A 111997-nucleotide genomic window follows, 5' to 3' on the forward strand; every position below is an offset into this window, starting at 1 on the left:
AGAGGTTATGCTCCCGCGGTGCCACTCTTGTTGTTTTTGCTATCCTGTCAGAGGCCAGCAAAAACCGCTTGATCTGCGATAACGGGCAGTACCGGCATGTCCCTACGCGATCTGCGTAAGGAACGCAGATTTTCAGGCAGCATCTCCAAGGGGCGTTTCCTCACATGGTCCGCATCGGGCTTGCACCTTCCCCGACTCGCTTCAGCTTCACACATGGAGTACTTTCCTTATCAACGATTCATCCTTATCTATGCATTATAGCCAAAAAAGACGAGCATGTGCAACTTACTCTTCTGGCTTTTTAAGGATTTGATCCAATTTTTGAAAATACTCGCGCGTCAGCTTTTCTTTTTCTTCAGCGCTCAGGTTTTCCGTGTTCATCCATTGATTCTTGAACGTTTCCAGCTGCTCCAGCATCGCAAGCTCAGCCCTGGCCTCTTCCTCCAGATCGTAATTCTCGGAGGGATCGAAGGGAATCAAGCGGTTGTCATTACCACTGCGCAAATAAGGTTTGCGCCAGTTGTCGGGAAAATGATAAGATTGCTCACCGAATAACAGTCCGAGAACGTCGTCGGATTCGACAGGCAGGAAGTGGTCGTGCTCGTTGCGTCGACCTCCCTCAACCAGGTTGATATGGACAAGGAAGTAGCGCAAATAATGCTGCTGGGTCTCACGATGCTTCACAATGCTATAAGTCTCGAATTCACTTTGTTCGAGTACTTTAATATTTTCCAATGCAGAGATAAATGCATCCTTTTCTTGGGGAAGTAGTGTATCCACTTAGGGTTCGCTCCTTTGTTGTCCTTCGTTCCCCATCATAGCAAATCACGATAACACTGACAATCAAGCGGGTGCTTGACGTTACATGTGAAAAAAGAGCCTGAAGAAGTCTTCAGGCTCTTTTAGCTATTCTGTCTGATGGCCTAGCAGTCGTCAGAGCACCCAACGATGACCAGCAGGATAAACAGAACGAGCACGATTGCGAAGGCTTCACCAAAAAAGCCGCTGCTGTAAGAAGTACTCATGTTTGTTTTCCCTCCTTTCCGTTATGCTCTAGTCTATACACGAACGCGGAGGTTGGCGTGGGCGAATGACCAGTTGCCGGAAATTTGGGCGCGATCTTGAAGCGTCAATGAAAATAGACAAATTGTTGATTGACGCCATGCAAGGGGGGTGATAAGATACTTTCAAACGTCATACAAAATTCCAAATAATTGAATAGCATGTACAACTCTTATCCAGAGAGGCAGAGGGACTGGCCTGATGAAGCCTCGGCAACCGGTAAAACCGGTGCCAATTCCAGCAAAGCTTTTTGCTTTGAAAGATAAGAGGATGGTTCAAGCGCATAAGCTATCTCGCGGACAAATCCTCTCCTTTCACAAGAAGAGGATTTTTTTATTTGCATGTAAAATCGTTCGTCAAAAAGAACTACCGATACAGGGGAGAAGGAGCAAGCCAAATGAAACCTACTTTTCGCGAACAGCTTTCCCAGAAAATTTTGATACTGGACGGTGCTATGGGCACGATGCTGCAGCAGGCCAATCTGTCTGCAGAAGATTTTGGCGGGGATGAGTACGAGGGCTGTAATGAATTGCTGAATTTGACCAGACCGGATGTGATTCGATCCATCCACGAAACGTATCTGGAGGCAGGAGCAGATATCGTCGAGACAAATACCTTTGGTGCTACTTCGGTGGTGCTCGCTGAATATGACGTAGCGGATAAAGATCTGGAGATCAACATCGAGGCTGCCAGACTGGCAAAAGAAGCGGTCGATCGCTATTCCACTCCTGAGTGGCCCCGTTATGTGGCAGGGTCCATGGGGCCAACGACGAAGACGCTCTCGCTGACCGGAGGGGTAACCTTCGATGATTTGGTCGAATCGTATTATCGCCAGGCAAAAGGATTGCTGCTGGGTGGAGTCGACGTGCTTTTGCTTGAGACCTCGCAGGATACTCTCAACGTCAAAGCGGGCGGTATCGGGATTCGTCAGGCCTTTGCGGAGCTGGGTCAAGAAGTGCCGGTGATGCTGTCCGGGACGATCGAGCCGATGGGTACTACCTTGGCTGGACAAAACATCGAAGCCTTTTACTTCTCTCTGGAGCATCTGAAGCCAGTCTCCGTAGGTCTTAATTGTGCGACTGGTCCTGAATTCATGCGCGATCATTTGCGTACACTCTCTGGCTTGGCTCAATGCGGCGTGAGCTGTTATCCCAATGCCGGGCTGCCAGATGAAAACGGACATTACCACGAGACACCACAAGGACTCGCTGCCAAAATGCGGGCTTTTGCCGAGCAGGGCTGGCTCAACATCGCAGGTGGCTGCTGCGGAACGACCCCCGATCACATCCGGGCCATGGCAGACGCGCTGAAGGACTGCAAGCCTCGTACGCAAGTAAGCGAACCTGTCAGTGCTGTATCCGGTATTGACGTCGTTTACGTAGAAGACGATAACCGTCCGTTGCTCGTCGGAGAACGTACCAACGTGATTGGTTCCAAGAAATTCCGCGATCTGATCGCGGCAGGGCAGTATGAAGAAGCATCTGATATTGCCCGAGCCCAGGTGAAGCGTGGAGCTCACGTAATCGATATTTGTCTCGCAGATCCGGACCGGGATGAATACGCCGATATGGAAAAATTCCTCCAATATATTATGAAAAAAGTGAAAGCGCCATTGATGATCGACTCCACAGATGCCAAGGTCATGGAGCTGGGATTGCGTTATTCGCAAGGAAAGGCCATTCTCAACTCCATCAATCTGGAGGATGGACTGGAGAGATTTGAAGAGGTTGCTCCCCTGATTCATAAATACGGTGCAGCCGTTGTCGTTGGGACCATCGAGGAAGCTGGAATGGCTGTTACACGCGAAAAAAAGCTGGAGGTAGCCAAGCGCTCGTACGACCTGCTGGTAAATCAATATGGGGTCAACCCTCAAGATATCATATTTGATCCGCTTGTCTTTCCGGTAGGTACCGGAGATGAGCAGTACATCGGTTCAGCGAAAGAGACCGTGGAAGGCATCCGTCTCATCAAGGAAGCGATGCCTCATTGCAAAACCATTCTGGGTGTGAGCAACGTGTCTTTTGGATTGCCTGCGGCGGGAAGGGAAGTACTCAACGCGGTATTCCTCTATCATACGACGCTCGCCGGTCTCGATTACGCGATCGTGAATACCGAGAAGCTGGAGCGTTACGCTTCGATTCCGGAAAATGAAAGGAAGCTGGCAGAAGCGCTTTTGTTCGAAACCAATGACGAAACGCTGGCCGCATTCACAGAGTTTTATCGCCAAAAGAAAAAAGAAGATAAGATTGAGGTCTCCTCGTTGACGCTGGAGGAAAGACTTGCACGCTATGTTGTAGAGGGTTCCAAGGATGGCTTGACTGAAGACCTGAAGCTGGCTTTGGAAAAGTACCAGCCGTTGGATATAATCAACGGGCCATTGATGCGCGGGATGGAAGAGGTTGGCCGCCTGTTTAACGGAAACCAGCTGATTGTGGCAGAGGTTTTGCAAAGTGCTGAGGTCATGAAGGCATCGGTCTCGTTCCTCGAGCCTTTCATGGAAAAATCGGATGCAGCTGCAAAAGGGAAGATTCTATTGGCTACGGTCAAAGGGGACGTGCATGACATCGGAAAGAATCTGGTGGAAATCATTCTTTCCAACAACGGCTATGAGGTCGTCAATCTGGGAATCAAAGTACCACCTGAACAGCTGATTGCCGCATGCCGCGAAGAAAAGCCGGATGCGATTGGACTTTCAGGCCTGCTGGTTAAATCGGCTCAGCAAATGGTGATTACAGCGCAGGATTTGCGGGCTGCCGGTATCGATGTACCGATGATGGTCGGAGGTGCGGCGCTGACTCGTAAATTCACCTCCAATCGCATTGCCCCTGAGTATCGGGGAATCGTGCTTTACGCCAAGGATGCGATGGACGGACTGGATCTGGTAAATCGTCTGCAAAATCCCCAGGAACGGGAGCGGCTGGTAGTCGAGCAACAACAAATGCAAGAAGCTGCGTCGGCAGTCGAAACGGTCGTTGTGGAAAAGAAACCTGCACTGCCTGCACGTTCTGCCATCAGCCGTACCGCTCCGATTCAGTTACCGCCAGATTGTCAGCCTCATGTCCTGCGTCAGTACCCGATCAGCCACCTGCAGCCCTATCTGAACTTGCGAATGCTGCTAGGCAAACATTTGGGCGTACGCGGCAACGTGGAGAAGCTGATCGAAGCGGGAGACGAGAAAGTGCTACAGCTGTACGGGCTCGTTGAAGAGCTCCTGACAGAAGCGAAGCAGAAGGGGACGATCACCGCTCATGGGGTGTATCAATTTTTCCCTGCCCAAGCAGATGGCAACGATATCGTCGTCTACGACCCGCAGGATCACAGCAAAGTACTGGAACGCTTCAGCTTTCCGCGTCAGCCGGAAGAACCGTACCTGTGCCTCTCTGACTTCCTGCGTCCGATTGAGAGCAAGGAAATGGATTACGTAGGCTTCCTGACCGTAACCGCAGGTGGAGGAATTCGGGAATTGTCTACTGAGCTGAAGGATCGGGGCGATTACTTGCGTTCCCACGTCTTGCAAGCCTTGGCACTGGAACTCGCTGAGGCGTTTGCAGAGCGTGTTCACCACATGATGCGCGACAGCTGGGGAATTCCTGACCCTGCAGAGATGACGATGCTGGAGCGTTTCGGTGCTCGTTATCAGGGAATCCGCGTATCGTTCGGATATCCGGCGTGTCCGAATCTGGAGGATCAGCAGCAGTTGTTTAGGCTGATTAAACCTGAAAATATCGGCGTTCACTTGACCGAAGGCTGCATGATGGAACCGGAAGCATCCGTCTCCGCGATGGTATTTGCCCATCCGGAAGCGCGTTATTTCAATGCGGGACCATCCGTGTTCGAAGTTTAGAAGATAGAGATGATTGAACGGAGAGAAGGGATCAGGTTGACGACGAGCAAGCAAGATTTAAGAGAATACTTGCAAGATCATTTGCTGGTTGGAGACGGAGCGATGGCGACCCAGTTGCATAGACTGGGCGTCCCCGTGGGTGTCAGCTTTGAGGAACTGTGTTTGTCCAATCCCAGATTGGTGCATGAAGTACACGACTCATACTATCAGGCTGGAGCGCGCCTTCTGGAAACCAACACGTATTCTGCAAATCGAGATTCATTGTCACGCTATGGAATGGAGCATAAAGTGACGCGTATTAACCGTCAAGCCGTTTCACTTGCACGTGAAGCGGCGCAGGGAGATGCTTATGTAGCCGGAAGCATTGGTTCGATCTTGGCTGGTCGGGTGCGCAAAAAAGTGCTGGACGAATATCGGGATCAGTATGAAGAGCAGGCGATTGCTTTACTGCATGCAGGGGTAGATGGATTGATTCTGGAAACCTTTCTGGATCTGGAGGAGCTGCTGCTTGCCATTGAAGTGATTCGACCTTTGACCCCACTCCCGCTGATCACCCAGCTCGCTACGCTGGAAGTGGGAAGAACGCGTGATGGCTACTCGCTGACAGAAGCATTTGCCCAACTGAAAACAGCGGGAGCAGATATTATCGGACTCAACTGTCGTCTCGGCCCAGCGGAGATTCTTCGTTCCTTTGAAACCGTACAGGCACCCCAGGATGCACTCCTGTCTGCCTTTCCAAACGCAGGTCGTCTGGGCATGACAGACGGGGAGTACGCGTACAAATCGACGGCGGAGTATTTTGGCCAAAGTGCGTTGCGCTTAAGAGAGCAAGGAATCCGACTGATTGGGGGTTGTTGCGGGACGACTCCTGAGCATGTCAAAGCGATGGCAGATGCGTTGGAATCCCTTGAGCCGCAAGCACGTACCAATCCAGACGTAGTTCCGGGTGAAAGACCATTGATTTCTGTGACCAGTGTACGCGATCAGGATCGGCCGAGTATCGTAGACAAGGTAAAGTCCGGTACGACGATTATCGTTGAGTTCGACCCGCCTCGTGATCTGGATGCGGATTCGTTTCTCGAAGGATGCTGTGAGCTGCACAAGGCTGGTGCAGACGCTATTACTCTCGCCGACAATTCCCTGGCGACGGTAAGGATGAGCAATATGGCCTTGGGAGCGATGATGAAGAGCAGGTACGGAATCGACCCGTTGTTGCATCTGGCTTGCCGCGACCGCAATCTGATCGGACAGCAATCCCACCTGATGGGTCTGCACGCATTAGGCATCGACCAGATTCTGGTCATCACCGGAGATCCTTCTCGTTTTGGCGACCTGCCAGGGGCGAGCTCCGTATTTGATGTGACGTCCTTTGATCTGATTCGCATGGTGAAGCAGTTGAATGAAGGAATCTCCTTCTCCGGAAGACCTTTGAAGCAGAAGGCGCAGTTCATTGTGGGTGCGGCTTTTAATCCAAACGTCAGGCAAATCGATGCGGCAATCGCACGTTTGGAGAAAAAGGTAGAGGCAGGAGCGGATTACATCATGACACAGCCTGTCTACGATGCTGAGTCGATCAAGGTCGTCTATGAAGCGACGAAGCATATCGGAATTCCTGTATTTATCGGCATCATGCCATTGACCAGCTCCCGAAATGCGGAATTCCTGCACAACGAAGTGCCGGGTATCAAGCTTTCTCCTGAAGCCTTGGAACGAATGAAGCGGGTACAGGGGGAGGATGCGAGACGGGAAGGAATTCAGATCGCCAAAGAATTGCTGGATACGGCTGTCCGCTACTTCCAGGGAATCTATCTGATTACGCCGTTTAACTACTATTCGATGGCAACAGAGCTGATCCAATATGTTCGTCAGCAAAGTGCGCAGTTGAAGGTGCCTGTGCAAGGGTAATCGAAAAAGATAGTAACAAGAGGTCCGGCACTCATTCAGACGCTGGACCTCTTTTAATTCGTCTGTGCATGTAGGGGATGCCAGCCCTGTTCTCGTAGGAAGAGACTGAGCTGTCCAAACATCGCCAGTCGCTCCTCACGGGTAAAAGAGGCATTGGCTCCACTGGTTGATGGAATGACAAAAACATAACTGCCAGCCCAGTCCTGCGTTGAAAAATAACGTTGGGGCTGTATACCTAGAATAACGTCGCCCTTCTTTTGACCACTTGCATGGCGGAAGGCAGTAATGCCGTTGAAGCAGATGACACGAGGACGGTAGGTTTGGACCATCTGAACGAATTGCTCGGCACCAAGGGAATAATCTTCCTCACACAAGTCAACGGATGAGCGGGTAGGGCGTGAAACCAGATCGGTAATGCCGTAATGGTAGTCCAGCAGAAAAGCCGTTTCCTCGGGCAAAAGCTTGCGAGGAGTCAGGCCACCCTCATATAAACCGCGCCAAAAAGGTTGGCTGGATTGGCATAATGAAAGCCAGCCGTAGCTGACACACGTCCAGGGTTGATTCCGCAAAACAAGACGGCAAGATCGCGGCGAATGTAGGTAGGCAACCATTTATCTGTGAAATCGACCAAGTGAACACCTCCTGTTCTGACATTGTAGCACATCCGATAACGTCTGCTGGAAGCAGCAAAAAAAGCTGCCGTATCGGGCAGCTTTTTCATATGATCATTTCGAATTTTTGGCTCGCTTACTAGCTCTCTTACAGCTGAGGGTAAGGAAGCATTTGCTCGGGTTCATGCAGATGGAATTGCTCCATTTCATTTCGGACGTATTTTTTCGATTCAAAAGGAACGACTTCCTGTTCTTCTTTGCCCCATAGCCAGCGTGACAACGATTGGATCATAAGGATTCCCCTCACTTGGTGGAAATGTTTTACATACTCATCATACTCCTAAATGGAATGTATTTGGTTAGGGAGGTGTGAATAAGGCGTGAAGAAATGGTGGAGAGAACGTGAACAAAAAGGAAGCGATTTCAGGCGAAAGAAAAATGGATAGAGGCTCAGGTATTCTCCGAGATCTCTATCCATTCTACATTTAAGGCTGTGCACGGTGTTCGCTGAATTACAGTTTGTAGATGTCGCTGTATTTTTTGACGAGGTAATCCACGAGGTAGGTTGCATTTGTACCTTCACCCGTGATGGCTTCCACCAGTTCGCGAGGGCTCTTCATCTTGCCGTGCTGATGGATTTTTTCTTTGAGCCATTCACGGATTGGCGCAAAATCCCCGCTCTCGATCAATTCTTCGTAGTCCTTGATTTCCTGCTGCATCACATGGGCAAACTGAGCAGCATAGACGTTGCCGAGTGAATACGTTGGGAAGTAGCCGAAGCTGCCGCCAGCCCAGTGGACATCCTGCAAAACGCCCAAGGTATCCGTAGGAGGGACGACGCCCAGATATTCCTCCATTTTTTCGTTCCAGATGGTCGGCAGGTCAGCGACCTTCAAAGTACCATTGATCAGACCTTTTTCAATTTCATAGCGAATCATCACATGCAGATTATAGGTGACTTCGTCGGATTCGGTGCGGATGAAGGATGGAGTGACCTCGTTGATCGCCCGATAAAAGCTGTCTAAGCTGACTCCCTCAAATTGGGCAGGGAATGCGCTGAGAAGCTCACTGTACATGCCTTTCCAGAAAGGAAGACTACGTCCGACCATGTTCTCCCAATAACGAGACTGCGACTCATGGATGCCCATCGAGGTACCATCACATAGCGGTGTGAACAGAAGTTCTGGATCGATGTTCTGCTCGTACATGGCGTGACCCGCTTCATGAATACAGCTGAACAAGGCGTTGTTGAAATCATTTTCGTCAAAACGGGTGGTAATCCGTACGTCTCCAGGGTTAAACGAAGTGCAGAAAGGATGTACGCTGCGATCCATCCGACCTGCCTGGAAGTCGTAACCGATTTTCTTTAGCACAAAACGGCTAAAAGCATCCTGCTCGGCGATCGGGAAGTGCTTGGTTAAAGCAGAAGTATCCGGTTTGTTCGGCGACTGTGCGATTGCCGCTACCAGATCAACAGTTTTTTCCCGCAGGGTAGCAAAAATGGCATCCAGCTGTTCGACTGTCATCCCTGGTTCATACAGATCCAGCAGTGTATTGTATTTGTTCTTCCCGTCATTGCCCCAGAACTCAATGAACTTGAGCTGGAAATCCACGATTTTCTCCAGATAAGGCTGGAACATGCTGAAATCGTTTTTTTCACGTGCTTCTTCCCAGATGGTTTCTGCCTGGGAGGTGAGGACGACGAATTGCTGATACGTTTCAGCCGGTATCAGCTTGTTGCGATCAAATTCCTTTTTGCATTCAAGGACGGTATGGCGAGTGACCGGATCTAGGGAAGCAAGCGTATCACTTGCACCGAGTTCATCCAGAAAGGCTTCCATTTCTTTCGAGGTAGCCAATTTGAACTGTTCAGCGGAAAGTGTACCAATCACTTCGGAACGAGCTTCCATACCTTTGCGTGGAGCCTGTGTCCGCATATCCCAATGAAGGACAGCAAGAGCCTGGTTGTAGCTCGATATTTTTTTGACGAAATCGCGAAAAGCCGAAACACGGTTTTCCAAACTTGTAGTCATGAGTTCCCTCCTTGTTAAAATGGATGCGTATGTAGTCTTAGCTGCGTTCAAAAAATTTTTACTACTATCATTATAACGGTTTGCTAAAAAATTACTAGGTAGATGCATGGAGCATTTGTCGGTATAATCGGTAAGGGAATAAAATGAGGCTGCGAATACGAATGACGATGACAGGAGAATGAAGATGAGTCAAACCAATCCACTATGGGGAAATGAGATTGCAAAGCGGCGTACCTTCGCCATTATTTCCCACCCGGACGCGGGTAAAACGACCATGACAGAAAAACTGCTCTACTACGGTGGAGCCATCCGTGAAGCGGGTGTGGTGAAAGGACGTAAAAACTCCAAGCATGCCACCTCTGACTGGATGGATATCGAGAAAAAACGTGGAATCTCCGTCACCTCCAGTGCGATGGATTTTGAATACAAGGGTCACCATATCAATATATTGGATACACCTGGTCACCAGGACTTTAGTGAGGATACGTATCGGACTTTGACTGCTGCTGATGCGGCGGTAATGATCATCGACGTAGCCAAAGGGGTGGAGGCCCAGACGATCAAGCTGTTCAAGGTTTGTCGGATGCGTGGTATCCCGATCTTTACCTTTGTCAACAAATTGGATCGTCACGGGAAGGATCCGTTTGAGCTCTTGGAGGAGCTGGAAAACGTCTTGGGCATTCGTTCATACCCGATGAATTGGCCGATTGGCATGGGGAACTACTTCAGTGGCGTATACGATCGCCACAAATCTCGCGTGGAGCTGTACCAAAACAACTCCGAGCATGACGAGATTTCCTTCTTTCCAGTAGAAGGAGCAGAAGACCCGCTTATTGGCGAGCGTGTCGGGGCAGACCTCTGGCAGCAGCTTCAGGATGAGATTTCTTTGCTCGATGTGGCTGGAGACGAGTTCAACATGGAGCTGATCAACAAAGGAGAGCTGACCCCTGTATTCTTCGGCAGTGCGATCAACAACTTTGGTGTACAGACCTTTCTGGACAACTTTTTGCAAATGGCGCCGCCGCCATCACCGAAGAAGAGCACGGCCGGCTTGATTGATCCAGAGTCTAATTTCTTTTCCGGCTTTATTTTTAAAATCCAGGCGAACATGAATCCTGCTCACCGTGACCGTATCGCGTTCCTGCGGATTTGTTCCGGCAAATTTGAGCGGGGGATGTCGGTGAAGCACGTACGGCTCGGCAAGGATATCAAGCTGGCTCAGCCTGTGCAGTTTATGGCACAAGACCGGGAGATTGTCGATGAATCCTACGCTGGCGACGTGATCGGCTTGTTTGACCCGGGCATTTTCCAGATCGGAGACACCTTGTGTGTGGGGCAAACCTTTGAATACGAAGAAATGCCCCACTTCTCTCCGGAGTTTTTCTCCAAGGTCATGGTGAAGGATGCCATGAAGCACAAGCAGTTCCAAAAAGGAATCATGCAGCTGACAGAAGAAGGGACGGTACAGCTGTTCCGTACCTATCCGATGGAAGAACTGATTTTGGGCGTAGTCGGGGTCTTGCAGTTCGAGGTTCTTGAATACCGGCTGAAGGCAGAGTACGGTGTAGATATCATGCTGACCCGGATGCCATTCCAGATCGCTCGTTGGCTGGAAGGGGAAAAATCGGCTCTGGACGCCCTCAAAAACAAGATCGTGTCCGACCGATATGGCCGTCCGGTCATGCTGTTTGAAAGTGAATATCAGCTGCGCGTGGCGGTGGATAAATATCCAAACGTCAAGTTCCACGAAAGCTCACTTGGTTTGAAACCCAATATGTCCTAAAGTGGACTTACCATGCTATGAAAAGAGGGTCTCGCACTTGTCTGCGAGGCTCTTTTTGTTTTTTTGACGTGTAGGAATCTATAAGCACTAAGCTTGTGAAAGGTTTTTTATCCTACTTGGACGACTCTCTTCATATACTGGGACAAAGATCGGTCGATCATGGAGAGGAGGGGGATACCATGAGGGTTCTCCTGTTTGTCGTGCTGTTCGTCGTAGCCTTTGACATGCATGCCCAGACGCCGTTGCTGGCGCCGTATTTGAATATTCTCGGGGTATCTGCCGCCGTGATCGGCTTTGTCCTGGGCGCATATGCCATAAGCAACCTGACAGGCAACCTGTTGGCCGGGCCGTTTCTGGACCGTTTTCCGAAAAAGTGGTTCATCGGTGGCGGTTTGATACTGGCTGGATTTATGCTGATCGGCCAAGGGGTCGTCAAAAGCACGGAAGGTTTTTTTGCTTTTCGCCTGATGCTCGGCTTCTTGATGGCTTTTGTATCACCTGCCTGTTCAGCGATGCTGGGAGAGACAGGCAGGACTGAGCTGGAGCAGGGAAAATTGATGGGGCAAAAAGGATTGGTGCTGACTTCAGCCGGAATCATTTCTCCAGCGGTCGGAAGCTTTTTGGCCGTACAGTTTGGCTATGGACAGTCCTTCGTCATCCTTGGCTATCTGATGATTGCTGTCGGCGTATTCGCATGGCTGGTGTTGCCCAAGCGAGTGGAGGGCGGGATGGCGTATCAGCCAAAAGCGCAAATGACCGGAAACAAGGGTCTGGTTGCCGTGTTTGAGAACAGAATGCTGTATCCCGCATTTTTAGGCGGCTTCGCCGTTCTGTATGCGCAAGGGACGATTATTTACGAGGTTCCGTTGTTGATCCAGCGGCAAGGACTCTCTCCAGCAGTTACAGGAATTTTGTTCAGTCTGAAGGGTCTGGGTACGTTGGCCATTCTGAGCCAGTTCTGGCTGTACCGAGTATCGGTCGAGAATCGAATTTTTGCTTCTTTCGGGGTTCTTAGCCTCTTGCTGTATGTATTAGCCATTGGCCTGCCAGTGCCGATCCAGGTGATGATGTTTTTCATGGGGGGATGCTTCGGTATCTTGTTTCCAGCCCTTGCCACAATCTTGACGGTCCACTCGCCCAGAGAATTGTACGGGAGTGTCTTCAGCGTCTATTCAGCCGTCCTTTCCTTGGGAGCTGTTATTAGCCCGATTATTGCAGGATTGCTTGGCAACTGGCATCACTCCTACTTCATCGCATTTTTTGTGACAGCTGGGGCGTGCCTGATTGGAGGTATTCATCGCTGGCTTGTTAGCAGCGTGCCGAGGTAGTAGCAGGGTGAAGCTCACTTCCTTCCTATTGTTTCAACGCCTTATCGACTTTATAATGGCGATATGAAGACGGGAAAAACGACCAATGCATGGAAACGAATGAGGCGAATAACGGCTTGTCTGATCCTGCTCATCCTCTGTCTCAATTTTCCGACCTGGACACCTGCTTTGACGGATGAGAATGGAGGGGCGCTGCCTGAGTATTCCTGGGCAGATGGAATCAGGCTTGCCTTGGGGGATGCATTTTCAAGAAATGCCATTCTTCCTCAGACAAAAGGTGTCAAGCTGGCAGATACCGTTCCGAAGCTGGACGTCCCAGCTTACTTTTGTATGGGAAGACATGATTACATGACACCGTCAGAGGTGGCCTACAGCTAATCAAATCGGATTCAGGGATGCGTCGTGCTGTATTGCAGCTGGGGAAACCATAACACGCGAAGCGATGCTCCAGATCAAGAGCAGGATGGATTCCATGGAATGGGCTGTGAAAAATTAAAATGTACGGAGGAAACCCGATGATAAAAGAAAGAATCCCCTGGTAATCTCGTGCTCCACCTCCTCTCGTTTCAGAAAACAAAAGGATTATTCTATGAAAACGAGAGGATGTTCGACATGTGGCCAAAATCGATCGATTGGAAAAAGATAAGGTTTGGGGTGGAAATGGAGTTTGTGGGTGGTGACCCCGAAAGTCTGGAGTTGTTGCCTGGTTGGGTGGTCTCGTTGGATGAACGGCAGATCGACGAAACAGGAGAAGAATCTGGCAGTGAGTTAAAGCCGCCACCGCTATTGTGGGAGGAACGTGACCAAATTCGAGTCATGCTTGACCGGCTTCATGCTCAAGGGGCATGGGTGAATTGGAGCTGCGGGCTTCATGTCCACATTGATTTGGAAGCATGGGGACAAGAAATGATTCTCCCCTTACTAGAAGCAGCGCTCTTGTACCAAGAAACCATGCAGTCGTTGTTGCAAACCAGCCCGCATCGAACGATCTATTGCCCGCCGGTAACAGAGGACATACGAAAGCGCTATGTCGACAAACCATCTGAAAGAGCGGTTCTTCGTCCAGGACGTCCTCAATCCCACAGGTGCGGAATCAACACAGCTGCCTGGTTTGACATTGGGACAGTAGAGATTCGTTATGCAAATGGATCGCTGATCGAAGCAGAAATCATGAATACCATTGAGTTTTGCCTTCGCTTTGTTGCCGCAATCGGCGAGGGGCGCAAGCTTTCCTGCGACCCGCGAAAAATGGCGATCGAACTAGGGGCTCCGGTTGGAGGATATCCAGCTCCCATCCCCATACCACGCTGGTATCAGGAAAGGCTTTGGTTGGAAGATGGCCTGATTCCGGCTGTCAAACAATTGGCGGGTGAGCTTGTAAAGGATGGGGAAATCCTTCAAATTTTACCGGTGCCAGATGGTATCTTGATCGCGATTGAGGATCAGGAGGGGAAGCCCTTCAAATATGTGGTTCAACCACCTTCTGAAGGATGGAAAATGGTTCGGCAGGTTAAGGAGTAGAGGTATTAAGGTATAGCTACAAGCCTTTCGTCTAAAGGGACGGAAGGCTTTTATTATACTATCGGAAAGTTTAAGTGCGCTAAAGCGCTAAAAAGATTAGCGGAAGATAGTATAAGTGCAACTAAGGCTCCGCCAAAAGCTTGGCCGTAGCCAAGTTTTCTAATAAAATTGGCACATGGTTAACACAAATCGTTAAGATTCCCGAGTTCCTGTAGCTTTTTTCTCCGGCTTCAGGTTTGCAAGCTATGGAAGGGAAAGCTCAAAAAGGACTGCAACAGCCTGCCAGCCGGCAACCTGTCGTAGCCCTCTGATCCATGTCTGACGAAATTTCTCGGCTCTTACTCTTCCCCCGTTGCTACCGGATTGTCCGCATACGATACCCAGTCACTCCAGCTTCCTGCGTACAGCTTGGCATCCGTTCTCCCAGCCGAGTGCAGCGCGAGCAGGTTGGAGCATGCGGTCACGCCAGAGCCGCAGTAGACGATGATTTCCTTGTCGGCAAAAGGCGCGATCCGATCTTGAAGCTTGTCCACCGCTTGCATGGTTTGCTCAGGAGTGAGGTTGTCCTTGTAAAAGAAGTTGAGCGCTCCTGGAATGTGGCCGGCTTTGGGATCGAGCGGTTCCTGTTCGCCGCGATAGCGTTCACCAGCACGAGAATCGAGCAGAATCGTCTGTTCACCGCGTTCTTTTACCCCTTGGACGCCGACAAGCATTTCTGTTTGTACATCTGCAACAAAGGCAGAAGCGGTCGCTGTAGGAAGTTCTGCAGTGACTTCATAGCCAGCCTTTTTCCAAGCGGCATAGCCACCGTCGAGGACAGCCGTGTTGTCGTGTCCGAGATAGCGCAAGAGCCACCATAGACGACCTGCCATTGCCATTTCCTGATCGTCGTACGCGATGACCGTTTTGGTCTTGTCGATCCCTACGCTTGAAAACAGGGAGACCAGGTCATCGATATCCGGCAAAGGATGACGTCCCCCGTGTTCCTGTTTCTTGCCAGACAGATCGCGGTTCAAATGAAAATAGAAAGCTCCCGGAATGTGATTTTCTCTGTATGCTTTTTCTCCCGCATCCCCATCCGCATCAGCCAGAACAAAGCGGCAATCTACAATAATCAGTTGCTCGTCCTGCAGATGCGCGCGCAGCCACTCAGGGCTAACCATAGCTTGCATAAATCTCCCACCTTTCGTTTTTCTTCATCATAGCAGATGCGTATTCAATCAGGTACAATAATTGAAGCAGCTATAGAAAAAGGAGAGAGACAAATGAAGCGCGCCATCCGATATTTTTTAGAAGGATTGCTCTATGTCATCCCGCTTGCGGTTACGGTCTTCATCCTTTACAAAATTTTTGTTACCGTAGACAGCTGGCTGAACCTGCCGATTCCCGGAGTAGGTTTTCTTTTGACGATTGTCGGAATTTTTGTGATCGGCTTCCTGGCGTCCAATGTGCTCACACAAGGCTTGATGTCGCTGATTTCGCAACTGTTTGAAAAGGTTCCTTTTATCAAGCTGATTTACACTTCCATCAAGGACTTGATCGGCGCTTTTGTAGGGGAGAAAAAGAGCTTTGATAAACCAGTTCTCGTGACTTTGTCCCAGGAAGGGTTTCCCAAGGCCATCGGATTCATTACGAAAGAAGACTTGGAAGCCTTTGGGCTTACCGATCACGTGGCGGTATATCTGCCACAATCGTATAATTTTGCAGGCAATCTGCTGATCTTTCCCGTGGAACAGGTTCAAATCCTGGACGTAGACAGCTCCGAGGTCATGGCGTTTCTCGTATCCGGAGGGGTATCTGGAAAATAAAAGAAAGAGGGTTGGGAGATGTTTCCCAGCCCTCTTATGATTCTGTCGAGCTTTTTTTATGTTTCGCGTTTGTGAACCAACGACGCACATCACCATTGAGAATCAGGTTGGTGACAACACCTGCGACCAAGCCCCAGAACGCTGCTCCAATACCTGCGATGGACATGCCAGAAATCGTGACGAGAAAGGTAATCAGCGCACTTTCACGATGAGAAGGCTCGCTCATGGCTGAAGTCAGACTGGAGATCAGGGATGCAAATAGCGCGAGTCCGGCGATAACCGCTGTCAGCTCTTTCGGAAATGCAGAAAAGACCGAAGCAATCGTCGCTCCAAACATCCCGAATACGAGATAGAACAAGCCAGAGGATATGCCGGCAATATATCGCTTATCCGGATCGGGATGTGCTTCTTTACCTGTACAGATGGCAGCTGTTATGGCTGCCAGGTTGATCCCGTGCGAGCCGAAGGGAGCCATCAGAAAGGAAGCGAGTCCGGTCGTCGCAATGAGAGGACTGGCGGGTGTATCGTAGCCATCTGCTTTAAGCACGCTCATGCCAGGGGCATTTTGCGAAGCCATCGTGACGATAAACAAGGGGATGCCCAGTCCGATGATCGCATCCAGTGAAAAGGTGGGCATGGTAAAGATCGGCTCTGCCAGTTTTACCTGGATGTGATCCAGATGCATACGTCCAAAGCCAAACGCAATCGCTACACCGACGAGCAAGGAAAAAACGACAGCATAGCGAGGCGTCCAACGCTTGGCGAGCAGATAGGTGAGAAGCATCGCGATGGCGAGTGCAGGGAAATCTTGCATGGAGACGAATACCTGGACTCCAAAAGAGAGCAGGATCCCCGCCAGCATCGCTGTGGTAATAGACTGGGGTACATGCTTCATGATTTTAGTAAAGAGACCGGATATGCCGAGCAGGGTAATGGCGAGTCCTGCGAACAAAAACGCCCCGATTGCGTCGGAAAAGGAATAGGCGGACCAGCTCGCCACAAGAAGCACAACCCCTGGAGTAGACCAAGCTGTAATGATTGGAGCCTTGAACCAGATGCTCAGCACGATGGCAGTAAGGCCCGTCCCAAAGGAGATGGCCCATATCCAGGAGGAAAGATGCGCTTCGCTGAGTCCAGCTACTTTGGCAGCCTGAAAGACGATCAGTAACGGGCCTGCATAGGAGACCATGGTCGCGATGAGCCCGACAATAAAGGCGGATAGTGAAAAATCATTATGAAGTTGGCGCAGGCGTGAAGACAAGAGAGGTTCCCCTTTCGCAAATTTGATCGACAATTCTGGATGATTGCCTTTCATTATACCTGCATGTTGATGGGTTTGCTTGAAGAATTCTAGGCTTTTTCGTTCAATATATAACGGATCGTGCGCTTGGTGATATTCAGCTTCTTGCTCAGCAGCTGTCTGTCGCCTTTCGTCTCCGCCAGTCCTTTTTCGATGATGGTCCTTCCTACTTCTGTCTCCAGCTGTTTAATCCGTTTGATCAGGTAATCAAAATCGATTTCCTCAATAGATTTCACATGTCGGGTAATCGACTCGACAAATCGTGTACACTCCAGATCGATATGCTGGATGGTCTCAGACAACTGTGATGCAGCCTGGCTCTGACCAATAGCCTGCTCACGTATGCTGGCCGGCAGATGCTCTAATCGCAGTACCTGACATTCGTGCAAGGCCATCGTCTGATTCAATACATTGATGAGCTGCCTGACGTTGCCGGGCCAAGCGTATTGCTGCAAAAGCTCCATGGCCTCCGAATCAATCTCACAATCCTCGCGGCTTCGCTTCTCCAAAAAAGCATGAGCGATTGCCGGGATATCCTGGACTCGTTCACGCAGGGGAGGAATCGTCAGCTTGATGCCTTCCAGACGGTAGAGCAGATCTCGGCGAAAGCGGTTCATGTCTACTTCGTGCTCCAGATTGCGGTTTGTCGCAGAAATAAAACGGATGTTGCTTTGCGCGACCTGCTCGCCGCCCACTCGCATGTATTCTCCTGTTTCCAGCGTACGTAAGAGCTTGACCTGAATCGAGGTCGGGGCTTCCCCGATCTCATCCAAAAAGAGTGTCCCATTGTGTGCCAGCTCAAAAAAGCCCTTTCGCGACTTCAAAGCACCGGTAAACGCACCTTTTTCATAGCCGAACAGTTCACTTTCCAACAGGGATTCAGGTACCGCCCCACAGTTGAATGCAACGAAAGGCTGCTGTGATCGCGAACTGGCTCCGTGGAGAAAGCGGGCCATGAGTTCCTTGCCTGTTCCGGTTTCTCCTTCGATCAAGACATGGATGGCTTTTGGCGCCAATTTTTTTGCAATCGCAGCGACCTTGGCCATCGGACTGCTTGGAGCGTATACAATGCCAAATGAAGCGGCTTCGCGGACAAGCTCATTCTCCTGATGGACCGATGCTTCCAGCAGCGAGTCGATGATCCGCTCCAGACTATCGAGGTCATCAAACGGCTTTTCCAGGTAGTCCTTGGCTCCCCACTGAATCGCCGTTACGGCTGTTTTGATGGTGCTGTAGCCCGTCATGATCAGGATTTCGCAGGATGGGTATACGGCTTTGATCCGCCTCAATAAATCTAAACCCGTGGCATCGGGCAGCTTCAGGTCGAGCAGGGCAGCGTGGAATCCGGTGGACGGTTCATGCAGCAGCCGATCCACCTCCTTGCCCGTATGAGCGACGGTCACCTCGCAGTTTTTCTGCCGGAGAAAATAGGTGAAAAAGGACGTAACCTCGTGTTCGTCATCGACGATCAGGATTCGTTTCTTCGTCATCATGTACCTCCTCATCCGATAACTGTGGCAACAACAACGTGAACCTGCTGTAGTGGCTGCTTTCGCTCTCAGCCGTGAGTTTTCCTCCGTGGGCAAGCGCAATGCCCAGACTGACGGACAGGCCCAGACCGGTTCCTTTTGAGCGCTCCTTGGTAGAAAAGAAAGGCTGAAAGATTTGCGGAAGATGATCAGGCGAGATGCCGCTGCCATTATCGTGAACGAAAAGGCCGACGTACGAACGATCATCTTCCTGGTGATGAAAGGAGCGAATCGTGATTTGCGGGTCTTCCTTGCCAGCGAGCGCATCTCTTGCATTTAGCAGCAGATTGATGATAATTTGCTCGATCTGATGGCGGCTGCCGTAGAAAGAAAGAGGAGATGGGGATGCCTCGAAGTGTACGGCTAATCCCGAGACGGTAAGCTGGTAGCCAATCAGCCCCAGCGCATCTTCCACCACATCATCAATCGAGACGATTTCAAACTGATATTCTTCCTGACGCGAAAAGGTCAGGAGGTTCTGAATGATTTTTTTGCACCGAACGCCGCAGCGGTAGATGTCATTCATCAGGGGAGTGGCAGAGCTAGTCCCCATTTCCCGCAACAGAAGCTGAGAATTGCCGAGAATGGCCGTCAAGGGACTGTTCAATTCATGAGCAATGCCTGCTGCGATTTCACCGATGGCAGCCATCTTAGCGGATTGAACCAGCTGGGCCTCGATTTTGACTTTCTCATGGACATCCTGAAAGAGCAGGATATTTTCCACGCAAACGCTGATGTGGCTTGCTGTCAGGAGAAACAATTCGTATTCTTCTCCGGACAACTGCTCCTCCTTCTGATGGAGAATCGTCAGAAAGCCGAAATTTTGCTGGCGTGGGCTGTGCAAGGGAACAGAAGTAGCGGCGTGATCGATGAGAACCTCCTGCAGCGATGCATGCAGCCTAGTCTGGTTCAGCGACATATCCGCAGATGCGGCTTCGATCAAGGTTTGGCACTGCCATTCGGTTCCATTCCAGCGGGAAAGATAGGTAGAACGCGTGCCTCCTTTCACCAGGGAAAGGGCAAAATGCTTAAAGGGAAGAATCTGCTTCAGCTGGGAAGCGATGTAGATGCTTGTCTCAGGCCAGGAAGCATTGATCTGGATTTGCGTCAACTGGTTGATCACAGCGAGCTGGCTATTCTTCTTTTTCATTTCTTCAACCAGATAGTTCAGCTCTGTGTAGTAGCTTTTGCGAGAGGATTGGATGCCGGTCAGCTTCTCTAGCATTTCTTGTTTGTCAAACATGAATGGCCTCCTAGAGTGCTTGTTGAAAGAGAGCGGCAACATCATTCGCACTCATGTCGCGGGGATTGGTCGTCATGCATACGTCGAGAATGGCGTGTTCACTCAAAAGCGGAATCTGCTCAGGCTGCAGGCCAATGGCAGAGAGGGACTCCGGGATATCCAGATCACGCGCCAAGTCCTTTACAGCTTTTAAGGTAAGGCGAGAAGCGTCATGGGAACTGAGGCCAGCCGTGCTTTCGCCCAGACACTCGGCGATTTGCCGGTACTTTTCAGGGGCAGCGATATAGTTGTACTCCAGCACGTACGGCAAAAGAATCGCATTCACTTCCCCGTGAGGCGCGTCGAGAAACCCGCCAAGCTGATGAGACATCGCATGGACGGCTCCGAGGATGGCGTTGGAAAAGGCAATCCCTGCTTGCAAGCTGGCCATGGCCATTGCTTGCTTGGCTTCTGCGTTGTAGCAGCTCGCCACAGATGGTCGCAAATGATTGGCGATCAAACGCATGGCCTGCAGCGAATGAACCTCGGTGAGAGGCGTGGCTGCGAGTGAAATGTAGGATTCGATTGCGTGGGTGAGGACGTCCATGCCTGTGTTCGCCGTCAATTGCTTGTCCTTGGTCATCAAAGTCTGCGGATCAATAATCGCGATATCGGGAATAAGCGACTTGGAGATGATCGCCATTTTTACTTTTCGTTCACTATCTACGATGATCGAAAATTGCGACACCTCTGAGCCGGAACCGGCTGTGGTAGGTACCATCACCATAGGCGGCAAAGGATGCTCAATTTTATCGACGCCCTCATATTGGACGATACTTCCATCATTGGTACCCAGCAAGGCAATCGCTTTTGCTGCGTCTACGGCACTGCCTCCTCCAACACCCAGGATCGCATTGCATTCACGGGCACGATATTCGGCTACTCCTGCGTGAACCTCGTGGTCTTTGGGATTGGCAGTGATCTGGGTCCACAGGCAATAGTCCAGGTTTTGCTGGCCGAGATAGTGGATAATACGCTCGATCCAGCCTGCGTTCTCTACCCCTGGATCGCTGACAATGAACACACGCGTCGCACCCAGCCTGCGCAAACTTTCCCCCACCTGGCGAAGAGATTGATTTCCAAAGATGATTTCAGGTGTCATAAATTTAGAAATCTGCATACATTGCTCCTCCTTCCTCCATTTCATAGTAATACCGCACGATAGCGTCGATTTCCTTTATCAGCCAAAAGGTCGGCAGTCGGGCCGTTTTTTTGGCCATTCAGCCAAAAAATTGGCTGGAAAGAGCGATGAAATGCACACTAAATTCGAAATATAAAGCGTTTTCATTTTGGCACGCTGTTTGCAAAAGCATAGGAGTGTCGGATATTCCAAAAAGAAAAGAGGAGGAAGCAGCGATGAAAGCAGCGGTTGTCAACGGTTTCAATCAGAAGCTCGAGGTAAAGGAAGTAGAAGTGCCAGAGGTAGGGTATGGTCAGGTATTGGTTCGCATCAAAACCTGCGGAGTCTGCCATACAGATCTGCATGCAGCCCAGGGTGATTGGCCTGTCAAACCAAAACTGCCTTTGATTCCAGGACATGAAGGTGTCGGTGTGGTAGAAAAGCTCGGCGATGGGGTGACCTCACTGAAAATCGGAGATCGTGTAGGGATTCCCTGGCTGTTCTCTGCTTGCGGAGAATGTGACTATTGCCTCACTGGCTGGGAAACTTTGTGTCAGCAGCAGCTAAACGGCGGCTACTCGGCAGACGGCGCCTATGCGCAGTATTGTGTGGCACCTGCTGCGTACGTAGCACGGATTCCGGATGAACTGAACGACGTCGATGCTGCCCCTATTCTGTGCGCGGGTGTCACGACTTACAAAGCGTTGAAGGTGGCAAACATCAAGCCAGGTGAGTGGGTGGCCATCTACGGAATCGGCGGGCTGGGACACGTTGCCCTGCAATATGCCAAAGCGATGGGCTACAATGTGGTAGCGGTCGACATCCATCAGGAAAAACTGGAGCTGGCGAAAGAACTGGGAGCAGACGTAACGGTGAACGGCAGTGAAACAGACCCGATTCAAGCCATTCAGGAGCAAGTCGGTGGCGTTCATGCTGCGATCAGTGTCGCTGTCACGAAAAAGGCTTTTGAGCAGGCGTACAAGTCGGTGAGACGCGGAGGTTCGTTGGTCGTCGTGGGCTTGCCGAATGCTGACCTGCCAATCCCGATCTTTGATACCGTTCTTAACGGAGTAACGGTAAAAGGCTCCATCGTGGGCACTAGAAAAGACATGCAGGAGGCGTTGGATTTTGCAGCGCGTGGAAAAGTGAGAGCAATCATCGAGACTCAGCCATTGGAGAAGATCAACGAAATCTTTGAGCGTATGGAAAAAGGGCAAATCAACGGTCGCGTCGTTCTGACTCTGGATTAAAGAGATTATAAAAAAGCTGCCATCTTGCTGGTCTGTTACAGAACCAGGATGGCAGCTTTTTCGTCAGGTTTTCTAAGATTCAGCATTCAAATACTTCTCATAAGGCGTGTAATCGATTTGCTTGGATTCCAGATGGGCAATGAGCCATTTATGATCTCTTTTCGGTGTAGCGACGATGTACCCTTTGACAATCAAATCGGTTGTAATGGTGTGTGCTTTCTCTTCCAGAGCAAGCTGTCCGATCTTGGCCGCGATAGAGCGCCGCGCAACGTCACGAAAAAGCTGTGGCACGGGGGAGACCAGTTCGTTCAACAGCTCAAGCCCTTCCTCCGTCCAAAGCGAGCGCGTCTTATCAATATAATGATCCTGCCAATCGAGATCAGACTTGCCATCCTGTTTGGGCATCGATTTCAAAAATTTGCGGAACATGAAGTATCCGCCAATAAACATCAGACTGACCAGAACAATCGTCCAACCCACGATAAAGAAGGAGAACCCTGCGGTCATTTGCATGCTCGTACACCTCGTTTACCAGACACTTTATATAAAAAAATGCATGTACATCAAAGTGTAACGCATTTTGCTTCACACAACAAACTTTTTGTGTGCAAGCCCTTCCCGAGGGTTTTCTCTTCCCAAGCGCACATATAATTTAGTATGATAAGAATTAATCTTATTTAGGAGTTGACGCTCATGTTCAAGCTTGGACAACGTGTCGTCATCGTGGCCGACTCCTTTGAGCAAGGTTTGCCAATTAGCGAATACGGTTACCTGATCGCTCGTGACCGTAATCCCGACAGTGCATTTGCGTGGATAGTGCGAATCCCTAAAATAGATAAGCAATTCCCCGTTATTGAAGAGGATATCGCTCTGGAAGAGCAGCTTCTGGAAGAGGAGGCTGAGAGAGTATCCCGCGAGGCTTTGCTCGATTACGCGCTGGCAAAACGCAACGAAGCATTATTTCGTCAACTGCTGGGCATGCAGGAGGCGGAAACGGCTAATGACGAACCCGTCAAGGAATCAATGGAAGAATTTATCCGCAAAGTAAACATGAAAGCCTGGATTTGAGACGGGAGACGCGGATCTGAACGGTTTTCCTCATGGGAAAATCGTTCTTCTTTGCTGGATTCGTCCATTCTCTTGATACAATTTGTGTAGGAAATGAAAGCGAGGCTGTTTCATGTCTGATTTTGTGACGTTTACCAATGAGTTGGGCCAATCCGTACAGATGTCGCGTGAAGATTATCAAAAAAAAGTGATTCCCGGCAACCTGGATAAATACTGGGACAACAAGGAGAAGCTGCGAGAGTACGCCATGGAGCTGGCGAAGGATCAGTTCAACGAACAGGCTGCGATCGCTGCGGACAGGCTTTTGGAGCTGTACGGGCCCATCGAGTCAGCACTGATTTTTCGCGCTGTCGTCCACATGCAAGCCAGAGAATTTGAACGAGCCAAAACGATTTTGATCAATTGTCTGGATCGTTTTCCGGCTTCAGGAGCCGCATGTACCAACCTGGCCAAAATCTATGGAGCTGAGGGTGACGAAGCTAAAGCCTTTGAAATGCTGGAAACAGCTTTGTTCAAAGATCCGAACCAGGAAAATGCTTTGAATTTATACGCGCAAGCTTTCATTGCTGGCGGAAAAAAGGATGAGCTCAGACGCAGATTGGAAACGCTTGCTGCCAAAGAAGGGGCGTGGCGTCCAAAGCTGCACTTGGCGCGAGTCGCACTGAGTGAGGAAAACCTCCTGAAAGCGATGCACTGGTACAAGCAAGCCATTGAAGGGTCTTCAGATCGCTTCGAGGTAGTCATGACTGTAACAGGGGAGTTAGGACAAGCCGGATACGTCTACCAGCTGATTCAGATTTGTGAAGAGTATTGGCAGCCCGATTTCCCGTTTCCATATGCAGGATTTAATTACGCCAACGCGTTGCTCGCTACCGATCAAAAGGAAAAGGCGATTGCGATATTGCGTCATATGCAAGATCACTTGGCTGATAACTTTAAACCGATGGTCGATCAATTTCTCGCCCGTATCCCAGGCGCGGCAGAGGTAGAAGCAGCAGCGGAACAAAAAGTGGCTCAAGAACAGGCTGGCGATTCCGCACAGAAAAAGAGCTGGTGGAAGTTCTGGAAATAAAGCTATACCGGTATGAAATATGAAAAGAAGCTATCCCTTGTCACGAGACGATGGGATAGCTTCTTTCTTCGTATGTGGCTATTGGTAATGAAAATCACTTGTATGATCCATAAAACGTTCATTGGATTAAATCGTAAAGATGGAGTATGATTAAATTAATTATTAGATAATAGTTATTATTTTTAAATGAGAGGAAGCATTCCTATGAAGAATATTGATTATCATCACCTAAACCATGTGAAAGAGCAGCATAGATCAAAGAAAACACTTTGGATTACTTTGATGCTGACGCTATTTTTTACGATTGTGGAGGTTGTTGGAGGGCTGCTTTCCAATTCACTCGCCCTCTTATCGGATTCGGCGCACATGATCTCCGACGTCATCGCATTGGGGTTGAGCATGACTGCCATTTACTTGGCAACGCGCAAGCCTAATAAGAAGTACACCTTTGGCTTCTTGCGCTTCGAGATTATCGCTTCGTTTTTGAATGGATTAGCTCTGTCGATTATTGCAATCGGAATCTTTGTCGAAGGTATTAAACGAATGATCCATCCACAGGATGTAGATCTGCAGCTGATGCTGATCATTGCTTCCATCGGCTTGATTGTAAACATCGTCCTGACCATCGTCTTAAGCCGCAGTATAAAAGATGAAGAAAACCTCAACGTGAAAAGCGCGCTCTGGCACTTTATCGGAGATTTGCTCAGCTCGATCGGAGTCATTGCTTCCGCTGTATTGATTTACTTTACGGGTATTTACATCTTTGACCCGTTGATCAGTATGGTGATTGGAGGAATTATCTTCATCGGAGGGGCGAAGATCATTCGCGAGTCGTTCGCTGTATTGATGGAATCTGTACCTGAGAAATTCGACCTGGATAAAATCCGCGAAGATATCAGTATGGTCGAAGGGGTAGAGGACGTCCATGAGCTTCATTTGTGGGCAGTGACTACGGATCATTACTCGTTGACCGCTCACGTCTTTGTGAGAGAAAATATTCAACCATATTGCGTGATTATGGCCATCAACCATCTGCTCAAGACCAAGTACGGTATCAAGCATTCTACAATTCAAATCGAAGATCCGGCCATTCTGGACCACGGGGAATATGGTAAAAAGTTTTTACTTCAGCAAGCTTAATCTGAATCGTATCGGGTGAAAGGGAACGGTGCTGTCCGTATGTGAGTACGAGACAGCACCGTTTTTGTGAATCAATCTATTTAAACTGGCTGGTGAGCCGCCGTTCTAAATACGCTACGCCTTGGTACATCAAGGTTGCGACGACAGCGATGATGGCGAGGCTCATCATGACCAGGGTAAAATTGAAAACCTGGAAGCCATAAATAATCAGGTAGCCCAATCCAATTTGCGATACAAGGAATTCTCCGACGATCACACCTACCCAGGAAAGACCGACATTTACCTTCAAGGTCGCCAAAATGGTAGGAATCGTAGCAGGCAGGATCACGGACGTGAAGATTTGCCGTTTGTTGCCGCCTAGCGTTTGGACGACCTTTACGAAGTTCGGGTTGACCTCCCGAAAGCTGGTGTAGATATTGATGGTTGTAATAATCACGGAGATGGCTAACCCCATCGCGATGACCGAGACCAGGCCAGGGCCGAACAGGACGATAAAGACGGGGCCAAGGGCAACCTTTGGCATACTGTTGGCGATGACCAGATAGGGCTCTAGTACGCGAGACAAGAAGGGGGACCACCAGATCACGGTTGCGATCACGGTACCAATCAAAGTGCCGAGTACAAAGCCTACGACCGTTTCCCACACCGTCATGCCGACATGAGGGAGCAGACTGCCCTCTGCCAGCTGCGTCCATAGGAGAGCGATGATTTTGGACGGATAGCTAAAGATTAGGGAGTTGATTATATTTGTTCGCGACAGCACTTCCCAAAGCCCTATGAATACCAGAAAGAGAAGGATTTGCGTAATGAAAACCCAGGAGCGTGTTCTCCCTTCTTTTTTCAGGTAGCGTTGATGGACGGCTTCAATCTCCTTTGACTGCATCGGACAACACCTCCATCTCTTTCCACACGTATTGGAACAGATCTGAAAAGCCCTCTTGGTTTCGTGCTTCAAAAGGCAGTGCATGGCGAATCGGAGCTGGAATCGTGAGTTCCGTTCGCACTTGACCGGGATTTTTGGAAAAAATCAGCACCCGATCACCAAGCGCAATCGATTCAGACAGATCATGTGTTACCAAAATCGCGGTTTTTTTATGCCGCCGCAGTGTGGTAAACACCAGGTCTTCCAGCTTTAATTTGGTGTGGTAGTCGAGAGCGGAGAATGGCTCGTCGAGTAGCAGAATTTGCGGCTGACAGGCGAGGGTGCGAACGAGAGCGACGCGCTGTCTCATTCCTCCTGACAACTGCGTCGGAGATGACTTGCGGACATCAATCAATTCCATTTCATCGAGCAAGTGCAAGGCGTACTCCTCGGTTTCTTTGTTCCGTATTCCCTTGATCTCCAGGCCGAGGAATACGTTATCCTCGATACTGCGCCAGTTGAATAAGTAATCCTGCTGAAGCATATAGCCTACTTGTGAGGATGTCCCGGTGACCCTGTTGCCATCAATGAGAATCTTGCCGGATGTAGGCTGCTCCAATCCGGCAATCAAGGAGAGCAGCGTGGTTTTACCACAACCACTGGGACCGACCAGACAAATGAACTCGCCTTCCTCCACGCGTAGGTTAATGTCCTTGACCGCCATGAATGCCCTGTTCGAGGATAGATAGAGATGGGTCACGTGGCCGAGTTCAATTTTGGCCGGCGTAGAAGGAGTCTTGTTCATCATGGTCTACTTCCCTTCTATAGCAGCTTTGGCAAAGGTCGTATTCACCAGTTTGGCGTAATCGGCGGGGCCTTTCAGCTCTCCTGCGGAATCCATGATGTCCTGGAGCTGCTTCCATTCTGCTTCATCCAAAATCGGATCTGTGGCATAGGAGCCTTGCTCCAGATAGCGTTTAACGGCACTTTCCATGATTTCCGGTTTGATCTGCTCGAAGTACTTGGCGATGGTATCCGCGGTTTCCTTGGGTGAATGGCTGGCAACCCATTGTTGCCCTTTGTAAACGGCATTGGTAAACTTTTGGATAGCAGTCGGGTTTTTGTCGATTGTGCTTTGCTTGGTCATAAACACGGTATACGGCACTGTGCCGCTTTCCTTGCCAAACGAAGCGACGACATGACCGATGCCTTCCTGCTCAAAACGAGAGGCTTCCGGTTCGAACAACTGTACGTACTTTCCGGTACCAGATGCAAAGGAAGCGGCAATGTTTTTAAATTCGATGTTCTGGATCAGCTCCAGATCGCTTTGCGGGTTGATTTGGTGCTTTTTCAGCACGTATTCGCCAACCATCTGAGGCATGCCGCCTTTGCGCTGGCCGAGGAAGACCGTGCCTTTCAGTTGATCAAACGAAAAGGAATCGGTTTTTTCACGTGCGACGAGGAACGTGCCGTCTGTCTGTGTCAATTGCGCGAAGTTGATGACTGGATCAGCCGCTCCTTGCTGTGCGACGTATATACTCGTTTCGGAACCAACGAGCGCCACATCGATGCCATCCGAGAGTAAGGCGGACATGACTTTGTCTCCGCCAGGAATGGTGGACAGCTCTACATCCAATCCCTCTTCTTGAAAGAAGCCCTTTTCCAAGGCTACATACAAGGGCGCGTAGAACAGGGAGCGAGTCACTTCACCGATACGAATTTTTTCTGGGGCACTTGAGCAACCACTCAAGATGGCCATTCCCACAAGGCCGATAGCCATACCCAGAGAGAGAAGACGTTTCATCATCCAAAGTCCCTCCTTGCTAGGTTTGTTGTCTGTGGTAAGGTATGCGATGATGGAAAAAAGGGTGAATGCCCAGATGAAGGGACAGGCGCCTGAACAAACGACAGTGTGGACGCATTGAAGCAAAAGGAGACAAGAAGTCGTGATACTTACTTTTTTGGGAACAGGTTCCGGAGCACCCACAACCAAGCGGAATGTGAGCGCGATTGGACTTCGCTTTATGCAAGCAGGAAAATGGTGGCTTTTTGACTGCGGAGAAGGGACCCAGCATCAATTGCTTCGGGCGCCGATGAAAATCAGTCAGTTGGAAAAAATCTTCATTACGCATCTGCACGGTGACCATCTGTATGGCCTGATTGGATTGTTGGCCAGCCGATCGCTGCGCAACGGGGAAGCATCGCAGCTCGATCTGTACGGACCCCCAGGCTTGGATCGTTATTATCGCACGATCATGGAGGTCAGTCCTGTCCATCTGCACTATCCTTTGCAGATCCATATCGTGAGCGAGGGTGTTGTCTATGAGGATGACGAGGTTATCGTGACCTGCAGTCCGGCCAAGCATCGGGTGCAGTCCTTTGCTTATGCCGTGCAAGAAAAAGAGAAGCCGGGCGCATTCCAGGTTGAGCTTGCCAAACAGATGGGGGTGCCTTCTGGGCCTCTTTATGGTGCATTGAAACGAGGAGAGCAGGTCGTGCTGCCCGATGGTCGGATGCTTGACGGGAAGGATTTTGTAGGGGAAGCACAGCCAGGACGAAAAATCGTGATTAGCGGGGATACCGAGCCTTGTCAATCCGTTCTTGAACTTGCTCAGGATGCTGATTTGCTGGTTCATGAGGCGACGTATGCGCAGCGGGATAAGGATTTGGCTGTTCGCAGCGGTCATTCGACAGCCCAGGAAGCCGCCAAGCTGGCGAGCAAAGCAGGCGTGAAAATGCTCTGCTTGACCCACTTTAGTCCGCGTTATGAGGATGAAGAAGGGGACTTTACGATGGAAGATCTGTTGGCTGAGGCGAGAGAGCGTTTTCCTGCTACGACCCTGGCAGCGGATTTCTATAGTCTGCCAGTCAAGAGAGTGCGAAAAACGATGGGAGAAAGGAACGATCCCTGTTATAATGAATGATCATTAACAGGACGTAAGAAAGGAAAGAGGGGTATGAAACGGATTACCTTCACAACACCGGAAGAGCTGGTGGCACACTGCCTGCAAGAAGAAGTGAATCTGGTTATTGAATACAGGGACGCTGCCAATAAGCAGCGCCAAGTGATTTTGTCGGGTGATCGCCTCCAGGAGGCAGCGACCTACCTGGATTACGACAAGCCTGAGGCGTATTACCGCAAGGATGGAATTTTCTTTGAGGTCATCGCAGGCTGGAAGAGCATTTAGTAGAGATAGAGGGGTTTAAGAGGAGAGGAAAGGTGAAAGGCAGTGTCCGGTATACGGATCAGCAGGTCCATTGTGATACGCTATGGCATGTTTATGCTGGGGCTCTTTATCGGAGCCTTCGGGTGCGTTCTGACCATTCAGGCAAACATGGGAGTAGCGCCTTGGGATACTTTTCATATTGGTCTGCAGAAAACGTTTGGTCTAACGATTGGAATATGGTCGCAAATTGTTGGGGTTGTCGTTATCTTGTCCTCTTATTTGCTCGCCAAGATAAAGCCTACATTTGGCATGTTTCTGAATATGGTCTGTTTCGGCAGTTTTCTGGATTTGATTTTGTGGTGGGATATCGTGCCGCAAATCGAGGGTTTGTTCGAACGCACCGTGATGTTTTTAATGGGGATGATGATCATGGGCGTAGGCATCGGCATGTATCTCTCTCCACGTCTTGGAGCTGGCCCCCGAGACAGCTTCATGCTGGCGATGAATGAGCGCCTGGGATGGAGCATCCAAAAAGTAAGATTGATCATCGAGGTTACTGTTCTAATCGCGGGAGCCGCATTAGGTGGACCTGTTTCTGTCGGTACGGTCTTGATCGCGTTGTTGACTGGACCGATGATTCAAAGAACCATTCCGTTTTGGCAAATGGTGATGAAAAAACAATACGCGCTGCCAGAGCGGGTAGAGCGTCGAGCCAGCTAATTCCATGACTTTCTTTGGTCGATAGGAATTTAAATTTTTGCCTATCGACATAAGTGCAACTAAGGCCCCGCCAAAAGCTTGGCGGGGCCAAGTTTTCTAATCGGCACTGAGGGTATGCGTCCAAAAACGGGCACGCATGTAGGCGGGAGTCCAATCAGGATTGACGATCCGCACATACAGTATGACTAGTTGCCGATAAAGGAGGGAAAGCGAATGAGTAGTGTATTTAACGGATTTGGATTCGACGATTTTGCTTTGGTGTTGGTGTTGTTCGTATTGCTCGTGATCGTTGCATGTGCGTGTGATTAAGACATACCAGCGATCTGGTTGACAATACTGCAAAAATGGAGAGCTGAGAGGCTCTCCATTTTTGTATGTATCGCGCGAAAAGGGGATGCAACACAGTGTGGTTGCATCCCCATGATAAACAATCTTATCCGAGTCGATCTTGCACTTGTTTTTTAACGGAAGACATTTGTTTGTCACTCAATTTTACACCTACAGCTTTGCTTACCTTTTTGATCAGTTCATCCAACTTCTTACCGTTCTTGAGGTCTTTTTTGGTATATCCCTTGCCAAGTGCCTTGATATCGTCCATTTTCCATTTTTTCTTGCTCTTTTTGTTGATTTTCTTCAATATGTCATTGGCTTTTTCTTTTCCCATGCTCATTCGCTCCTCTCATGCTGGTGGCTGGTCTCCATGCAGTTATATGGAAGAAGCTGCTGTCTTGTCTGGACACATGCACCGGTTTTCTCGCCTATTTTGGCAGGCATGTGTAAATGCCCAACCCTCCAAGGTCAAAAGCACATAGGATGAGGCAGAAAGAAGCATGACAGGAGGCTAATGAGTTGAAGATTATCAGCTTTCATCAGGAAACGCCATTTGGCGAGATATTACGTGACTTGCAGGGAAAAATCAGGTCCCAAAAGGAAAAAAAGCCGTGGCGCAGCTTCGATGACATGTCCTGTATGTGCGTGAATCAACAGGTGTATCGGTTGATTCAAAAGCACTGTGAACGCTACAAGGCGACTGTGGAAGAAAATTTGACAATAAAGCTGCATGCGGAAGAAGAGATCCCATGGGGTGTGAAGTATGTTGGTGCACAACGGCGCTGGAAAAAGGGAAAGGGTGCGGGAGTCAAGATCGGTGTCATCGATACAGGGATCTCACGCGATCATTTTGAATTAAAGAACCGAGTCAAAGGTGGTGTCGACTTTGTTCGCGGCAGGCAAAATGGTCACGGCACACACGTGGCTGGAATTATCGTAGCCGAGATGAATCAAAGAGGAATCGTTGGCGTTTCTCCAGAGTCCCATATCTATGACATACGTGCCTTCGACGAGGAAGGAAAGTCATCCCTCGCTACGATTCTGCGGGCCATCAACTGGTCGATCGAGAATGGAATGGACATCGTCAACATGAGCTTTGGAATGCCGCAGTACAGTGAGGCACTCGCACGCGTCATTAAAAAGGCAAATGACCGTGGCGTTGTGATGGTGGCTTCAGCGGGGAACAATGGCGGAGAAGTCGAATATCCCGCCAGATACGATGGGGTAGTGGGAGTTAGTGCGATCGATCAGAACGGCAATCTGGCATCGTTCAGCTCAAGGGGCAAGGGAGCCGATCGAAGGGCCCCTGGGGTAGACATATTATCTACGTGGCCTGGTAATCAATTCCGAAAGCTGAATGGGACGTCAATGGCAGCCCCACACGTCACTGGCCTGATGGCACTGCAAATGGCTCGACGGATAAAAGTGAAGGCGACAACTGTATAAAATCGTGTGACGTGGTCGAGGGACCAAAGCGAAAAAGACATTCAAACGTTGTTTGAATGTCTTTTTCAATTCGCCAACTGCTGGTTCATAGGAAGATCATTGGTGCACTTTGGTGTCGTGATCTTGCTGTACTCGGAACCATATATTAAGATCATTTATGAGACTGGCCAATTCATGGATTTCGCTGTTTAATTCGCAAGAGCGTAGGAAATTTTCCTCTTCTGACATTTGCTTGGTTTTTTCAATGATGATCACTTCCAATTGGAGGATGCGATCTGGAATGGTTGCTCGAATTTCCTCCCACTCCAAGAGTATGTCAGCTCGCTCTTCGCTCGAATAGTCGTCCCAGTCCAAATGGAGCATGGGCAGCGAAATGCCAAGTCGTTCATCTTGTATAAATTGGTAACGCAATGGTTCGTTCACTCCTCTCCATTCCCATCATATCAAAAATGGAGACGGATTGGGGAGAGAAAAGCGCAGGAAAGGGTGGATGCCCATGAAAGAACGTCGCATCTTGATCGATGCAGATGCTTGCCCTCGCCAGGCACTGGCGATCGCACAAGCACTGAGTGCGGAATTGAACTGGAGATGTTTGACATACGCGAGCTTCAATCATCAATTGCATGGGGAAAACCATACGGTAGTAGACGCTGGTCCGCAGGCGGTCGACATGAAGGTAGCGAACGAGACCAGAGTAGGGGATATCGTCGTCACGCAGGATATCGGTCTTGCTGCACTCATTTTGGGTAAAAAGGCGTTTTCTCTGACACCGCACGGCATGATTTTTGATCCAGACCGAATCGAGTTCCATCTGGAGGAGCGCAATGAAAAAGCCCGATATCGCAGAGGGGGAGGAAGAACACGTGGGCCTGCTGCCCGTACGCGTGAGGATGATCAGCGTTTTGCAGCATCCCTGCGTTCATTGATGGAGAAAGAGGTTTGTTTATGAGCGAAACTAAAAATTTTGTGCAGCCGTTACAGCTCGGTATCTTTGCTGTTTTATCTATTTTGATGCTTGGTTTACATATCAGCAGTGCACTAACCGCAGCAGACCGCCTCGCATTTGAATGGATGGAAGTCATACGTGCGGATTGGATCACGACTTTTCTGAGTGCACTCACCTTTTTGGGAGGTGCGAGTGCACTGGCTCCTCTGGGAATCATCGTGGTGATCGTTTGCTTTCTCAAGGGGTATCGGTCAGAAGCGCTTACGATCTTTCTCACTCTGCTGGTACAAGGAAAAAAGCTGGTCGTCGCTCATTCAGCCTGTTGCGTTCGCGCTGGTCTTCTTATTGGCTGCGAGCCGTGTGTATCTGGGGGTTCATTACCTGAGTGATATACTGACTGGCTTTTGTCTTTCCATGGTTCTCTATTTTGGAGCTAGTATCACTTACCAGCGATGGGAAAAGAGACGACCAGCGATCGTCTCTCCACTAGAAACAACTCGGTAGATCATGGCTATGTGTGATAGCCGAATTCTTTCATCAAGCCCAGCCATTTTTCTACGCTGGGCTTGTTCTTTTTATCGCGAGGCAATACGATGTAGGCAGAACGTTTTGGCGGTTTGTTGCCCGTGATGATCAGTTCCTTGAGTGTCCCGGCGGCAAGATCAGCCTTGACGGTAGAACGAGTCAAGAGGCTCACACCCAACCCTTCCTTGACCAGATCGATCGCCAGCTCCGCTTTGTCTACATTGAGGCGTGGGACGTAATTGCGCGGCAGGGTTTGTCGGATCCATTCATTAAATGGAGGCCCCCAGCTCATGTACAGGATGGGCAGGTGGCGAAGCTCGCTCGCGTCGACGGTATTGGTCTCGGCAAAAGTACTCTTCGGGTCGCACACCAGGACCACTTCGTCTTCCCACGTGGGAATAACGTCGAAGTTCGGCAAGGACGGCGGGACATAGACGATGCCGATCTGGATGACATTATCGAGCAGGTATTGAATCACATCGGAAGATCGGCCCGTTTTTGTGCTGAGAGCGATCGACGGATAGCGGAAGTGATATTCCTTTAAAATCGGTTCGAGAATGGAGGTCCAGATTGAATTCAGGCTGCCTACGGACAAGTAGTCTTCATAAGGATGCAAGGATGCGACCTCATTTAAGGCTTCATGCGATAATTGCAGGATGCGTTCGGCATACGGCAATAGTGTTAAGCCCGCTTGTGTGATTTCGACACTTCGTTTATCACGAACAAAGAGGGGTTTTCCCACTTTTTCCTCTAATTGTTTGATACGCATCGTGACCGTTGATTGTACGAGATGCAGGATTTCTGCTGCTTTCGTGAAGTTTTTGGTTTGAGCCAATGTATAAAAAGCGCGTAGTTGTTCGAAGTCCATACTGGAAAATCCCTCTTATCTAAATATTTGATAACCATAACCAATTTTGTTCGTTTCTCAAAGTATACCTTGTTCTTTAAGCTGGGAGTATCCCTAAATCAATCGGGAGATATGAGAGAGAGGCGTACAGGACATGAAGCGCGAAACATGGAGGGAGACACCGCTAGCTGTAAAGCTGCTGTTATCCACCTCCTTCATGATGAATCTAGGCTTTTATGCGTTAATCCCGTATCTCACATTACATTTGACCGGGAGCATCGGTTGGACCTTGGCAATGGCTGCCTTGGTATTAAGTGTCAGGCAATTTTCACAGCAAGGATTCGCCTTTTTGGGCGGAGCGATGGCAGATTTATTTGGCTACAAGGGCACGATGGTCATCGGCATGCTTGTACGTGCCGCTGGTTTTGCCATGTTTGCGTATTGCACCGAGACGTGGCATTTCTTTGTCGCTGCTATTTTATCAGGTCTTGGGGGTTCTCTCTTTGACCCGGCAGTATCGGCCGCATTTGCTGTGCATACACCTGATTCCGTGCGCAAGGAAGTATTCGCTTTCCGCAATGTATTGGGTAATATCGGTGTCGTCGGCTCCCAACTGGTGGGTACTGCGCTGGCAGCGGTCGACTTTACGTACCTTTCTTTGTTTGCAGGGGGTATTTTCGCCCTTTGCGGACTCGTGTTGTTCTTTCTACTGCCACCGATTGCAGCGAAGAACACCCGATACAGCGTTTGGGAGAGCATGTCGCATGTCATCAAAGACAAACGCTTTGTACGCTTTACGATTATTTTGATGGGCTACTATTATCTGAACATGCAGATCTTCCTGACGATCCCTCGATTTGTCGAGGATGTGATGCATGATAAATTTTACGTAGGTGTCGTCCTGTCGACGGTTTCCATTTCCGTCATCGTGCTGCAAATGCAGGTCACGCGGTGGCTGGACGGCTATCAGCAAAGACTTACCTTGATTGGGATCGGTACACTGGTCATGGGTATCGGACTGTTCATGCTTACTTTTACCCAATCACTATGGCTCATGCTCATCAATGTGTTCCTTTACGCATTAGGCACGATGATTTCTGTTCCCAACCTGGTGGAGATGGTACCGAGATTTGCCCCAAAAGAGCTGGTAGGTGCCTACTATGGCTTTAATGGTTACTCGGTTGCCATTGGAGGTTCCGTCGGACAGATTGTCGGCGGCTGGGTATACGACCTGGGCAGAGAGATGGCCATGCCGTGGATGCCATGGAGCATTTGTCTCTTGGTCGGTCTGATTGTTGCCTGGAAGCTGTATCAGATGGAGCAGGATACCAATCAGATGGAAAAGGATTGTACAAAGATGGCAAATTTATGAAAACTTGAGCGATCTGAAACATTTTTCTGTAGTCAAACGTATATAACGGTATAGACGCTTGGCGCAGGAAAGAGAGGAACCATTTCATGGAAGATATGAAAAAACTGAAGCTCATGCTGCTAGTTACGAGTTCCCTGGGATTTGCCGTATTTGCGATGGTTGTAGTCACAGAAATTGTAAGTATCTCCATATAGGACTCAACATGATGAAAAGAAAGAAAAGCTTGTGCGCTCCTCGAAGGGCGTCACAAGCTTTTCTATTTTACCTTTACACTAATCGTTGGGATTGCGGATTCCCAATTTTTTCAATCGGTACTGCAAGCTTTGTCTGCTGATTTGCAGCTCCTTTGCCGCTCTGGAGATATTGCCATTGTGCTTGGCAACAGTCTGTTGGATGTAGGAGGATTCAAAATCCTCCATGACCTCCTTGAGTGGCTGTCCGGAAGGCGGAGTTGAAATAGATGGGGTGTGACTGACAGTGTTGTTCACGTTTACGGCTGGTGATCGACCCAAAAAGTGCAAGGGTAAATGCTCGAGCGTAATCAGCGTCTCCTCACCCATCAAATTCATCGCACCCTCGATCAAGTGCTGCAGCTCACGGATGTTGCCCGGCCAGTCGTGCTGCATGAAAAAGGCCATCGCATCTTCACTGACACCCGTGACTTCCATTTGAAACAACGGATTGTACTTTTGAATAAAATGCTCCACAAGAACCGGAACATCCTCCAACCGTTCGCGAAGCGGTGGGATGAACAAGGTGACCACGCCCAGGCGGTAGTAAAGATCTTTGCGCAAATGCTGATTGGCGATGGCCTCGATCGGATCTTCGTTCAATGCTGCTATGATCCGGACATCGATCGCGCGGTCTTTGGTATCGCCGATGCGTCGAATGGTCTTCTCCTGCAAAGCACGTAACAATTTGGCCTGGAGAGGCATACTAAGCGCGTTGATCTCATCCAAGAAAAGTGTGCCACCTTCTGCCTGTTCAAAAAGACCGGGACGCTCTATAGCTCCTGTAAACGCACCACGTGCAGTCCCGAATAGCAGTCCCTCGATCAGGGTGTCCGGCAGGGCAGCACAGTTTTGCGAGATAAAAGGTCGGGAAGAACGGTGGCTGGCATTATGGATGCTTTGCACAAACAATTCCTTGCCCGCTCCTGTCTCGCCGACCACCAGAACAGAGGATGAGGTACGGGCTGCACGGCTGGCATTTGCCACTACTTCTCGCAGTGACAAACTGTCGCCAACGATATCAGCAAATGTATAGCGTGCGCCGTTTTTTTCTTGGAGATTTTCACGAATCAACCGTTCCATTTTCGTGATGTCGTTGGCGATTTCGACAGCTCCGATCACCTGCCCATTCTCGACGATGGGGAGGGTATGGTTGATTGTCGTGATTTCTTTGCGCTTTCCATTGAAGTACGTTTGTTTGGTATTGCGGATACTCTTGCCCGTTTGCAAGCAAGTGAGCAATGTACTCGCTTGACCCTCAGGAAAGACGAATACCTCTGACAAGGGTTTATTCAACACATCCTGAGCCGTCATCGCTTCCAGCTCCATCATTTTGCGGTTGTAAAGGATCGTTGTGCCGTTACGATCGATAATATGGACACCCTCGTTGATTTCATTCAGGATATGCTCGTACATCCGAAGCAACGTATCCGGTCCGTGGTGTTGCAGGGGAGATGACATGGGAATCACCAGCTTTCTACCTCAAAAGTTACGGGGGAGTGGCCTGACGAAGGCCTCGATAGATAGAGGTTTTCTTATTGCTTAATCATAGCATAGTTACGAAATGTGCCAAGGATTTTTGCAGCAAAAAATGGCAGCATGGATAGAAGCAAAAAAATTTTGCGTTTTTGTAGGGGATTCCTATTGCAGCACTGGTTGTCGTGTTGGCATCATTCTTGCTCTACTCAGTAAGGAAAGTGTCCATTTTGAAGGAGGTCGTCAATATGACACATACAAAAGCAGTGATTGAGCAAACGGAAAAATTCGGAGCGCATAACTATCATCCACTCCCGATCGTGATTAATCGTGCCGAGGGAGTATGGGTATACGATCCGGAAGGCAACAAATATCTGGACATGCTAAGCGCATACTCTGCACTGAACCAGGGACATCGTCACCCGCGCATCATCGCTGCACTGAAGGATCAAGCGGACAAGGTGACACTCACTTCGCGTGCCTTCTACAACGATCAGCTGGGTATCTTTTACGAAAAACTGTCAGCCTTAACCGGCAAAGACATGATTTTGCCGATGAACACAGGGGCTGAAGCGGTAGAGACCGCGATAAAAGCAGTGCGGCGATGGGCCTATGACGTGAAGAAGGTAGAGGCGGATAAAGCTGAAATCATTGTCTGCGAAGGTAACTTTCACGGTCGTACGGTCACGGTCACTTCCTTCTCTTCAGCGGAAGAATATCGCCGCGGCTTTGGTCCCTTTACTCCAGGATTCAAGATCATTCCATACGGAGACATTGATGCACTGAAACAAGCCATTACTCCAAATACCGCTGCCTTTATGCTTGAACCCATCCAAGGAGAAGCAGGGATCATCATGCCTCCTGAGGGCTTCCTGAAAGCAGCGTATGATGTATGTAAAGAAAACAATGTCCTTCTGGTAAGCGACGAGATCCAAACCGGATTTGGACGAACAGGAAAGCTGTTTGCCAGCGACTGGGAAGGTGTCAAGCCTGATATGTACATCATGGGCAAGGCCCTGGGTGGCGGCGTGCTCCCGATTTCTGCTGTTGCGGCTGACAAGGAAGTTCTCAATGTTTTCGAACCAGGCTCGCACGGTTCCACATTTGGCGGTAATCCGTTGGCATGTGCGGTTGCTGTGGCGGCGATGGACGTATTGGAAGACGAGGGCTTGGTACAACGATCTCTGGAGCTTGGGGCTTATTTCAAGGAGAAATTGGAGGAAATTCAAAATCCACTGATTCAGGATATTCGTGGTCGGGGATTATTCATTGGCCTGGAATTGTCGACAGCTGCGCGACCATACTGCGAAAAGCTGAAAGAGCTGGGTCTGCTCTGCAAGGAAACCCATGAAACGACCATTCGTTTTGCTCCACCACTTGTCATCAGCAAAGAAGAGCTGGACTGGGCAATCGAGCGGATCAAACAAATTTTGCATGTTACCGAGATTGCACAACCGTAAATAGGAGTGAGAAATGAAAAAAGGCCTTCTTTTGGGAAGGCCTTTTTTCATTTTTGTACGAAAAACCGTAGTGAGGAATATTTTTCTTTCGACAAAAATCGAGTAATTGTGGATATCTTCGATTTGGATATTCACATAGAGGCAAATGGGTTTTCGGAACTTGCGCACAGTTTGCCCACAAGATACCCACACGATGTCCACAAGGCTTGTGGATAGAGGAACGATTGTTCGATGTACAAGCTTTTGATAAAATGGGTTCATCAGAAAGCTGGAGGTGAGCAAGGGTGAAATACATGAGCGATCAAATGTTGATAGAGGTATATCATCGTGCTATCGACCTTCAACTAGATGCTGCTTTTATTGAACTACTGAGCCAGGAATTGAAACAACGTAACATACGAATTTCCAAAGCGAGTGCTTGATTGTTCATAGAAAGCGGAAAATGAGACGTAAAAAAGCCATCCGATTGAATCAAAAGGATGGCTTTTTTCCATACTGTATTGGCAATTAGCTCTCAGGATTTTGGACGAACTCGATGATCGTGATCCCTTCGATTGGAGCTTCCTTGGCAAGCAGCATTTCAGGCAGATAAAAATAGACGGGTCCGTTCTCACGGATTGGTTTCCCGTCACGTGAAAATTGCAGGATTGCGTTTCTCGCTTCTGCAATTGTCAACGTAATAGGCTCCTGGTTTTCTCGATGAAGACGGACATGCGTAGCTTCAGGCAACGGTTGAGCGTTCGTGATGAACGGATCAAGACGCATCCCGTAGTCACCTTCCAGCGCTTTTCGTGCTTCTACCAGACTGGTTGGCCTCTCTGACGGCAGCTGGGCGCCTTCTGCAAGCTCTTTATCCCACTGGGCTCCGGTGCCCTTCAGGTACTTGGCTTTTCCGGAATCAGCAGAATCGCCTTCACCTGTATAGGTGCTCAAGTCAATTTTCCGATCGTCAAAAATCCAGACGGTAGGATCCAGGGTAATGGGGAAGGAGACAGCTCCTTTGAACACAATCACTTCAGACATGAGGTATTCCTCCGAATGTAGAATCATTTTTTCCCTTTCATTGTACCCTAGGAAAAGAAGTGCAGGCAAATTGGGAATCTACTTGTGAAAATACCAATAGAAGGTATATTCTGTTAACAGAAAAATCAGAAATGGGGATGGCAATATGAAGTACGTTTTTGATGCGGTAGTAGATCGCAAGGGAACGGACAGTCTGAAGTGGGAATCTAATCAACCGGAATATAACCGGGAAGGGATGATTCCTCTGTGGGTAGCGGATATGGACTTCACCTGCCTACCTGCAATTACGGAGGCTCTTTCCAAACGTGCGGCACACCCCATTTACGGGTATGGCATCAAGCCAGATGCTTTTTTCGGTTCGTTAAAAGAATGGATTCATCGGCGCTTCGCTGTAGAAGTGGAGACGAGCTGGATGACCAGTATCGCGGGTGTCATTCCAGCCATGCATGTAGCCATCGATGCCTTTACCTCCCCAGGGGATAAAATAGTCGTACAGCCGCCGGTCTACCATCCCTTTTTCTCGGCAGTGGAACATCGCGGACGCCAGGTGGTGGAGAATCTGCTACTGGAGAAGGATGGTCGCTACGAAATCGATTGGGACGATCTGGAAGCCAAGCTGCGGGATCCCCAAGCCAAGCTGCTGCTGCTTTGCAGTCCGCACAATCCGGTGGGACGAGTGTGGACGCGTGACGAACTCATTCGTATGGGCGAGCTGTGCGTGAAATATGGTGTTCTGGTCATCTCCGACGAGATTCACGCCGATCTCGTGTATGAAAAAGGCAGCCACACCCCTTACTACGCTTTACCATCCGAGCTTGCCAACCAAAGTGTGACATTGCTGGCGGCAAGTAAGACTTTTAATATAGCAGGCTTGTTCACTTCCTTTGTGTTGACGCAAAACAGTGAATTGCTAAGAGCTTTTAAGACAACAGCAGCCTGTATGGGTCACGAGCTCGTCAATATTTTTGGAATCGAAGCGACCATCGCTGCGTACCAGCATGGGGAAGAATGGCTCGATCAGCTGCTTCCGTATCTGCATGAAAATGCGAAGTTCATCCATCAGTTTCTGCAAGAAAGGCTGCCGCAGGTTTCCATGCGTGTACCTGAAGCGACGTATTTGGGCTGGATAGACTTTCGCAAGCTGAACTTGCCACAGAAAGACTTGCTCCAATTGCTGCAGCAAAAAGCTCGCATCGGCATGCAGGACGGCGAGATTTTTGGACAAGCAGGCAATGGGTTTTGCCGAATCAACTACGCATGTCCTCGTGCCTTGCTTCAAGAGGCGCTGGAACGATTGGAAAAGGCTGTACTTGAGCATGTAGAGCTCTCAAGGTAGAACATCGTTTGACAGGGGGATTTTACATCTTTACAATCAATTTCACAAACTAGTCGTCGATTGAGAGGTTCTGTGATGAACAACCAGTATGATCAAAAACAGTTGGAAGCAGCATGGAGCACAGGCAAAGCGTTTGTGGATCGTGGGCGGGTGGCTGCCTACATACCGGAATTAGCCAAACAGGACCCGGGGCAATTAGGGGTTAGTGTATGCTTGCCGGACGGGACGTTTCTGAATACGGGTGATACGGATGTATGCTTTACCTTGCAAAGCATTTCCAAACTTTTTTCATTAATTGTTGCCTTGTGCCAGAACGGGCCGAATGAAGTGTTTTCGCGCGTGGGAAAAGAGCCGACTGGCGATCCGTTCAACTCCATCATCAAATTGGAGACGATCAAGCCACACAAGCCTCTCAATCCTATGATCAATGCAGGAGCTATTGCCGTAGCGGGAATGATTCAGGGGAAGGACGTGGAGGCACGTCTAGACTGCATCCTGGATTTGCTGCGTAAAATGACAGGAAATCCTGAAATCCGGGTGAACGAAGAAGTTTACAGCTCTGAGAAAAAAACAGCGGATCGCAATCGGGCCTTGGCCTGGTTTTTAAAAGACAGTGGCGTCCTTACCGCTGATGTAGATGAGACCCTTGATCTATACTTTCGGCATTGTGCAATAGAGGTGACCGCCCAAGAGGTGGCTCGCATGGGAATGGTTTTGGCTGCTGATGGATTTGACCGCTGTACAGGCGAACAACTATTTCCTCAAGCAATTGCGAGAATTTGCAAGACCTTCATGGTTACTTGCGGCATGTACAACGCTTCGGGGGAGTTTGCGATCGATGTAGGTATTCCGGCCAAAAGTGGTGTAGCAGGCGGGATTTTGGCTACAGTTCCTCATCGTATGGGCATCGGAGTCTTCGGTCCAGCCCTCGACGACAAGGGAAATTCGGTTGCAGGGGTCAAGCTGCTGGAGCAGTTGTCGCGAGAGTGGAAACTTGGTATCTTTTAGCTAGTTGCAATTCATCCTTCTTCTCCCCTTTTCAAATCGCCCAGAATCGCGTACTATGGATGATAAGGATGGAGGCAAACGGAGGGATAGGTTTTGACAGAATTAAAGGTAATCGATCTGGAACAAAAAGCGCTAGCGTTGCTACAAGCAGACGCCGACAAGATTTTTAAACTGATCGACGTACAGATGGAAAACCTGACCATGCCGCAGTGCCCACTTTATGAGGAAGTACTGGATACGCAAATGTTCGGGCTCTCAAGAGAAGTAGAGTACGCGGTACGACTCGGTTTGATAGAAGAAGAGATTGGTCGCGAAATCATGGGCTCACTGGAGCGCAAGCTGGCCGACCTTCATGAAATGTTTAACAACAAGTAAAAACGAGGAAGCAGCATGCATCCTCGTTTTTCATTTGGACAAAAATAAGCATTGTAATCCCTTACAAAATCCACTACAGTAGATTTGTTTTATTGGTCAACCGCGAGATTAGAACTCGTTCCCTTGTGGAGCGAGTTTTTCATTTTTCAATACCAACCTAGAATCAACAGAGGAGTGCACAATTCAATGAATCAAAAGGAGCAGTGGACGAACAGATTAGGCTTTATCCTGGCAGCTGCCGGCTCGGCAATCGGTTTGGGGGCCATCTGGAAATTTCCGTACGTAGCAGGAACGAGCGGGGGAGGTGCGTTTTTCCTTTTGTTTCTGCTGTTTACCATCGTGATTGGGCTGCCGCTGCTGCTGGCGGAGTTTACCATTGGCCGAAGTACCCAAAAAGAGGCAATTTCAGCGTACAAAGCGATTGCGCCGGGGACGCTTTGGCCTTGGGTTGGACGTCTTGGAGTAGCCACGTCGTTTATTCTACTCTCCTTCTATAGTGTAGTGGGCGGATGGATCCTCATCTATCTGATTCGCGCTTTTACAGGCCAATTGATGGGTCAGCCGTATGAAGCTTTGTTTAGAGAAGTGATTGGCCATCCGGCAGGAGCTGTTTCGGCACAATTTGCTTTTATGCTGATCACTTCATGGGTGGTCGCCCGTGGCGTGCAAAACGGGATTGAGTCCGCGAACAAATACATGATGCCGTCTTTGTTTATTCTTTTTCTGGTTCTCATGATTCGCTCCCTGACGCTGGAGGGTGCGATGGAAGGGGTCGCCTTTTTCCTGCTGCCGGACTTCTCCAAGCTGAATGCAGAAGCGATTCTCTACGCGATGGGCCAGTCGTTTTTCTCCTTGAGTGTGGGGGTATCCGTAATGGTGACGTACAGCTCCTACCTCGCGAAAAATGAAAATCTGGTGCGATCGGCAGGTTCTATTGTCGGATTGAATCTGTTGGTCTCCCTCTTTGCCGGTCTAGCGATATTTCCTGCCGTGTTCTCTTTGGGGGTGGAACCAACGGCGGGGCCAGGCTTGCTATTTATTGTCTTGCCCTCCGTCTTTGAACAAATTCCGCTCGGCAGCTTGTTTCTCCTGATCTTTTTAGCGCTGTTCCTGTTTGCGACCTTGACTTCTGCCTTTTCGCTACTGGAAATCATCGTTGCGTCCATAGCCAAAGGAGACGAGCAGAAGCGGAAGAAGCTATCCTGGGTCATTGGATTCCTGATCTTTCTGGCGGGTATCCCGTCGGCTCTTTCCTATGGACTGCTCGCTGATATCCAGCTTTTTGGCAAGTCCATCTTCGACGCGGCGGATTACCTCGTAAGCAATATTCTACTGCCGCTGGGGGCTCTTTTAATCGCGATCTTCGTACCGTTCAAAATGAAGAGAGCCGTACTGATCGAGGAACTGCAGGCTACAACCTCCATCGGGAAAAAGATGTTCCTTCTTTGGCTCATGCTGCTCAAATATGTAGCCCCAATCGCTATTATCCTTGTGTTCCTGCATATGCTGGGTGTATTTTAACCGTGAAAAGGACTGCCAACGGAGCAGTCCTTTTTTCATGAGCGAGTCTATGGCTTGATCCGAAACTAGACGAAGAAAAAGGCTGTACCCAGGATGATGTAGACAGTAAGCAAAAGCATACCTTCAAACCAGTTGGTAGCACCGTCACGAGTGATAGAGATCGTGATCAGACTGCCTGCAGCAATGGCAGCCAGTTCAAAAGGAGTAAAGACGAAATCCATCGGTCTCCCGATCAGGAGGCTGACCAAGACGAGTGTAGGTGCTACGAACAAGGCAATCTGCAGGCTGGAGCCGATGGCGATCTCTACAGAACCCCCGATCCGGCCTTTCAGAGCCAAGAGGACGGCAGCGCTGTGCTCTGCGGCATTTCCGATGATCGCAATCACGAAGGCACCAAGGAACAGATCAGACCAGCCAAACGAGCTGGAGAGGTGTTCAACACCGTGTACGAGCCATTCGGACACAATCGCGACAAACACGGTGGACAAGGCCAGCATGAGGATCGAAACTCCTTTGGACCATACGGGCTCACTCTCTTGCGGATCAAGGTCCGCCAAAAAATCGCTGTGAGTCACCATCGAAAAGACCAACCAAAGCAAATAGGCAATGATCAGCACAACAGCAATCACGATACTCAGCGTCTCAATTTTGACGGGGGGAAGCTCACGCATAAAGATTGCCGGGATAAACAGGGCGGCAATGGCCAGTGTCATCAAGGAGGCGTTGTGACCAGCAAGCTTGGCATTAAACTTCTGCTCCTTGTACTTGATGCCCCCGAGCAGCACGCTGAGGCCAAGCACCAGGAGCATATTCCCGATGATCGCTCCGGTGATCGATGCTTTCACCATGTCGAACAATCCTTCCCGCACGAGGAAAAAAGAAATGATCAACTCCGCAGCATTGCCAAAGGTCGCATTGAGAAAACCTCCAATCCGGTCCCCAGCGTAATGAGCGACGCTCTCTGTCGCTTTCCCCAGCCAGGCTGCAAGCACGACGATAGCTATAGAAGCCGTGACAAACTGAAAGATCTCATTTTCCGTCAAATAGTGGGCGAACGCAGCGAGCAGCAAGCTTGCGGCGATCAGCGAGAAAAATAGGCGTGGATTCATCCGTTCTCCTCCAGGCAGATCTTTGTTTTCCAATCGGGTTGGCAGTCGAATAGGTATAGCTTTCCTCTTTTGGAAGGAAACTAATCGGTGAATAAATCTGGAGGTGGAACCCTTGACAAGACCATTGCTCTGTCCAACTTGCAAATCCAATCGCATGAGGTTTACGGTGATCGAGCAAATGCCTCGCTACATGCGCCTCGATCCGCAGTCAGGAGAGGTCGTGGCGGAGTTGTCCTCCGATCAGTTGGATGCTTTTCACCAACCGTACAAAGGGGAAAATTTCATGATTCAGTGTGGGGTGTGCGGTACCACAGAACCGGAAGAACGTTTTGCCAAGATGGCCCAGCATATGCAGGGTCAGCGTTCGTAAGTGAATGAAAAACAGGCACTACAGTCGAGATGATGACTGAGTGCCTGTTTGATTTTGGAGCATTCTGTGTACGTGCTTAGCGGCAGAAGATATGCTTGCCGATTTTTTTAATTTGTGGCCGTGTCCAGATCCATCCTGAGGTAGCGGTGTCCGGATTGAAGTAGTACAAGGCACCGCCTGTCGGGTCCCAACCCTTCAATGCATCGTTGACCGCTTTTTTAGATGTTTCATTAGGGGTCAGCCAAATTTGCCCGTCGGCTACTGCAGTAAAGGCACGCGGCTCAAAAATAACCGCAGCAGGGGTGTTGGGAAAAGAAGAGCTCTTGGTTCGGTTCAAAATAACCGCAGCGACGGCTACTTGTCCGATGTAAGGTTCCCCTCGCGCTTCACCGTAGACTGCGTTGGCCATCAATCTCAGGTCGTTGCTCGAGACGTTTGTAGCGTGATAGGTCTTATTGGCTGAAGGCGCAGGAGAAGGAGCGGGCTGAGCGGTTTGTGGCACGCCAAGGTCAGCAGCAGACGGCTTGTAGTTCTTGGTGGCATTGTACAGTTTTAATTTCGTTTTAGGTCCGAGCACGCCATCTACGGGCAATCCAAACTCGTACTGGAAGTTGCGCAATGCCCAGTAAGAGCGCCAGCCGAAAATACCATCCACTTTTCCCGTATAGAAGCCAATAAATTTGAGTCGTCCTTGCATTTCCCGTACATCTTTGCCTTGAGCCCCTACTTTGACGATCTGTTTGCTGAAAGCATCAGAACGTACAGGTGAAATCGTAGCTACTGTCGTCAATAGACCTGCGACAAGCAAGAAAGCAATCAGCCATTTTACAGGCCGCTTCATGGTAAATCCTCTCCTTATCATGACCACACCTGGGTACAGCTTGCTCGTTCGTACATCCAGGCAGGCATCATTTGTCCTTGGTTGATAGGTTCCCCAGTTTTCGTAAGTCTTGCATAGTAAAATACTGGAGATAATGAGGACAGGAGCCTAGAATTTTTCTTTCAAGCCCAAGCTGTGATTGATTATAATGGAAGAAAAATCAGATAAAAAGGAACTGACAAGTGGGCTCGACGCGGGTGAAAGGAGGACGTCCAGATGTCGGAGAGAATCGGTGAGATCAGGGTAGCTGATAATGTCGTGGCTGTTGTGGCTGGAGTGGCCGTTGAAGAAGTGTTGGATGTTACGATACGTTCCGGAGGCTTGTACCAGGATTTCGCAAAGAAGATCAATGGCGGCACCAAAGGCATCAATGTGTCCATCCTGGAGGGCAGGGTCACGATTGATATGCGAGTATCCGTTCGTTATGGAGCGCCGATTCATCACGTTTGTCAACTGGTACAGGAAAAAGTGAAGGAAACAGTAGAGGATATTACCGGGCTAGAGGTTGAGTCCATCAACGTCCGGGTGGAAACGATTGAAATCAAGTAAAAACGACCTGCTTGCGTGCAGGTCGTTTGTTTTGGTTCCTTCTAGGCGGAGAAAGGATGCTGCTGTTGCTGCTTGTTCAGTTGTTCCTCCACCTTTTGCCGGCTAACCTCCCGAGAAACGGAAAGCAAAATCCCTGTGGAGATGAGACAGACCAAGAGGGACGAGCCACCGTAGCTGATAAACGGCAAGGGAACACCAGTCAAAGGAATCAATCCTGTGACACCGCCGATATTGATCAGCGCTTGCAAACCAATCATAGTGACGACCCCGATGCCGACCAGACTGGCAAAGGTATCTTTGACCTTCAGGCAGATGTGAATCCCACGCAGCAGGTAAATCAGATACACCAGCAAAAACAGGGACGCGCCAATAAAACCTAACTCTTCCGAAATGATCGCAAAAATAAAATCTGTGTGTGCTTCCGGAAGGTACAAATATTTTTGAATGCTTCTGCCAAATCCGGTACCCGACATCCCGCCATGTGCAATAGCAATCCAGGATTGGATAATATTGTATCCGGTGTGGAGAGGATCGCTCCATGGGTCCATATAGGAATTAATCCGGTTGAGCGCGTACTCTTTTGTACTGATGTACGCGAACAAGGCGAGGGATACGGTAGGCAAACCAATTACGATTAGCTGGATGATCCTGGCTCCACCGCACACCATGACGATCAAAGCAGTCCCCAGAAGAATCGCTGCGGAACCCAGGTCTGGTTGAAGTGCAATCAACATAAAAAATAGACCCGTTATCAGCAATGGAGGCATCAATCCTGACTTCATTTTGCGAATTCCGTCGCCTTTTTTGCTGATAATGGCTGCCAGATACAAAATCAAGCCCAATTTGGCAAACTCCGCAGGCTGCAAATTACCAATTCCCAAGCGAAACCAGGAGCGCGCTCCGTTGACCTCCGTTCCAATACCAGGAATCAATACCAGAAACAAGCCAATGAAGCTGATGAAGGCAATCCCTAAAAAATTGCGCTTGTAAAAAGAGAAGGGAATGTTCATCGCGATTAACATACCTAAAATACCCAGCAATAAGAAAGTTACTTGCCGTTTTACAAAATACAGCTCATCACCGTTGCAATAACTACAGCCATGTGCTGTAAAACTGGTCAGGGCAAAAATTGAACTAGCGCTAAGTACCATAAGCAAGCCAAAACCGACGAGCAGGGCGGTTAAAAACAGGAGCAAGAAGTCGGGAACGCCCCGTGTCTTCATAGTGAAAACCCCCTTCTACGTGAAACAGAGAGGGGTTACCTCTCTGCACCTGTAGCGCTTGTGAAATTACTTAGTGCGAAGAAATTTTTTCGTTCAGCATTTGCAGTTTGCGTTTTGCGGTTTGAACAACGCTGTCTGGCATGTTGCAATCATAATCGATTCCATGCGGGAAGAGGTGTTTGCCGATTAGTGGCTCTTCCAATTTCAGCTCTGCATGCGAATCTTCCAACTTTCCTTTCGTCACGTTGGCTTCGATACGCAGATAGTAGGTATTGCCTTTATCATCGATTTTATAATCGTATGTAGCGTGTTTGTAATCCCAGGCACCGCGGTCAAATCCGAGATCACTCATGTAGTGCTCCAGATCGGCGAAAAAGACTTCTTTGCTGCCAATCCCTGTTTCCTTGATAACCATTCTTTTTCCTCCTACAAATGGTGAGTTTTTCACTTCTTAATATAGTATCTTTTTGGAAGAAGCGCAATGCATAAGTACGGGATGTCAAGAGATCTTCAAGCTTTCACCTTTGAATGAGACTCTAAGGAGCTGGACACACTACAATCGTCTCATAGCAAAAGGAGGAGAAGTGGATGGCAAAAGTGGAAGATCGTACGTTGCGTGAAATCATGACCAAAGATGTCGCGACGGTGACACTTAAGGATAATGTGTACGAGGTTGCTTGCAAAATGCGAGACTGGAATGTTGGCGTTATCCCGGTGGTAGATGAGAAAAATGACGTGATCGGCGTGATTACAGACCGTGATATTGTCATTCGTGGACTTGCAGAGAAGCATGAGGGCTCTACTGCAACCGAGAAAGTCATGACGCGTGACATCATTCTCGGACAGCCAGGCATGACTGTCGACGAGGCTGCCAAGATCATGGCGCAGCATCAAATTCGCCGCCTTCCTGTGGTGGAGAATGGAAAGCTGGTCGGAATAGTGGCGATTGCTGACATGGCTGTCCGCCAGGTTCACCACGACGAAGCGAGCGATGCTATCCAAGAGATTTCCCAACCTAATACACACTGAGACTGTCAAGAGTGTGGCAGAGGTAGAACAAAAGGCTGTCGGACTATCCGACAGTCTATTTCTCGTTGGCCAAAAAAGATAGGGGAACCCACCTATACGTCAAGTTCTCAGCAAGGCCTATCATAAAGGTGACAAAGAGAGAAGTACCAGCTGGTAACGTAGGGAGGGAACCAAATTGGAAAGCGTCATGTATGCCCGTATTTTGACGTCCCTTACATTGGGATTTCACATTATTTTCGCGGTGCTTGGAGTAGGAATTCCTGTGCTGATCTCGATAGCAGAGTGGCTGGGTATTCGAAATAAAGATTCTCGATATACACAAATGGCAAAGCGCTGGAGCAAGGGCTTTACAGTGACAGTCGCGGTAGGTGTCGTAACCGGGACCTGTATCGGCTTGCAGCTGAGCTTATTGTGGCCAAGCTTTATGAAAACCGCAGGTGAGGCCATTGCCTTGCCGCTATTCCTGGAGACGTTTGCCTTTTTCTTTGAAGCGATTTTTCTCGGCGTCTACCTGTACACCTGGGATCAGCGCAGTCCAGGTGTTTTTCGTCACGTTAGCTGGGGTCTGGGCGCTACGCAAAGACAAACTCATCCATCGTCAGTTGGTAGTCTCGATGGGTAGCGCCATTATCGTCGGTTTGGCATCCGGCATTGTAGGGGCTGCCGGGGCATTCATTCTGGTGCCAATCATGCTAATTGTTCTTAAGATTCCAACCCGAGTTACGATTGCGTCTTCGCTTGCCATCACGTTTATATCCTCAATCGGATCGACGGTCGGAAAAGTGATGGCAGGAAATGTCTTGCTGTGGCCATCCGTTGTCATGGTGATAGCCAGTGTTTTGGCTGCTCCGCTCGGAACCATGGTCAGCAAAAAATTGAACACGAAAATACTTCAAGCCATTTTGGCGGTATTGATTCTGGGATCTACCATAAAAATTTGGACGGATCTGATGTGGTAAACAGGCAGAAGGGTTCACCAGAAGTCACCCGAGTGGTGGCTTTTGGTGCTTTTGGCATGTTCGAATCGGCATGCAAAGTGTAAAGGAGTCGTCAAGGAAACTTGAAATGTGCGAAGAAAAGTCTTAAATTAAAGATATCTATTTTTGAAATAGAGAATATCACGCCCAAATGGGTATGAGAATAGACGGTAGAAGGGGGAAGACCCAGTGGAAATAGGATTGAGCACTTTTGTAGAAACAACGCCAGATGTTGAAACGGGTGAGGTAATCACTCACGCGCAGCGTTTGCGCGAAGTCGTCGAGGAAATCATACTGGCAGATCACGTAGGGTTGGATGTCTTTGGAGTAGGGGAGCATCATCGCAAGGACTATGCTGCATCCTCACCAGCCGTTGTCCTCGCTGCTGCAGCACCGCAGACCAAAAGAATCCGTTTAACCAGTGCGGTAACCGTACTTTCTTCAGCAGACCCCGTTCGCGTATTCCAGGACTTTGCCACATTGGATGCGGTATCGAATGGACGTGCGGAGATTATGGCAGGCAGGGGTTCGTTCATTGAATCATTTCCGCTCTTTGGCTATGATTTGCAAGATTATGACGAACTGTTCGAAGAAAAGCTGGAGCTGCTGCTCAGAATACGCGATTCTGAGAAAGTGACCTGGCGTGGAGGACATCGTCCAGCGATACAAAATCTGGGGGTGTATCCGCGACCTGTTCAAAATCCTTTGCCTGTCTGGATCGGCAGCGGCGGTAGTACGGATTCGGTCATTCGTGCTGGTCTATTAGGTTTGCCCCTAGTGCTAGCGATTATTGGCGGTCGTCCCGTACAATTTGCGCCGCTAGTGGAACTGTATAAGAGGGCGGCAGCCAAAGCAGGTCATGATCCATCCAAGCTGTCAGTCGCGTCGCACTCTCATGGTTTCGTGGCGGAGGACACCAAGACGGCAGCGAATCAATTCTTCCCATCTACACAGCAAGCCATGAACGTACTGGGGCGAGAACGAGGCTGGGGTGAGTACACACGAGCCAGCTTTGATGCAGCGAGAAGCTTTGAAGGAGCGCTGTATGTAGGCGATCCCCAGACGGTTGCCGAGAAGATCATACACCTTCGCAAGCATGTCGGTATTACACGCTTTATGCTGCACGTTCCGGTCGGCACTATGCCGCATGATCAGGTCATGAAGGCGATTGAACTGCTGGGTACAGAAGTGGCTCCACGGGTACGTGAAGAAATCGCGGATTGGGAAGCGAAGCAGTAAGCATTCTCTTGAAAGCCAGAAATAAATTTTTGCATTCATACATTTAGGTATGTACATTCCCGTTACGGCAAGGTTTATGATAGGAACAGGATAAATTTTGCAAGGGAACACGGGAGGAAAAGATGCTGATCAAGGACATGGCGGCTCGCCTGCAAATCACTCCGCGAGCGATACGATATTACGAAGAAAAAGGGCTGATCAAACCAAACAAAGCCGATGAATCCGGATATCGCCATTTTACCGAAGAAGATGTCTGGAGATTGCAGACAATCATTACCTTGCGCGAAGTCGGCATGCAAATCGAAGAAATACATGATTTGATGAACAAGGTGGGGGATGAGCAAGGTAGTCTCCTTCACCATTTGGAGCTCCAGCGATCTTTTCTGTACAGTCGATGGGTCGAAATGAGCAAGCTGATCCAAACAACCGAGAAAATGATCGAACGGGTAAAAAATGATGGTGTGATGGATGCGGCTGCCTTGTACGAGCTGGCTGAAGGGAACAAACGACTGAGACAAACGAGGGACAACTGGGAAGATCGGTGGAATTTTAATGAGATGGCGGATCAGTACGACGAGATGGTCACCCGTGATCAGGAAGGCTTCAACCCGCATGAATCCTATGACGAGGTGCTGAATGCCGTCGTGGAGGGCGTGAATCCGCAGCCTGGAGAGTTGGGGTTGGAGGCAGGAATCGGAACCGGGAACCTGGCAAGTCGTTTTGTTTCAAAGGGTGTTGAGATGAGTGGATTTGATCAATCACTTCAGATGCTAAAGCGGTGCAGACAAAAACATCCGACTATCGCAACCAAGCTAGGCACTTTTTTCGCCTTCCCCTTTATGGAAAATGGTTTTGATTTTGTAGTGAGCAGCTACGCCTTGCATCATCTGACGGACGATCAAAAATGTTTGGCTCTCGCCGAATGTCGTCGCGTGTTGAAGCCAGGGGGACGTATTGTGATCGCTGACCTGATGTTCATGGACGAGTCGCATCGGGAAACGCACCTGCAGGCCTTGCGAGCGGCAAAGGACGAGGAGTCCATTCACTGCATTGAGGATGAATGGTATGCAGATCGTTCCCGATTGCTGACAGAACTTATGGCTATGGGTTTTGAGACGGAGGCAAAAGAGCTGACCCGATACGTCCATTTAATCGTGGCAAGACTCAAGTAAACATCCAACTTTTCTTTTTTGGGCTCTTCCATGCAATGACACGCGTCTAAGTTCTTGCATAGGCTGTAGCGAGAAGGGAAAGGAGGACTCCGTTATGGGTCTGTTCGACGGCTTTTTTGATCGAGATAACGAAGAGTTTCTGTGGATAATCGTAGTCGTGGTTGTGCTGCTCTTCTTCTTTAATTCCGACCGGGACTAACTGCATCGCGCATAGACAAAACGACCTCGATGTCAGGTCGTTTTTATCGTTTCTAAGTATTGACCTCGTCACTTTCTTCAACTACCCTTAAAAACAGTGCAACGCAGAGGAAGGGGTAGAATGTAGGAATGAAGCGATACCTGCTGTCATTTCTCCTGCTGGCTTTGATGACCCTGGGCGCATGCTCCAGCGACAATCAGCCAAAGCCAAACGGAGAGATTGAAGCGACGGTGAAACGAGTCATTGATGGTGATACGTTTGAACTAAGCGATGGAGAAAGAGTCCGAATGATTGGTGTAGATACGCCTGAGACGGTAAAGCCTAACTCTCCTGTAGAGCCATATGGCAAGGAGGCCAGCGACTTTACGAAAAAGCTGCTCACCGATCAAAAAGTGACGTTAATATTTGATGTGGAGCCCAGGGACAAGTACGAGCGTTTACTCGCCTATGTCTATTTGTCCGACGGTACCTTTGTGAATGAAAAATTGGTTCGAGATGGCTATGCCAGAATCATGACCATTCCCCCGAACGTCGCTTTTGCCGATCTTTTCTTGGAGGCGGAAAGGGAAGCAAGAGAGCATGATCGCGGACTATGGGGACTCGAAGACAGCAAGTCGAAAGCAAAGCCTGCCAAGGAAAAGGATGAAGCTTCGGCGGGTTCCAACCAGACTCCACAGGAACAAGCTCCGCCTGAGGGCAAGCTGATCAAAGGAAATATAAACTCCAAGGGAGAGAAAATCTATCACGTGCCAGGATCGGCCAATTACGATCGCACGCAGCCGGAAGAGTGGTTTGCCACCGAGGAAGAGGCACAGGCAGCCGGATATAGAGCTCCCAAAAGATAAATGCAGACCTTGACTTCGAATGGACGAAGCTCAAGGTTTTTTTTTTAGATAATCGCCCATCACCAGTAGGCGTAAGCAAACATATGGTAGTGTGACTGGTCAAATACCTAGTAGTTTGGAGGAGGATTTCGCCTTGTACTCACAAACCCGTGTGTACTTTCCGTATGTAAGTCCGTTCGATCCTTGTCCGCCGATCCGTGTCAAGACATTTCAGGTAAATCCGCAATTGTTTATCGGGTTTCAGCCGGAAAATCTCCCGCAATTTTCGCCGATGGAAGCCTTGAGGCATGGAGTCCTATGGCCTGCTTTGTACAGTCCATATTCAGGCCGTGGCGATCAGGAAGGATTGGAGGGTTAAGATGACAAATACACCTCAGCCCATCGATAATCGCTTTTATGAAATGCTGGAGCGACTTCAAGCCGTGGATTTCGTGCTGGTCGAACTCAATCTGTATCTGGACACACATCCAAATGATATGCAAGCGATCAACCAATACAATGAACAGGCAGAACAGCGCTGGGCGATCGCGCATGAGTTCGAAGCTCTGTACGGCCCGCTTACCAACTTTGGTCATAGCTATTCCGGATATCCTTGGCAGTGGAACCAGGTTCCCTGGCCTTGGCAAGTTTAGAAAAGAGGGTGTAGTGAGGTATGTGGATATACGAAAAAAAACTGCAATACCCGGTTCGTGTCAGCAAGTGTGACCCTCAGATGGCGAAGTTTTTGATGGAGCAGTACGGTGGAGCGGACGGGGAATTGGCAGCAGCGCTTCGCTACCTGAATCAGCGTTATACCATACCGGATAAAGTGATCGGCTTGTTGACGGATATCGGAACCGAAGAGTTTGCCCACTTGGAAATGATCGCGACGATGGTTTACAAATTGACCAAGGATGCAACCGTGGAACAGCTAGAGGCAGCAGGACTCGGTGCCCATTATGCAGCCCACGATAAAGCTCTGTTTTATGAAAATGCAGCTGGAGTACCTTGGACGGCTGCGTATATTCAAGCAAAAGGCGATCCCATTGCCGATCTTTATGAGGATATTGCCGCGGAAGAAAAGGCGCGTGCCACCTACCAGTGGCTAATCGATATGACCGACGACGTCGATTTGCAGGATAGTCTCCGATTTTTGCGGGAACGTGAAATTGTTCATTCCCTACGGTTTCGAGAAGCTGTCGAGATTTTAAAAGAAGAGCAGGATCGGAAGAAGTTTTTTTAATCAGCCAGTAGGCGCTTGCTGAACCTGGACCTCTGCTACGAATGAAGGGCTGTCAACTGGGGAAAACTGTGGGATGACTGATTTTGGAAAGGGGTCTCCCATGAAAGCCAAACGTTTTGTATTCCGGTTGATGATCTTGGTCGCTTTTGCTGCTTGTGTTGAACTGCTTCTCTATCTGAACAAGGACACGTCAGAAACAAACTCTCCTGTTCAGGCAGTAGAGGAAGCAGCTGTTCAACAGCAAACTCCCTCCTTAGACGTGAAGTATACTCTGCAACAGGATGATCTGCACCTGCAGCTTGCTGTCACCCATTTCTCCTTTTCTTTGGAGCAGATGGGAAAGGAGAATAAGGATGGACAGGGACATGTCCACTTGTATCTCGATGGCAAGAAGGTGGCGAAAATATTCGAACCGACATTTGTGCTCAAGGACATTGCTGCTGGCAAGCATGAGGTGATGGTGGAATTGGCTCATAATAACCACGAATCGTATGGCGTTTCGCAACGGTTTCAGATTGAGGTCAAACCGTAAGCGAAAAAAGCTTTCCACTGATTCCTACGTACAAAAGCCGACATCCGAAGTGCCAGATGGCGCTGCGAATGTCGGCTTTTTCTTGCTGGTTGATTATCTCATTTGAACCTTAACCTGTGCTTGCTGATCCGGTATCGCCACGACGAGCGTAGGATACGAAATCACTTGTGTTTTCATGGTACCAGATGCAGGTGCTTGAACACGAACCTTCAAGGTGTAGCTGTGCGGACCTGTCTTTTTGACCGGGTCTGCGACGAGCGAGTACCCACCGGTCGGTCTTTGGCCGGCTCCGATCACGACATAGGCTTTGCCGTGGGCACGAACGACTGTATGCCCGCCGTTCTTGCGCACTTTTTTCAAAGCTTCTTTTACAGCTGGCGGATAGGACGCAGCAGCCGTTTCATCGAAAACCATTTCAGAGGCACTCTCTTTCATCACTGGTGCAGATGGGGTAGGATGAGAAAGAGACAGGGCCGAATCTCCGACAGGTAGGGTGAGTGCAGCGGCGAGCAACAAACCGGGCAACATGGACAACATGAACATCCCTCCATTTGTTGATATTGATATTTATACGTAAAGTCGAGGTGACAGGCGTGCGCCTACAGGATACGCTGGAAAACTTGTCCGAGTCGACGCGGCAGGCCATCTTGAAAGAGCAGTCGCGTCGCTTTGACTGGACAGACAATCAGGAGCTTTTAGCTAGACTGAGCGATCCCGTGTGTATCCATCATGTGTGGGAACGTTCAAGTGAGCTGGAACGACAAGTGATCCGATTGTTTGTTCAAACAGCGACTAGAGGATTTTTTAGCAGAAAAGACTGGGAAAAGAATACAGCAGGTGAACACCGCCCTCTGCAAGCAGCTTTGACCAAGCTGCGAAGGCTTGGGCTTGTGGTGACTGTGAGAAAAATGTGGAGCGAGATTGGCTATTTGATGCCACAAGAAATTCGGGACCAGTTCACAACCTACCTGCTTCCCGACTCCGATTCGGCTCATATTACACTTTCGAAAACGCTCCCTTATTATATAACGGCTGGCAGGGGGATACAGCTGGATCTTATTGGATTGTTGCTCGCCATCCGTGACCAGGAAATTCCATTGACCCAAAAAGGCAGCGTACACCGCCGCTATCAACAAAAATTGACCGCTTCGCTTTCGCTTGGAAGTGAGCATGTGAACGGCTTGGATATACCGATTTTGCACGAAGAAGGACAAACCGGAAGAGCTTTGCTCGTCGTCCTTGACCTTGCCTGGAAGCTCGGACTTGTTCGGGAAAGCGATCGACGTCTGGTCCTGGATCAAATCAGAGTCAAACAATGGCTGAACGCAGAGCCGGCCTCGCGTTGGAAAGAGATGTACCAGATTGTCCACGATCTGTATGTGCCGACTGGAAAGTGGTGGGACACTCTGACTTACATCATGGGGAAAGTTCCCGTAGATCAGTGGTGTTCGTTGGACGAACAACTGCGCATGCTAGAAAAAGCAGGCTTTGTAATAACAGAGGATGCCGTGGATCGGATAACCAAAGAATGGCTACATTTGCTGTTGGGATTTGGCTGGATTCAGTTAGGGGTGGACGAAGAGAAGCATGTGTATTGGCGCTGGAATGCCATATCGCGTGCCGCAGAAGAGGAAGGCTGGTACGTAGATCCCGCAGGAGTCATAACCATACCGCCACTCGTTCCGATCAAAGCAATTTGGGAGGCGAGCCGTTATTGTAGCTTGCAATTCGACGGCACTTTGATCCGGGGAGACCTCCAGGAGAAAAAATTGCAAAGCTATCTGGCATCAGGCGGGAGTGAAGCACAGGTCTTGAGCTTTTTGCAGGATTATTGTGTACATCCGCTGCCAGATAGCATTGGTGAGCTGATTACGTTGTGGGCACAATCCGCTCGGCAAATTCAGCTCGAACCTTGTTATCGGGTGAGGACGGCACACGCCGGTTTTCTGACAGAATGGTTGGAGCTTGCCGATTTCAAGCCTTACCTGACCCAAATGATTTCTTCCACGGAATTTCTCGTGTCCAGAGAAGAGTACGAAGAATTGGTGGCCCTGCTTCGCCAATATGGCTATGAGCCGCATGTACTCGCTACCCATACCCATCCGGCAGCAAAAAATGGTTCGCCACAGGTAGAAGACGCACGACTTGGAATGGTTCGTGTGGAACGTCCCTGGGATGGGTACGCTGTGGAGAACACCTTTCCCGAGCAGGAAGGACAGGCACAGATATCGGCTTTGCCCAAAGTCTGGACAGGGCATCTGCAATCCTACCATTCCCAATCCTTGCGTGATTTGTTGAAGCGTGCAGCAGAATTGCAGCTGGAAGTAGAGTACCAACTGGCTGATCAGATGAAGAAGAGAGGCAAGCCAGCAGAGCTGCGCGTAGAAATGGGGTATTGGATGGTCACTTTTACGGGAGACAGCGGTAAAAATAAGCTCCGACTGGAAGAGATAGACCGAGTGCGCATTGTGGTGCCCGAATATCTGTACGAAGGTAGTTGATCGTGGTACAATCAAGGGGCATTACCTATATGATAGAAGGGAGGTCTCGCTACATGGAGTCATTGTATACAGCGGACATGACTGATCTGATCATGGAGTCCCATGAATTGTCCACGATGATCAACCAGTCTCGCGAGGTCTCGGATTATCTGCAGGCCAAGCGGCAGATGGAAGAAGACGCGGAGGTGCAAAGACTGCTTTCCGTGTTCGAAGCAAAGAAACTGCAATATGAGGATGTACAACGGTTCGGGAAATATCACCCCGATTTCAACCATATATCCAAAGAAGTACGTGAATTGAAACGGACAATCGAGCTGATGGATTCGGTTCAAGCTTTCAAACGGGCTGAAGACAGACTGGATGAACTCCTGTATCAAGTCAGCCGGACCATTGCGGATGCGGTCTCAGGAACGATCAAGGTGCCGAGCAATAACCCGTTTCTGGAAGCCAAAAGCAGTGGGTGTGGCTCGGGTGGCAGCTGCGGCTGCAGTGTGAAAAAGCACTAGCTGGTCGTAGTCTGTGAGGATGGCGATAGCCGGAGTAGGAAGCAATTCTCGCACAGATTTCCGCAGCAAAACTGTTTTTCGTCTGGTACGCGAAAGCGAAAACGATAGACGTGCCAGTGCTCGGCAGAACGGACATAGATGCACTCTGGCTTTAATTTTGTGCCAATGGACAGACGCTCTCCTGTTTCCAGCAGCTGCTGTGTCAGGCTCTGGGCAGGGAGCTGGCTGTTTACATAGAAAAATCGTTGGCCAGCATACGTTCGCCAATCACTGTTTTCGATGATCCCTTCTAGGTGAAGCCATTCCTCAAATTGCCGATAAAACGAAGCGAGCATAGGGCACGATTCCTTTCTTTTCACAGTGTTGAAACCAATTATACCATCGTTTGGGAAGGAGACTGACGACCAAACATGAGAGATCGACGACTGGGGGTTGCCGTGTGGGTTAAAAACACGCGCGCTGCCAAAAATTTACGCAAATTTGGCACCATTCACTACATCTCCAAACGCTTGCAGTACGTTTCGATGTACGTGGACGCGGATCAGATCGATGAGACCATACGGATCATGGAGAAGCTTCATTTTGTAACCAAAGTTGAGCGTTCCCACCGCCATGAAATCCCGGTGGAGTACAATAATGCAAAACCTGACAAGGCAAAGGAATACGATTATAAACAAGAGAAGAGTCAGGTAATGGCTTTGGCAGAGACGTTGATGGCAGAGGAAGATATTCAATCCAGAGTTGCTTCGACATAAGTTGTAGAATGGCTGCCATATTTCGGCAGCTTTTTTGCTTTTGATTGTCCCTGGTACATGATATGCTAAAGAGAGCTAGAAGCTAATAAGAGCGCCGATGTATGCGTTTTCAAATAAGGATATTCGACGATACCAGGAAAGGTGGGGGCTTACATATATGATTCAACTAGACATTAACTGCGATATGGCCGAATGCTTCGGCAGGGGGCGACAATCTGAGGACCTGGGGATCTTGAAATGGATCACTTCGGTCAATATTGCTTGCGGCATGCACGCTGGCGATCCACATATTATTCGACGGACGATCGATGCTGCATTGAAGCACAATGTGAAAATTGGTGCACATCCAGGCTATGCAGACCCTCATGGCTTTGGTCGACGCTCTATAAACCTGTCAGCGAATGAAGTGTACGAATTGGTTCTTTATCAGGTGGCAGCTCTTGCAGGCATGACACGTGCGCTTGGAGGCGAACTCCATCACGTCAAGCTGCACGGTGCCCTGTATAATGAAGCGGCTGAGCGCCCGGAACTGGCTGAAGCCGTTGTATCTGCCGTAGCCGATATCGATGAAGAGCTGATCCTGTACGCTTTGTCCGGCAGCAAGCTGGTGGAAGCGGGGCTGGAGCATGGCTTGCAGGTTGCGGAAGAGGTTTTTGCAGATCGTGCCTATCTTCCGAATGGAAGGCTGGCGCCACGTGAGCTGGAAGGCAGTGTCTTGATCAGCAAGGAAGAGCAGATGGAACAAACCAGACAGCTCGTCCTCCACCAGCGAGTGCTTACTGTGAACGGACAGCACATCGATCTCGCAGCCGATACGCTATGTGTGCATCATGAGAGCCATGATGTGATTTCGTATCTGATCGATTTGCATCGCTGGGCAAAGCAGCATCAAGTCCTGATTGAGCCGATCACTGCACGGTAGAATAAATATCCTACAATAAAAAAGCCGCGTAGCAAGCGATTCCTACAAGGATGGGATCAGCTTTGCTCCACGGCTTTTATTTTGTTGGATGAGCTTTCCATTATCTAGTGTCAAAATGACATCTGCCAGCTTATTGGCCTCATCTCGATCATGGGTGACCAGCAGAAAAGGAATCTTCCAGCGTTCATGCAAGCGAAGAAGCTCGTCCTGGCACTCTCTGCGCGTATCTGCATCCAGAGCGGATAGCGGTTCGTCCAGCAAAAGAATGTCTGGTTCTGTTGCCAGTGCTCTCACGAGGGCAACGCGTTGCTTTTGACCGCCAGAAAGCTGATGAGGATACTTTTGCACCAGATGATCAATTCCCACTGTAGCGAGCAGGGAGGCAAGGTGTAGACCGCTTCCCGGCTTCAATCCGTAGCGGATGTTCTGCTCCACGGTCTTGTGCGGAAAGAGCGCGTAATCCTGGAACAGATAGCCAACATTTCGTTTTTGAACGGGAAGCGGTTTTTTGCCTTGCTCATAAAAGCAGGAATCTCCCAGTTGGATGCGTCCTGAATCTGGGGTGATAAGGCCGGCAATGCTGTTGAGTATCGTCGTTTTCCCGGAACCAGATGGACCAAACAGGACCACAATTTCATCGTTCAAGCAAAATTCAATATCGAGCAGAAAATCGGGAAGTTGTTTTTGAATCGCGACAGTCAGCACCTGTGTTCACCTGCTTTACTTTTGATTTGCAAAACGACGGACATTACGACGGCTCCACCAGTTCAGCCAGAGAGTAGTCCCCATTCCGAGGGCTACGATGATGACGACCCAGAACAAGGCTTTCTCCATTTGACCTGCTTCGACAGCAAAATAGATAGCGACAGGGATTGTATCCGTTCTACCTGGCAGATATCCAGCCAGCATCAAGGTCGCTCCAAATTCGCCCAAGCCACGCGCGAACGAGAGGACGAAGCCTGCCAGCAATCCCGGCCAAGCGAGCGGGAAGACTACTGTCCAAAACAGGCGCCATTCTGAGGCACCCATCGTCCGTGCGGCATCCTCCAGCCGTCGATCCACACCGGTGAAGGCAGCGACTGCACTTTGATACATCAGAGGAAATGAGACGACGATCGAGGCGATCACTGCACCCGTCAGTGTGAAAACGACCGTAATCCCAAACCACTCGTCCAGAAGCTTGCCCAAAGGGCCATTTTTTCCAAACAATAGCAGCAGTCCAAAGCCGACCACTGTAGGCGGCAAGACGAGAGGAAGCAAAAATAAGGACTCCAGCACATGCTTGCCAAAGAAGCTTTTTTTCGTCATGAAGCGTGCAAAGAGCATCCCGAAAACAAAGACGATCAAGGTGGATACCAAAGCAACCTTCAGAGAGAGGAGCAATGGAGTCATATTGGTTTCGAGCATCGTGAAATCCACCTTTCTTCCAACGTGGGATTATTGAAAACCGTATTCACCCAGGACTTTTTTACCTTCTTCACTGGTCAGGTAGGCCAGGAAAGCTTTAGCCGCATCAGCATTCGTAGAAGCGCCAATCACTGCTCCAGGATAAACGATTGGCTTGTGCCATTCAGGCTTTGACGTAGCGAGCACTTTGACGTTCTTAGAGATGGCTGCGTCACTGGCGTAGACGACGCCCACTTCGGCATTTCCTGCTTCGACAAACGTCAATACCTGTCTCACATCACTGCCATACACAAGGCGGTCTGTGAGGGTATCCCACAGCTTCAGGTTCTCCAGTACTTCTTTGGTGTAACGGCCTGCTGGCACTGTTTCCGGAGCTCCGAGTGCAATGTGTTTCAGTGCAGGATCAGTCAGGTCTTCAAAGGAAGAAACCGCAATGGCACTGTCCTTTTCCGTGACGAGGACGAGAGAATTCCCGGAAAAATCGACCCGGGTATCTTTTAGAATCAGTTGTTTTTCATCCAGCTTATTCATGTCCTGTTGACTGGCAGAGAGGAAGAGGTCTGCAGGAGCTCCTTGCTCGATCTGCTGTGCCAATTTTCCGGAACTTCCGAAACTAAAAGTAAGCGTAACACCAGGATGGTCATTTTCATAGGTCGTTTTTAAGGAAGTGAGGGCATCGGTCAGACTGGCTGCTGCCAATACCATGAGCTCAACCTGCTGAGCTGGCGGCTGTTGTTGATTGCCTTGCTTCGCTTCTCCCTCTGGTTTTGCCTGTTGAGCAGAGCAAGCGCTCAAGAGAAGGAAAAGGGACGCAAGTAAGGTAAGTCCTATTTTTTTCAATGCCAAAACCTCCGTATGTAATAATTAGTTATAATTAAATATAACTAGATATAATTAGATTATATTATTTTGTTCACAAGAAGCAATTGCGAATTTGTTTTTAATGAACGAAAATAGAGATAAGAGAGGCGGATGACGGTCATGACACAGGACAAATCCTATACGACAGAAGAAGTCGCCAAATTGTTGCGGATATCCAAACTGACCGTATACGATTTGATAAAAAAAGGCGAGCTGCCGGCTTATCGGGTGGGCAGACAAATGCGGGTAGACGCTTCGGATTTGGATGCGTATAAGGTAAAAGCAAAAGGGGAGTACACCAAACAGGCGGCACCCGTAATGCCAGCCGCGGTTCCCCCTATCGAACAAGTGCAACGGACCGGGCAATCAACCAAGACACGAAACATCATCATCAGCGGACAGGACGTTAGCTTGGATATACTGGCGAACTATCTGGAAAAAGAAGAGAGAACCTACCGTGGGCTCCGCTCCTATGTCGGTAGCATCAACAGCTTGATCGCGATGTACATGGGCGAGGCGGATATTGTCAGCACCCATTTGTATGATGGGGAAACGGAGGAGTACAATCTTCCGTATGTGCGACGTCTTCTGTCAGGACATCGATTCGTGGTGGTCAATCTGATCTCCCGTCAAGCAGGGTTTTACATTCAAAAAGGAAATCCCAAACAGATCAACACCTGGGAAGACCTAAAAAGACCTGGCGTATATATGGTGAACCGCGAAAAAGGCTCTGGAGCTCGGACGTTGATCGAAGAAAAATTCAGGCTGCACGGAATGACCGGGCATGATGTGGCAGGCTACGAGCGGGAAGAGACGAACCACCTCGCTGTGGCAGGTGCTGTAGCACGTAAGGAAGCTGACGTAGGCATCGGCATCGAGAAGGCCTCCATGCTGGTTGGGGTTGATTTTATTCCACTGGTACGCGAGCGTTATGACCTGGTTATTTTGAAAAAAGAAGAGAATGAGCATTTGATTCAAAAAATCCTGCAGATTGTAGGTTCAATAGCATTTCAAAAAGAATTGGAAGCGATTGGCGGTTATGATCTGACGCAGACTGGCCAGATCATGTATGAGACCTGGTAGAAAGAAAGCCGGTGTCAACCCCTATATGGGGGCCACCGGCTTTTGTGTTGCATCCTTAACTGAATTTCTACTCAGTTTGATTCAGATTTGCTACAATGATGAAAGTGTGCACTTCAACATATAGCCAAAATCTCCGATAGTACAATAAGAACGCTTGCAGCCGAGCGATTTTTGGGGGCTGTTATGAAACAAATACATAAAACAAGTTTGCTGGTATGTCTTACCATTTTCGTGATGTTCAGTGCAGTGGGTGTTGTTTTCTACTGGCCTACGATCGTCTCCATGCTTTCAAGTACGACAGAAACCGTAGCCGAACAGACAGGAGTAGATCCGTTCTCCTATGATCCGCCACTGCCTTCCTATGTGAAGGATCTTCATCCCAAATATACCATTAAAGCGGAATTGAACCCTAGCGAAGCCAAAATTACCGGCAGTATGACGGTCCAGTTAGACAATCCGAAGACGGACCAGATCCATTTCTACGTGTACGATTACTTGTGGAACAAGATGACGGTCAAATCGATCCGCTACCAGGAAAAATCACTGACTTTTGAAAGAGGGACGTCCTTAATCAAGCTAGCTAACCCAATGGGGGACGTGGAGCGTGCCGAGTTCCAACTGGAATTTGAACATCCTGTACCGCGTCGAGGTACACGCTACGGGGTCAAGGACGATATTTGGACGCTTACGACCTGGTATCCGATGCTCGGTGCGCAAAATCAGCAGGGAGAATGGTACGATCCGCCGCTTCGTATTACCTTTGGCGACCCATTCGTCTACCATTACGCCGATTACGATGTCTCCTTCATCTCGCCAAAAGGGTACAAGTGGGTTAGCTCATTTGGGCAGGGGACTTCTGTAGAGCTTGATGCCAGCCGACAGGAAACGCATTATCAGGGGCAAAAATTGCTTAACTTTGCTCTAGTCGGCAGCCCTTTGTTCCATATCGAGACGATTACCTTCGAGCCTGGGCTCATGGTGGATATTGCCTCTGTGGACAAAGGCAATGTCGAGCGCATCAAGAGTATTGCAGAATCTGTATTTCCTACATACACAGAGTGGTTTGGCCCGCTGCCATACCAACATGTAGCGATTGCGGAGACAAGTACAGGGACGACTTATGCAATGGAATATGCAAATATGGCCATTTTCAAGCGGGACATGCATCAACGCAATCTGATCGATCATTGGCTGCCGCATGAAGTGGCGCATATGTGGTGGTACAACAGCATCGCAACATTGGAATCGAAGCATGGCTGGATCGATGAGGGACTGGTCGAAATCAGCGTTTTCCATTACTTGCAGGGACGATACGGTGAGCAGTCCGCTAATACTTTATTAGGAGAATATGAGCGGGATTTACAGAAGCTACGCGCTAAATACCCGGATGGAAGCCTGAGCAAAACCTTGCATGAGTTTGCCAAGGAAGAGGAATTTCATTGGACCTGGTATTCCAAAGGAGCGCTGTTGTTTGACAACCTGCGCCGCCAGATTGGTGACGATGACTACAAGAACTTCCTGAAGCGTGTACAACAGAATTATCATGGAAGCGTGATTGGAGCGGAGCATCTCGATCAGGCACTGGGACAAGCGTTGCAGGGAGAGGCCAGCTACTTTGTGCCCAATCGGACTTTGGACAACCGCGCAGCTTTTCAACCCGTGAAGGTAGAGCCATACGTCACCACGATTCTAAACGGCATGAGCTACTATCCTCCGATTCCGGCAAGGCTCAGCGGGGAGACCGTGTATATTCCGCTTCGCGATGTAGGCGAGCAGCTGGGCGTGAATATCGATTGGAGCGAAGAAGAAAAGATGATTCGCGTTCGAGCGAATAGCCGTGAAGTGCTGATCCAGGAAAAAGACCACGTGGCGACTGTCGATGGTGAAAAACTGGATCTGGGCAAGCCCCTGATGGAGATGAAAAAACGTGCGATGGTACCACTCTCCTTTTTCGAGCAGGCTCTTGGGTTTGACGTACAATACAATCCCGAGCAAAAAACAGTCAAAATTTCCAAACCTTCACCGAACAGGCGGGCGGATGCCTCATTGAAGACAGACGGTTGAATTCGAGGGAGTCGGGACAGACTAGGAATGAGGTGTCCATGCTGCAGATCATCGGCACGGGCCCAACGGCAAAGGAGGGACGCAACATGTCCTTTCAAGAGTATCTAAAGTTTTTGACCAGAATGTTTGTACAATATGTGGAGACCCCAAAGGAAGAACGGCGGCAACGGAAAGTCCCGCGGGAATCCTGGTCATCGCGCTGGTTTGGAGCGATACCGATGTCTATCAAGCTTTTGTTGCGTAAATAACGACACATCACGAATTGACGGAGGGATATCATGGCGAGAGTAGCCGTAGAACAATCGCTTTCTCCAATCAGCAAGATGTTGCGTGACAATGGTTATGAAGTGGTACCTCTCGGGAATTGGCAGCAGGAAGTCGATGCGATTGTTATCACTGGTCAGGATGTCAACGTCATGGGGATGCAAGATATTAAGAGCTCTGGCGCCCCGGTGATTAGCGCAGATGGCTTGACGACCAACGAGGTTTTTCATGAGGTCAACATTCGTTTGTCAGAAACCGAGCACCACTAGTTGTGGGCAATGGAAAAAACAAGCTCTCCACAGGTTACTCGGCGGGAGAGCTTGTTTCGTTTACGTGGAATTGTCCGACTTGATCCGCGTAGGAGAACGGAACAAACCGAAGTCCTTCATCCCAAACACCTACGTAAGGATTCTGATCATTCCACAAGTGAAGGGAGCCCACGACATACGGGGCAAGGACCTGCTCGTGGTACAGGGGCACAGTGAACGTAATGCGTGATTGTTCGGCTTGCTGCTGCCAGAGCTGTCCCCAGGTGATGCGTTTGTTTGAATAGAGCTGATGCATCCAGCCGATTTGATCAAAAGGATCTTCACTCGTTGGCTTCAAGATTCGGGTTTGCGTCAGCTGCTCCCCAGGATGGACGACTGCATCAGGGGATAGCTTGCTCATGACAGGCTCGTTGGCGTGAAAAGCTGTCGGATACATCTCACCTGTTTTTGCATTGACCATTTGCGTTGTGGGTGCAGACTGCGCGATCAGCCAATGGGAGGCAAAACCGTCATATACAGGCTCAGCGGCAACTTCTCTGGGAGCGAAGGCATCATCGAATAAAATATAGTCACCAACCCCATACTCCAGCAAAACAAATCTGGCTTGCGGCTTGGGCTCGGGTGTTTCCCCGATCACCATGTAACCAACCTGATGGCCGGACTGTTTGATGCTGACGAGCCACTGGTGTTGATTGGCGCCCAATGTCTGCACCTCGGTACGTGCATTTTGCCACTCTTTAAATTGAGGGTCCCGACTGGCTATTGCATTCATCCACTCCTGGACCTGAGCTTGGAACTGCTTGTCCCAGTTCGCTTCGCCTTGCGCCATAGCAGGATGGACTGCAAGCAATAAAGCAAACCAGGCATACAAGATCGGCAGAAAACATCTGGTCACAATCCATGCACCACCTTTTGTAAAAGGCTATCTTATTCCTATTGTAACCAGATCAGTACAAAAGATTTGTTGCAACTTGTCTTTTATGTCACACATTTTCTCGTTGATCTTTTACAGGATTCGCCCCAATCCGGGGGTGGAGTGGAGATAGAACAAGCCGGCATTGATCAGATTCACTTCAATCCGCGGTTCGTATTGCCAGGTCAGTTCGTCCATTCGACGCTGACGTTCCTCCTGTGGGGTGCTTTTTTTCCACTCTTGCTGATTGATCTCTTCGCGTGGAGTCATCGGAATCCCGTTGGCACGTAAAAAGTCGAGGATTCGTCCGCCAGAGGAACGGTATTCGTCAAAGGACGCCGTCCCGTCTTGTTCTTCGACAGGAGGGGCAGCTTCCACCTGTTCCATGGCTTGCACCGTTTCTTCGATTTCATTTTCCTCTTTCTCGATTTCTTCTTCCGCAGGCTGCTCCCTTAGAGCCAGTTCGTCATAGTAAGCCTGCAATATAGCCAATTCCTCATCCAGCCGCGATCTTGCTTCGCTAGCCCAGCTCTGATCCTCCAAATCCAGTACTCTCGAAACCTCCTGCTGGGTCATGTGGACAGCCTGCGATAGCGTAATGCGCCGATCCAAGGTATAAAAATAATCCGGAATTGCAGGCGATAATGGCAGTCGAAACAGAAAAGAGGTGAAATCATGGACGATCCTGGGCTCATGAAGATTGATCCCGAGGTACATGAGAATGTCTCGTTTCTTATCACAGAGCAGAGAAATTTTCAGGTTCAAACCTAGCCAGGGCACCAGAGGAGTGGATCGGCGAGTACCGGAGGAAGGCCATACACTCTTGGTCTGCTCATACATGCATACGAATTGTCCGTGCTTTTTTGTCGAGGCAAAGATTTGCTGCATTCGTCCTGCTCCCAGATGAATGTACTCGGCACGCATTCCATCCGGCATACGATCTGGGTGAAACGCAAATGTAAGGACCAACGGCTGGTATGCCAGATTCATTTTTTCTACCCAGCTCCAGTAAAAAGGGCGGTTGCCGATATCCTTGTCAATCTCAACAGGCAGCTTCACTGTCAAATAGTCAGGATGGGATTCTACGATATGTGCGGAAAAGGAAGCGAGGTAACGCTCCACAAATTGTCTGACCTGTTCTTGTTGCATAGCGATAACCTCCCTTCAGTTTTTGGATCAGGATCATTGATCTGCTGCTTCTGCAAGAGAGGGACTCGGTTTGGTCTGACGGATCGCCCGGATGGCTTGCCCCATGTTGTCCAGCTTGAGCGCCATCTCCCCAGAGCTTCGGGAATCCATGATAATCTGCACGAGGCTTTCTTCGAGCGACTGGCTTAGACTCAGCCTTTCCACGATGTCATCGAGCTCACCGATCACCATCTCAAATAAATCAATTTTTTCATAGAGCAGGTTCAAGATGTGTTCTTCAATCGTGCCCACTGTTGACAGGTTGTAAATATGAACATCTCTTTTTTGGCCGAGCCTGTGAACACGGCCAATTCGCTGCTCGACACGCATCGGATTCCAGGGCATGTCGTAATTGATGACTTGATTGCAAAATTGCAGGTTGATCCCTTCACCGCCAGCTTCTGTCGCGATCAAAACCTGTGCACGACTTTGGAACAGATCCGTCATCCAGTCTTTTTTGCTTCTTTTGAAGCCTCCTCGAAAGGGAACAGAGGTGATGCCGTGATCATGCAAGTATTTTTGCAAGTAATTTTGTGTGGCACGGTACTCTGTGAAAATGATCACTTTGTCGTTGATCTGCTGGATCAGCTCGACTGTTTTGGCAGCCTTGGAGTGAGTGTCGATACGTTTGATCAGCTCGACCAGCTCCATGATTTCCTGTCTCAGCGGTGAGTCTTCGGGAAGACGTTGATGCATATTATACAGCGTCATGAAGGATGCTTCCTTGCTGGAGCAGACTTCTCTCTGCAGGGTAATGAGTGCGAGAGAGTTAAAGCCGCCCGCGCCGGATCGATACTGGTCGCGAACGAAGCGGGTAACCCCCGCGTACAGGTCCATTTCTTCAGCCGTAAGCGAAATAGGTATGGATTGAACACGACGGCTGGTAAAATGGATGCCTCCATCACTGCGTTTGTTGCGAATCATCACTTTTTCAATCTCTGTTCGCAAAGCGTCGTTGTTTTTCGCCTGGCGTTTTCCTTCTACATAATTGGAGGCAAAAGAAGACGTATGGCCCAAATGCCCAGGCTTGAGCAAATTGATTAAGTTGTACAGCTCGTCCATTTCATTCTGAATAGGTGTAGCAGTCAGGAGCAGGCAGTACTTTTTCCGGACTTCTTTGACGAACTGGTAATTGCGGGTTCGTTTGTTTTTGAGCTTGTGAGCTTCGTCGATGATCAGCATGTCGTACTCGATATCCGTTACGTGCCGACGATGCGGGTCGCGTTTTGCCGTATCGATTGAGGCAACGACGACATCGTGCTGGCGCCACATGTATTCTTTTTTTTGTGCAACGGCAGGAATGCCAAATTTCTGATTCAATTCCTTGGTCCATTGGATGACCAGCGAGGCAGGGACCAGGATCAATATTTTTTTTGCCAACCCGCGCACCATGTATTCTTTCATGATCAGGCCGGCTTCGATGGTTTTGCCCAACCCTACTTCGTCAGCGAGGATGGCACGTCCGCGCATGTCGTTGAGGACACGCTCTGCCGTCTCCATTTGATGAGGGTAAGGGGTGAGCTGTGGCAAGTACTTCAAGCATTGCAGCTGGTCAAAGTCTCGTACAGCCATGGCTTCTTCAGCTTCCAAAGCGAGCTTGAACAGTTCCAACTTGTCCCAAGGCCCGTCCTCATGCATCCGCTCTGTCAGGGGATTGATCCAGTGGGTATCGAATGAAACAGGAACATTCGGCATAATGGTTTCTCCTTTTTGCAGCTTTGCCATATCTTTCATTTCACCACCATAAAACACAAACGTTTGAAAGGTACTCTATGATTTCGTTAAGATTTTTAATAGTTGATGTGGAAATGTATGTTTTCAAGTGCGAACTCTCATGGTAGGATAAAGGAGAAGTTCATCTCTTAGTATGGAATCATATGAAGAACTTATGTATGGCCAAATATCCAACGCGAATGATAGTAGCAGGGAGAGACTGCTTGCACAGCAGCGCCGAAGGAGCAAGCCGGAAACGGTGAATCTCTCAGGCAAAAGTACCTCTACTGGACGCAACTCTGGAGAGAGCTCGAATGAGCCACCAAAGGGGAAACTTGCAGGCGGACAATAGCTGTTCGCCATGCATGCAAGGTAACTCTCAGGTACCAAGGACAGGGGAGGAGAAATGGGCGCCAGCTTTTTGGTGTTCCCATTTCTTCTTCCCTGTCTTTCTTTCTTTATTTTTTTGAAGTAATGAAGGTATAACTCACGGAGGTGCCATTCATGTCTGATTTGAAACGAACGCCGCTATTCGCCAGCTATACCAAGTACGGTGGCAAAACGATCGACTTCGGTGGTTGGGAGCTGCCAGTACAGTTTTCAAGCATTACACAAGAGCACGAGGCAGTTCGAACAAAGGCAGGTCTGTTTGACGTTTCCCACATGGGAGAAGTCGAAGTAAGAGGAGACAAGGCACTCGACTATCTCCAGTACATGACGACCAACGACGTATCCAAGCTGGCTGTTGGCCAAGCGCAATACAGCGTGCTGTGCTACCCCGATGGCGGCACCGTAGACGATCTGCTGGTGTACAAATATGCAGACGACCATTATTTGTTGGTGATTAACGCAGGGAATATTGACAAGGATGTCGCCTGGATGCAGGAGCACCTGATGGAAGGTGTAACCCTTCAAAACATTTCACAGGAGACCGCGCAGCTGGCAATACAGGGTCCGCTCGCAGAATCCATTTTGCAAAAACTGACAGAGACAGATCTATCGCAAATCGGCTTCTTCCGTTTTGAACGGGACGTGCTCGTAGATGGCGTACCAGCATTGGTTTCCCGCAGCGGTTATACCGGTGAGGACGGATTTGAGATCTACATGCAGGCAGACAAAGTCGCACAGCTGTGGGATCGCCTGCTGGAAGTAGGAAAAGAAGACGGATTGATCCCGTGCGGATTGGGAGCGCGCGACACCTTGCGCTTTGAAGCCAAACTGCCCCTCTACGGTCAGGAGCTGAGCCAAGGGATTACGCCAATCGAAGCGGGAATCGGCTTTGCGGTCAAGGTAGACAAGGCAGTGCCTTTCATCGGTCAGGAAGTATTGAAGGCGCAAAAAGAAAACGGTCCAGCACGCAAGCTGGTAGGCATCGAGATGATCGATCGAGGAATCCCGCGCAGTCATTACCCAGTGTTTTCAGGGGATGAACAGATCGGGGAAGTCACGACAGGGACGCAATCGCCGACACTGAAAAAGAATGTGGGTCTCGCGCTGGTGAAGAGTGAATATGCTGCGCTTGGCACATCATTGGATGTAGAGATTCGTGGCAAACGCCTCAAGGCGGAAGTTGTTCCAGCGCCATTTTACAAACGCCCCAAAAACGGATAGCACTCAAACTACCATCCTATTAAGGAGGACAATACACGTGAAATACCGCTACCTGCCCCAAACCGATCAGGACAAGCGCGAAATGCTGGAGACGCTAGGGATCTCCAGTATTGAAGAGCTTTTTGCCGACATCCCGGAGGAAGTCCGCTCCAAGGGTCCCATTCAGATTCCAGAGGCACTATCTGAACCGGAGCTGGTCAAATACTTTACCGGTCTCTCCAGCAAAAACGTCAACTTTAGCACGCATGTCAACTTTCTTGGAGCTGGCGTGTATCAGCATTACATTCCAAGCACCGTCAACCATATGCTTTTGCGCGGCGAGTTCTTCACCGCTTATACGCCGTACCAGCCTGAGATCAGCCAAGGAGAGCTGCAGGCGATCTTTGAATACCAGACGATGGTTAGTGAACTGACTGGTATGGAAGTAGCCAACTCCTCCATGTACGATGGAGCGACATCTCTTGCAGAAGCAGCGATGATGGCATCCGGTCAGACAGGCAAGAAAAAAGTGATCGTATCCCGTGCCGTACATCCGGAATCTCGCGCCGTGTTGAAATCCTACGCGTATGGTCAAGGTGTAGAGCTGGTAGAGGTAGGCATCAACAGCGAGGGCGTGACGGATCCGGCCGCACTCGAAGCGATCATCGATGACTCAACTGCAGCTGTCATCCTGCAATACCCGAACTTCCTGGGCAACGTCGAAGATCTGGCGACATTTGAACCGATTGTACATGGCAATAGCGCCTTGATGGTCGTATCCTCCAATCCGCTAGCTCTAGGTGTTCTGGAAGCGCCAGGCAAACTGGGTGCAGACATTGTCGTCGGTGACATGCAGCCGTTCGGGATTCCTGCTTCATTTGGCGGACCGCATTGTGGTTATTTTGCTACTACAACCAAGCTGATGCGCAAAATGCCGGGCCGCATTGTGGGTCAAACCAAGGATGAAAACGGAAAACGAGGTTTTGTTCTGACCCTGCAAGCGCGTGAACAGCATATTCGTCGTGAAAAGGCGACTTCCAATATTTGTTCCAACCAGGCACTTCTAGCTTTGGCAGCCTCCATTACACTGACTGCATTGGGGAAACAAGGGGTTCAGGAAATGGCAATGATCAACCTGCAAAAAGCGCATTATGCCAAGCAAGCCTTGCAGGCAAAAGGATTGGAGATCGTCTATAGCGCTCCTTCCTTCAACGAGTTTGTCGTGAAGCTGTCCAAACCGGTGGCTGACGTAAACAAGCAGCTGTTGAATGCAGGCATCATCGGTGGTTACGATCTGGGATTGGACTATCCAGAGCTGGCAGGGCATACGCTCTTGGCCGTGACCGAGCTGAGAACAAAAGAAGAAATCGACACATTGGTGCAGGAATTGGAGGCGATCACTCGTGCGTAACGACCAGGAGAAAGCACTGATTTTTGAAATGAGCAAGCCAGGACGGGTTGCCTACAATCTGCCGGAGCTGGATGTACCCGAAGTGGACGTCGCCAGTCTCTTGCCGAAGCATTTGATTCGTGAAACGCCAGCCGAACTGCCGGAGGTATCCGAGCTCCAGCTGGTTCGTCACTATACGGAGCTGTCTCGCCGCAATCACGGGGTAGACAACGGATTCTATCCGCTCGGCTCCTGCACGATGAAGTACAATCCGAAGATCAACGAGGATATTGCACGCTATCCTGGCTTTGCACAGACGCATCCGTACCAGCCTGAAGAGACCGTACAAGGCGCATTGGAGCTGTTGTACAACCTGCAGGAGGAGCTGGCGGAAATCACGGGTATGGATTCCGTCACCTTGCAGCCTGCGGCAGGTGCAGCGGGCGAATGGACAGGTTTGATGATGATCCGTGCGTACCATGAAAGCCGCGGAGAAGGTCATCGCACCAAAGTAATCGTGCCGAACTCCGCTCACGGCACCAATCCGGCATCTGCTGCTGTAGCAGGTCTGGAAACGGTAACGATCCCATCTGATGAGCGCGGACTGGTAGATATTCAGGCTTTGCGCGAAGCGGTAGGATCTGACACGGCTGCATTGATGCTCACGAATCCAAATACACTGGGCCTGTTTGAAGAGGATATCGTGGAAATGGCGCAGATCGTCCATGAAGCAGGCGGCCTGCTCTATTACGACGGAGCCAATGCCAACGCGATTCTGGGCATCGCTCGACCAGGAGACATGGGATTTGACGTCGTTCACCTCAACTTGCATAAAACCTTCACGGGGCCACACGGTGGCGGTGGACCGGGAGCTGGTCCTGTCGGTGTGAAAAAAATTCTGGAGCCATTCCTGCCTAAGCCGATCGTTGCCAAGAACACAGAAGGCATGTTCTACTGGGATAACGACCGTCCACAATCGATGGGACGGGTAAAAGGCTACAACGGGAACTTCGGCATTCTCGTCCGTGCATACAGCTATATTCGTACAATGGGTCCAGAAGGCTTGCTGCAGGTATCTCAAAATGCAGTTCTCAATGCCAACTACATGATGCGTCGCTTGGCAACCGCCTATCAATTACCGTATGACCGTGTGTGCAAGCACGAATTCGTTCTCTCCGGTGTTCTGCAAAAGAAACTGGGTGTGCGCACGCTCGATATCGCAAAGCGCTTGCTGGACTTCGGCTACCATCCGCCAACCATCTACTTCCCACTGATTGTAGATGAGTGCATGATGATCGAGCCGACCGAGACGGAGACCAAAGAGACGTTGGATGAATTCATCGATGTTATGCTGCAAATTGCACGTGAATGTGAAGAGAATCCGGAAATCGTCCAGGAAGCTCCACATACGACAGTGGTCAAGCGACTGGATGAAGCAACTGCGGCACGTAAGCCCGTTCTTCGCTACCAGGCACAATAATGCTTTGCTTCTGCTAGCAACCGCCCATTTTCGTTTCGGGCGGTTTTTTCCTTTTCGTGATACGATGGATGGTAGGATACTCGTCGGGAAGGAAGAGTGGGATGAAAAAACGCATCGTATTTACAGGGGGAGGGTCCGCTGGCCATGTGACGGTCAATCTCGCCTGTATCCCTCATTTTTTGGAGGAGGGCTGGGAAGTTGCCTATATCGGTTCAGCTGCAGGTATCGAGCGAGAGCTGACCAAAGATCTGCCAGGTGTTCGATACGTTGCGATTTCTACAGGTAAACTACGTCGGTATTTCGACTGGAAAAATGTGACCGATCCGCTCCGTGTCAGCAAAGGGGTCTGGGAGGCAGCCCGCTTTTTGCGAACGTGGAAACCAGATGTCATTTTCTCCAAGGGTGGTTTTGTTTCTGTACCCGTCGTAATGGGTGGATGGATCAATCGAATTCCCGTTGTGCTCCATGAGTCCGATCTCCCACCTGGACTGGCGAATCGTATCTCCATCCCGTTCGCAAGTAAGGTATGCGCGACGTTTCCCGAAACGCTTAGCCACATCCCCAAACACAAAGGGGTTTACGTCGGAGCGATTGTGCGGGAGGAGCTGAAGCGAGGAGATCGGCAGGAAGGCTTCATTACCTGTGGGTTTTCTCATCACAAACCTGTGCTGATGGTGATGGGGGGAAGCCTAGGAGCCAAGCGGATCAATGATGCGATTCGTGCAAATTTGCCTACACTGCTGGAGAAATTCCAAATCGTTCATATTTGCGGAAAAGGACAGATGGAGGAGAGTCTGCAATATGACGGCTATCGTCAATTTGAGTATGTACAGGAAGAGCTGCCCAATTTGCTTGCCATATCCGATCTGGTAGTGTCCAGAGCGGGCTCCAATGCCATTTTCGAGTTTCTGGCGCTAGCCAAGCCTATGCTCTTGATTCCGTTATCGAAAGCGGCAAGTCGGGGCGATCAGATTTTGAATGCCCGTTCGTTTGAAAAACAGGGCTTTTGCCAGGTGCTGCAGGAGGAAGAGCTCAGCAACGAGCGGTTTCTGCAAGACCTTTTGCAGGTATGGGAGCGTCGAACAGGTTATGCTGCTGCCATGAGGCAGATTCGACAAGAGGATGCCTTGAAGCAGGTACTGGAGCTGATCGAGCAAACTGCAAGGTGAACGCCCTGAGGGTTGTGGATGCTTCGATCTTCTGCGTACAATGAAAGGGTTAAGAGGAGGCGTAAATGATGGAAAAATGGCGCTTTATTGTGACAGAACCGATGTCACCAGCGATGAATATGGCAGTGGATGAGGCTATTTTGCAGCTCCATGGAGAAGGGAAAGTACCACCTACCGTCCGCTTTTACACGTGGGACCCGGCTACTCTGTCCATCGGCTATTTTCAAAAAGCTGTTAAAGAGATCAATCTGGAAGAAGTACATAGACAAGGTCTGGGGTTCGTTCGTCGCCCTACAGGGGGCAGAGCGGTGCTCCACGACAAGGAACTAACGTATAGCGTGATTGTATCGGAGGAGCATCCCAAGATGCCATCCAGTGTGACAGAGGCCTACAAAATTATCAGCATGGGTCTGTTGCATGGATTTCAGAATCTGGGCTTGAGTGCTGAAATGGTGTCGCTCGCCAGTGAAGAGGAAAAAGAAAAATATACTTCTCCAGGGTCATCTGCCTGCTTCGATTCACCATCCTGGTACGAACTGGTGGTAGAAGGAAAAAAAGTGGCGGGGAGCGCCCAGACCAGACAAAAAGGGGTCATCCTGCAGCACGGGTCTATCCTGCTCGATATGGACGTCGAGCTCTTGTTCTCCCTGTTGAATTTTCCGTCCGAACGAGTCAAGCAGCGCATGATGGAGAGCTTTCGCCAAAAAGCAGTGACCATCAATGAAGTGAGTACACGCCCGATCGGCTTGCAGGAATCCATCGAGGCATTTGGACGCGGCTTTGCTTCGGGCTTGGACGTCGAGCTGGTGGCATCCGATCTGACAGCAGAAGAGCAGGAGCTGGCTCATGAGCTGGCTCAAACGAGGTACGGAACAGAAGAGTGGAATATGCGTCGGTGAAAAAACGAAGCTCTCCGATAGGTCGCAGTGGACCAGGAGAGCTTCGTTCTTTTTATACGAGGACTGCTGCCTCAATATGCTGTTCGAACAAGGCTTGCAGCTTTTTCGTTACAGCTCCTACTTGGCCATCCGCAATCGCCTGGCCGTCTACAGAGATGAGAGGCATGACTTCAGCAGTCGTACTGCTCAGGAAGAGCTCATCGGCTTGCATCAGGAAAGTTGTATCGAACGGCTCTTCGTGTACAGCGATGCCATTGTTTTTCGCCAGTTCAATCACGATTTCACGGGTAATCCCACGCAAGATCAGATTGTTGGCAGGATGTGTATAGAGGGCGCCGTTTTTCACTGCGAACAGATTGGCAGCACTGCACTCGGTTACGATGCCATCTCGATGCAGAATCGCATCCTGTGCGCCTGCGTCCTTGGCGTATTGCTTGACGAGTACTGCGCCCAAAAGGCTCAACGATTTGATGTCGCAACGCAGCCAACGGATATCGTCAATCAGTTTGGTGGTCAACCCTTTTTTATGATCAGCGAGTGGACGGTCCTTGAGTCTGACAAAGCCCATCAGGACAGGCTTGGAACTGCCGGGAATATCGTGAGCGCGCGGTGAGATTCCACGCGACACCTGCATGTACAGGATGGCATCGTCATTGGATGTAATCTTATTTTTTTCCAGCAGCTGCTGGGCGATGTCGAGAAGCTCCTTCTCGGTCCAGGTCATGTCCAGCTTGATTTCTTTTGCACAGCGAAACAGGCGTGCGATATGGCCATCCCATTGGTACAGCTTTCCTTTGTAAATACGAATGACTTCATAGATGCCGTCTCCGAAGTTGTAACCTCGATCTTCGGGATCAACGGCTGCAGATCCTGATTCAACCCATTTTCCATCCACATATAGCATGGTTAATCCTCCTCTAATCGTGCGTTCCTGAACCACTGATTTCACCTTAGCATCTCGTCAGATCATGGTCAATTTCAAAATAGCAAAACAAGTATCAATCATTTTTCAGATAGCAAGGGGTCTCCATAAAGAATCTTCATACTCGAAAACGTAGGCCCAACATGAATTCGACAAAGGAATTAGATCGATAGAGGAATAAACGGGAGAAAAGCTGTCGTTCACTGACGGTGAATGCTGGTATTTGACTAACTATTCTGACTAGACGCTGCCAGTTTTCCCGGCTCATAATAAGACGTACAAACGGGTGAAGGGGGAGATTGACTTGCAGATCATACGCCATTACGCCTTGAAAACAGCACTTGCAAGCGTGCTATTGCTAACGCCTTTGCTTGCCTTCTCACCAACAGTAGTGAACAGCCAGGTGTCAGCACAGGTCGATCCAGACCTTCTTTATGAGCATGTGGAATATCTGGCAAAAATCCCGCGCCCACCAGCAACCGAGACGGAATTTGCCGCAGGTGTGTACATAGAAATTACTTTGCGTTCGTACGGCTATCAAACCAAGCTGCAGCCCTTTACTTACTACTCCTATCGAAAGCCTACGACCCTTTCCTTACAGGTAGAGGGGGTGCCTGGGGTAACCTGGAGTCTGCATGGGTTTACATACGCTCCGAACGGAATTGCCAGTGGAATGGTCGTAGCATGCGGGGAAGGGACGGCAGCCGATTTTCAACAGACAGATGTTCAAGGAAAGATCGCCCTGGTGAAACGGGGGAGTCTTCCATACAGTGAAAAAGTGAGACAGGCGGCAGCCGCAGGAGCAGCTGGACTCATCATTCAAAATGACCGGGATCAGATGTGGAAGGGCTCATTGGGTGCTCCGCTCGATATGGCGGTACCGGTAGTGGGGATTTCCAAAAGTCAGGGAGAACTGTTGCGTGCCAAAATGAATCAGGGGGGCGCTATGGCCACCATGAAGGTGGATGGAGCCTTGACCCTTCGGCATACGTCGTATTCGATTTTGGCCAATCGTCCAGCCACGTCAGACAATCGAGGTCAAGTGGTACTTCTGGCCGCGCGTCACGACTCCTTGGCAAATTCGCAGGGAGCGGACCAGGGGGCATCGGGAGTCGCAGTCATGCTGGAGGCAGCGAGAATCCTCGCGGAGCAACCATCTGATACAGACATTCAGCTGGTCAGCTTTGGTGCCTCGACGGCTGGCAATCAGGGAGCACGCAGCTTTGTCAAAAGCCTGGGAGAACGAGAAAAAAGCAAAATCGTAGCCGCTATAGTGCTGGATGCCTTGGGGAAAAAGGACGCGGGGCAGTTGGTGGCAACGTCGAATGGGGGAGCAGAGAGGCTTCCCGTCAAGCTGATTCAAGAGGCAGGGGTACAGGTGATCTCAGGTTCCGACACGGCGGTATTCGGGAGTACTCAAATCCTGTTTGGTTCCGATGTACCGACAGCTTTCTTGACAAGACAGCCGGGAAAAGGTCAGCAGCCAGATACACCAGAGAGCGTCAGTCGCGAGCATTTGGCAGAAGCCACACAGGCTCTGCTGGATGCAGTCAGCCCCATCACCGATCCTCAGTCACCAGCCTATCCGAAGCCTGTGCATGACAACCTGCCTGAATGGAAAGATAGCTTGGATGAAGAGGTTCAATAATGCCAAAAAGCGTCCTGAGACATGGACGCTTTTTTCTGTGCACAATAGCAGTTCTGATATCAGGTTTGCTTTCGTTTGATCCAGTACATGCGAAGCAGCAAGAGTATTCCGCAGTACGTTGCACCTGTTGCCAAAAGGGAAGCACTCCTCGGGAAGATCAGGGATATCAATGCGACGATGAACATCGTTCCTACCATAACCAAGACGAGCGGCTTCAGTTGAAGATCGTGACGGACGGATACCGGTAAAGCAAGAGAGGAGATCAGAATAGCCAGCCAGATGCCGATATGGAACAAGGACAGCAGAACGTGTAGCCAATCGCCAAAAGGGATGAGCTGTGACAGGATGAACCTGATTGGCATCGGCGACGCGTGTACGTCATGCCAATAAGCCAGAAGAATGGCTTGACCGAGCATGGCAAGCACAAAGAACGAAAGACTGCCCAGTCCTACTCCCCATCGTATCGTGCCTTCATCGGGTATGCGGCTGATCAAGGGCAAACAAAAGACGAGGCACAATAAATAATGAAGAGCTAAATACAAAAATGCGTGGATCAGCCAGTACAGGTTTAATTGATAGCTGAGCGAGGGAATCGGTACATGCAGCTGTTCCATGAAAATCAACAGGAATAAGAGAAAGCCAGTTGACAGAATCACGGAAGCACCGGTAATCATTCTTTTTCGGCCGCCTATCAGAAAAAACACGGCGATCAATGACGGTATGACGATCATGATCCATGCTACCGTTCCTGTAGCGAAAGAGCCAGCGTATTGACTTGCTATGACTCCGGCATACGTGAGCAGAAAAAAATGGGTCAATGCCGATAAGGTAGGAGCGATCGACTCGCCAAAGCAATGCAGATACAAATCATGCAAGGAGCGGATTCCATGCCGATGACAGACGATCAGCACGTGATAGCCAAACCAACCCAGGCCGACACTGGCGCATACGATCCCGAGTGTTCCCCAAGAACCGAAGTAGGCGAAAAAACGTAACCATTCATATCCGCCCAGGTACGTCCCTCCGAGTGCAGCTCCTGCGAAAAGTGCAGCGATCTGCCAAGCGTATTTGTCCATAGGCATCATCCTTATTTCCAACTTGGTACAAGTGTATGAGCGAATAGGGCATGTTCAGAACTGAGACATTAAACAAACATATATGTTTACAAAATATAGCAAGTTGCGTATACTGTACAAAGAAATACTCACGAGATTATGCGATGAGGTGAAGTCATGAAAATTATCGGAATTGCTGGCAGCATGAGAGCTGATTCCACAACTCAAAAAGCCGTATCGATTGTACTAAAGGCTGCCGAGCGAGCAGGAGCTGATACCCAACTCATCCATCTGGCAGAATGGCAGCTCCCGATTTATGATGGTCGCAGCGACACTTCTACCTACCCGGACGTGGTGCACCGCTTCATCCAGGCTGTCGAGGATGCGGATGGCTTGGTCATCGGTTCGCCGGAGTATCACGGCTCGCTGACAGGCGCACTTAAAAACAGTCTTGATTTTTTGGAAGGACGTCACTTAAAGGATAAACAGGTAGCGCTTTTAGGAGTGGCAGGGGGCAGTTTGGGGGCGACGAATACAGTCAATACGCTGAACCAAATCATGCGAAATTTGCATGCATGGCCGCTACCATCCAGTCCGACTATACCTTCCGCATACAACGCTTTTACTTCTGATGGCAGGCTAAAGGATGAAGCCTTGCAGGCCAGATTGGAAATACTTGGTACGAAACTGGTGGAATTCGTACAATTCATGAACGCAAGCAAAGAAAAACAGCTGTTATAGGTCAGGTAAATCTTGCAAATCATTCTCATTCCAAGGTATGATATTTTTACGTGCCTTTTTTGGCCGTCCGAAATACGGTTTGGAAATGAGGGGTTCGCATGCCGACGCCGAGCATGGAAGACTATTTAGAACGCATTTACAGCTTAATTGAAGAAAAGGGCTATGCTCGAGTCTCTGATATTGCTGAAGCGTTGGAAGTACATCCCTCTTCGGTCACGAAGATGGTTCAAAAGCTCGACAAAGACAAATATCTTATTTATGAAAAATATCGTGGCCTGGTGCTGACGCCAAAAGGGAAGAAGATCGGGAAGAGATTGGTGGATCGCCACAGCCTGCTCGAAGAGTTCATGCGGATCATCGGAGTAGATGAGAGCCACATTTATCAGGATGTCGAGGGAATTGAACATCATCTCAGCTGGGAATCGATAACCTGTATCGAGTATTTGGTGCAGTACTTTCAGGGTGATCCATCCCGCATGGATGAACTGCATCGTATCAGACTAGAGGATGAACAAAAAGAAGAATAGGAAATCAGTCAAAAACGCAAGCCGGATACGGTTTGCGTTTTTCGCTTTCGCATGAGATAAGCCATTTCCTTATATGGATATAGAGAGCAACGACAGGAGGTGGCTGGATGAGGGCGGATGCCGTGTTTGAGGGCGGCGGGGTAAAAGGGATAGCCTTTGTAGGAGCTTTGGAGGTCATGGAGCAGAATGGATACACCTGGGAAAAGCTGGCAGGAACATCAGCAGGCTCCATCGTCGCGGCTTTACTGAGTGCGGGTTATACGGGTCGTGAATTGAAGCCCATATTTGAAGAGCTGGACTATCTCTATTTTCTTAAAAAAACAGGGCTGGGACATCTGCCGTATGTGGGACCCGTAATCGAATTGATCATGCATCAGGGCATGTATCGCGGGGACAGGATCGAGCTTTTTGTCGAGGAGCTGCTACGGCGCAAGGGAGTGCGAACCTTCGGTGATCTGCCGCCTGGCAAGTTGAGAATTATCGCATCGGATATCAGCAGAGGAAAGATGCTCGTCCTGCCTGATGACCTGGTGGAGTACGATTTGATGCCGGAGAATTTTTCGGTCGCTCGTGCCGTACGGATGTCATCCTCGATCCCATTCTTCTTTCAGCCGGTTCGGATCAAGAAGGACGGCAAGCCGAACTACATTGTGGATGGGGCATTGCTCAGCAACTATCCGGTTTGGTTGTTTGATGTCCCAGGTGTGCCGGAATGGCCGACTATTGGCTTTCGATTAACTGACAAGCAGTCGAAATCTGAGGAAGCCAACGTGAGCGGACTGTTTACCTTTACACGAAGCCTATTGATGACGATGCTGGATGCCCACGATCGCCTTTTTGTGGATAAAGCGCATGCGGTTCGCACGATTTTCATCAATACGCTGGGTGTGCGTGCTACTCAATTTCAATTATCCCCAGAGATGAGAAAGGAATTGTTTTTGTCAGGGGAAGAGTCAGCGAGGAGGTTCCTGAACCATTGGAACTTTCAGAATTATGTAGAAGTGTTTCGAAGTCAAACACCGAAGCGCTTGGTTTAATAGAAAACAGGCTGCCATGTTGAATGGCAACCTGTTTTTTGCAATTTCCGTGTTCGTCATTCATTGGAAGAGATTGTTCTGAGAATCCTGGTCAGATTGCTTGTCGTTTGCTTTTCCTTTTCCTTTTCCCTTTTTTCCATCGATTACGCGGAATGGGTGGTTTTTCCTTGGCGGAGGTTGGGCTGGCTTTTTCCCAGCCGAACGCACGGAGTTGGTCTTTGGCTTGGGTTGATAGGGTTTGCGCGGCACAGCGGGTCGGGAAAAAAATTTACCCGTCCGCAGGAAGTGACGGACACCCAGAAAAAGCAAGACCGATAAACCCAACACAATCAAGGTGTTGATTGGATCTGAAATGAACGTAACTAAGAAACCGTAAATCGCAAGCAGTATCACAATCAGAATCACAGGTGGAATTCGGCGTAACATAGGGCCTCACCTCAAAGGGAATAAAAAGATTGCCGCACGTTAAGACGTTATCCAGTAGTCACCAAACGTTCCTGTCCTTGTTTTTGGTCCAGCTCACGCATTTTTTGAAAAGAGGCGATGGCCACTTCTACTTGGCTGTCATCTGGTTCGCGCGTTGTGATCTTTTGCAGCCACAGACCGGGATATCCCAAATAGCGCAGAACAGGTGTATCGCGCAGCATGTTCGTCCATTGAAGAACTTCGTACGAGACACCGATTACAAGTGGCAACAGAACGATCCGCTGTACGACCCGTTCAGTGAGCGATTGGTAATCAAACAAGGAGTATATGACGACTCCAACAAACACAGTGAAGATCAAAAAGCTGCTACCACAACGGTAATGGAGTGTGGAAAATTTTTGTACATTCTTTACCGTTAATTCTACCCCAGACTCAAAGGCGTTAATCACTTTATGTTCTGCCCCGTGATACTGAAACAGCCTTTTGATAATAGGGGCTTTGGCGATTGCTGTGATGTAGCCGAGCAGCAGGAGAATCTTGAAGCCACCCTCTGCCAAGGTTTGCGGAACGCCGTCCGGAACCCATTTGCCCAAAAGAAAATCGGCTAGAAAAACGGGTACTAACGTAAAGACAAACTTTCCGAACAAGAAGGATAAGACGCCGACGAGTGCCACACCCAAAATCATGGTCAGTTTCGACGGGCCTTCGGAGACTTCTTCTCCCGAATCCAAACTGTATCGCTCAGATGCAAAGTTGAGATGCTTGGCTCCATTTGCACTTGCTTCGATCAATCCTACCAGTCCACGTAGAAATGGAATCTTTTTTAAGGGCTTTATCCATGTATATTCCGTTCGCGGAGCTTCAAAATACTCGATTTCTTGATTTTTTGTACGTACAGCTGTTACGGTTACGGTTTTGCCGCCGAACATGACACCTTCAATTACAGCCTGGCCACCGTAGTTTGGCACTTTTTGTTGCGTCAACTGCTATCACCTTCCTCACTTTTTATTCTAACGGAAATGGAGCGTTGAATCTACATGCAGTTGATTGGCGTGTAAAGAATTGGAATGGCGTAGGGAGAACCGCGCATACTAATTGCGAGGTGATGGGAAGTGGATTTGACAAAATCACGAAAAGGAACAGGCGAAGCCACGGCTGAACAAAACCGTTCACAGACACGCAATCGGATATCGATCAGCAAGTTTTTGGAGGTAGCCTTCTGGGGCACGATATTCTGGGGAATCATGCGCATGGGCTTACATTTCTTTCATTTTACCCCGTACGGATTGTCTACTTTTGCTCGTCCGTTTATGGGAATTACCGGAGAAAAAACATTTGCGGGAGCAGCGATGGGGGCGCTCGTTCTTTTCGTTTGTTCCCTGCTTGCTTCGTTTCTGTATATGCTGTTGTTTTCCAGGTCACGGATCTGGTGGAATGGACTGCTCTACGGTGTGCTGCTTTTGCTTGCGGTAGGTTTTTTCTTCCGCATCGGAAAATGGGAAATTTCTACATTGAGCACGGAAGCGGCGTGGTTTCTGTCCTATGGCCTTTTCATCGGAATGACCTTGAGCTTGGAGCAAGCTGATCATTAAAGGATGGACGAATATCCATCCTTTGCACAAATTAGTCGCAATCTTTGCAAAGGTAGACAGGAGATGTGAATCCTTTGTTGAAGTTTGTATTGCTTATGGTAGAATATTTTCATTAATAAAAACTTTTTTACCGGACGTAGGGGAGGCAGAACAGATGATTTCCGTGTTGTTGTTAAACGGACCCAACCTGAACATGTTGGGGAAGCGGGAGCCGGAGGTATACGGAAGCCAGACACTTGATGATATTGTCGGGCATCTGGAGAAGACAATGGTGGAGGAGTTTGGTGGTTCGCTGACTCATTTTCAGTCCAACCATGAAGGCGACATCATTGACGCCATTCATCAGGCAATGGGCGTACACGATGGCATCATTATCAATCCAGGGGCGTTCACGCATTACAGCTACGCCATACGGGATGCTCTTTCCAGCGTCGTTCTGCCGACTATCGAAATACATATGTCCAACGTTCATGCAAGGGAAAAATTCCGCCACCATTCCGTGATAGCACCGATCGTGATCGGGCAGATCGTAGGCCTGGGTGCAGACGGATATGAGTGGGCACTACGGGCTTTGGTGCGAAAAATCCAGAGCTCTCGACTGGGTTAAGAAAAGAAAGGGGAGTATAGACAATGAGCAAACGCATAAACAAGCTTCGCGAGGAACTGGCTCAATTGGGAGCAGATGCATTTATTACGGAAAAGGCAGAAAACCGCTTTTATTTGAGCGGCTTTACAGGCTCGACTGCATGGGTGATTGTGACTGCCAAGGATTCCTTTCTCGTAACGGATTTCCGCTATGTAGAACAAGCACAGGAGCAAGCGCCTGATTTCAAGGTGATCAACAATGAACGCAAAGCTGTCGATTGCATGGCTCGTCTGTTAAAAGAAAACGGCGTGAATCGACTCGCTTTTGAAGCTGGTAGCGTGTCTTTCCAGACCTATTCAGACTGGAGCCAGGCATTTGACTCTGTGGAAATGGTTCCGACCAACGGCTTGGTAGAGAAAATCCGCATGTTCAAGGACGAGTCGGAAATGGTTATCATCCGTGAAGCAGTTCGTATTGCAGAAGCGGCTTTCGAACACATCCAAGGGTTCATCAGACCGGGAGTACGTGAAGTGGATGTCGCTTTGGAGCTGGAATATTTCATGCGCAAGCAAGGCGCCAGCGGATCTGCTTTCGACATGATCGTCGCTTCCGGTGCACGCGGTGCTTTGCCACATGGTCGAGCTTCAGAAAAAGTGATTCAGGCGGGCGAGATGGTGACGCTGGATTTTGGTGCAGCGTACAAAGGCTATAACTCCGATATTACACGTACTCTTTCTGTCGGTGAGCCAGACCCCAAGTTGAAAGAGATCTACGATATCGTGTTGCGTGCACAATTAGCTGGTTTGGAGGCGCTGAAGCCGGGTGTAAGCTGCAAGGATGCGGACGCGGCTACTCGGGACATCATTACGGCGGCAGGATACGGCGATGCTTACGGACACAGTGCCGGTCACGGCTTGGGGTTGGAAGTGCATGAGATACCGGGCTTGTCCACCGTCAGCACGTATGTACTGGAGCCAGGAATGCTGGTAACGATGGAGCCGGGCATTTACGTAAGTGGTCTGGGCGGAGTGCGCATCGAGGACGATGTGTGGATTACAGCAGATGGACATGAGAATCTAAACAAGTCCACGAAAGAGTTGCTCATTTTGCCGGTGTAATTTATACTATTTCTGTTACTGTATCGGAAGGATCGAGCCTCATGCTGGGAGACATTCCGGTGCAGCAAGAAGCACCTACCTCCGTATCGCAGTCGCCACTTTAGGAGGAAAAAGATTCCTTGGGCAGACTTCGATAGAGGTTGTTTATTGATTGATTTGGGAGGACTACCATGATCTCTGTTAACGATTTTCGGACTGGCTTGACGATTGAAGTGGACGGCAACATCTTTCAGGTGCTTGAATTCCAACATGTTAAACCAGGAAAAGGTGCGGCTTTTGTTCGCTCCAAACTGCGCAACATGCGCAATGGCAACACAACGGAAATGACTTTCCGCGGCGGTGAAAAAGTAAACCCTGCCCGCATCGAGTCCAGCACCATGCAATACCTGTATGCGAGTGGCGACGATTACACTTTCATGAATACCGAGACATACGAGCAATTGACGTTCACGCGTAACCAGATTGAGCGTGAGCTTCGTTTCCTCAAGGAAAACATGAACGTGCAAATCATGCAGTACAACGGAGAAACGATTGGAATTCAACTTCCAAACACCGTTGAGCTGGTTGTTACTGAATGTGAACCGGGTGTAAAAGGCGATACTGCTTCCAACGTAACCAAAAAAGCGACGCTGGAAACCGGTTTTGTGGTTAACGTTCCTCTGTTCGTAGAAGAAGGCGAACGCCTGATCATCGATACACGTACAGAAGCATACGTATCCCGCGCTTAATAGAGCGGTGCCTAAGACAGAAAAGGGCTGTACCCCAGGGGTGCAGCTCTTTTTTGTCTTAGGCTCAGCGGCCACCCAGCCACTCCCACAGCTTGAGAATGAATGCTGTAATGCCTGCAGCCATTAGTGGACCGACGGGAATGCCGCGCAATAAGACAATCCCGATAATCGAACCAATGACAAGGCCGACGATCATGTGGGGTTCGGTCCTAAGCAGGTCGAGCCCTTTCCCGTTCATCCAGGTAGCCATTGCGCCACCTGCCAGTGCCATCAAACCGATAGCCGTCGTAAACAATGGCGTAATGTCACGCCAGGAGATTTTTTCACTCGCAAATGGCACCAAGACGGAAATGGTTAAAAAGAGCAGACCCAATTCCAGTCCACGGCGTTCTACCGTCGGAAAAAAGCGTTCCAGTGCCGTCAGCTTCAGTACCAACAGGATACTCGCAGCTGTCGCTATTATGGGTGAACGGCCGATCAAACCGATCACAATCAGGATGACAAGCATCACTTCTCCAGACATCATCGGAATCAAAACCCCTGTCCCTGTTCTCCTTTCACTTTATGAGACAAGGTAGGGGAGTATGCGTCTCTCCTTGACGTAGGGGACCAACTGATAGTGATCCAGCTGGGCGCAGTAAGCGATATCATCGGTGAACAGATGCTGTACTAGCCTTTTACCCGTTGTAGTGAGTGGCATTACGTCCGCAATCGAATCAGCCAGATGCAAATAACTCGCCATGAGAGCTTTGCCCAGATCGCATACCTGGAGCATCGGGTATTTGGCTTGCGCAAGACTGATCATGTAGCCGGCGGCCAAACCATCCTCCAGGGCAAATTCAGAGCGTGTGCCTGCGCAGTATAAAGTGATGTCGAGCTTTTGGTGAAAAGCGTAAGACATGCATGCGGTGGCATTTAAAAAACAACCGATGAGTAGCGCAGGTGCCCTTTCTGCCTTTTGGATCGCGCGTGTTCCGTTGGTTGTCGTCAGGATGAGCTGTCCGCCTTTTTGTGGATGTCGAGCTAGCTGTGTAGGAGAATTGTTGTAATCGAACTCGGGAATTTTTTTGCAGTGGCGTTCGCCGGCGAGCGTGCAGGTAGGCGTACGCAATGATTGAGCCTGACCAATCGTTTCCACTGGCAGTACAGAAGCAAATCCATTTCCCAAAGCCGTCACTATGGTACTGGAGGCACGGAGCACATCGATGACAATGACGACATGGTTGCTGATTTGTTCAAAGCGTATTTCCTCGACAGTAGGGACGACTTCTATTCGCACGGAGCGACGCTCCTTTTCTCCAGACTGACTGCTGTGTCTCCCCGCAAGCCTCTTCGAAGTGTCTCGACGGACAAAACGTCATGATAGGCAATGTTTCCAAGATGTACGTTGCTACCCAGGGTCTGAATCAGACTCACCTGCTTCTCTTTTTGAGGAGCCTCCCAAATCAGCCGATCTCGATTTGCCTTCGCAGCTTCGACGATATCCAGGACGAAATGCTCGTCGAATTTACCTTCCTGATCAAACACACCCACCGTACCGCTTTCTCGCGCTTCCACGATGACATGGCTTGCGCCTGCGGCTAAATCGAGCGAAAGCGTCTCCAGCAGCTCTTCTCGCTCTGCACGATAAAGGGCTGTTTTTTTTCCGAATTCCGTATACACCGTTAGTCCGGCTTCGACTCCAGCCACGATTGCTTCTCTACGCAGCTGTGCTGACAGTGGAAAGGTGCCATCCGATATTTCTACAGCATTGAAACCAAGCTTTGCGATCGTTTTCATGTATGAGAGGGAGGTTGATTTGCGCAGGGCGATCTCAAAGAAGGTTCCGCCAGGCATGATATGCAAGTCGTACACTTTGGCGAGCTGGAGCTTATGCTGGAGGACGTCGGGAGGGTAGAGGGCAGTAGTGCCAAAGCCAAGCTTGCAAATGTCGATATAGGGAGCCGCTAGCTCAAGTGTGTCCCGGAACGCAGAAAGTCCGGTGCCTTTGTCGATGACCATGGTGAGTCCTGACTTATGCGTTTTTGCACAACGGTAACCCGAGGGGTCGCTCCAATCAGCAGGAATCGCATGATTGGGATGGTTGAAGCACTCTAGCATAGGTGATTTCCTCATTTCTCTGCGCATTTAGTGCAGTCTATGCCCAGCGGAAAGAAGGAGTGAACCTCTGCCAGCCTTTGGGCTATTGCCCAGGAAGAGTGCTGAAATCGATAGGTACAGGCATAGAGTGGGAACGAGGGGGGACGAGTAGCGATGTGGGAAAAAGCGATCATGGGCATGGCGGCACTCCGCGTCTTTTCAGGCAGTCTCGAAATTCTCGCTGCTTTGCTCATTTTAAAAGTGAATCAAGTGGAGAAAGCACTTCTGATCAATTCGGGGTTGGCCATTGTTGGTCCGCTGGTATTGCTTACTTCTACTGCGATCGGTCTGATCGGCATCTCTGATCGCATTAGTTTTGCGAAGATTGCCTGGATTATGGTTGGCATCTCCTGCATTCTGATCGGTGTGCGAAAGTAGCGTGACCAAGAGATTCCATTGGTAATCTTCTGCTTGTCTGGGAAGGATAGCTTTGGGTACCAGATGACAAGGAGGGGTTTGCGTTGATGGAAGCCTTGGAGAACCGGATTGCTTACTTGCGTGGATTGGCTGACGGACTTGATGTAGGCACGCAGAGTGCAGAGGGTAAAATGCTAGCGGAAATGATTGAAATCCTCGATGATATGCAGGCGGAAATTCACGTGCTACATACGCGGTTGGAGGAAACCGAGGATTACGTCGAAGCGATCGATGAAGATCTGGGAGAAATGGAGCTTTTTTTGTTCGATGATGATGAGCTTCTTTATGAGACTGTGGACGACGATGAAGATGAGTTTGCTGATCTCGATGATGATGAAGCTGCGTACATGTATGAGTCGATAGACGAAGACGAGTTTGATACCTCCTATGAATTTACTTGTCCGAGCTGTCAAAAAGGAATCAAATTCCACGAAGGTATGGATGAAGAAGGATATCTGCATTATGTGATCGAGCCCTTCCAGGAAAAGGCCGGATTCGAACCAATCAATCCGACTTGACCTTATCTCCTTCTCCTCCAAGCTAGACTTTGCTTAGCCTGCCCTGAAACGTGCCATACGCCGGGGCAGGTTTTTTCTGTGAAAAACGGTCATGACCGTTTTGTATATCGTTCCTGAGCCGCTCTCTTTTTGGCATAAACCTCGTCCAGCTCTGCATAGGATGGAGGTAAGTCAATATGGACAAAGGCATCAATGAAAGCGGCATACGTTTCAGACACGTGCAAAGGAGGGCTTCTTTCATGCAAGAGATTTTGGCGATATTGCCATCGTCCGTACGCAGTGTCTTGACCGCGCTTCCCTCCACGGTCCTAGAAGTACTGGAAGAGATACGTCTTCGGCAAAATCAGCCGTTGGAAATTCGATACGGTCAGCAAACCAGCTATGTAACTCCTTCTGGTCAGATTACCTCCCATGCAAGGCAGGGCTGGGTGTTTACAGCTGAGCAAGTGGTCAAGCTGTTGAACAAGGTAAGTCAGCATTCCTTATATGCACTGGAGGAAGAGCTGAAGCGGGGTTACATCACGGTGGTAGGAGGACATCGCATCGGAATCGCAGGCAAGGTCGTGCTGGAGCGTGGAGAAGTAAAAGGCATCCGCGAAGTGACCAGCTTCAATGTACGGATTGCAAGGGAGAAAAAAGGGGTAGCACAAAAGGTAATGCGCTACCTTTTCGAAAAAGGAAATCTCCAAAACACGCTCGTCATTTCTCCGCCGATGTGCGGGAAAACCACACTGTTGCGTGATATCGCTCGCTCCATCAGCTATGGAAGCGAATGGTCCTCCAGTCGAAAGGTAGGCATCGTGGATGAGCGCTCTGAACTGGCAGGATGTCTCTTGGGAGTACCCCAACGCGATGTCGGACCGCGTACCGATGTGCTGGATGCTTGTCCCAAAGCAATCGGCATGATGATGCTGATTCGCTCCATGTCCCCTGATGTGCTGATTGTGGACGAGGTGGGGCGCCCGGAGGATGGTGAAGCTGTCTGGGAGGCGATTCACGCTGGGGTCTCGGTCATTTGTTCGGCTCACGGAGCAGAAGTTCACGAGGTGGCACAGCGCCCCATGCTGGGCAAGCTGATCAAGCACGCTACCTTTACTCGTTATATTGTGCTGAGTCGTTCGAATGGGGTTGGCACGATCCAGGCGATCTACGACCAGAACTTGAATCCGTTGAAAAAGGAGAAGGTCGTATGGTCAAGCTGATCGGTGCCGTGCTGATTCTCTTTTCAGCTTCCATGGTCGGGTGGCAAATAAGCCGATTTTACTCACAACGTCCAGCCCATATTCGAGCCTTGCTGGTTGCCTTGCAGATGCTGGAGACAGAAATCGTGTACGGCTTGACTCCCCTGCATCGCGCTTTTGTCAAAGTGGGGCAGCGGGTGAACCAGGAGGTCGGCAAAATCTTTCTTCTGGCAGCCGAAATGCTGGGAAGTGAGCAGGCTCAATCGGCAGAGGAAGCTCTGCAAAAGGCTGTAAGGCGCCAGTGGTCTCAGACTGCTATGCGAAAACAGGAGAAGGACGTGATGGCCAGTTTGGGACAGGTACTTGGTTCAACAGACCGAGAAGATCAGCAAAAGCATCTGCGCCTTGCTGTCACCCACCTTCGCGGGCTTGAGGAAGAAGCTCGGGCTGAGCAGGGGAAGTACGAAAAAATGTACAAGAGTCTCGGATTTTTGGGTGGGCTATTGGTCGTCATCCTGATGTTCTAAAGGCGAGGTGTTCACAAGTGGATTTTGATTTGACACCTGTTTTCCAAATCGGGGCGGTAGGCTTTATTACGGCCATCCTTCATACGGTCCTGAAGCAGGCAGGCAAGGAGGATATCGCACACTGGGCGACGCTTGTCGGGTTTATTATCGTTCTGTACATGGTGGCTCACTACGTAGGCGACCTGTTTAACGAGGTAAAACGCGTCTTCCTGTTCAAATAGGGAGGGTGTGCAGATGGAAATCGTCCAAATCGTCGGTCTAGGACTCGTCGCAACCATTCTCGCGTTGGTCATCAAAGAGCAAAAGCCCATGTTCGCCTTTCTGATCGCCATCGCGAGTGGCGTCATCATCTTTTACTTTCTCATCGGCAAGATTGCAGAGGTCATCCAAATATTGGAAAAACTAGCCGTTCAGGCAGATCTCAATCTCGTTTTTCTCGAAACCATTTTGAAAATCATCGGAATTGCGTACATTGCTGAATTCGGTGCACAAATGACGAGAGATGCCGGACAAGGTGCCATCGCTTCTAAAATCGAGATGGCCGGAAAAGTCTTGATTCTGGTCATGGCGGTGCCGATCATCCAGATCATTATTGAGACGGTTATCGATTTGTTGCCGGCATGAGGGGAGGGGATGAAAGTTGTCGCGACTGAAATGGTACATGGCGCTCTTCCTACTCCTCCTGCTTGTCCCGGTACAAGCTCCTGTGTCGGCGAACACGCCAGCAGCACCTTCCTCAGGCCCGATCAATGAACTTGTCGAACAGCAGGTAAGTCACATGCAACTGGACGGAGTGGAGCAATATTGGAGAAAGCTGCAAAGCGAATACCAGGGCTACCTTCCTGACCTCAAGTCGCAGGGGTTCGTGCAGCTTTTGATGCAGGAAGGGGATTTTAGTCTATCGGGATTCTTAAAAGGGCTGGCGAAGTTCGCCTTCCACGAAATCCTGATGAACGGCAAGCTGCTCAGCTCCATTATCATCATCACTGTGTTCGCCATGATCCTGGAAACCATGCAAAATGCTTTTGAACGAAATACAGTGTCCACGGTAGCTTACTCCATCGCTTATCTCGTCCTGATGGTGCTCGCCATCAATAGCTTTCACGTCGCTATTACGTACGCCAAAGATGCAATCAGCAGTATGACCGACTTCATGCTAGCCATGATCCCGCTGGTAATCGCGCTTTTGGCATCAGTGGGAAATCTGGCTACGGCGACGATGTTTCATCCTCTGATTATCTTCATGATCAATATCAGCGGCATGATGATCACGTACGTGGTTTTTCCTTTACTCTTTCTTTCGGCCATGCTCTCGATCGTCAGCATGTTCTCGGAAAGATACAAAGTGACTCAGCTGGCTACACTGCTCCGAAACATAGCGATGGGCGTACTGGGGTCGTTCTTGACCATTTTTCTGGCCGTCATATCGATCCAGGGAGCGACTTCTGCCGTCACGGACGGTGTCACCTTGCGCACAGCAAAATACATTACGGGTAACTTTGTCCCGGTGGTCGGGCGCGTGTTCTCGGATGCTGCTGACACCGTACTGAACGCATCGCTCCTCGTAAAAAATGCAGTTGGACTAGCTGGTGTCATTCTGCTGATCATCATGTGTGCTTTTCCCGCGATGAAAATTCTGATTCTAGCGTTGATCTACAATCTTTCGTCAGCGATCCTGCAGCCGCTCGGGAACAGTCCGATCATCAGTGCACTTGGGACGATCGGAAAAAGTCTCTTGTTCGTATTTGCTGCGCTGGCGACAGTAGGCTTGATGTTTTTTCTGGCAATCACGATCATTATCGCAGCAGGCAACATCTCCATGATGGTTCGGTAGGTGAAGAAGATGACCTGGTTAACTCTGTGGCTTAAAAAGATCATTCTGCTCGTATTGCTTGCAGCCTTTCTCGATCTGATTCTTCCCAATACGACCTTGCAGCGCTACGTCAAGATGGTGATGGGTTTGATCCTGCTGCTGACGATCATCTCGCCGCTGTTCTCTCTCTTCAACCTCTCACAGGAGGATTTGGCCTTGCGCCTGGATCGCTACCAGGAGGAGCTGAACAAGCCATCTGATGAAGAGTGGAAGCGAATCACTAGCAAATTGTTAAGTCACCAGAACGACCAGACCACATCGTACGTGCAAGCCCAGGTAACATCCGCAATCAAAACCAGAGTGAAACAAGTATATGGAAGGGATGTCCAGCATATAGAAATTCAGATGGACAAATCCAATCCAGACCAGCCTGCCATACAACGGATCGAACTCGTACTCGGCGAAGGTGCGCAAGAGCAAAAGACAGAAACAACGCGGATCCAGCCTGTTCAGCCGATCCAGCCCGTAGACATCCAGATAGGTCCACCAGCTGATGATGTAGACCACGAGCTTGCACCGCCCGACATGGAGGTTGCCGTGCAGCAGAAAAATCTCATGCACGCACGGATTGCCACCGATATCGCCCTTCAATGGGGACTTGCTGACGATCAGGTGATGGTCACGGACGAGTCCCACCAGAGTGAAAAACAATGACGGATGTATCCACAAAAGCGAGGTGAGAGGGATGCTGGCAAAATGGAAAAAACTTTGGGAAGGCGATGAGGGCGGGGCGAAAAAGCTAAAGCCGATGCATTACTTTATCGTCATCCTGGGAATTGGAATTGCAATCATGATCTTGACCGACTTTATGCGTGTGGAAAAGGATCAACCATTGGGCATTGGCTCGATCAACAACGATTCTACGGGGCCACCGACAAGTGAACAGGTCAGTCCGGCAATGGGGAGTTCTCCAGCACCGGATATTATCGCAGAATACGAGAACATCTACGAAACGCAGCTGCGCGATATTTTGTCAACGGTGGTAGGAGTAGGGGATGTTGAGGTCATGGTCAATCTAGAGTCGACTCCTGAGCTGATCGTTGAAAAAAACACCAACACGCGATCCTCGACCAATCAGGAGACGGACAAGGAAAAGGCGACCCGCAATCAAAACGACCAGAGCAGGGATGAAGAAGTGGTCATCGTGCAAGGCGGCAAACAGGATCAGCCTGTCGTAATCAAGACCATGAAGCCAAGGGTTCGAGGGGTTTTGGTTGTGGCGAAGGGTGCAGACAACATCCAGGTCAAAGCGTGGATGACAGAAGCCGTGCAAAAGGTTCTGGACGTCCCTGCTTACAAGATATCCATTTTACCTAAAAAAGGGTAGGAGGTAATGGGCAATGATTCTGAGAAGACAAACAGTATGGTTGTTGACGATGTTGGCGGTCATGGTGGTTCTTTCCGGCTACTATTTGGCCAAAGGACCACAAGAACAGGTGCCTACTTCTGGGCAGCAGCAAGCCGTTCAGAAGCAAGAGCAAATTTCCGGAGTCGTCGTGGAGTCGAAGCAGGTAGATCAAGCGCCTGATGCTACACCTGTCGGCACCAAAAACGAACAGCCGGCAGCTCAAGCTGGCAAGACAAATACTCCTCAGACCAACGCACCTGCGGTCGTACCAGTCTCCGAGACGGCAAGTGAAATCTTCCAGGGCTACAAAATGAAGCGGGAAGCTCAAGTTCAACAGCAAAAAGACGAGCAGCTGGCGATCATGGGCAATACAGAATCTTCGCCGCAAGCTGTTGCAGAAGCGAAAGCGAAATACGAAGAACTGTCCAACCAGGACAACGCGATCATGAATGTGGAGGAACTGTTGAAGGCGAGCGGGTATCAGGATGCTGTCGTCTTCATGCAGGATGACAAAGTGACCGTCGTCGTGCAAAAAAACGAGCTGAGCTCCAATGAAGCTGTAGAAATTATCGCCCACATCAGACAGCATCTGAACGTTCCGGCGACCCACGTATCGGTCAAATTCCAGGCTTCATAAAGCTCGCTGCTTAGATTGAGCTGAAGCAAAGAAATCACTTATAAGAGCAGCCCAAATCGGGCATGATTGTAAGGATTTCCTCACTTTTCTGGCTGGAAAAGAGGGGAAATCCTTTCTTGACGTGCTTCTGGCGACAAGCTACCATGTGTTTATGGTCTGTCTGCCTAATCGTTACATATATAACTCCCTGAAACATTTACTGAAGTGAAGGAGTGCTTATTCGTGTTGAAAATCCATGAAATTCGAGAAATTATCAAGTTGATCGATCAATCCTCCATTGATGAATTCAAGCTGGAGGCTGAAGGTACAAAAATCAAGCTGAAAAAAACTTCTGGTACAGAAACCGTGGTTGTGGCACAGCCTGTAGCACAAGCGCCAGTCGTGCAGGCAGTAGCTGCTCCTATGCCAAGTGTTCCAGCAGTAGCAGCTGCCCCGCTAGTCGCAGAAGCGCCTAAAGCAGCAGCTCCGGTAGCTCCAGCAGCAGATGATGCCAACTTGCACAAGATCGTGTCGCCAATGGTAGGAACGTTCTACAGCGCTCCAGAGCCGGGCAAGCCACCGTATGTCCAAGCTGGCGACAAGGTAAGCTCCAACAAGGTTGTATGCATCGTAGAAGCGATGAAGCTATTCAATGAAATCGAGGCAGAAGTAAATGGCGAGATCGTAAAAGTGCTGGTTCAAGATGGTCAACTGGTAGAATACGGTCAGCCGTTGTTTTTGGTGAAGCCAGAATAAGGTGGGGGAGAGCGGAATGTTTCAAAAAGTATTGATTGCCAACCGCGGAGAAATTGCTGTGCGGGTCATCCGCGCATGCCGCGAGCTGGGCATTCGTACGGTCGCTGTCTACTCCGAAGCGGATCGTGACGCGCTTCATGTCAAATTGGCCGACGAAGCCTACTGTATTGGTCCCAAAGCATCCAAGGAGAGTTATTTGAATGTAACGAGCATCATGAGTGTAGCGACCAAGGTGGGGGCAGATGCGATCCATCCGGGATACGGCTTTCTGGCAGAGAATGCAGACTTCGCTGAGATTTGTGCAGCGTGCAACATCACCTTTATCGGACCTGATCCGGAAGCGATTGTCAAAATGGGTGACAAGTCTACAGCCAAGGACACGATGAAATCAGCTGGTGTTCCGACGGTTCCGGGGACAGAGGGTTTGATCGAAGACGTGCAGGATGCTGTTCAGACTGCCAACGAAATCGGCTATCCCGTCATGGTTAAGGCAACAGCAGGTGGCGGTGGACGTGGCATGCGTGTTGCTGTCGATGATGAAGACCTGGAAAAAGCGATTCGTCAAGCTCAGAACGAAGCGAAGACTGCCTTTGGCAATCCGGGTGTCTACCTGGAGAAGTTTGTGGAAGGGCCGCGTCACGTGGAGATTCAAATCATGGCTGACAAGCATGGCAATGCCGTGTATCTGGGAGAGCGTGATTGCTCGATCCAGCGCCGTCACCAAAAATTGATTGAAGAAGCGCCTTCTCCAGCTCTTAGCGAAGAGCTTCGCAAAGAGATGGGCGAAGCAGCAGTCGCGGCAGCAAAGGCCGTTTCCTATCACGGAGCGGGAACAGTAGAGTTTTTGCTGGATAAACACGGCAAATTCTACTTTATGGAAATGAATACGAGGATTCAGGTTGAGCATCCGGTCACAGAGCTGGTTACCGGCTTTGATTTGATCAAGGAACAACTGACAGTAGCTGCGGGAGCTCCGCTGTCCTTTACCCAAGAGGATATCAAAATGAACGGCTGGTCCATCGAATGCAGGATCAATGCAGAGAATCCAGCCAAGAACTTCATGCCGTCACCTGGACGCATTACCGAGTATCTGCCTCCAGGAGGCTTTGGAGTTCGAGTCGATAGTGCGGCATATGCAGGCTATTCGATTCCTCCCTATTACGATTCCATGATTGCCAAATTGATCGTATGGGGCAAAGATCGCGAAGAAGCGATCGAACGGATGAAGCGGGCACTGGACGAGTTTGTCGTGGATGGCATTTCTACCACAATTCCGTTCCACTTGAAAGTTCTCGACCACGAGGTATTCGTCAGTGGTCACTTTGATACGAAATTCCTAGAGACCTATGATCTCCAGCTCGAAGACGAATAAGAGCTAATTTGTAAAAAGACTGTCTACTTGGTATAATGGAATACAAATCCAAAGGGAGGTGCGAAGTGTGGAAGAGTTTACTCCAGATTTAGAGAGAACAGAACTTGGTAAGGTCCAGATCGCTCCCGAAGTCTTGGAAGTGATTGCCGGTATGTCGGCGTCTGAAGTGGAAGGCGTGGCATCGATGAGCGGCGGTTTCGTTGGTGACATAGCGGAACGTTTAGGCCGTAAAAATATAGCTCGCGGGGTACGTGTCGAAGTTGGTTCCCGTGAAGCGGCTGTAGATGTATCGATTATTGTAAAATATGGACACCGCATCCCGGATGTCGCTCGAAATATTCAAGATAGTGTACGCAATGCCATTGAGACCATGACAGGGCTTTCGGTAGTTGAAGTAAATGTACATATCGTTGACGTAGAGCTGAAAGCCGAAGAAAAAGCGCCTGCAGCAGCAGCTACTGTGGTGGAAGAATATCAGCGTGTGCGCTAAGCAGCAGCGGACAGATGCCCCCTACTAACAGGGGGCATTTTTCCTCATACATACCTTGGTAACACCACGAATCGCGCCTTGTCCCGGATAGTTAACCATGACAGGGCTGAAGGAGTGATGCAAGTGAATTTGTTTGATCGGTTTATCTTAGCGATTTACAGCTTGGCTTTGATCGTTTTATCCTGCGTGATGATTGCCGTGACCAGCGGATGGTTCTCCCCGGATCTCTTCCGGCCTTATATGGATCAAATTCTAGCGGGCACTAATATCGCCTACTTGATCGTCGCGATCATTTTCCTCATTGTCAGTCTCCGTTTCTTTTTCAGCTCCTTCCGTTTCAAGAAAACCAAAGAAGATCGCGGCATTCGCCAGAAGAGCGATTTGGGTGAAATTAACATTACAGTCCAGACGATCCAGACGATTGTGGAACGCGCAGCCAGACGAGTAAAGGGAGTGCGTGATTTGCGCACCTCGGTCAAGGTACTGGAAAGCGGCACAATGATTACGCTGAGAGTCTCTGTAGATGGGGAAACCCCTTTTCCTGAACTGACTAATAAGCTTCAGACAGACGTCAAGGAACACGTCGAGACCATTACAGGAATCTTGATTTCTGAGGTTGCGGTTGTCGTGACGGAAGTGGCTCAGCAGGAAAACTACGCGGCTCGTAAGCGTGTGGAATAGAAGGTGAACACCATGATCTGGGAGTTGTTATGGGAGCATAAGGGGAAGCTATTGGGGATCTTGGCCGGAATTTTTTTCGGTATCATCTACCTAATCGTCGGGTTTTGGGATACACTGGTCTTTGTCGTGTTTATCGGAACCGGATATTATATTGGCCGCAAGCTGGATCACAAGGAAGATCTGCGAGAAATTCTCGATCGTATCCTACCAGGAAAGTTTCGGTAGCATTGGCGTGGGAGTAAGTCCGCTCCCGTACTCACTTTAATTAGTAGGTGAATGGAATGAAACGAAGAACAGCACGAGAAAAAGCAGTCCAGTGCCTGTTTCAGATCGACATGGCAGAAGTTCCGCTGAACGAGGCAGTTGCCCTTGTCATGGAAGACTCCGAAGAGGATACGACATTTTTGCGTTATTTGCTGGACGGCGTTCTGCAGAACAAGAACGAAATCGATAATGAGATCAAGAAATACCTGCGTGGGTGGCAGTTGGAGCGGATTGCCAATGTAGACCGCGCCATTCTCCGTCTTGCTTTCTATGAGATCATGTTTGAAGCAGGGACACCTGACAAGGTAGTCATGAACGAAGCGATTGAGATCGCGAAGCTCTTTAGTGATGAGCAATCCCATCGTTACATCAATGGCGTGTTGTCCAGCTTCCTGCAAGCTCGTGAAACGGCACAGGCATAAAAGGCAGGGGACAAGCATGACTAAGGTATTGTTGGGCATTGATACGAGCAATTACCGGACATCACTCTGCTTGGCTCGGGAAGACGGCCAGATTGTGGCGGAAGCGAAGCGCCTCCTGAAGGTAAAGGAGGGGAAGCGCGGCCTGCAGCAATCTGAGGCCGTCTTTCAGCATGTGATGAACTTGCCGGAGCTAAGCGAACAAATGAAATGGGATGCCTATGAGATCGTTGCTGTCTGCGTCAGTGAGAAACCGCGTCCGGTCGATCAATCCTATATGCCGGTATTCAAGGTAGGGGAAGGCTTGGCCAAATCTCTGTCCATCTATTTGCAGGTACCTCTTTATCTGACGACTCATCAGGAAGGACATATCGCAGCGGGGGAGTACACAGCAGAACGACGTCCTGCGAATGATCGTTTTCTTGCCGTGCACCTGTCAGGAGGAACGAGTGAGATCCTTCTGTGTGATCGTCAAGAATCCGGATATGCGATCGAAAAAGTCGGCGGAACGATCGATCTGCACGCCGGCCAACTGGTGGATCGGATTGGTGTGGCGATGGGAATGTCTTTTCCAGCAGGACCTCAACTGGAGCAGCTCGCGAAAAACGCGGCTGGAGACTTCCGTATTTCTTCAGCAGTAGACGGGCTGAACTTCAGTTTCTCAGGTCCGGAAGCATCGCTATTGCGAGCGATTGAAGCGGGGCAAGTGAATCAGGAAGATATCGCGCGAGCAACCGAACAGTGCATTGCCAACACACTGGAGAAGGCATTGCGCCATGCTCTCGAAAAAGGGATGCCGCGTGACATTCTGATCGTCGGGGGAGTAGCGGCCAATCAGTACATGCGTGAACGGCTGATCAATCGCCTGGAGCATCCAGCCGTGAAAGCCAAGCTATACTTTTGTGATCCTGTTTACTCCGGAGACAATGCATACGGTGTTGCGATGTTAGGCTGGATGAAGCAAAAGGCGAACATTATATAATGATGAACATTTTATGATTCGCCTTTACATGAGCTTTTCAAATCGGTACACTATGAGTATCGACGTTATGAAGGAGGCTATTTCTCCATGCCAGCAACTATTCTTCAAGGAAAAGAAGTAGCGAAAAGTATTCGTGCCGAATTGGCAGAGGAAGTTCTTGAACTGAAAAAACAAGGGATAGTGCCAGGTTTGACGGTTATACTGGTGGGCGATGATCCCGCTTCTCATTCGTATGTGCGAGGAAAATCCAAAGGCTGTGAGGAAGTAGGGATTCGTTCCGAGCTGATATTGAAAGAGGCTTCCACCACAGAAGCTGAATTGTTGGCTATCATCCAGCAATTGAATCAAAATCCGAACGTTAATGGGATATTGGTTCAATTGCCACTTCCTTCTCACATCTCCGAGGAGGCCGTGCTGGATGCCATTGATCCGAAAAAAGATGTGGATGGCTTTCATCCGATCAATGTTGGGAACATGGTCATCGGCAATGAAACGCTTTTGCCATGCACACCGCACGGAGTCATTGAACTGATCAAACGGACCGGAACTCAAATCGCGGGCAAGCATGCTGTTGTGATCGGGCGTAGCAATATCGTAGGCAAACCCGTATCGCTTCTGCTTCAAAGAGAAAATGCGACCGTTACGATGTGTCATTCACGCACCCAGGATCTTCCGTCGTTCACTAAAATGGCGGATATTCTGGTCGTAGCAGCAGGCAAGGCGCACATGATCGGAAAAGAGCACGTGAAGCCAGGAGCTGTTGTGATCGATGTAGGTGTCAACCGCAATGAGGAAGGCAAGCTTGTGGGAGATGTCAAATTTGACGAAGTAAAGGATTCCGCTAGCTACCTGACGCCGGTACCAGGCGGAGTCGGACCGATGACGATCACTATGCTTTTGAAAAATACCGTACAAGCTGCGAGACAACAAGCAAGCAAATCATTCGACATGAATGGATAACGCAAGCATCTGGGAAATGGGAGAAACAAGCCTGTTTCCCATTTCTGTCTACGGGGAGGGAAACATGGCCATTCAAGATGTCTTATCCGTCAGTCAACTGAACCGCAGCATCAAGATGCTGCTGGAAAGGGATTCACAATTGCAGGATGTTTGGGTCAGGGGAGAAATCTCCAACTTCACTCACCATTCCAGCGGGCATATGTACTTCACGCTGAAGGATGATCAATCACGTCTCAAGGTTGTCATGTTTGCCAGCTACAACCGTTTTCTTCGCTTCCTGCCCAAAAATGGAACCAAAGCCATTGTGCGGGGTTCCATTTCTGCGTTTGAACGAGATGGAGCCTATCAGCTGTATGCAAGGGAAATGCAGCCAGATGGAATCGGATCGCTGTATCTCGCATTCGAACAGTTAAAAGAGAAGCTGGCGGCAGAAGGCTTGTTTGCCACAGAACGAAAGCGCACCTTGCCGAGATTCCCCAAAAGAGTCGGAGTGGTTACATCACCGACCGGTGCCGCTATCCGAGATATTTGTACAACGATCAGAAGGCGTTATCCCCAGGCTGATATCGTGCTGGCACCCGCCATCGTCCAAGGGGTCGAGGCTCCACTCTCCATCGTAAGAGCGATCCACAACATCAATAGAGAGACTGGGATCGACGTGCTGATCGTCGGGCGGGGTGGCGGTTCCATCGAGGAATTATGGGCATTTAATGATGAACAGGTAGCGAGAGCCATTGCCAGTTCACTCATACCGGTCATCTCAGCGGTAGGTCACGAGACAGATGTGACCATTGCTGATTTCGTGGCTGATGTGCGGGCAGCTACTCCTACGGCAGCAGCCGAGTTGGCGGTACCCCACTATTTGGAATGGCTGGAGCGAGTCTCGCAGCTCGATACACGGATGCAAAGAGCAATGCGTCAGCGCACGATTCAGGAACGAAAGCGTTTGGACGGGCTCTCCCAATCCTATGCCATGCGCCAACCACAGCGGAGGCTGGAGGAGGCTGCACAGCGACTGGACAGTGTTCAGCTGCGTATGAAGCAGTCGATGAAGCAGCTCATGCGTTTAAGGCGTGAGCAGTACAGCAGGCTGTCTGAGCAAATGAAGCGATATCGAATTAGTGAGCAGTTGAATGAGCGTCATGCAAAGGTGATGACCCTGCGCTCACGGCTGGATGCACGTATGCGGCAACAATGGCAGCAAAAACAGCTGCAATTCGGATCGCGGCTGGCACAGCTGGATGCACTAAGTCCACTGAAAGTCATGCAGCGCGGATTCTCACTCGTCTATTCAGGGGATCAGCTCGTCAAATCCGTGAATCAGTTTGCGAGTGGAGACGAGCTCGTGGTACGATTAAGCGATGGAAGCGCGACTGCGCGTGTGGAACGAATTGAGCGGGAGGAGAAGCAAAATGGCTCGCAAGAAGACGGACCAGGAAACACTAGAAAATGACATGCAGTTTGAGGAAGCCATGAAACGGCTGGAAGAGGTCGTGCAACGTTTGGAAGAAGGAGATATTCCACTGGAAGAATCGATCCACCTTTATCAAGAAGGGGTTACGCTCTCCCGGATATGCGGACAAAAACTCGAGGCTATAGAAGCGAAAATTACCCAACTGGTTGAAGAGGATGGGCAATTGAAACAAAAGGCATTTCGGGTGGAAGGAGAGGCATAATGACAGGTACCATGCATACATACCTCGAAGAGAAGACAGCGTACATCGAGAATCATCTGGTGCCTGCATTGGAAAAGGAAGGTGTTCCCTCCAATCTGTATGAATCCATGAAGTATTCGCTGATGGCTGGCGGCAAACGCTTGCGGCCGATGCTTGTACTAGCTGTACTGGAGGCATTGGAAAAGCCCCTTGAACGGGGTGTTCCTTTTGCTTGCGCGTTGGAAATGATCCATACCTATTCACTCGTTCACGACGATTTGCCGGCGATGGATGATGATGATCTGCGTCGTGGAAAACCGACCAATCACAAGGTTTTTGGAGAAGCAACTGCGATCTTGGCAGGTGACGCCCTGTTGACTCGTGCGTTTTCCCTGATTGCGGAATCCTATCAGACGCATCCGGATGTAAAGCCGATTACCACTGTTAACCTGATTGCCGAGCTGGGCAAACGGGCAGGAGCAACAGGCATGGTGGGTGGTCAGATGGCCGATATTGAAGGAGAAGGACAACAGCTTTCCTTACAGGAGCTGGAGTTTATCCATCGACACAAAACAGGAGATCTCTTGATCGCTGCATTGCGCGGAGGCGGTTATTTGGCAGAGGCGAATGAAGAGCAGATGGAGGCTCTTACTCAATATGGGATTTGCATCGGTCTGGCTTTTCAGATTCAAGACGACATTCTGAACGTCGAAGGTAATGCTGAACAGCTGGGCAAGGCTGTAGGTAGTGATGAAGAACGGCAGAAGGCTACGTATCCTTCCTTGCTTGGACTCGCAGAATCCAAAGATCGCTTGCAAGCATTGATCGAGGAAGCCAAATCCGTTCTGACGAAAGTGGGTCTGGAGAATTCTGCGCTGATCCCACTGGCGGATTACGTGCGTACTCGAAATAAGTAAGGTGAAAAAAGCTGGCTTCCCAAAAAGAAGCCAGCTTTTTGTATTCAGGGGATCGCTTACAGCGCTTTGTCATCGATCTGATCTAACCAACGCTCCACATCTTTCATGACAGATTGGATACCGCCAGCTTCGAACGGGGAGTCCAATTTCGCAACAGCAATCAGCTCAGTAAATGATTTGCTGCCTCCCTCACGACACAATGCCAAGTTATCGGTCCAAGCCTGTGTCCTATTTTCCTCCGCCCTCTTCCAGATAAGGCATTTCGTCGTAATTACGGAAGGGCACGGCCATGTCAAAAATTCCATGCTCATCGAGTGAATTTCACACGCTTCTGATGTGGGAAAGTGGTATTCCGGCACTTGATAGCCACGGCTCTCATACACTTGAAAGGCGTGCCCAGCCTCATGAGTCAATACGTCAATATCTCCGGAGGTCCCATTGAAGTTGGCAAATATGTAAGGAAGCTGAAAGTGGCTCAGATAGGTGCAGTATCCGCCCGTGTCCTTTCCTTTCTTGCTCAGCAGATCTAAGGATTCGCGGTCCAGCATATAGTCGAAGAATTCCTTGGTCTCGGAGGATAGCTCGCTGTACATGTGCCTGCCTTGCTCGACAATCCACTCAGACGTTCCTTTGGGCGTCGGGTTCCCTGTAACGAATTGAAAGGGCAGATCGTAGTATTTCATGGAATCCAATCCGATTCGTTCACGCTGGCGTTCCACTAGCTTGGAAGCAAGTGGGACGATATGCTCCAGCACCTGTGAGCGAAACTGCGCCACCATTTCCGCATTGTAGTCAGAGCGATTCATTCGGGCGCATCGCTGTGCTCTTGGAAAAACGCGTACTTGGCTTCATTTGCCCTTTTTCGAACTTCTCTGTCTGTAGAAAGCAGGAACGGATCGAGCTGAGGAAGGGTCCGCTCCTCGCCATCAAAAGGAATTTTGGCAGAAGCTTTGAACGCCATGTAGGCTGTCCGCAATCGGTTTTCCTCCTGCAGATCCTCCACCACTTCAGGTGAGAAGGTGCGCAAGGTCATTTCCGCAATGCGGAGAAGCTGTCGACCCCATTTCTCTTCCAACTGGGCTCGTCTTGTTCTTCAAAACTTGCGGATGATCTAAAATCGTTCAAAAGATCAGCGAACTCCTTTTCAACCTGTTGCATATCAAATCGTGTGTATTCCAATTGACTGAACTTCATGAGAGTGTTCACTCCCTCGTTCAAAATATTTTGATCATTACTAATTTTACCAGATTCTGAGCCTGTGTACACCGGGCACGAGGAAGAGTGGTGTTTTTTATAAGAAACCGTTATAATAAATCAAGCTGATACAAGCATAAATCAAAAGGGGCCTTGCCAAAACAGGTGGAGCCTTTTTCTGTGAGAAACGTTTTGAGACGTGATTCGTATACAGGATGGACACTTGTTTTTTTCAAGACTGACATAACCTTTCGCTTGAGATGGATTGGAATGCAGCATGCCCAATCACCGGAGAAGCAACCAGTTGAAAGTGAGGAATACCAATGCTGCTTACTAAAATAAATGATCCCCAGGATTTAAAAAAGCTTACGATACCTCAGTTGTATACGCTGGCAGAGGAGATCAGACAGTTTCTGGTCGAAAACCTGTCCAAGACAGGTGGTCATCTTGCTCCGAACCTTGGAGTGGTGGAGCTGACCCTGACTCTTCATTACGCATTCAACAGTCCTAAGGATAAGCTGATTTGGGACGTGGGGCATCAGGCTTATGTACATAAAATGTTGACTGGTCGTCGGGATATGTTTCCGACATTGCGACAGTATAAAGGCTTGTGCGGTTTTCCTAAGATGATCGAGAGCCCGCACGACGTTTGGGAAACAGGTCACAGCAGTACATCTCTCTCTGCTGCAATGGGGATGGCTACTGCGCGCGACTTGAAAAAGGAAAAAAATCACGTCGTAGCTGTGATCGGTGACGGTGCTCTGACAGGCGGAATGGCCTTGGAGGCGTTGAACCATATCGGCCACGAACAAAAAAATGTAATCGTTGTATTGAATGACAATGAAATGTCGATTGCGCCCAATGTAGGGGCTTTGCATAATTATTTGGGTAAATTGCGTTCTGCAGAGAACTATCAGTGGGCAAAAGACGGACTGGAGCATTGGCTGAAAGCGGTTCCTGCAGTAGGAGGCAAGCTGGCCAATCTCGCGGAACGTTTCAAGGACAGCATGAAGTATCTGCTCGTCTCGGGTGTCTTGTTCGAGGAGTTTGGTTTTACTTATATCGGTCCAATCGACGGCCACAACATGGAGCTGCTTTTGGAGACCATGAAGATAGCGAAGCAGACGAAGGGTCCTGTCCTGATCCATGCGATCACCAAAAAAGGAAAAGGCTACGCTCCTGCTGAGGCGGATTCGGTCAAGTGGCACGGAATTGGTACGTACAAAATCGAATCAGGCGACACACCGAATTCCGCGCCTACGTATACATCTGTTTTTTCGGAAACCATGATTCAATTGGCAGACGAGGACAGTAGACTCGTGGCGGTTACACCTGCCATGCCTGCTGGCTCCGGCCTGATTCCGTTTGGGGAAAAGTTCCCGGATCGGCTTTTTGACGTAGGGATTGCCGAGCAACATGCCTGTACGTTCGCTGCTGCACTGGCCACCCAAGGATTAAAACCGGTTTTTGCCATCTATTCCACCTTCTTGCAACGGGCGTACGACCAGTTGATTCACGATGTTGCCAGACAGAAGCTGAATGTCGTGTTCGCCGTGGATCGCGCCGGACTAGTAGGGGCCGATGGAGAAACTCACCAGGGAATGTACGATACGGCTTTTATGCGTACTGTGCCGAACATGGTTATTATGGCTCCTAAGGACGAAAATGAACTGCGACACATGATGAAAACCGCCGCTGTCTATGATGGCGGGCCGATCTCCTACCGTTATCCACGTCTGCCTGTACGTGGAGTGAAGATGGATGCTGACATGGATGTCCTGCCCATCGGAAAAGCAGAGATTGTTCAGGAAGGGAATCACGTCGCGATCGTATCCTTTGGACATATTTTTGAAATTGCAGAAAAAGCCGTCAATCAGCTACAAGAAGAAGGTCTGCAGCCGATGCTGATCAATGCGCGTTTCTGTAAGCCTTTAGATGAAGAACTGTTGATCCGTTTGGCCAAACAGGGTTATAAAATCATCACAGTCGAAGAGGGCGCAGCGATGGGCGGCTTTGGAAGCGCGGTTCTCGAGTTTTACGCGAACACAGGCTACCACGACGTGCCTGTCGAGATCGTAGCGGTTGCGGATTACTTTGTAGAGCATGGAAGCGTGAAGGAACAGCGGCAAGAGGTTGGACTTACAGCGCAGAACCTTGTTGACCGCGTGCGCGCCTGGATGCCAGTGACGAAGGGCGTAGTGGAAGCATGAGTGTACGAAAAGAACGATTAGATGTCCTGCTCGTGGAAAGAGGGCATTACGAAACGCGAGAAAAAGCCAAATCTGCAGTGATGGCAGGTTTGGTGCTGGTAGCAGGCGAGCGCTGCGACAAGCCGGGAACCAAGCTGGCAGAAGATGTAGCCATTAGTGTAAAAGGGGAAGTCCATCCTTACGTCAGTAGGGGGGGACTCAAACTGGAGAAAGCATTGCGCGTGTTTGGCATTGATATGACTGACCGCGTCATGATGGATATTGGAGCATCTACTGGTGGCTTTACCGATTGCGCCCTGCAGAATGGGGCGCGTCGTGTGTACGCCATCGATGTCGGCTATGGACAGCTGGCATGGAGCTTGAGGCAGGATGAACGGGTAGTCGTCATGGAGAGGACCAATTTTCGCCATTTGGACCCGGACGCTTTTCCGTATGACAAGCCAGATTCGGCGTCGATCGACGTCTCGTTTATCTCGCTGAAGATCATCCTGCCTGTCCTATACCGCTTTTTGGAGCAGGACGGCGATGTGGTGGCATTGGTCAAGCCACAGTTTGAGGCTGGAAAAGAAAAAGTGGGTAAAAACGGAATTGTGCGTGATCCGGATGTCCATGAGTCTGTTCTGACGGATATCGGTCAATTTGCCAGCTCATTAGGCTTTTCCTTGCGCGGACTGGATTACTCACCCATTACCGGCGGTGAAGGAAACATCGAGTTTGTCCTGCATATGCAAAAAAATGAGGGCGGCTACGATGCTGAGGCCTGGCTCAAATGTGTGGCTGATGTGGTCGCAACCGCTCATGCAGCTTTAAAATAATCACCATGAAACCAAAGCCTCGAGTTTTTTGTCTCAATCGAGGCTTTTTATTTATGCATGAAAAGTTGTATACTTGTATAAGGATTTCCAACCAGTTTGGGGTGGGCCATGTGAAGAAAATCGGAATTATCGTAAATAAAGGAAAGCCCGAGGCCCGGATCGTCGCCAGAGAACTTCTTTATTTGCTCGAAGTGAGAGGGGCGCATGTATTGCTCGATGAAAACGTCGCCTCCGATGTGGGACGGACGGAGCTTGGGGCACGTGTAGAAGAAATGGGCAAGCAGGCAGATCTGATCTGTGTGCTTGGCGGAGATGGTACCCTTTTGGGCATTGCCCGCAAGCTCGCAGGAAGATCCGTGCCGATACTGGGGATCAATCTCGGCACGCTAGGCTTCTTGTCAGAGGCCGAGCCGGATAACCTGCCGCATGCGGTAGATAATCTTTTGTCAGGTCAATATGATCTGGAAGAGCGTACGATGCTGGAAGCCACGCTGATTCGTAAAGGCGTGACCCTTGGTGTTTACACGGCGATGAATGATATTGGTATTGCAAAAGGATCGTTTTGCCGTATTATTCAATGTGCCGTCTATTCGGACGACGCGTACGTGGCCACCTTTAGCGGCGATGGGGTCATTGTTTCGACACCGACTGGTTCGACAGCCTATTCACTGTCTGCTGGAGGGCCGATCGTTGCGCCCAATGTGGACATGTTGTTGCTTACGCCAGTAGCACCGCATTCCTTGACAGCTCGTCCGATGGTGCTCGGTGGCAACCAAACAATTCGAGTGGAGGTAGACGCCATTCACAAGGAGATGGGCCTCTCCATTGATGGTCAGCTCGGCTACAGGCTCGAAGGGGGAGACCAGATCTTTATCAGAAAGTCTCCGTATGTAACACCGCTGATCAAGTTGAAAAAGGGTGGCTTTTTTGAAGCAATTCGCACGAAATTTCAAGGAGAATGGGAGTAATCCAGTATGAATAAAGGGCAACGACATATCCGAATTCGAGACATTATCAGCAATCAGGAAGTGGAAACACAGGATGAACTGGTAGACCGTTTGCGTGAGGCAGGCTATTCTGTTACGCAGGCAACGGTGTCTCGGGACATCAAGGAACTTCATTTGGTGAAGGTACCGCTGCCCGACGGACGGTATAAATATTCAATGCCTACCGAGCAAAAATTTAATCCCCTGCAAAAACTCAAGCGAATGCTGGTCGATTCGTTTGTCAGTATCGATCATGCCGATCATTTTATTGTATTGAAGACTTTGTCTGGTCACGCCAACGCTGTTGCAGAGCTGATCGATAATCTCCCATGGGAAGAAATTATGGGAACCATCAGTGGCGACAACACCATCATGATTATTTGTCGTTCCAAAGAGAAAACAGAAGAAGTGACACAGCGTTTACTGAAAATGCTGTAAAGGTGGTACCTGAAGATGCTAGTCGAACTATCGATCAGAAATTTTGCGATCATTAAATCCGTTACCGTTTCCTTTCAAAAGGGCTTAAACATCCTGACGGGTGAAACGGGAGCGGGAAAATCCATCATCATCGACTCACTGGGACTTTTGCTCGGCGGAAGGGCGTCTGCTGACTTCGTTCGCTACGGAGAATCGCGGGCTGAGGTAGAGGGGCTATTTGAACTGCCGAGCGGTCATCCTGCCTTTGCTGTTTGCGAGAGCATGGGTGTGCAGATCGAACAGGACGGCATGCTGGTCGTGCGCAGAGATATTTCCAGTCAAGGAAAAAGCATCATACGCTTGAACGGGCAGTTGATTACACTGGCTATGCTGCGAGAGCTCGGGCCTTGGCTGGTAACGGTGCACGGACAGCATGACACACACATGCTGATGCAGGCGGACAAGCATATCAACTGGCTGGACGCCTATGGAGAACACGCGCTCGGCTCTGCGAAAACAGAATACAGCAAGCTGTACGCGGCATATCGCAGAACCAGGCAGGATCTGGAGCGGATGGCGCGCAATGACAGAGAGCTTGCCCAACGAATGGATCTTCTGCAGTATCAGCTGGATGAAATCGAGGCGGCGGCTCTAACGCCCGGCGAGGATGATAAACTGCTGCAGCAGCGCAAAAAGTGGATGAACATCGAAAAGGTGTATTCCTCTATTCAGGATGCATATCGTTCCCTGTATGGCGATCAAAAAGGGATGGACTGGCTCGGTCACGCCATGAGTGAACTCGAACGTGTCGCTGCTTTTGACGAGCAATTGGCCCCTATCGTAGAGAGCGTTCAGAGCGCTTATTACCAGATAGAGGACGCCGTTCACCAATTGCGCAATCTTTCGTATCAGATGGATTTTGAACCGGAGCAGCTGGCAGAGGTAGAACGTCGTTTGGATCTGATTCAATCCTTGAAGCGAAAATACGGAAAAAGCGTGGATGATATTTTGGAGTATGCAGCAACCATTCAGGACGAGCTGGATGATATGCACCACTACGAAGATCGTCTGCAACAAGCCCAAGAGCGTCTTTCCGAGCTAGCGGCTGACATGGCTGTCGAAGCCCTGGAATTGTCCGGAATTCGGCAGGATTGTGCGACCAAGCTGGCCCAGGAGATCGAACAGCAATTGCGGGAGCTACATATGGAGCGAGCCCGTTTTGCGATTACCGTCCGCCAAATGATGGACGAGGACGGTGTGGAGATCGATGGCTTCCACCGTTATGTGGATGCAAATGGGATGGATCAAGTGGAGTTTCTCATCTCGCCTAACCCTGGTGAACCACTTCGACCACTGGCGAAGATCGCTTCTGGGGGTGAACTGTCCCGTGTTATGCTTGCCATTAAGACGATTTTAGCGGGTACAGACCAAGTGGAAACCTTGATTTTTGATGAAGTCGATACGGGAGTAAGTGGCAGGGCAGCCCAAGCGATTGCAGAAAAGCTAGCCCGTGTGGCAAGCAAGCGGCAGGTTCTGTGTATCACACACTTGCCTCAAGTGGCTTCTTTGGCCGACGCTCATTTTCTGATTAAAAAAGAAATGAGTGAAGATGAGACCATGACCCGAGTCGAGCGTTTGAACGATGATGACCGGGTGATCGAGCTGGCAAGAATGCTCGGTGGCGCTGAAGTAACGACGAAAACAAAAGAACACGCGCGTGAAATGATTTTGCTCGGTCGCGGAAGAAAGGCTGTCAACTAAGTTGGCAGTCTTTTTTCTTTGCGTTCTCGGCAAGGCCTTTTTGCCCTGCACCAACAAATTCGGTTTTTTACCTTTACTATACAAAGCAAGTTGAGCAAGTGGGTTATTTTCCTGACATAATCCGCGTGGCATGAGGCAACATTATAAGTACACAAGGTGGAGGTGTTTGATGTAGGTGTAGGTAGGGAACGGTAGGAGTGATTGCTGGTGATCCGACAGAACAAAAGAAAATGGATTGGAAGTCTCCTTCTTCTCCTCACGGCGCTTGTCGTCTGTTCCACCCCATTCCGCGATCTGTCCTCCTTTCCCCGCGAGCTGCGACTGATGGAAGGGTCCCTCGAACAATTGCGTGTATCCATGCCTGTCATGGGAACATTGGTCAACAGCAACCCGGACATCTTGCATGTGAATGGGACAGAGGCGCGTGAAGTGTCCGTGGATCTGAGCAAGCCCATGTCTGTTGAGCCCAGACGTGCCGGTGAAGCCAACTTGCAGGTGA

At 49.6% G+C, this 111997-nt stretch carries 122 protein-coding genes, 4 pseudogenes, 3 riboswitches and 1 other annotated feature (2 of these 130 running past the window's edge); of the genes and pseudogenes, 86 read left to right on the top strand and 40 right to left on the bottom strand.

The window, feature by feature from the left end; all coding sequences use genetic code 11:
* Positions 1-243 (bottom strand) — a binding site (T-box leader) (it extends 10 nt beyond the left edge of the window).
* Positions 244-285: 42 nt separating this feature from the next.
* Both JZI27_RS01490 and JZI27_RS01495 read right to left on the bottom strand, forming a co-directional pair.
* Positions 286-780: a hypothetical protein gene (locus tag JZI27_RS01490; RefSeq protein ID WP_057133865.1), complete on the bottom strand. Its 495-nt coding sequence runs from the start codon at positions 778-780 to the stop codon at positions 286-288.
* 143 nt (positions 781-923) lie between these two features.
* Positions 924-1025, bottom strand: coding sequence for a YjcZ family sporulation protein (locus JZI27_RS01495; protein ID WP_122908531.1), 102 nt, complete (start codon positions 1023-1025; stop codon positions 924-926).
* A gap of 206 nt (positions 1026-1231) precedes the next feature.
* Positions 1232-1331, top strand: a riboswitch (SAM riboswitch).
* Positions 1332-1459: 128 nt separating this feature from the next.
* Between JZI27_RS01495 and metH the strand changes: the two genes are divergently transcribed.
* Positions 1460-4906 carry a methionine synthase gene (gene metH, locus JZI27_RS01500; RefSeq protein WP_280206435.1) on the top strand — a complete coding sequence of 1149 codons (3447 nt, stop codon included), beginning with the start codon at positions 1460-1462 and terminating at the stop codon, positions 4904-4906.
* Positions 4907-4915: 9 nt separating this feature from the next.
* Positions 4916-6811 carry a bifunctional homocysteine S-methyltransferase/methylenetetrahydrofolate reductase gene (locus JZI27_RS01505; protein ID WP_280206437.1) on the top strand — a complete coding sequence of 632 codons (1896 nt, stop codon included), beginning with the start codon at positions 4916-4918 and terminating at the stop codon, positions 6809-6811.
* A gap of 53 nt (positions 6812-6864) precedes the next feature.
* Here the strand turns inward: JZI27_RS01505 and JZI27_RS01510 are convergent, their stop codons facing one another.
* The 4 genes from JZI27_RS01510 to JZI27_RS01525 all read right to left on the bottom strand — a co-directional run bounded on the left by JZI27_RS01510 (position 6865) and on the right by JZI27_RS01525 (position 9455).
* Positions 6865-7269, bottom strand: coding sequence for a mismatch-specific DNA-glycosylase (locus JZI27_RS01510; RefSeq protein WP_280206439.1), 405 nt, complete (start codon positions 7267-7269; stop codon positions 6865-6867).
* Between the two features lie 14 nt (positions 7270-7283).
* Positions 7284-7442 (bottom strand): uracil-DNA glycosylase family protein, encoded by a 159-nt coding sequence (locus tag JZI27_RS01515; protein ID WP_280206441.1) that lies wholly within the window; start codon positions 7440-7442, stop codon positions 7284-7286.
* Between the two features lie 128 nt (positions 7443-7570).
* Positions 7571-7714 (bottom strand): hypothetical protein, encoded by a 144-nt coding sequence (locus JZI27_RS01520; protein WP_183184899.1) that lies wholly within the window; start codon positions 7712-7714, stop codon positions 7571-7573.
* 220 nt (positions 7715-7934) lie between these two features.
* The gene (locus tag JZI27_RS01525; protein WP_280206445.1) at positions 7935-9455 is read right to left on the bottom strand and encodes a carboxypeptidase M32; all 1521 of its coding nucleotides are present in this window, start codon (positions 9453-9455) and stop codon (positions 7935-7937) included.
* 184 nt (positions 9456-9639) lie between these two features.
* On the opposite strand from JZI27_RS01525, the gene JZI27_RS01530 reads away from it, so the two are divergent.
* The 4 genes from JZI27_RS01530 to JZI27_RS01545 all read left to right on the top strand — a co-directional run bounded on the left by JZI27_RS01530 (position 9640) and on the right by JZI27_RS01545 (position 14087).
* On the top strand, positions 9640-11238 hold the full coding sequence (locus JZI27_RS01530) for a peptide chain release factor 3 (RefSeq protein ID WP_251244296.1): 1599 nt from the start codon (positions 9640-9642) through the stop codon (positions 11236-11238).
* A gap of 179 nt (positions 11239-11417) precedes the next feature.
* Positions 11418-12566, top strand: coding sequence for an MFS transporter (locus tag JZI27_RS01535; protein WP_251244295.1), 1149 nt, complete (start codon positions 11418-11420; stop codon positions 12564-12566).
* A 63-nt stretch (positions 12567-12629) separates the two neighbouring features.
* Positions 12630-12944: a hypothetical protein gene (locus tag JZI27_RS01540; protein ID WP_280206449.1), complete on the top strand. Its 315-nt coding sequence runs from the start codon at positions 12630-12632 to the stop codon at positions 12942-12944.
* A gap of 234 nt (positions 12945-13178) precedes the next feature.
* A complete protein-coding gene (locus JZI27_RS01545) occupies positions 13179-14087 on the top strand; it encodes an amidoligase family protein (protein ID WP_280206451.1) in 909 nt (302 codons plus the stop codon).
* A 338-nt stretch (positions 14088-14425) separates the two neighbouring features.
* Here the strand turns inward: JZI27_RS01545 and JZI27_RS01550 are convergent, their stop codons facing one another.
* Positions 14426-15259, bottom strand: a complete 834-nt coding sequence (locus tag JZI27_RS01550; RefSeq protein ID WP_280206453.1) for a sulfurtransferase — start codon at positions 15257-15259, stop codon at positions 14426-14428.
* A 93-nt stretch (positions 15260-15352) separates the two neighbouring features.
* On the opposite strand from JZI27_RS01550, the gene JZI27_RS01555 reads away from it, so the two are divergent.
* Complete coding sequence (locus tag JZI27_RS01555) at positions 15353-15895, top strand: DUF502 domain-containing protein (protein WP_122908524.1); 543 nt, start codon at positions 15353-15355, stop codon at positions 15893-15895.
* Between the two features lie 34 nt (positions 15896-15929).
* On the opposite strand, the gene JZI27_RS01560 is transcribed toward JZI27_RS01555, so the two are convergent.
* The 4 genes from JZI27_RS01560 to JZI27_RS01575 all read right to left on the bottom strand — a co-directional run bounded on the left by JZI27_RS01560 (position 15930) and on the right by JZI27_RS01575 (position 21126).
* Entirely contained in the window at positions 15930-17156 is a 1227-nt protein-coding gene (locus JZI27_RS01560) for a benzoate/H(+) symporter BenE family transporter (RefSeq protein WP_280206455.1), read from the bottom strand.
* 89 nt (positions 17157-17245) lie between these two features.
* A complete protein-coding gene (locus tag JZI27_RS01565) occupies positions 17246-18685 on the bottom strand; it encodes a sigma-54-dependent transcriptional regulator (RefSeq protein WP_280206457.1) in 1440 nt (479 codons plus the stop codon).
* Positions 18654-19967, bottom strand: coding sequence for a sensor histidine kinase (locus tag JZI27_RS01570; protein ID WP_251244289.1), 1314 nt, complete (start codon positions 19965-19967; stop codon positions 18654-18656). Before JZI27_RS01570 ends, JZI27_RS01565 begins: the two co-directional genes overlap by 32 nt.
* A gap of 10 nt (positions 19968-19977) precedes the next feature.
* Positions 19978-21126 (bottom strand): iron-containing alcohol dehydrogenase, encoded by a 1149-nt coding sequence (locus JZI27_RS01575; RefSeq protein ID WP_251244288.1) that lies wholly within the window; start codon positions 21124-21126, stop codon positions 19978-19980.
* A gap of 236 nt (positions 21127-21362) precedes the next feature.
* Between JZI27_RS01575 and adhP the strand changes: the two genes are divergently transcribed.
* Positions 21363-22376 (top strand): alcohol dehydrogenase AdhP, encoded by a 1014-nt coding sequence (adhP, locus tag JZI27_RS01580; protein WP_122908519.1) that lies wholly within the window; start codon positions 21363-21365, stop codon positions 22374-22376.
* Positions 22377-22448: 72 nt separating this feature from the next.
* On the opposite strand, the gene JZI27_RS01585 is transcribed toward adhP, so the two are convergent.
* Entirely contained in the window at positions 22449-22883 is a 435-nt protein-coding gene (locus JZI27_RS01585) for a DUF2621 family protein (protein WP_122908561.1), read from the bottom strand.
* 186 nt (positions 22884-23069) lie between these two features.
* On the opposite strand from JZI27_RS01585, the gene JZI27_RS01590 reads away from it, so the two are divergent.
* The 3 genes from JZI27_RS01590 (at position 23070) to JZI27_RS01600 (ending at position 25656) form a co-directional block, all read left to right on the top strand.
* A complete protein-coding gene (locus tag JZI27_RS01590) occupies positions 23070-23444 on the top strand; it encodes an ATPase (protein WP_251244287.1) in 375 nt (124 codons plus the stop codon).
* Between the two features lie 112 nt (positions 23445-23556).
* A complete protein-coding gene (locus tag JZI27_RS01595; RefSeq protein ID WP_251244286.1) occupies positions 23557-24516 on the top strand; it encodes a tetratricopeptide repeat protein in 960 nt (319 codons plus the stop codon).
* A 204-nt stretch (positions 24517-24720) separates the two neighbouring features.
* Complete coding sequence (locus JZI27_RS01600) at positions 24721-25656, top strand: cation diffusion facilitator family transporter (RefSeq protein WP_251244285.1); 936 nt, start codon at positions 24721-24723, stop codon at positions 25654-25656.
* Between the two features lie 76 nt (positions 25657-25732).
* Here the strand turns inward: JZI27_RS01600 and JZI27_RS01605 are convergent, their stop codons facing one another.
* From JZI27_RS01605 to JZI27_RS01615, 3 genes are read right to left on the bottom strand one after another with little or no spacing between them, the layout of a single operon-like run.
* Positions 25733-26539, bottom strand: a complete 807-nt coding sequence (locus tag JZI27_RS01605; protein WP_251244284.1) for an ABC transporter permease — start codon at positions 26537-26539, stop codon at positions 25733-25735.
* Positions 26520-27323, bottom strand: coding sequence for an ABC transporter ATP-binding protein (locus tag JZI27_RS01610; RefSeq protein ID WP_251244304.1), 804 nt, complete (start codon positions 27321-27323; stop codon positions 26520-26522). The genes JZI27_RS01605 and JZI27_RS01610 overlap by 20 nt, the downstream gene beginning before the upstream one ends.
* A 6-nt stretch (positions 27324-27329) precedes the next feature.
* Positions 27330-28322, bottom strand: a complete 993-nt coding sequence (locus tag JZI27_RS01615; protein ID WP_122908559.1) for an ABC transporter substrate-binding protein — start codon at positions 28320-28322, stop codon at positions 27330-27332.
* 142 nt (positions 28323-28464) lie between these two features.
* On the opposite strand from JZI27_RS01615, the pseudogene rnz reads away from it, so the two are divergent.
* From rnz to JZI27_RS01635, 4 genes and pseudogenes are all read left to right on the top strand, one after another.
* Positions 28465-29435, top strand: a pseudogene (gene rnz / locus JZI27_RS01620) (ribonuclease Z).
* Between the two features lie 40 nt (positions 29436-29475).
* On the top strand, positions 29476-29706 hold the full coding sequence (locus tag JZI27_RS01625; RefSeq protein WP_280206464.1) for a hypothetical protein: 231 nt from the start codon (positions 29476-29478) through the stop codon (positions 29704-29706).
* Positions 29707-29793: 87 nt separating this feature from the next.
* Positions 29794-30405 (top strand): YczE/YyaS/YitT family protein, encoded by a 612-nt coding sequence (locus JZI27_RS01630; protein WP_276531806.1) that lies wholly within the window; start codon positions 29794-29796, stop codon positions 30403-30405.
* 213 nt (positions 30406-30618) lie between these two features.
* Positions 30619-30714 (top strand): YjcZ family sporulation protein, encoded by a 96-nt coding sequence (locus JZI27_RS01635; RefSeq protein WP_122908512.1) that lies wholly within the window; start codon positions 30619-30621, stop codon positions 30712-30714.
* Positions 30715-30838: 124 nt separating this feature from the next.
* Here the strand turns inward: JZI27_RS01635 and JZI27_RS01640 are convergent, their stop codons facing one another.
* Entirely contained in the window at positions 30839-31069 is a 231-nt protein-coding gene (locus JZI27_RS01640) for a stage VI sporulation protein F (RefSeq protein ID WP_245996671.1), read from the bottom strand.
* Between the two features lie 185 nt (positions 31070-31254).
* Here JZI27_RS01640 and JZI27_RS01645 point away from each other — a divergent pair, with 185 nt between their 5' ends.
* The gene (locus JZI27_RS01645) at positions 31255-32181 is read left to right on the top strand and encodes a S8 family peptidase (RefSeq protein ID WP_122908510.1); all 927 of its coding nucleotides are present in this window, start codon (positions 31255-31257) and stop codon (positions 32179-32181) included.
* A gap of 96 nt (positions 32182-32277) precedes the next feature.
* Here JZI27_RS01645 and JZI27_RS01650 read toward each other — a convergent pair whose 3' ends face one another.
* On the bottom strand, positions 32278-32604 hold the full coding sequence (locus JZI27_RS01650) for a hypothetical protein (RefSeq protein WP_122908509.1): 327 nt from the start codon (positions 32602-32604) through the stop codon (positions 32278-32280).
* Between the two features lie 73 nt (positions 32605-32677).
* Between JZI27_RS01650 and JZI27_RS01655 the strand changes: the two genes are divergently transcribed.
* From JZI27_RS01655 to JZI27_RS01665, 3 genes are read left to right on the top strand one after another with little or no spacing between them, the layout of a single operon-like run.
* Entirely contained in the window at positions 32678-33130 is a 453-nt protein-coding gene (locus JZI27_RS01655; RefSeq protein WP_251244281.1) for a DUF188 domain-containing protein, read from the top strand.
* Positions 33127-33516: a hypothetical protein gene (locus JZI27_RS01660; protein ID WP_280206472.1), complete on the top strand. Its 390-nt coding sequence runs from the start codon at positions 33127-33129 to the stop codon at positions 33514-33516. Before JZI27_RS01655 ends, JZI27_RS01660 begins: the two co-directional genes overlap by 4 nt.
* Positions 33461-33631, top strand: coding sequence for a phosphatase PAP2 family protein (locus tag JZI27_RS01665; RefSeq protein WP_338075387.1), 171 nt, complete (start codon positions 33461-33463; stop codon positions 33629-33631). Before JZI27_RS01660 ends, JZI27_RS01665 begins: the two co-directional genes overlap by 56 nt.
* Positions 33632-33638: 7 nt before the next feature.
* Here JZI27_RS01665 and JZI27_RS01670 read toward each other — a convergent pair whose 3' ends face one another.
* Positions 33639-34520, bottom strand: a complete 882-nt coding sequence (locus tag JZI27_RS01670) for a LysR family transcriptional regulator (RefSeq protein WP_122908507.1) — start codon at positions 34518-34520, stop codon at positions 33639-33641.
* A gap of 133 nt (positions 34521-34653) precedes the next feature.
* On the opposite strand from JZI27_RS01670, the gene JZI27_RS01675 reads away from it, so the two are divergent.
* Positions 34654-35871: an MDR family MFS transporter gene (locus JZI27_RS01675; protein ID WP_280206475.1), complete on the top strand. Its 1218-nt coding sequence runs from the start codon at positions 34654-34656 to the stop codon at positions 35869-35871.
* A gap of 272 nt (positions 35872-36143) precedes the next feature.
* Here the strand turns inward: JZI27_RS01675 and JZI27_RS01680 are convergent, their stop codons facing one another.
* Positions 36144-37562: a sigma-54 interaction domain-containing protein gene (locus JZI27_RS01680; protein WP_280206476.1), complete on the bottom strand. Its 1419-nt coding sequence runs from the start codon at positions 37560-37562 to the stop codon at positions 36144-36146.
* Between the two features lie 263 nt (positions 37563-37825).
* On the opposite strand from JZI27_RS01680, the gene JZI27_RS01685 reads away from it, so the two are divergent.
* Together JZI27_RS01685 and sda are read left to right on the top strand one after the other, a co-directional pair.
* Positions 37826-39037: an ornithine--oxo-acid transaminase gene (locus tag JZI27_RS01685; protein WP_122908505.1), complete on the top strand. Its 1212-nt coding sequence runs from the start codon at positions 37826-37828 to the stop codon at positions 39035-39037.
* A 293-nt stretch (positions 39038-39330) separates the two neighbouring features.
* Complete coding sequence (sda, locus tag JZI27_RS01690; RefSeq protein WP_276531803.1) at positions 39331-39459, top strand: sporulation histidine kinase inhibitor Sda; 129 nt, start codon at positions 39331-39333, stop codon at positions 39457-39459.
* 85 nt (positions 39460-39544) lie between these two features.
* Here the strand turns inward: sda and JZI27_RS01695 are convergent, their stop codons facing one another.
* Positions 39545-40060 carry a hypothetical protein gene (locus tag JZI27_RS01695; RefSeq protein ID WP_122908503.1) on the bottom strand — a complete coding sequence of 172 codons (516 nt, stop codon included), beginning with the start codon at positions 40058-40060 and terminating at the stop codon, positions 39545-39547.
* A gap of 145 nt (positions 40061-40205) precedes the next feature.
* On the opposite strand from JZI27_RS01695, the gene JZI27_RS01700 reads away from it, so the two are divergent.
* The 4 genes from JZI27_RS01700 to JZI27_RS01715 all read left to right on the top strand — a co-directional run bounded on the left by JZI27_RS01700 (position 40206) and on the right by JZI27_RS01715 (position 44300).
* The gene (locus JZI27_RS01700) at positions 40206-41396 is read left to right on the top strand and encodes a MalY/PatB family protein (RefSeq protein WP_280206480.1); all 1191 of its coding nucleotides are present in this window, start codon (positions 40206-40208) and stop codon (positions 41394-41396) included.
* Between the two features lie 75 nt (positions 41397-41471).
* Positions 41472-42404, top strand: a complete 933-nt coding sequence (gene glsA, locus JZI27_RS01705; RefSeq protein WP_280206482.1) for a glutaminase A — start codon at positions 41472-41474, stop codon at positions 42402-42404.
* Positions 42405-42497: 93 nt separating this feature from the next.
* Complete coding sequence (locus tag JZI27_RS01710; RefSeq protein WP_122908500.1) at positions 42498-42779, top strand: Fpa/YlaN family protein; 282 nt, start codon at positions 42498-42500, stop codon at positions 42777-42779.
* A gap of 186 nt (positions 42780-42965) precedes the next feature.
* Positions 42966-44300 (top strand): sodium-dependent transporter, encoded by a 1335-nt coding sequence (locus tag JZI27_RS01715; RefSeq protein ID WP_280206484.1) that lies wholly within the window; start codon positions 42966-42968, stop codon positions 44298-44300.
* A 65-nt stretch (positions 44301-44365) separates the two neighbouring features.
* On the opposite strand, the gene cax is transcribed toward JZI27_RS01715, so the two are convergent.
* Entirely contained in the window at positions 44366-45409 is a 1044-nt protein-coding gene (gene cax / locus JZI27_RS01720; RefSeq protein WP_280206486.1) for a calcium/proton exchanger, read from the bottom strand.
* A 112-nt stretch (positions 45410-45521) separates the two neighbouring features.
* Between cax and JZI27_RS01725 the strand changes: the two genes are divergently transcribed.
* Complete coding sequence (locus JZI27_RS01725) at positions 45522-45779, top strand: hypothetical protein (protein ID WP_122908497.1); 258 nt, start codon at positions 45522-45524, stop codon at positions 45777-45779.
* A 76-nt stretch (positions 45780-45855) separates the two neighbouring features.
* Here the strand turns inward: JZI27_RS01725 and sleB are convergent, their stop codons facing one another.
* The gene (sleB, locus tag JZI27_RS01730) at positions 45856-46620 is read right to left on the bottom strand and encodes a spore cortex-lytic enzyme (RefSeq protein WP_251244271.1); all 765 of its coding nucleotides are present in this window, start codon (positions 46618-46620) and stop codon (positions 45856-45858) included.
* A gap of 255 nt (positions 46621-46875) precedes the next feature.
* Between sleB and JZI27_RS01735 the strand changes: the two genes are divergently transcribed.
* The gene (locus JZI27_RS01735; RefSeq protein ID WP_122908495.1) at positions 46876-47208 is read left to right on the top strand and encodes an Asp23/Gls24 family envelope stress response protein; all 333 of its coding nucleotides are present in this window, start codon (positions 46876-46878) and stop codon (positions 47206-47208) included.
* Between the two features lie 41 nt (positions 47209-47249).
* Here the strand turns inward: JZI27_RS01735 and ftsW are convergent, their stop codons facing one another.
* The gene (gene ftsW, locus JZI27_RS01740; protein ID WP_251244270.1) at positions 47250-48431 is read right to left on the bottom strand and encodes a putative lipid II flippase FtsW; all 1182 of its coding nucleotides are present in this window, start codon (positions 48429-48431) and stop codon (positions 47250-47252) included.
* A 70-nt stretch (positions 48432-48501) separates the two neighbouring features.
* Complete coding sequence (locus tag JZI27_RS01745; RefSeq protein WP_122908493.1) at positions 48502-48846, bottom strand: YugN family protein; 345 nt, start codon at positions 48844-48846, stop codon at positions 48502-48504.
* A gap of 173 nt (positions 48847-49019) precedes the next feature.
* Between JZI27_RS01745 and JZI27_RS01750 the strand changes: the two genes are divergently transcribed.
* The 10 genes and pseudogenes from JZI27_RS01750 to JZI27_RS01795 all read left to right on the top strand — a co-directional run bounded on the left by JZI27_RS01750 (position 49020) and on the right by JZI27_RS01795 (position 55646).
* Positions 49020-49460, top strand: a complete 441-nt coding sequence (locus tag JZI27_RS01750; protein ID WP_251244269.1) for a CBS domain-containing protein — start codon at positions 49020-49022, stop codon at positions 49458-49460.
* 187 nt (positions 49461-49647) lie between these two features.
* A pseudogene (locus JZI27_RS01755) lies at positions 49648-49989 on the top strand (cytochrome ubiquinol oxidase subunit I); the annotation flags it as partial.
* Positions 49982-50419 (top strand): annotated as a pseudogene (locus JZI27_RS01760) (sulfite exporter TauE/SafE family protein); the annotation flags it as partial. The pseudogenes JZI27_RS01755 and JZI27_RS01760, both read left to right, overlap by 8 nt.
* Before the next feature lie 207 nt (positions 50420-50626).
* Positions 50627-51676, top strand: a complete 1050-nt coding sequence (locus tag JZI27_RS01765) for an LLM class flavin-dependent oxidoreductase (RefSeq protein WP_251244268.1) — start codon at positions 50627-50629, stop codon at positions 51674-51676.
* 122 nt (positions 51677-51798) lie between these two features.
* Positions 51799-52848 (top strand): MerR family transcriptional regulator, encoded by a 1050-nt coding sequence (locus tag JZI27_RS01770; RefSeq protein WP_122908483.1) that lies wholly within the window; start codon positions 51799-51801, stop codon positions 52846-52848.
* A gap of 327 nt (positions 52849-53175) precedes the next feature.
* A complete protein-coding gene (locus tag JZI27_RS01775) occupies positions 53176-53892 on the top strand; it encodes a thermonuclease family protein (RefSeq protein ID WP_122908482.1) in 717 nt (238 codons plus the stop codon).
* 133 nt (positions 53893-54025) lie between these two features.
* On the top strand, positions 54026-54250 hold the full coding sequence (locus JZI27_RS01780) for a spore coat associated protein CotJA (RefSeq protein WP_280206497.1): 225 nt from the start codon (positions 54026-54028) through the stop codon (positions 54248-54250).
* Position 54251: 1 nt separating this feature from the next.
* Positions 54252-54524, top strand: coding sequence for a spore coat protein CotJB (locus JZI27_RS01785; protein ID WP_122908480.1), 273 nt, complete (start codon positions 54252-54254; stop codon positions 54522-54524).
* 20 nt (positions 54525-54544) lie between these two features.
* The gene (locus JZI27_RS01790; RefSeq protein ID WP_122908479.1) at positions 54545-55114 is read left to right on the top strand and encodes a manganese catalase family protein; all 570 of its coding nucleotides are present in this window, start codon (positions 54545-54547) and stop codon (positions 55112-55114) included.
* Positions 55115-55214: 100 nt separating this feature from the next.
* On the top strand, positions 55215-55646 hold the full coding sequence (locus tag JZI27_RS01795; RefSeq protein ID WP_122908478.1) for a hypothetical protein: 432 nt from the start codon (positions 55215-55217) through the stop codon (positions 55644-55646).
* Positions 55647-55739: 93 nt separating this feature from the next.
* Here JZI27_RS01795 and JZI27_RS01800 read toward each other — a convergent pair whose 3' ends face one another.
* Entirely contained in the window at positions 55740-56183 is a 444-nt protein-coding gene (locus JZI27_RS01800; RefSeq protein ID WP_122908477.1) for a protease complex subunit PrcB family protein, read from the bottom strand.
* 56 nt (positions 56184-56239) lie between these two features.
* On the opposite strand from JZI27_RS01800, the gene JZI27_RS01805 reads away from it, so the two are divergent.
* Positions 56240-58147 carry a hypothetical protein gene (locus JZI27_RS01805; protein WP_280206501.1) on the top strand — a complete coding sequence of 636 codons (1908 nt, stop codon included), beginning with the start codon at positions 56240-56242 and terminating at the stop codon, positions 58145-58147.
* 53 nt (positions 58148-58200) lie between these two features.
* Positions 58201-58653 carry a YlbF/YmcA family competence regulator gene (locus JZI27_RS01810; RefSeq protein ID WP_122908475.1) on the top strand — a complete coding sequence of 151 codons (453 nt, stop codon included), beginning with the start codon at positions 58201-58203 and terminating at the stop codon, positions 58651-58653.
* Here JZI27_RS01810 and JZI27_RS01815 read toward each other — a convergent pair.
* Positions 58650-58988, bottom strand: coding sequence for a hypothetical protein (locus JZI27_RS01815; protein ID WP_280206504.1), 339 nt, complete (start codon positions 58986-58988; stop codon positions 58650-58652). The genes JZI27_RS01810 and JZI27_RS01815 overlap by 4 nt on opposite strands.
* Positions 58989-59063: 75 nt before the next feature.
* Here JZI27_RS01815 and JZI27_RS01820 point away from each other — a divergent pair, with 75 nt between their 5' ends.
* The gene (locus tag JZI27_RS01820; protein ID WP_122908473.1) at positions 59064-59408 is read left to right on the top strand and encodes a YlbG family protein; all 345 of its coding nucleotides are present in this window, start codon (positions 59064-59066) and stop codon (positions 59406-59408) included.
* Between the two features lie 157 nt (positions 59409-59565).
* Complete coding sequence (locus JZI27_RS01825; RefSeq protein ID WP_122908472.1) at positions 59566-60330, top strand: 5-oxoprolinase subunit PxpA; 765 nt, start codon at positions 59566-59568, stop codon at positions 60328-60330.
* Positions 60331-60372: 42 nt separating this feature from the next.
* Here JZI27_RS01825 and JZI27_RS01830 read toward each other — a convergent pair whose 3' ends face one another.
* Genes JZI27_RS01830 through modA form a run of 3 tightly spaced genes read right to left on the bottom strand, consistent with a single transcriptional unit; the run spans position 60373 to position 62577 of the window.
* The gene (locus JZI27_RS01830) at positions 60373-61035 is read right to left on the bottom strand and encodes an ABC transporter ATP-binding protein (protein ID WP_280206509.1); all 663 of its coding nucleotides are present in this window, start codon (positions 61033-61035) and stop codon (positions 60373-60375) included.
* Between the two features lie 15 nt (positions 61036-61050).
* Positions 61051-61737: a molybdate ABC transporter permease subunit gene (gene modB, locus JZI27_RS01835; RefSeq protein WP_280206511.1), complete on the bottom strand. Its 687-nt coding sequence runs from the start codon at positions 61735-61737 to the stop codon at positions 61051-61053.
* 30 nt (positions 61738-61767) lie between these two features.
* Positions 61768-62577, bottom strand: coding sequence for a molybdate ABC transporter substrate-binding protein (gene modA / locus JZI27_RS01840; RefSeq protein WP_280206514.1), 810 nt, complete (start codon positions 62575-62577; stop codon positions 61768-61770).
* Positions 62578-62718: 141 nt separating this feature from the next.
* Between modA and JZI27_RS01845 the strand changes: the two genes are divergently transcribed.
* The 4 genes from JZI27_RS01845 to JZI27_RS01860 all read left to right on the top strand — a co-directional run bounded on the left by JZI27_RS01845 (position 62719) and on the right by JZI27_RS01860 (position 66278).
* Positions 62719-63681, top strand: coding sequence for a helix-turn-helix transcriptional regulator (locus tag JZI27_RS01845; RefSeq protein ID WP_122908555.1), 963 nt, complete (start codon positions 62719-62721; stop codon positions 63679-63681).
* A 183-nt stretch (positions 63682-63864) separates the two neighbouring features.
* Entirely contained in the window at positions 63865-65745 is a 1881-nt protein-coding gene (locus JZI27_RS01850; RefSeq protein WP_280206516.1) for a stalk domain-containing protein, read from the top strand.
* An 86-nt stretch (positions 65746-65831) separates the two neighbouring features.
* Complete coding sequence (locus JZI27_RS01855) at positions 65832-65993, top strand: YqzE family protein (protein ID WP_122908554.1); 162 nt, start codon at positions 65832-65834, stop codon at positions 65991-65993.
* A gap of 30 nt (positions 65994-66023) precedes the next feature.
* Positions 66024-66278, top strand: a complete 255-nt coding sequence (locus JZI27_RS01860) for a YkuS family protein (protein ID WP_122908467.1) — start codon at positions 66024-66026, stop codon at positions 66276-66278.
* Positions 66279-66312: 34 nt separating this feature from the next.
* Here JZI27_RS01860 and JZI27_RS01865 read toward each other — a convergent pair whose 3' ends face one another.
* The 3 genes from JZI27_RS01865 to JZI27_RS01875 all read right to left on the bottom strand — a co-directional run bounded on the left by JZI27_RS01865 (position 66313) and on the right by JZI27_RS01875 (position 70074).
* Positions 66313-67173 carry a hypothetical protein gene (locus tag JZI27_RS01865; RefSeq protein WP_251244255.1) on the bottom strand — a complete coding sequence of 287 codons (861 nt, stop codon included), beginning with the start codon at positions 67171-67173 and terminating at the stop codon, positions 66313-66315.
* A 111-nt stretch (positions 67174-67284) separates the two neighbouring features.
* Complete coding sequence (locus JZI27_RS01870; protein ID WP_280206521.1) at positions 67285-68340, bottom strand: YqhG family protein; 1056 nt, start codon at positions 68338-68340, stop codon at positions 67285-67287.
* 33 nt (positions 68341-68373) lie between these two features.
* Positions 68374-70074 carry a DEAD/DEAH box helicase gene (locus JZI27_RS01875; RefSeq protein ID WP_280206777.1) on the bottom strand — a complete coding sequence of 567 codons (1701 nt, stop codon included), beginning with the start codon at positions 70072-70074 and terminating at the stop codon, positions 68374-68376.
* Between the two features lie 218 nt (positions 70075-70292).
* Positions 70293-70386, top strand: a riboswitch (glycine riboswitch).
* Positions 70387-70498: riboswitch (glycine riboswitch) on the top strand.
* A 98-nt stretch (positions 70499-70596) separates the two neighbouring features.
* Here JZI27_RS01875 and gcvT point away from each other — a divergent pair.
* From gcvT to JZI27_RS01900, 5 genes are all read left to right on the top strand, one after another.
* Positions 70597-71703 carry a glycine cleavage system aminomethyltransferase GcvT gene (gcvT, locus tag JZI27_RS01880; RefSeq protein ID WP_280206523.1) on the top strand — a complete coding sequence of 369 codons (1107 nt, stop codon included), beginning with the start codon at positions 70597-70599 and terminating at the stop codon, positions 71701-71703.
* A 37-nt stretch (positions 71704-71740) separates the two neighbouring features.
* A complete protein-coding gene (gene gcvPA / locus JZI27_RS01885; RefSeq protein ID WP_251244253.1) occupies positions 71741-73093 on the top strand; it encodes an aminomethyl-transferring glycine dehydrogenase subunit GcvPA in 1353 nt (450 codons plus the stop codon).
* Entirely contained in the window at positions 73086-74552 is a 1467-nt protein-coding gene (gene gcvPB / locus JZI27_RS01890; RefSeq protein ID WP_280206525.1) for an aminomethyl-transferring glycine dehydrogenase subunit GcvPB, read from the top strand. Before gcvPA ends, gcvPB begins: the two co-directional genes overlap by 8 nt.
* Positions 74553-74653: 101 nt before the next feature.
* Positions 74654-75721, top strand: coding sequence for an undecaprenyldiphospho-muramoylpentapeptide beta-N-acetylglucosaminyltransferase (locus tag JZI27_RS01895; RefSeq protein WP_280206527.1), 1068 nt, complete (start codon positions 74654-74656; stop codon positions 75719-75721).
* Between the two features lie 68 nt (positions 75722-75789).
* Entirely contained in the window at positions 75790-76620 is an 831-nt protein-coding gene (locus JZI27_RS01900; protein ID WP_280206778.1) for a lipoate--protein ligase family protein, read from the top strand.
* Positions 76621-76672: 52 nt separating this feature from the next.
* Here JZI27_RS01900 and dat read toward each other — a convergent pair whose 3' ends face one another.
* Positions 76673-77524, bottom strand: a complete 852-nt coding sequence (gene dat / locus JZI27_RS01905; protein WP_251244250.1) for a D-amino-acid transaminase — start codon at positions 77522-77524, stop codon at positions 76673-76675.
* A gap of 322 nt (positions 77525-77846) precedes the next feature.
* Between dat and JZI27_RS01910 the strand changes: the two genes are divergently transcribed.
* Positions 77847-79190, top strand: coding sequence for a M28 family peptidase (locus tag JZI27_RS01910; protein WP_280206529.1), 1344 nt, complete (start codon positions 77847-77849; stop codon positions 79188-79190).
* Positions 79191-79249: 59 nt separating this feature from the next.
* On the opposite strand, the gene JZI27_RS01915 is transcribed toward JZI27_RS01910, so the two are convergent.
* Entirely contained in the window at positions 79250-80266 is a 1017-nt protein-coding gene (locus tag JZI27_RS01915) for a hypothetical protein (protein WP_251244248.1), read from the bottom strand.
* A 156-nt stretch (positions 80267-80422) separates the two neighbouring features.
* Between JZI27_RS01915 and JZI27_RS01920 the strand changes: the two genes are divergently transcribed.
* The 3 genes from JZI27_RS01920 to JZI27_RS01930 all read left to right on the top strand — a co-directional run bounded on the left by JZI27_RS01920 (position 80423) and on the right by JZI27_RS01930 (position 82550).
* Positions 80423-80986 (top strand): NADPH-dependent FMN reductase, encoded by a 564-nt coding sequence (locus tag JZI27_RS01920; protein WP_251244247.1) that lies wholly within the window; start codon positions 80423-80425, stop codon positions 80984-80986.
* A 98-nt stretch (positions 80987-81084) separates the two neighbouring features.
* A complete protein-coding gene (gene mntR, locus JZI27_RS01925; protein ID WP_122908455.1) occupies positions 81085-81513 on the top strand; it encodes a transcriptional regulator MntR in 429 nt (142 codons plus the stop codon).
* A 107-nt stretch (positions 81514-81620) separates the two neighbouring features.
* Entirely contained in the window at positions 81621-82550 is a 930-nt protein-coding gene (locus tag JZI27_RS01930; protein WP_122908454.1) for a patatin-like phospholipase family protein, read from the top strand.
* Between the two features lie 60 nt (positions 82551-82610).
* Here JZI27_RS01930 and JZI27_RS01935 read toward each other — a convergent pair whose 3' ends face one another.
* Complete coding sequence (locus tag JZI27_RS01935) at positions 82611-82976, bottom strand: hypothetical protein (protein ID WP_280206535.1); 366 nt, start codon at positions 82974-82976, stop codon at positions 82611-82613.
* A gap of 47 nt (positions 82977-83023) precedes the next feature.
* Positions 83024-83959, bottom strand: coding sequence for a DUF1385 domain-containing protein (locus tag JZI27_RS01940; RefSeq protein WP_122908452.1), 936 nt, complete (start codon positions 83957-83959; stop codon positions 83024-83026).
* Between the two features lie 129 nt (positions 83960-84088).
* Between JZI27_RS01940 and JZI27_RS01945 the strand changes: the two genes are divergently transcribed.
* From JZI27_RS01945 to efp, 4 genes are all read left to right on the top strand, one after another.
* Entirely contained in the window at positions 84089-84568 is a 480-nt protein-coding gene (locus JZI27_RS01945) for a YqhR family membrane protein (RefSeq protein WP_122908451.1), read from the top strand.
* 154 nt (positions 84569-84722) lie between these two features.
* Positions 84723-85175, top strand: a complete 453-nt coding sequence (aroQ, locus tag JZI27_RS01950) for a type II 3-dehydroquinate dehydratase (protein ID WP_122908450.1) — start codon at positions 84723-84725, stop codon at positions 85173-85175.
* A 23-nt stretch (positions 85176-85198) separates the two neighbouring features.
* Positions 85199-86272, top strand: a complete 1074-nt coding sequence (locus tag JZI27_RS01955; RefSeq protein WP_122908449.1) for a M24 family metallopeptidase — start codon at positions 85199-85201, stop codon at positions 86270-86272.
* Between the two features lie 170 nt (positions 86273-86442).
* Positions 86443-87000 (top strand): elongation factor P, encoded by a 558-nt coding sequence (gene efp, locus JZI27_RS01960; RefSeq protein ID WP_122908448.1) that lies wholly within the window; start codon positions 86443-86445, stop codon positions 86998-87000.
* Positions 87001-87064: 64 nt separating this feature from the next.
* Here the strand turns inward: efp and JZI27_RS01965 are convergent, their stop codons facing one another.
* From JZI27_RS01965 to comA, 3 genes are read right to left on the bottom strand one after another with little or no spacing between them, the layout of a single operon-like run.
* Positions 87065-87526, bottom strand: a complete 462-nt coding sequence (locus JZI27_RS01965) for a DUF441 domain-containing protein (RefSeq protein ID WP_122908552.1) — start codon at positions 87524-87526, stop codon at positions 87065-87067.
* A gap of 36 nt (positions 87527-87562) precedes the next feature.
* Complete coding sequence (locus tag JZI27_RS01970) at positions 87563-88279, bottom strand: 2-phosphosulfolactate phosphatase (protein ID WP_280206542.1); 717 nt, start codon at positions 88277-88279, stop codon at positions 87563-87565.
* Entirely contained in the window at positions 88270-89100 is an 831-nt protein-coding gene (gene comA, locus JZI27_RS01975) for a phosphosulfolactate synthase (RefSeq protein WP_280206543.1), read from the bottom strand. Before comA ends, JZI27_RS01970 begins: the two co-directional genes overlap by 10 nt.
* A 153-nt stretch (positions 89101-89253) precedes the next feature.
* On the opposite strand from comA, the gene JZI27_RS01980 reads away from it, so the two are divergent.
* From JZI27_RS01980 to JZI27_RS02080, 21 genes are all read left to right on the top strand, one after another.
* Positions 89254-89517 carry a YqhV family protein gene (locus JZI27_RS01980; RefSeq protein WP_251242922.1) on the top strand — a complete coding sequence of 88 codons (264 nt, stop codon included), beginning with the start codon at positions 89254-89256 and terminating at the stop codon, positions 89515-89517.
* 86 nt (positions 89518-89603) lie between these two features.
* The gene (locus JZI27_RS01985; protein WP_338075342.1) at positions 89604-90074 is read left to right on the top strand and encodes a CD1247 N-terminal domain-containing protein; all 471 of its coding nucleotides are present in this window, start codon (positions 89604-89606) and stop codon (positions 90072-90074) included.
* A gap of 239 nt (positions 90075-90313) precedes the next feature.
* Positions 90314-91276: a stage III sporulation protein AA gene (spoIIIAA, locus tag JZI27_RS01990; RefSeq protein WP_122908443.1), complete on the top strand. Its 963-nt coding sequence runs from the start codon at positions 90314-90316 to the stop codon at positions 91274-91276.
* A complete protein-coding gene (spoIIIAB, locus tag JZI27_RS01995) occupies positions 91264-91782 on the top strand; it encodes a stage III sporulation protein SpoIIIAB (RefSeq protein WP_122908442.1) in 519 nt (172 codons plus the stop codon). Before spoIIIAA ends, spoIIIAB begins: the two co-directional genes overlap by 13 nt.
* Before the next feature lie 17 nt (positions 91783-91799).
* Positions 91800-92003, top strand: a complete 204-nt coding sequence (spoIIIAC, locus tag JZI27_RS02000; protein ID WP_122908441.1) for a stage III sporulation protein AC — start codon at positions 91800-91802, stop codon at positions 92001-92003.
* A 13-nt stretch (positions 92004-92016) separates the two neighbouring features.
* Positions 92017-92406 carry a stage III sporulation protein AD gene (gene spoIIIAD / locus JZI27_RS02005; protein WP_122908440.1) on the top strand — a complete coding sequence of 130 codons (390 nt, stop codon included), beginning with the start codon at positions 92017-92019 and terminating at the stop codon, positions 92404-92406.
* A gap of 37 nt (positions 92407-92443) precedes the next feature.
* Positions 92444-93616: a stage III sporulation protein AE gene (gene spoIIIAE / locus JZI27_RS02010; protein ID WP_122908551.1), complete on the top strand. Its 1173-nt coding sequence runs from the start codon at positions 92444-92446 to the stop codon at positions 93614-93616.
* 9 nt (positions 93617-93625) lie between these two features.
* A complete protein-coding gene (gene spoIIIAF / locus JZI27_RS02015) occupies positions 93626-94309 on the top strand; it encodes a stage III sporulation protein AF (RefSeq protein ID WP_122908439.1) in 684 nt (227 codons plus the stop codon).
* 31 nt (positions 94310-94340) lie between these two features.
* The gene (gene spoIIIAG / locus JZI27_RS02020; RefSeq protein ID WP_122908438.1) at positions 94341-94982 is read left to right on the top strand and encodes a stage III sporulation protein AG; all 642 of its coding nucleotides are present in this window, start codon (positions 94341-94343) and stop codon (positions 94980-94982) included.
* Between the two features lie 13 nt (positions 94983-94995).
* Positions 94996-95640, top strand: coding sequence for a SpoIIIAH-like family protein (locus JZI27_RS02025; RefSeq protein WP_280206556.1), 645 nt, complete (start codon positions 94996-94998; stop codon positions 95638-95640).
* 222 nt (positions 95641-95862) lie between these two features.
* Complete coding sequence (accB, locus tag JZI27_RS02030; RefSeq protein ID WP_251242919.1) at positions 95863-96375, top strand: acetyl-CoA carboxylase biotin carboxyl carrier protein; 513 nt, start codon at positions 95863-95865, stop codon at positions 96373-96375.
* A 16-nt stretch (positions 96376-96391) separates the two neighbouring features.
* Positions 96392-97747, top strand: coding sequence for an acetyl-CoA carboxylase biotin carboxylase subunit (accC, locus tag JZI27_RS02035; RefSeq protein WP_251242918.1), 1356 nt, complete (start codon positions 96392-96394; stop codon positions 97745-97747).
* A gap of 67 nt (positions 97748-97814) precedes the next feature.
* On the top strand, positions 97815-98237 hold the full coding sequence (locus JZI27_RS02040; protein WP_122908435.1) for an Asp23/Gls24 family envelope stress response protein: 423 nt from the start codon (positions 97815-97817) through the stop codon (positions 98235-98237).
* A 117-nt stretch (positions 98238-98354) separates the two neighbouring features.
* Complete coding sequence (gene amaP / locus JZI27_RS02045; protein WP_183184891.1) at positions 98355-98918, top strand: alkaline shock response membrane anchor protein AmaP; 564 nt, start codon at positions 98355-98357, stop codon at positions 98916-98918.
* A 12-nt stretch (positions 98919-98930) separates the two neighbouring features.
* On the top strand, positions 98931-99143 hold the full coding sequence (locus tag JZI27_RS02050; protein WP_023554557.1) for a DUF2273 domain-containing protein: 213 nt from the start codon (positions 98931-98933) through the stop codon (positions 99141-99143).
* 56 nt (positions 99144-99199) lie between these two features.
* Positions 99200-99604, top strand: a complete 405-nt coding sequence (gene nusB, locus JZI27_RS02055; protein WP_122908433.1) for a transcription antitermination factor NusB — start codon at positions 99200-99202, stop codon at positions 99602-99604.
* A gap of 16 nt (positions 99605-99620) precedes the next feature.
* A complete protein-coding gene (locus tag JZI27_RS02060; RefSeq protein WP_280206565.1) occupies positions 99621-100583 on the top strand; it encodes a tRNA (adenosine(37)-N6)-threonylcarbamoyltransferase complex transferase subunit TsaD in 963 nt (320 codons plus the stop codon).
* A gap of 87 nt (positions 100584-100670) precedes the next feature.
* On the top strand, positions 100671-101543 hold the full coding sequence (gene folD, locus JZI27_RS02065; protein WP_122908431.1) for a bifunctional methylenetetrahydrofolate dehydrogenase/methenyltetrahydrofolate cyclohydrolase FolD: 873 nt from the start codon (positions 100671-100673) through the stop codon (positions 101541-101543).
* Positions 101544-101607: 64 nt separating this feature from the next.
* Positions 101608-102996 carry an exodeoxyribonuclease VII large subunit gene (gene xseA, locus JZI27_RS02070; protein ID WP_280206566.1) on the top strand — a complete coding sequence of 463 codons (1389 nt, stop codon included), beginning with the start codon at positions 101608-101610 and terminating at the stop codon, positions 102994-102996.
* The gene (gene xseB, locus JZI27_RS02075) at positions 102956-103219 is read left to right on the top strand and encodes an exodeoxyribonuclease VII small subunit (RefSeq protein ID WP_122908430.1); all 264 of its coding nucleotides are present in this window, start codon (positions 102956-102958) and stop codon (positions 103217-103219) included. Before xseA ends, xseB begins: the two co-directional genes overlap by 41 nt.
* Positions 103219-104115 (top strand): polyprenyl synthetase family protein, encoded by an 897-nt coding sequence (locus JZI27_RS02080; RefSeq protein WP_122908429.1) that lies wholly within the window; start codon positions 103219-103221, stop codon positions 104113-104115. Before xseB ends, JZI27_RS02080 begins: the two co-directional genes overlap by 1 nt.
* A gap of 56 nt (positions 104116-104171) precedes the next feature.
* Here JZI27_RS02080 and JZI27_RS02085 read toward each other — a convergent pair.
* A pseudogene (locus JZI27_RS02085) lies at positions 104172-105199 on the bottom strand (M3 family metallopeptidase); the annotation flags it as partial.
* A 433-nt stretch (positions 105200-105632) separates the two neighbouring features.
* Here JZI27_RS02085 and dxs point away from each other — a divergent pair.
* From dxs to spoIVB, 6 genes are all read left to right on the top strand, one after another.
* Entirely contained in the window at positions 105633-107519 is a 1887-nt protein-coding gene (dxs, locus tag JZI27_RS02090) for a 1-deoxy-D-xylulose-5-phosphate synthase (protein WP_280206567.1), read from the top strand.
* Entirely contained in the window at positions 107516-108334 is an 819-nt protein-coding gene (locus JZI27_RS02095) for a TlyA family RNA methyltransferase (RefSeq protein ID WP_122908427.1), read from the top strand. The genes dxs and JZI27_RS02095 overlap by 4 nt, the downstream gene beginning before the upstream one ends.
* Positions 108335-108444: 110 nt before the next feature.
* Positions 108445-109302 (top strand): NAD(+)/NADH kinase, encoded by an 858-nt coding sequence (locus JZI27_RS02100; RefSeq protein ID WP_251242915.1) that lies wholly within the window; start codon positions 108445-108447, stop codon positions 109300-109302.
* Positions 109303-109308: 6 nt separating this feature from the next.
* The gene (gene ahrC, locus JZI27_RS02105; protein WP_122908425.1) at positions 109309-109758 is read left to right on the top strand and encodes a transcriptional regulator AhrC/ArgR; all 450 of its coding nucleotides are present in this window, start codon (positions 109309-109311) and stop codon (positions 109756-109758) included.
* Between the two features lie 15 nt (positions 109759-109773).
* Entirely contained in the window at positions 109774-111498 is a 1725-nt protein-coding gene (gene recN / locus JZI27_RS02110; RefSeq protein ID WP_280206570.1) for a DNA repair protein RecN, read from the top strand.
* 207 nt (positions 111499-111705) lie between these two features.
* Positions 111706-111997, top strand: the beginning of a protein-coding gene (gene spoIVB / locus JZI27_RS02115) for a SpoIVB peptidase (protein ID WP_280206571.1). The gene runs 1049 nt beyond the window's last position; 292 of the gene's 1341 nt are visible here — the first part of the coding sequence; it begins with the start codon at positions 111706-111708; the stop codon falls past the right edge of the window.

This window comes from Brevibacillus sp. AY1 (assembly GCF_029870785.1).
GTDB classification, from domain to species: Bacteria; Bacillota; Bacilli; order Brevibacillales; family Brevibacillaceae; genus Brevibacillus; species Brevibacillus invocatus.

What these genes read in the sequence shown, in the direction of transcription:
- JZI27_RS01495 (WP_122908531.1), bottom strand. Translation starts at nt 1,025, where the DNA reads ATGAGTACTTCTTACAGCAGCGGCTTTTTTGGTGAAGCCTTCGCAATC.
- metH (WP_280206435.1), top strand. Translation starts at nt 1,460, where the DNA reads ATGAAACCTACTTTTCGCGAACAGCTTTCCCAGAAAATTTTGATACTG.
- JZI27_RS01505 (WP_280206437.1), top strand. Translation starts at nt 4,916, where the DNA reads ATGATTGAACGGAGAGAAGGGATCAGGTTGACGACGAGCAAGCAAGAT.
- JZI27_RS01520 (WP_183184899.1), bottom strand. Translation starts at nt 7,714, where the DNA reads ATGATCCAATCGTTGTCACGCTGGCTATGGGGCAAAGAAGAACAGGAA.
- JZI27_RS01525 (WP_280206445.1), bottom strand. Translation starts at nt 9,455, where the DNA reads ATGACTACAAGTTTGGAAAACCGTGTTTCGGCTTTTCGCGATTTCGTC.
- JZI27_RS01530 (WP_251244296.1), top strand. Translation starts at nt 9,640, where the DNA reads ATGAGTCAAACCAATCCACTATGGGGAAATGAGATTGCAAAGCGGCGT.
- JZI27_RS01535 (WP_251244295.1), top strand. Translation starts at nt 11,418, where the DNA reads ATGAGGGTTCTCCTGTTTGTCGTGCTGTTCGTCGTAGCCTTTGACATG.
- JZI27_RS01540 (WP_280206449.1), top strand. Translation starts at nt 12,630, where the DNA reads ATGAAGACGGGAAAAACGACCAATGCATGGAAACGAATGAGGCGAATA.
- JZI27_RS01545 (WP_280206451.1), top strand. Translation starts at nt 13,179, where the DNA reads ATGTGGCCAAAATCGATCGATTGGAAAAAGATAAGGTTTGGGGTGGAA.
- JZI27_RS01550 (WP_280206453.1), bottom strand. Translation starts at nt 15,259, where the DNA reads ATGCAAGCTATGGTTAGCCCTGAGTGGCTGCGCGCGCATCTGCAGGAC.
- JZI27_RS01555 (WP_122908524.1), top strand. Translation starts at nt 15,353, where the DNA reads ATGAAGCGCGCCATCCGATATTTTTTAGAAGGATTGCTCTATGTCATC.
- JZI27_RS01565 (WP_280206457.1), bottom strand. Translation starts at nt 18,685, where the DNA reads ATGACGAAGAAACGAATCCTGATCGTCGATGACGAACACGAGGTTACG.
- JZI27_RS01570 (WP_251244289.1), bottom strand. Translation starts at nt 19,967, where the DNA reads ATGTTTGACAAACAAGAAATGCTAGAGAAGCTGACCGGCATCCAATCC.
- JZI27_RS01575 (WP_251244288.1), bottom strand. Translation starts at nt 21,126, where the DNA reads ATGCAGATTTCTAAATTTATGACACCTGAAATCATCTTTGGAAATCAA.
- adhP (WP_122908519.1), top strand. Translation starts at nt 21,363, where the DNA reads ATGAAAGCAGCGGTTGTCAACGGTTTCAATCAGAAGCTCGAGGTAAAG.
- JZI27_RS01585 (WP_122908561.1), bottom strand. Translation starts at nt 22,883, where the DNA reads ATGACCGCAGGGTTCTCCTTCTTTATCGTGGGTTGGACGATTGTTCTG.
- JZI27_RS01590 (WP_251244287.1), top strand. Translation starts at nt 23,070, where the DNA reads ATGTTCAAGCTTGGACAACGTGTCGTCATCGTGGCCGACTCCTTTGAG.
- JZI27_RS01595 (WP_251244286.1), top strand. Translation starts at nt 23,557, where the DNA reads ATGTCTGATTTTGTGACGTTTACCAATGAGTTGGGCCAATCCGTACAG.
- JZI27_RS01600 (WP_251244285.1), top strand. Translation starts at nt 24,721, where the DNA reads ATGAAGAATATTGATTATCATCACCTAAACCATGTGAAAGAGCAGCAT.
- JZI27_RS01605 (WP_251244284.1), bottom strand. Translation starts at nt 26,539, where the DNA reads ATGCAGTCAAAGGAGATTGAAGCCGTCCATCAACGCTACCTGAAAAAA.
- JZI27_RS01610 (WP_251244304.1), bottom strand. Translation starts at nt 27,323, where the DNA reads ATGAACAAGACTCCTTCTACGCCGGCCAAAATTGAACTCGGCCACGTG.
- JZI27_RS01615 (WP_122908559.1), bottom strand. Translation starts at nt 28,322, where the DNA reads ATGAAACGTCTTCTCTCTCTGGGTATGGCTATCGGCCTTGTGGGAATG.
- JZI27_RS01625 (WP_280206464.1), top strand. Translation starts at nt 29,476, where the DNA reads ATGAAACGGATTACCTTCACAACACCGGAAGAGCTGGTGGCACACTGC.
- JZI27_RS01630 (WP_276531806.1), top strand. Translation starts at nt 29,794, where the DNA reads ATGTTTATGCTGGGGCTCTTTATCGGAGCCTTCGGGTGCGTTCTGACC.
- JZI27_RS01635 (WP_122908512.1), top strand. Translation starts at nt 30,619, where the DNA reads ATGAGTAGTGTATTTAACGGATTTGGATTCGACGATTTTGCTTTGGTG.
- JZI27_RS01640 (WP_245996671.1), bottom strand. Translation starts at nt 31,069, where the DNA reads ATGGGAAAAGAAAAAGCCAATGACATATTGAAGAAAATCAACAAAAAG.
- JZI27_RS01655 (WP_251244281.1), top strand. Translation starts at nt 32,678, where the DNA reads ATGAAAGAACGTCGCATCTTGATCGATGCAGATGCTTGCCCTCGCCAG.
- JZI27_RS01660 (WP_280206472.1), top strand. Translation starts at nt 33,127, where the DNA reads ATGAGCGAAACTAAAAATTTTGTGCAGCCGTTACAGCTCGGTATCTTT.
- JZI27_RS01670 (WP_122908507.1), bottom strand. Translation starts at nt 34,520, where the DNA reads ATGGACTTCGAACAACTACGCGCTTTTTATACATTGGCTCAAACCAAA.
- JZI27_RS01675 (WP_280206475.1), top strand. Translation starts at nt 34,654, where the DNA reads ATGAAGCGCGAAACATGGAGGGAGACACCGCTAGCTGTAAAGCTGCTG.
- JZI27_RS01680 (WP_280206476.1), bottom strand. Translation starts at nt 37,562, where the DNA reads ATGTCATCTCCCCTGCAACACCACGGACCGGATACGTTGCTTCGGATG.
- JZI27_RS01685 (WP_122908505.1), top strand. Translation starts at nt 37,826, where the DNA reads ATGACACATACAAAAGCAGTGATTGAGCAAACGGAAAAATTCGGAGCG.
- sda (WP_276531803.1), top strand. Translation starts at nt 39,331, where the DNA reads ATGAGCGATCAAATGTTGATAGAGGTATATCATCGTGCTATCGACCTT.
- JZI27_RS01695 (WP_122908503.1), bottom strand. Translation starts at nt 40,060, where the DNA reads ATGTCTGAAGTGATTGTGTTCAAAGGAGCTGTCTCCTTCCCCATTACC.
- JZI27_RS01700 (WP_280206480.1), top strand. Translation starts at nt 40,206, where the DNA reads ATGAAGTACGTTTTTGATGCGGTAGTAGATCGCAAGGGAACGGACAGT.
- glsA (WP_280206482.1), top strand. Translation starts at nt 41,472, where the DNA reads ATGAACAACCAGTATGATCAAAAACAGTTGGAAGCAGCATGGAGCACA.
- JZI27_RS01715 (WP_280206484.1), top strand. Translation starts at nt 42,966, where the DNA reads ATGAATCAAAAGGAGCAGTGGACGAACAGATTAGGCTTTATCCTGGCA.
- cax (WP_280206486.1), bottom strand. Translation starts at nt 45,409, where the DNA reads ATGAATCCACGCCTATTTTTCTCGCTGATCGCCGCAAGCTTGCTGCTC.
- sleB (WP_251244271.1), bottom strand. Translation starts at nt 46,620, where the DNA reads ATGAAGCGGCCTGTAAAATGGCTGATTGCTTTCTTGCTTGTCGCAGGT.
- JZI27_RS01735 (WP_122908495.1), top strand. Translation starts at nt 46,876, where the DNA reads ATGTCGGAGAGAATCGGTGAGATCAGGGTAGCTGATAATGTCGTGGCT.
- ftsW (WP_251244270.1), bottom strand. Translation starts at nt 48,431, where the DNA reads ATGAAGACACGGGGCGTTCCCGACTTCTTGCTCCTGTTTTTAACCGCC.
- JZI27_RS01745 (WP_122908493.1), bottom strand. Translation starts at nt 48,846, where the DNA reads ATGGTTATCAAGGAAACAGGGATTGGCAGCAAAGAAGTCTTTTTCGCC.
- JZI27_RS01750 (WP_251244269.1), top strand. Translation starts at nt 49,020, where the DNA reads ATGGCAAAAGTGGAAGATCGTACGTTGCGTGAAATCATGACCAAAGAT.
- JZI27_RS01770 (WP_122908483.1), top strand. Translation starts at nt 51,799, where the DNA reads ATGCTGATCAAGGACATGGCGGCTCGCCTGCAAATCACTCCGCGAGCG.
- JZI27_RS01775 (WP_122908482.1), top strand. Translation starts at nt 53,176, where the DNA reads ATGAAGCGATACCTGCTGTCATTTCTCCTGCTGGCTTTGATGACCCTG.
- JZI27_RS01785 (WP_122908480.1), top strand. Translation starts at nt 54,252, where the DNA reads ATGACAAATACACCTCAGCCCATCGATAATCGCTTTTATGAAATGCTG.
- JZI27_RS01790 (WP_122908479.1), top strand. Translation starts at nt 54,545, where the DNA reads ATGTGGATATACGAAAAAAAACTGCAATACCCGGTTCGTGTCAGCAAG.
- JZI27_RS01795 (WP_122908478.1), top strand. Translation starts at nt 55,215, where the DNA reads ATGAAAGCCAAACGTTTTGTATTCCGGTTGATGATCTTGGTCGCTTTT.
- JZI27_RS01800 (WP_122908477.1), bottom strand. Translation starts at nt 56,183, where the DNA reads ATGTTGTCCATGTTGCCCGGTTTGTTGCTCGCCGCTGCACTCACCCTA.
- JZI27_RS01810 (WP_122908475.1), top strand. Translation starts at nt 58,201, where the DNA reads ATGGAGTCATTGTATACAGCGGACATGACTGATCTGATCATGGAGTCC.
- JZI27_RS01815 (WP_280206504.1), bottom strand. Translation starts at nt 58,988, where the DNA reads ATGCTCGCTTCGTTTTATCGGCAATTTGAGGAATGGCTTCACCTAGAA.
- JZI27_RS01820 (WP_122908473.1), top strand. Translation starts at nt 59,064, where the DNA reads ATGAGAGATCGACGACTGGGGGTTGCCGTGTGGGTTAAAAACACGCGC.
- JZI27_RS01825 (WP_122908472.1), top strand. Translation starts at nt 59,566, where the DNA reads ATGATTCAACTAGACATTAACTGCGATATGGCCGAATGCTTCGGCAGG.
- modB (WP_280206511.1), bottom strand. Translation starts at nt 61,737, where the DNA reads ATGCTCGAAACCAATATGACTCCATTGCTCCTCTCTCTGAAGGTTGCT.
- JZI27_RS01845 (WP_122908555.1), top strand. Translation starts at nt 62,719, where the DNA reads ATGACACAGGACAAATCCTATACGACAGAAGAAGTCGCCAAATTGTTG.
- JZI27_RS01850 (WP_280206516.1), top strand. Translation starts at nt 63,865, where the DNA reads ATGAAACAAATACATAAAACAAGTTTGCTGGTATGTCTTACCATTTTC.
- JZI27_RS01855 (WP_122908554.1), top strand. Translation starts at nt 65,832, where the DNA reads ATGTCCTTTCAAGAGTATCTAAAGTTTTTGACCAGAATGTTTGTACAA.
- JZI27_RS01860 (WP_122908467.1), top strand. Translation starts at nt 66,024, where the DNA reads ATGGCGAGAGTAGCCGTAGAACAATCGCTTTCTCCAATCAGCAAGATG.
- JZI27_RS01870 (WP_280206521.1), bottom strand. Translation starts at nt 68,340, where the DNA reads ATGCAACAAGAACAGGTCAGACAATTTGTGGAGCGTTACCTCGCTTCC.
- JZI27_RS01875 (WP_280206777.1), bottom strand. Translation starts at nt 70,074, where the DNA reads ATGCCGAATGTTCCTGTTTCATTCGATACCCACTGGATCAATCCCCTG.
- gcvT (WP_280206523.1), top strand. Translation starts at nt 70,597, where the DNA reads ATGTCTGATTTGAAACGAACGCCGCTATTCGCCAGCTATACCAAGTAC.
- JZI27_RS01895 (WP_280206527.1), top strand. Translation starts at nt 74,654, where the DNA reads ATGAAAAAACGCATCGTATTTACAGGGGGAGGGTCCGCTGGCCATGTG.
- JZI27_RS01900 (WP_280206778.1), top strand. Translation starts at nt 75,790, where the DNA reads ATGGAAAAATGGCGCTTTATTGTGACAGAACCGATGTCACCAGCGATG.
- dat (WP_251244250.1), bottom strand. Translation starts at nt 77,524, where the DNA reads ATGCTATATGTGGATGGAAAATGGGTTGAATCAGGATCTGCAGCCGTT.
- JZI27_RS01915 (WP_251244248.1), bottom strand. Translation starts at nt 80,266, where the DNA reads ATGGACAAATACGCTTGGCAGATCGCTGCACTTTTCGCAGGAGCTGCA.
- JZI27_RS01920 (WP_251244247.1), top strand. Translation starts at nt 80,423, where the DNA reads ATGAAAATTATCGGAATTGCTGGCAGCATGAGAGCTGATTCCACAACT.
- mntR (WP_122908455.1), top strand. Translation starts at nt 81,085, where the DNA reads ATGCCGACGCCGAGCATGGAAGACTATTTAGAACGCATTTACAGCTTA.
- JZI27_RS01930 (WP_122908454.1), top strand. Translation starts at nt 81,621, where the DNA reads ATGAGGGCGGATGCCGTGTTTGAGGGCGGCGGGGTAAAAGGGATAGCC.
- JZI27_RS01935 (WP_280206535.1), bottom strand. Translation starts at nt 82,976, where the DNA reads ATGTTACGCCGAATTCCACCTGTGATTCTGATTGTGATACTGCTTGCG.
- aroQ (WP_122908450.1), top strand. Translation starts at nt 84,723, where the DNA reads ATGATTTCCGTGTTGTTGTTAAACGGACCCAACCTGAACATGTTGGGG.
- JZI27_RS01955 (WP_122908449.1), top strand. Translation starts at nt 85,199, where the DNA reads ATGAGCAAACGCATAAACAAGCTTCGCGAGGAACTGGCTCAATTGGGA.
- efp (WP_122908448.1), top strand. Translation starts at nt 86,443, where the DNA reads ATGATCTCTGTTAACGATTTTCGGACTGGCTTGACGATTGAAGTGGAC.
- JZI27_RS01965 (WP_122908552.1), bottom strand. Translation starts at nt 87,526, where the DNA reads ATGATGTCTGGAGAAGTGATGCTTGTCATCCTGATTGTGATCGGTTTG.
- comA (WP_280206543.1), bottom strand. Translation starts at nt 89,100, where the DNA reads ATGCTAGAGTGCTTCAACCATCCCAATCATGCGATTCCTGCTGATTGG.
- JZI27_RS01980 (WP_251242922.1), top strand. Translation starts at nt 89,254, where the DNA reads ATGTGGGAAAAAGCGATCATGGGCATGGCGGCACTCCGCGTCTTTTCA.
- JZI27_RS01985 (WP_338075342.1), top strand. Translation starts at nt 89,604, where the DNA reads ATGGAAGCCTTGGAGAACCGGATTGCTTACTTGCGTGGATTGGCTGAC.
- spoIIIAA (WP_122908443.1), top strand. Translation starts at nt 90,314, where the DNA reads ATGCAAGAGATTTTGGCGATATTGCCATCGTCCGTACGCAGTGTCTTG.
- spoIIIAB (WP_122908442.1), top strand. Translation starts at nt 91,264, where the DNA reads ATGGTCAAGCTGATCGGTGCCGTGCTGATTCTCTTTTCAGCTTCCATG.
- spoIIIAD (WP_122908440.1), top strand. Translation starts at nt 92,017, where the DNA reads ATGGAAATCGTCCAAATCGTCGGTCTAGGACTCGTCGCAACCATTCTC.
- spoIIIAE (WP_122908551.1), top strand. Translation starts at nt 92,444, where the DNA reads ATGGCGCTCTTCCTACTCCTCCTGCTTGTCCCGGTACAAGCTCCTGTG.
- spoIIIAF (WP_122908439.1), top strand. Translation starts at nt 93,626, where the DNA reads ATGACCTGGTTAACTCTGTGGCTTAAAAAGATCATTCTGCTCGTATTG.
- spoIIIAG (WP_122908438.1), top strand. Translation starts at nt 94,341, where the DNA reads ATGCTGGCAAAATGGAAAAAACTTTGGGAAGGCGATGAGGGCGGGGCG.
- JZI27_RS02025 (WP_280206556.1), top strand. Translation starts at nt 94,996, where the DNA reads ATGATTCTGAGAAGACAAACAGTATGGTTGTTGACGATGTTGGCGGTC.
- accC (WP_251242918.1), top strand. Translation starts at nt 96,392, where the DNA reads ATGTTTCAAAAAGTATTGATTGCCAACCGCGGAGAAATTGCTGTGCGG.
- amaP (WP_183184891.1), top strand. Translation starts at nt 98,355, where the DNA reads ATGCAAGTGAATTTGTTTGATCGGTTTATCTTAGCGATTTACAGCTTG.
- JZI27_RS02050 (WP_023554557.1), top strand. Translation starts at nt 98,931, where the DNA reads ATGATCTGGGAGTTGTTATGGGAGCATAAGGGGAAGCTATTGGGGATC.
- nusB (WP_122908433.1), top strand. Translation starts at nt 99,200, where the DNA reads ATGAAACGAAGAACAGCACGAGAAAAAGCAGTCCAGTGCCTGTTTCAG.
- JZI27_RS02060 (WP_280206565.1), top strand. Translation starts at nt 99,621, where the DNA reads ATGACTAAGGTATTGTTGGGCATTGATACGAGCAATTACCGGACATCA.
- folD (WP_122908431.1), top strand. Translation starts at nt 100,671, where the DNA reads ATGCCAGCAACTATTCTTCAAGGAAAAGAAGTAGCGAAAAGTATTCGT.
- xseA (WP_280206566.1), top strand. Translation starts at nt 101,608, where the DNA reads ATGGCCATTCAAGATGTCTTATCCGTCAGTCAACTGAACCGCAGCATC.
- xseB (WP_122908430.1), top strand. Translation starts at nt 102,956, where the DNA reads ATGGCTCGCAAGAAGACGGACCAGGAAACACTAGAAAATGACATGCAG.
- JZI27_RS02080 (WP_122908429.1), top strand. Translation starts at nt 103,219, where the DNA reads ATGACAGGTACCATGCATACATACCTCGAAGAGAAGACAGCGTACATC.
- dxs (WP_280206567.1), top strand. Translation starts at nt 105,633, where the DNA reads ATGCTGCTTACTAAAATAAATGATCCCCAGGATTTAAAAAAGCTTACG.
- JZI27_RS02095 (WP_122908427.1), top strand. Translation starts at nt 107,516, where the DNA reads ATGAGTGTACGAAAAGAACGATTAGATGTCCTGCTCGTGGAAAGAGGG.
- ahrC (WP_122908425.1), top strand. Translation starts at nt 109,309, where the DNA reads ATGAATAAAGGGCAACGACATATCCGAATTCGAGACATTATCAGCAAT.
- recN (WP_280206570.1), top strand. Translation starts at nt 109,774, where the DNA reads ATGCTAGTCGAACTATCGATCAGAAATTTTGCGATCATTAAATCCGTT.